A 115,343-nucleotide genomic window follows, 5' to 3' on the forward strand; every position below is an offset into this window, starting at 1 on the left:
GGCAGCCCGTGCTGAACGACCTGGCCTCCTGGTTCTGCCTGGACGAGGAGGACCTCCACGCCGAACTGCGTCCCGAGATCGTCTCGACCGGGCTGCGCTATTTGATCGTTCCCGTGCGGACGGGAGCGCTGGAGCGGGCCAGGATCACGTCCGACATCGCAGGACCGCTGGCCAAGGTCGGAGCGCAGTTCGCCTACCTTCTGGACGCCGACGCCCTGGAAGGACGGCACTGGAACAACGACGGCGTCGTCGAGGATGTGGCCACCGGCAGCGCCGCAGGGTGTGTGGCCGCCTACCTCCGCCGGCACGGACGGCTCGGGGACGGCGACCGGCAGGTGCTGCGCCAGGGCCAGTTCTGTGGCCGCCCCAGCGAAATGACGATCAGCGCCCATGGCGGCCCGCAGGACATCGCCTCCGTGCGAGTCGGCGGAGAGGTCGCCGTCGTCGCCCAGGGGTGCCTCGAAGGGCTGCCGCAGTGATCGGCGGGCCCGCCTACTTCGGGCCGCAGGAGATCCGCAGCACGGTCGGCTACGGGGACGTGCTGGAGCCCGTCGCTGCCGCCCTGCGTGACTACAGCCGAGGGCTCGGGGACGCGCCGGTGGCCGTATTCGCTCCTGCCGGTCCCGAAGGCGACGTCCACGTGAAGTCGGCGTGGCTGCCGGGCCGGCAGGTCTTCACCGTCAAGGTCGCCTCATGGTTCCAGGAGCGTGCACGTCGCGGAGGAACGCCCACGAGCGGCGTCATCGCCGTCTTCGACGCGACGACCGGTGACCTGCGGGCGCTCCTGGACGACGAGCACCACCTCTCGGACGTGCGGACGGCCGCCGCGGGAGCTCTTGCCGTGCGGATGATGGCGCGGCCCGACTCCCGCGTCCTCGGAGTCATCGGCACCGGCACTCAGGCTTACCTTCAGACGCTCGCTGCGGCCGACGAACTCCCGCTGCGCGAGGTACGCGTGTGGGGACGGCATACGTCCCATGTCCAGCCGCTCGCCGCCGCGTTGCATGCCAGGCGGCCGGATCTGTGCGTCATCGGCGTGGACAGCGCCCAGGCCGCGCTCGACGGCGCCGACGTGGTGGTGACGGCGACCTCCAGCACCGAACCGCTGGTGCGCGCGTCATGGCTGACACCCGGAGTGCACATCAACGCCGTGGGCGCCGACGATCCGACGAAGGCGGAGCTGACATCCGACAGCCTGAGGCGGGCGGACCGGATCGTGGTCGACAGCCGTGAACTCACCGCCATCCACGGCGATCTGTCACGGCTCGCGGAAGAGGACCGCCGGGTCAACGCGGAACTCGGTGAGGTCCTCGCCGGATCGGCACCCGGCCGGGAGAGCGACGAGGAAATCACCATCTGCAAACTCATCGGCCTCGGCGTCCAGGATCTGGCCGCCGCGGAAGTCGCCCTCACCATGCTCGGGGCGCCGCGCGATCTCGCAGCCATTCCGGCCCACGCACGGGAGGTTCACCGGTAGGCGGTGAAGACTGGGGCATCGAGGACCGAGCAACGATGGCTCATCTCGGGCGGATTCCAGACGCTGACGACGAAGGCATGACGTCGGAATCGACCTCACGAGGGAGCTGTCATGACATTCCTTGCCCTCGATGAGATCCGCGCCACCGGTCGACGCCTGGACAACGTCGCCCTGCGCACTCCCCTCCTGGCGTGCAGTCACTGCCCATTCCGAACCAAGCCTGAAGGACAGCACGTGCCGGCGCCGGAGATGTACCGCGTCGGGCGACCTTGGACACTGCGGACATAGGGGCGTGTTCTTCCCTGGGCGTGGCATGGAACTGAAGAACTGCTGGATCACGGATATTGAGCATGCACTACTCACATCTTTTCGCCACCAGTCTGATATCGATGAACACATGCGCCGAGTAATGCAGAGCAGGTTGGGTGGCCCGGACGTTCTCGAGGTTGTCGAGGTTGAGGTGCCGCAACCAGGACCAACAGAGGTCCTGGTCGAGGTGAAGGCCGCCGGCGTGAATCCCGTCGACTGGAAGATGCGCACCGGCGGAGGCTTGGGTGACCTGCCCTTCTCGGTCGGCTGGGACGTCTCTGGAACGGTGGCTGCCGTAGGAGCCGGTGTGACGCGCTTCAGGCCGGGAGACGAGGTCTTCGGAATGCCACGGTTTCCCGCCGAGGCAGGAGCGTACGCGGAGTTCGTGACCGCTCCATCGAGACACCTTGCTCTCAAGCCGCCGGGCATGAGCCATCTCCAGGCGGCGGGCCTGCCCCTGGCGGGTCTTACCGCTTGGCAGGCACTGGTGACGGTGGCCAGGGTAGCTGCCGGAGAGCGGGTACTCATTCCGGCCGCGGCCGGAGGCGTGGGCCACCTCGCCGTTCAGATCGCCAAGGCTCACGGCGCCTATGTCATCGCAACCGCCAGCGGGGCAAAGCACGATTTCGTCAGAGGTCTTGGCGCCGACGAGGTCATCGACTACAGGAACTCCGAAGTGAGCTCCCAGGTGAGAGACGTCGATGTTCTTCTGGCTACCGTCGCTGGGCAGATTCGAGGGCTGGTGGAGGTATTGGTGCCCGGCGGCCGGGTCGTCGCACTCAACGGCGCCGATGCGGAGACAGTCCAGTGGGCCGCAGACAACGGTCTCCGGGCTGATTTCATGCTCGTGGAGCCTGACCGCGCCGACCTGGAGGTCCTGGCTTCTCTCGCCGCCGAAGGTCGGCTCACGGTCCGCATCGACAGAGTATTTCCTCTTGGCCAGGTGATCGACGCCCACCAACTGGGCGAGGAAGGCCGAACCACGGGGAAGATCATTCTGACTCCATAGATGAATGCCCGCGCCAAGAACGTGCCGCGCCGCAAGCCGACACAAGCGTCGGCAGAGAGACGCCGATCATGGCTCCGAGGCATCCACCTGGAAGTAGCGACAGCCGCGGTCGGCGGCGGATACGGGATCGGTGGGTGACGAGCGCGCGGTGGATGCCGTGGCCGCGCCACTCCTTCACGGTTCCGCCGCCCCACGGACTCGTGAACTGCGTGCCCGGGCGGAATTCCGGCCGGGTCCTGCGACCGCCTGGTCCCCCGCCATCGCCACGGCCATGTGGACGTCTGTCGCATGGCTGGTGTGATCACGGGGTCGGAGTCGTCCTGGAAAGTCCCGCTCACGGGCTGAGTTCGCGTCAGTTCGGCAAACTGATCACCGCGTTGCGGCGCGAAGGCGCGGACCCCGTCCGCCAGGGCCGGCCCTGGAGCCTGCCGCGCCTATACTGACAGTGAGAATGTGACTGGTGGTTCTGCTGGTGAGCCTGACTCACTTACTGACAGTGTGTCGACGTGTCAAGCAGCTCAACGTCACGCTGGAGTGGGCTCTCGGCCCGCCTCTGCGGCCTGGCTCCGCCGCCGAGCAACAGGCCGCGGACGCCCCTGGCCCACGCAGTCCGGCCCGTGAGCAGACGGCGAAGACAGTCTGAACCAGCGCAGCGGGAATCGGCAGAACGATCTTCAACAGCAAGTCCAGAAGATGGGTCACCGAAAGAACGGGCAGACTCACCAGACAGGGCAGCGACCATGCGTCTCCGGCGGCCTCGTTCCTCCTGGCTCCCCTGCAGCAGAGCTGAGAACCGCGAGCGGCCCGCCGTACCGGTGTTCCTGGTGCGGCGGGCCGTTCTCTGTTCGGGTGGCCGGCCCTGGGTCGGCCTCACGCGAGGAGAGCCCGGAGGGGGTTCAGACCCCGGGAGTGGGGGTCATCCGGTGGCGAGGGTGGTCCACTTCTGGTTGGAGCCGCCGTTGCAGTCCCACAGCACGAGCTGTGTGCCGTTGGTCGCGGAGGCGCCCGGAACGTCGAGGCAGCGGCCGGAGGCGGGGTTGCGGTAGCCGCCGTTGTGGGGCTGCCAGACCTGGTTGGCGCCGCCGTGGCAGGCCCAGATCTGCACCTTGGTGCCGTTGGCGGTGCTCCCGCCGACGGCGTCGAGGCATTTGCCCATGGAGCGCAGGGTGCCGTCGGTGTAGGCGGACCAGTACTGGTTGCCGCTGTCGCCGCAGTTCCACGTCTGGACGGCGGTCCCGTCGGCGGTGCCGGCACCGTTGACGTCCATGCACTTGCCGGCGATGCCGGACTGCACGCGTGCGGGTGCGGGGGCGGGGTTCCTCAGCCACCCTGCGCTGTCCGCGGCCTGAACGCCGCGGTGGAAGGCATCGGCCATCTTCTGGTAGCCCGCGTCGTTGGGATGCAGGGTGTCGGCCAGGTCGGCCGTGGTCAGGCCGCTCATGTCGACGTAGGCGACGCGCTTGCCTGCGGACTGTGCGTCCCTCACGATCTGCGGGATCGCCTGGTTGTACGCGCCCCGGTACTGCTCCTCCGAGCCGCTCGTGGACACGACCAGGGAGGCCACCAGGACGGTCGCGTCGGGGGCGGCGACGGTGACCTGGTCGACCAGCGACCTCAGCCGGGCGGTGGCGGTGGAGACCTGGTAGCTCTCGTTGAGATCGTTGGTGCCGATGTGCAGCGTCACGACGTTGGGCCGGTAACGGGTCAGTGAGGCGTCGGTGAGTGCGGCGACCTGGTGGATCTTGTATCCGGAGTGGCCTTCGTTGTCGGGGTCGGACATCGGGCCGCTCCGTCCCGTGCCCACGAAGTCCAGCGGATGTCCGTCCGCCGCAAGCCTGTTCCACAACGGCGCGCGGTAGCCGTTGCCGGTGCTGCTCCCCACGCCCCAGGTGATCGAGTCACCCAACGGCATGACCCGCAAAGGGGTGTCGGAGGCGGCGGAGGCAGGGGCCGCACCCGCCGCCGTCACCCCGAGCGCGGCGGCGACAAGCGTGACCAGGGGGAAGATCCAGGGCTTTCTCATACAGGCGTCCTCTTCTGCGAGTGATGGTGAATCAGCGGGTGGGGGATGGCCGTTGGTGCCGGTCACTCGGCACCTGTTTTGCTACCGATCTGGGCCGGACAGCTCAGCTCCGTCCTCACTGGGAGTCCCGGCGGCTCACAGCGCGAGGATCTGCCCGTCCTGCTTGGAGCCGCCGGTGGAGGGCCACCGGGTGACCTTGGCACCGTCCGCGGGGAAGCGTCCTTGACGTCGGCGCACCAGCCGTTGCGGACGTTGACGAACTGGTAGTAGCCATTGATCGAAGGCACCAGCCTCCACGGCTGGTTGTCGCCGCCGTCGCCGGTTCACTGGTTGAGTCCGTCGCCCTGGCCGGAACCGCCCGGGCTCTGCCGGTTCGCTCCGGGGCCACTGGATGACCGCGCCGCCGTCTGCGGTCCAGGCGCCATTGACGTCCGTCACCTTGCCGCTCTCGCGGGTTCACCAGCCGGACGGTCCCGGCGTCCGCGCTGAAGGGACGGTCGTGGACCCCGAGGTTGCGGATCGAGGCCCGGACGCCGGAGGGCAGCCCGCTGACCGTCACCCGTGAGCAGCGTGCCTGAGCGCGGGGGCGAAACGGCGGCGGCAACCGTCATGGCGGCCACGCCGGGCGGCACGCCGCGCCGACTGATCGGTCCGACAACGTTCCTCTCCTGACTCTTCCCAGAACAACACGGACGGTGTGAGCTTCTGGTTCGGAGCAACGTGTGGAGGGCCGTCGCGGTAGTGGACCGCATACCAGCGCATACACGGGTGCATCGGATGTATTGGGGGGCTTTAGCGATACCTACCGGTCACCGCGTCGCCCGCAAGGGCAGCGAGTCCTCGGCGAGGCACAGCACGAAAACGCCCGTTGGTACAACCCTCGTCCCAGCGTTCGTCCGGGTAGGGCTTGTACCCGTCGAGGACGGAGGTCCGGTTGTGCTGCCACCGGGGACCAGGACGCGAAGGCACTGGCGGTGGCGGGCGACAGCCCGCTCGGCAGCCGCCCCGAGGTTGTGCCACAAATGTCAACGGTCGGCGACTTGCGTCGCCTGCGGTGCCCCGGCTGTGGCGGCGTCACCGCCCCGCTTCATGGCGCGGGCATCCGCGCGTGGCGCGCGGACGACCGTACGAGGGTACGGACGTCCGTGCGCCGCGCGCGTGTGGTCTGCTGCTCGGCAGGTACGAAGGCGGGCGCCTGCAGTACGCCGGCCGCACCACCACCCTCACCCGGACGGCAAGCGCTGCGGTCGCCGGCCAGATCGTTTCGGCGCGGCGCGGTCATCCGTGGGCGGGCTGGTCGTTCTCGGCAGGTTGGGGCAGCCGCGAGACGCTGAACGTCACGTTGGTGGAACCCGAACTGGTGGTGGAAGTCGGCGTCGACGTCGCCCGCGACGCTGCGGGCCGGTGGCGCCACCTCGCCCGCCTGCACCGCGCCCGCCCCGACCACTCCCCCGCCGACGTCCCCCTCCGGACGCCACCGCCGCGCCGACGGCCATGACAGCACAAGCGGTCGATCCGCTCCGGGGGAGCCGCTGATTCGCAGCCGCACGGGTGACGCACCAGAGGGATCCAACTTCCCGCTCCGGACGACGCGTGGCGGCGCACCACCCGCTGGTCAGCCGTGGTCGAGCTCATGGTTGGGGCGATGGTCAGGGCGTGTCGCCGGAGTAGTAGAAGCGGCAGCTGACACCGGGGCCGGGTGTGCGGGATTCGCCCGGGTGCGGGTCGTACAGCGACCGGCCTCCGGGGAACTGTCCGAGCTCGGTGGACAGGGCCACCCCGTCGTCGACTTCCACGGTCCGCCATCCGTGGATGTCCAGCAGCAGACCATCCAGCGGTCCGCCGACCAGTTCGGCGTAGGTCCGGTGCGGGAGCGGGCCGGAGTCGGGGGCGTCGTGGTCGTGTCCGTAGACGCGGCCGTTCAGCAGCTGCTCGTCACCGTTCATCCGGCCAGCCTTCCAGCCGCCACCGACAACGCGGGTCCCGCGCCGACCCCAAGCGGTGGAAGGGGCCTCTTCCCCACGGCCATCGCGCGGGAAAGAGGTGTCGTCGTCGCAAGAAGGCTTGCCCACCCGGGCTGACCGAGGACAACGACCGGTGTCCGATTGCCGGCTCTCGCCTCCAGCCCTCCGTCGGGCGCAACCGTGCAGACAACGGTTCAGCCGCCCTCCGGTGCGACCCTCTCCGCGGCCACCGTGGACCGGGGCAGGCGCGGCGTAGGCCAGGCCGGCTCCCCCGCCCAGGCCGCCCTCCGCTCCGCGTGCGCGAAGACACCGGCACGGTCGGTGAGCATCGCCAGCACCTGGGCGCGGGCGTCGTCGACGACGGCCTGGTGCTCGGTGTCGGAGACCATGCCGAGGCGACGCACGTGCGTGTACTCGTCTTCGTCCTTTCACTCCCAGTCGGTGAGGTCGGGGTGGATGAGCAGGTCCACGGTGAGATCGAAGGTGTCGAACCCGGCCTCAGTACGGCGGGTGGGGTGCTCGAAGTAGACGTACCAGTTCGGCAGCCGCCGCCCGGCGCCGTCGGGGACGAAGAAGGCGTTGATGCTGAACCAGGCCGCCGGGGCTTCCACAGCAGCAGGTCGGTCTCCTGCCACACCCCGTCCGCGAGCTCCCACCGGCCGACCGCCATCGCCTCGAACGCCTCCGTACGCACCGAGCGGTCCCCGTCGTCGCGGGCCTTCGCGTACAGGGCGGGCCAGCGGGCTTCCGCCCCGGGCGCACAGGCGGTCACCAGCGCCTCGTCGATGTCCGCGAGAGCCCGCAGCGCCTGCTCGCTCCACACCCGGCCCGAGCGGTGCACGTCGCGCCGTACGACCGTCTCGCCCGTCTCGAAACTTCGCAGCACGTCCTCCTCCACCGGCCACGGTCGGGATGTCCGGCCAGGCTTGCCCACCTCAGCGCGCACCGGCCGGAGGGGGCAAGCCGACCAGGGACAGGTGATGACCTTCTTCTCCGTGGAAAGCGAGGTCAAAAAAGGCGGTTCGTTGCTGTAGTCGCCCGGATCGGCGCCGGGCGTCACAGTCGTCATTCGGACCCTTGTGGGCTTGCGCTCGAAGAGGGAAACGAGGACTGCTCCCCGCTTCGTGCTACGGTCGCGGCTGACACCTAAACGGGGGATGGTCCCCACTTCTTTCCGGGAGCCGCCGATGCGCACGCAGCGCCATACCGTCCGACTCGCCGACCTCACCGACGACTTCACCGCCGACCCCTACTCCGCTTTCAACTCGCTGCGCTCCCGCGGCTCCGTCCACCACGTGCGTTTCCCCACCGGGGACGAGTCATGGCTGGTGGTCGGGCACGAGGAAGTGCGTGTCGCGTTCGCCGACCCCAGGCTGCGCAATGACGTACGGCACTCTGCCGACTTCGAGGACGACGGGCTGTACTCCGTGGGCCGCAACATGCTCCAGGTCGACCCGCCCGATCACACCCGGCTGCGGACGCTCGTGGCCCGCGAGTTCACCGCCCGCCGCGTCCAGGCGCTGCGGCCCCGCGTTGAAGAGGCGGCCGGTGCGCTTCTGGACGCCGTGGCCGCCGACGGCCGTGCCGACCTTGTGACCGCATACGCCTATCCGTTGCCGCTCACCATCATCTGCGAGCTGCTCGGCGTGCCGGACGTGGACCGGGATGCCTTCCGGGCGTGGTCCACGAAGGTCGTCGCCCTCGACGATGCGGAGCAGTCCGCCCGCGCCAGCCAGGAGATGGCCGCGTACCTCGCGGGGCTGGCGGAGGAGAAACGGCGGCTTCGGGACGCCGCGGACAGCGATCTGCTGCACGCCCTGGTCCGCACCCACGACGGGGACGGCGGCGACCGGCTCACCCCGGAGGAACTGCTCGGAATGGCCTTCCTGCTGCTCGTCGCAGGGCACGAGACCACCGTCAACCTCATCGCCAACGCCGTCCACCTGCTGCTCGGCCATCCCGGGCAGCTCGCCGCCCTCCGTACCGACCCCGAGTTGCTGAAGGGCGCCGTGGAGGAGACGCTCCGCTTCGAGTCGCCCGCACCAGCGGGCACCTACCGCTACACCGCTGAACCGATCACTCTCGACGGCGCCCGGATACCGGCGGGCGCACGTGTCGTGCTCTCCATCGCCGCCGCGAACCGCGACCCCGCACGCTTCCCCGCCCCCGACCGGTTCGACATCCACCGTGATCCGACCGAGACCCGTGCTCACCTCGCCTTCGGGTATGGCCTGCACCACTGCCTGGGCGCCCCGCTGGCACGGCTGGAGGCGACCCTGGCCCTGCGTATCCTGCTGGACCGTTTCCCCCGCCTGGCCTTCGACGGAGACGGCACACCACGGTGGCGCCCCAGTCTCATGCGGAGCCTGCGAGAGCTGCCGGTGCGCTGGTAGACACGGCCCCCGCCGCCGAGGACGAACGCCGATCTGTACACCGAGCCTCCCTTTCGGCGCCGGTGGACCTCATGCCCACAGCGACAACTCAGGGGGAGGACTCCTGCTTGCTCGATCGTCGGTAGCATCCGTACCGGGGAGCGCTCTCCGGTACGGGGGCGAGACGATCGGGAAGGAGGCACGATGGGCGGCCATGCGCCGACAGGGCGCCGCGACGCGCTGCGCAACCGGAAGCTGCTGGCACAGACGGCCCGTGAGGTCTTCGCCGAACAGGGATTGGACGCCCCGCTCGACGTCATCGCTCGGCGCGCAGGTATCGGCAACGCGACCCTCTATCGCCACTTTCCGACCCGCGCCGCGCTCGTGGACGAGGTCTTCCGGGATGCTCTCACGGAGACCGTGGCCGCCGGCGCCCAAGCACGCACTGCCGAGGACGCGTGGGCAGGGCTGACGCGATACCTGCACACCGTGTTCGCGACGCTTGCCGCAGACCGCGGCACCAACGACCTCATGACCACAAGTCTGGAAGGCGTGACCTCTCTGGACGCCATCCACACCCATAACCGCGAGACCATCGCGGACCTGCTCTGCCGCGGTCAGGCGCAGGGCACCGTCCGTCCGAACCTCACCACCGAGGACGTCCTCTTCGCCCTGGCGGCGCTGGGCCGGGTCGTGCCCGCACTGAGCACCGTCGCCCCCGACGCATGGACCCGCCCGCTTGCCTTGCTGCTTGACGGTTTCCGCGCCAATCCGGCCGCGTCCACCCTGCCCGTGCCGCCCCTGACCTCCGCCCAGCTCGGCAATGTGCTCCTCGAGCTCGGCCCGCACCGGCGGCGTTGAAGGAGCCGCGCGGGAGATCGTCCCCCTCACCTCCCCGGAAGCGGCTCGCCCCCAGCAGCCGTCGCAAGGCGGCCACGATCGTGCGCCGTGCGAGTTCGATCTTGAAGGCGTTCTGCGGTCCGCCCTCCGCGGCGGCGAGTTCGGCTTCCGCCGCTTGCCTGAACGCTTCCTCGGTCGCCGGCCGGCCGAGCAGTATCCGTTCGGCTTCGGTGGCGCGCCACGGTTTCGTGCCGACCCCGCCCAGCGCGAGCCGCACCTCGCTGACCACGCCGTCCTCGACAGCGAGCGCGGCGGCGACGGAGACGAGGGCGAAGGCGTAGGATGCGCGGTCGCGGACCTTGCTGTAGCGCGAGTGCGCCGCGACCGGCACCGGTGGCAGCTCGACGGCTGTGATCAGTTCGTCTGCGGCGAGCACCGTCTCGGTGTGGGGCTTTCGCCGGGCAGCCGGTGGAAGTCGGCGACCGGGATGCGCCGCACTCCGCGTACGCTCTCCACCTCGACGACGGCGTCGAGCATCACCAGCGCCACCGCCATGTCCGAGGGATGCGTGGCGATGCAGTGCTCGCTCGCCCCCAGCACCACGCTGCCGCGGGAGAACCCGCCGATCGCGTCACAACCGCTGCCGGGTGCGCGCTTGTTGCACCTTGCGGTCTCGTCGTAGAAGTACCTGCAGCGGGTGCGCTGCAGGAGATTGCCTCCCACGGTCGCCATGTTCCGCAGCCCTCCACGATCTTCCCGTTCCGCACCCGGAAGAGATCCAGGAAGGCCTGACCGCGCTCACCGGGGACGTTCACGGCGTGGCTGTGGACCGCGACGAGGTCGCCCTCGGCGATCACCCGCTTTGGTGAGAATGTCAGCTCCGGGAACGCCGCGAAGTACGCACCGAGCCCTGCCTTCGCGCCGTCCGCCCCGTCAGGGGAGTTCGGGTTGTGCTGGATGAGATCGGGCGCGTAGTAGCGGTCGATCGCCGACAGGTCCTTCCGCCCGATGTTTTCGCCGTAGGCCGTGGTGACCAGCTTCTTGCTGGACGCGGTGAACCAGGCAGGACCCGGCTGCCGCGTGCGCGGCGATCTTCCCGGCCTGGAAGCGCAAGATGGCGACCACCGCCGCGCCCCGCGTGCCCGGCGTCGTCACTTCGTTCGAGTGGACCAGCACCAGGTCGCCCTCGGAGACCACCCGTTTGACGTCGTACTCGGCGTCCGGGAACTGCTGGTGAAAGCCGACGCCCAGATTCTTCAGCGCCTCGGCGCCGTCCGGTGCGAGCGGGTCGTGCTGGAGGTAGTCGGGGCGTACGTAGCGGTCGACGACGTCGGTGTCCCCCGCTCGAACACGCCCTTGAGGACGCGGACAGCGACGGCCTTCTGGTAGCCGAGGCGAGCGAAGGAGTCGTAGCCGGCGTGGTCGGCGGAGGCGGCCGGCGCTGCCGCGACGGCGGGCGTGCCGGCGGCACCCAGCAGGGCGGCTGAGGCGAGGACTGCGACAAGCGCGCTGCGGGCACGCGTGGTGGGTCTCATGAGGTGGCGCTCCTCAGGGAGGACGGAACGGAAGGCCGGGGACACGGGGACCCTTGAGAGGGCTGTCCGGTTGGTGCTGCGGCCGGTTCAGGCTGTCTTGACCGCGGCGGCGACGACGTCGGTGAGCGGCGTGCTCGGGCGTCCGATGAGTCGTTCCAGGTCGGTGCTGGTGCTGAAGAAGTCGCCGCGGCTGATGCCGAGGTCGGAGTCGACCAGGAGGGCGGCGAACGGCGCGGGCCGTCCGGCGCTGAGCAGCATTTCGGTGTACGCGTAGGCGGGCAGGTTCTGATAGGTCACCGGCTTGCCGCTCTGGGCGGCGACCTCAGCGGCGAGTTCGGTCATGGTGAAGGGAGTGCCGCCCAGTTCGTACACGGCGCCGTCATGACCGTCGCCGGTGAGGACGACGGCCGCGGCGGCGGCGAGGTCGGCACGTGCGGCACCGGAGATCCGGCCGTCGCCCGCGGAGCCGGCGATCGTGCCGAACTGGAACGCGGTGGCGAGGTTCTCGGTGCTGTTCTCGATGTACCAGCCGTTGCGCAGGAAGACGTACGGCAGACCGGACTCACGAATCAGCGCCTCCGTGGTCCTGTGCTCCTCGGCGAGCTTCGTGCTGCTGCTGTCGGCGTTGACGGCGCTGATGTACGCGATCAGCTCGACACCGGCGTCCACCGCGGCCTGCACGACGTTGTTGTGCTGCGCCTGCCGCCGGCCGACCTCGCTGGAGGAAATCAGCAGAAGTTTGTCGGTGCCGGCGAACGCCGCGGCGAGTGTCTCGGGCCGGATGTAGTCGGCCTCGAACACCCGAACGCCGCGGTCGGCGAAACCGGTTGCCTTGTCCGGGCTGCGCACGGCGGCCACGATCTGGCCGGCGGGCACGCCGCGCTGCAGCAGGTCCTCGACGACGAGGCGGCCCAGGTGCCCGGTGGCGGCGGTACCTGTGATCGTTTTCGGTTCTCTCGATGTCGGTTGGCGAAGCCGTGCCCGCTCCTGGAACGCGTGGTCCCCAGCGACAGCCTTTGTGTCGCCCGCCACCCGCTGGACAGTCGGCTCCGACCGTTGGCTGTCAATCGCGGCTGAACTCCGCAGCGGCGAAACCCGGTTGCAGCAAGTTCCTCGGCGCCGGCGGTAACCGCCGACAGGCCGATGTCAGCGAGTGCCACACGAGATCCCGCCTCGTAGAAGCCAGGTCTTCCCCCGCCCGATACCCCCTGCCATCTGCGCTGGCCGGTGTGCCGCCTTTGCCCGAGGGGCCCGGTGTCGCATGCGGGGGGCCGGCGCGGTCAGTCTGTGGTGAAGCTGGACAGCATCGCAGCGGGGTAGCGGCTGCCTGCCGATCCGTGGGGAAGGATCTCGGTGATGCCGGCCAGATCGGCGGCGGAGAGCTGGACGTCGACGGCGCCGGCGTTCTCCTCGAGGCGCTTGGTGCTGCGGGTGCCGGGAATGGGCGCGACGTCCTCACCCCGGGCGAGCAGCCAAGCCAGCGCGAGCTGGGCGGTGGTGATGCCCTTGGTGTCGGCCAGATTCTTGAGCTGTTCGATGGCGTGCACGTTGTACGTGTGGTTCTCGCCCTGCCAACGCTCGTCCCAGCTGCGCATGTCGTCCGCGGGGTACTCGCTCGCGGGCTTGATCTGGCCAGCGAGGAAACCGCGGCCGAGCGGGGAGTAGGGCACCAGGCCGATGCCGAGTTCCCGCAGAACGGGAAGGATCTTCTCCTCGACCTCCCGCTCGAAGAGCGAGTACTCGTACTGGAGCACGGAGACCGGGGTGACGGCGTGGGCCCGGCGGATGTACTGGGGACCGACGTTGCTCAGGCCGAAGTACTTCACCTTGCCCTCGGCGATCAGTTCGCCGACCACGCCGGCGACCTCCTCAACCGGAACATCGGGGTCGGAGATGTGCTGGTAGAAGAGGTCGATGTGGTCGCTCTGCAGGTAGCGCAGGCTGTTCTCGGCGACCTTGCGGATGTTTTCCGGGCGGCTGTTGCAGCCGGGGCTGTGCAGCGGGGCGGTCATGTCGAAGCCGAACTTCGTGGCGAGGATCACCTCGTCGCGGAAGTCCTCGACCGCCTTGCCCAGGAGGATCTCGTTGCTGCCGGTGCCGGCGCCGTACAGCTCGGCGGTGTCGAAGAAGTCGATCCCGAGTTCGTGGGCGCGGCGGATGGTCGCGATGCCCTCGTCGTCGTTCGAGGCACCGTAGGCCATGGACATGCCCATGATCCCCAGTCCGAGCGCCGAGACGCGCAGACCCTGAGAGCCCAGATTGCGGTGCTGCATGAGTTCACTCCTCAGTGTTTCGCCGGCTTCACCCCCAGAGGCCAAACCGAACTGTTCCGTTTGACTCTACGCGCCGATCGCCCACATGCCAAACCAAATAGTTCGGTGCTCTATCCTGGGGCCATGTCCCAGTCCCGCGACTCCAGCCAGACAGCAGCACCCGCCCCGGCCAGCGACACCACGCGCGAGCGCATCCTCACCGCCGCCATGGAAGAATTCGCCCGCCACGGCATCGCCGGCGCCCGCGTGGACCGCATCGCCAAACTCGCCAGGACCAGCAAAGAACGCGTCTACACCTATTTCCGCAGCAAAGACGCGCTCTATGCCGCCGTCTCCGCACAGGAGCACGCCGTCATCGCCGACGCCACCCAGCTGGATCCCTCCGACCTCCCTGGCTACGCGGGCCGCCTGTTCGACTACTTCGTCGCCCGTCCGGACCACCACCGCCTGATCACCTGGGGCCGCCTCGAACTGCCGGGCACCACAACCGCTGCCGACGAGCACGCCCAGGTATTGATCGCCCGCAAGATCGACCTGCTCCGCCAGGCGCAACAGGCCGGACACGTCGACCCCGTCTGGGACCCGGCCGACGTCCTCGCCCTGGTCAACCAGATCGCCACGACCTGGGCGGCACAGCCCGAACTCAGCGAGGCCGCCGCCGCACACGCCGTGGACCCCACCACCGCCGCCCGCCGCGCCGCGGTGGTGACCGCTGTCGAGCAGCTCTTCCCTCGAGCGCGCTGAGAACCCGGACCGGCGGCCGCCCTACTCGAACTTCCCGTAACGGCGCCGGCCGTCCTTGCCCCTCACCTTTGTCTACGAGCCCGCAGAGCGGCCCACTGGCGTAGACGCTCGGCGATCTGGGCTTCGTAGCCGTTGCGGGTGGGTTCGTAGTACGTCTCGCGGCTCATGTTCTCGGGAAAGTAGTCGGCGCCGGAGAAGCCGTCAGCGGTGTCGGGGTCGTACTGATAGTCCTTGCCGTAGCCGAGGTCCTTCATCAGCCGGGTCGGGGCGTTGAGGATGTGGGCGGGCGGCATGAGCGAGCCGGTGCGTCGCGCGGAACGGTGGGCGGCGTTGAAGCCGCGGTGGACGGCGATGGACTTGGGGGCGGTGGAGAGGTAGACGACTGCTTGGGCGATCGCCAACTCGCCCTCGGGGGAGCCGAGTCGCTCGTACACGTCCCAGGCGGCGAGCGTCTGCTGGACGGCGTGCGGGTCGGCCATACCGATGTCCTCGTTCGCGAAGCGGGTCAACCGGCGGGCGATGAACAGCGGATCCTCACCGCCGTCGAGCATGCGGGCGAGCCAGTACAGGGCCGCGTCCGGGTCGGAGCCGCGCATCGACTTGTGGAGGGCGGAGATCAGGTTGTAGTGGCCTTCCTGCGCCTTGTCGTACAGAGGTGCGCGCTGCTGGATGTGGTGGGCGAGCGCGGTGGTGTCCAGGGGGGTCTCGGGAGTCGGGAGGGTCTGGAGCTGTTCGGCCATGTTGAGCAGGTAGCGGCCGTCACCGTCGGCCATGGCGATCAGGGCGTTGCGGGCGTCGTCGTCCAGGGGCAGTGGGTGGCCGATGAGGGTTTCGGCGCGGTCGAGCAGGGTGGACAGGGCTCTCTCGTCGAGGCGTTTGAGGATGAGGACCTGGGTGCGGGAGAGCAGGGCGCCGTTGAGTTCGAAGCTCGGGTTCTCGGTGGTGGCGCCGATCAGGGTGATCGTGCCGTCCTCGACGTAGGGCAGGAAGCTGTCCTGTTGGGCCCGGTTGAAGCGGTGGATCTCGTCGACGAACAGCAGCGTGCCCTGCCCGACGGTGCGTCGGCTGCGGGCGGCGGCGAATACCTTGCGCAGTTCGGCCACGCCGGAGAAGGTGGCCGACACCGGTTCGAAGGCGAGCCCGGCGGCGTCGGCGAGGAGCCGGGCGATGGTCGTCTTGCCGACGCCGGGCGGGCCCCACAGGATTGCGGAGCTGAGGCGGCGCTGTGCGAGCAAGCGGCCCAACGGGGCGTCCGAGGCCAGGAGATGGTCCTGTCCGACGACGTCCGCAAGGCGGTTGGGGCGTAGGCGGTCGGCCAGTGGGCGGGGTGGCTCGTCGTCGAACAGTGGCAGGGTCGGTTCGGTCGGTTCCATCGGTCTTCCGGGTCGTGGGGCGAGGTCACAGGGCTGCGGTGCCGGGCGTCGGCTGCAGACGCCCGGGAGCGTCGTCCGCTCGGTCTACGGCGGGCCGCACGGCGTCGAAGCCGGTCACGGCCGCGCCAGCCGCGTCCAGGACGATGGCTCCGTTGCCGATCGTGTCGTACACCACCTGGGCTGTAGCGGCCTCGACGCCGGAGTAGCGGGAGATGCCTGCGGTCAGTTGCTGGTCCGGCAGTCCGCGCACACCGCTCGGGGTGAAGGCACGCTCCTGGGCGCTCGCCAGGCCGAGCCGAGACCCTGACGATCTCGTCGGCGGCCTGGAGGCGCCGCGTAAGTGCGCGGACCTCGGGCGAGCAGACCTTCCCGGGCTCGTCGAAGTCGGGTTCGCCCTCAGGTGTCATACGGGGGTCGAAGCCTCCGTACGCAGGTCGCGGGCATCGACCGTGCCGCCGTCGGCCTCCAGGCGTTCACCCGCCCGGGCCGCGACCTGCGCGGTGAAGGACGAGCTGCATGGATGGGCGATGACGAGCTGGTGTGCACGGTGATTCCTGTCGGCTGAAGGCGCGGCTGGTTCGCACCGGCGGGGAGGCGCTCGGGGATTCAGGCGCCGGCCCGCTGCGATCCTGTGGGCCTGGGCGGGCGCTTGTCGTGGGACAGACGGTCGACGACCAGGTCGTAGGAGTGCCCGACCGCTTCGTCGACCAGGCGCTCGGTGATGCCTCGTCCGGGACCGACCGAGATCCAGTGCTTCTTGTCCAGGTAGCGGCCCGGGGTGATCGAGGCGTAGCCGCGCTCCAGTGCCCGCGCGTGCTCGGGCTCGCACTTGACCGTGATGATCTGTTCGTCCGGGTCGTCGGTGACGATCAGGAACACCTTGCCCGCGACCTTGTACACGTCGAGTCCCGGGGTGAAGGGGTAGCCGTGGCTGACGTCGGCCAGGGCCAGGGCCGCCTGGCGGGCGGTGTCCTGGAGCCGGTCACCGGCCGCGCTCACCGGGCCGCTCGCGGGCTGGTGCCGTAGGTGTGCGGGTCGACAGGCCGCTCGGCCTTGGGCAGGTGGGCGACGACGAGCCGGTAGGAGTCGGTGACGAGCTCCCTGATGAGCTCCTCGTCGACGCCTTCTCCGCTCTCCAGTGTGATCCAGTGCTTCTTGTTCATGTGGTAGCCGGGGGTGATGTGGCTGTACTGCTCCCGCAGGGCGTGGGCCTCGCCGGGGTCCACCTTGAGGATCACGACGGGACGCCCCGGGACTTCGGTCATCAGCATGAACACCTTGCCGCGCACCTTGTAGACCTCCCAGTCGGGGCCGAAAGGATGCTCCAGCTGAGCTCCGGGGAGTTCCTCGGCGCAGTCGGCGGCGGACTTGTGCAGGGCCGATCCGTTCATGGGGCGTTGCCTTCCTCAGGTGGTGACGGGCTGTGGCATCGAGGAATCTGGAGGGCGCACCGCGCGGGCGCGGTGGCTCGTCCCATCCTTCCGCCACAGCCGCCCAGAAGGACGGTAGGCTGCGGACACGTGATGGTCGGTAAGGGACACCCTGACTCGAGTGGAAGCGCGGCCGGTCCGGCTGTGGTTCCACTGTTCGGTTTCCAGCCCCCGGTCGGTACTCCCTACGGCCTTGAGGTGAGTACCGTCGAGAACTTCTTCGCCCAGCACGACGACTGGCCGTGGAACCCGCCCCGTCCGGGCCGTGCCACCTTCCACTACCTCATCGCGGTCACCGAGGGTGAGCTGCGGCACGACGTCGACCACGTCACGCGGAGTGTCGCCCCCGGCCAGTGGCTGTGGGTGCGCCCCGGGCACGCGCAGTGCTGGCATCCGCCCGGCACTGCCCGCGGCCCGTTCATCCTGTTCGAACCGGACGTGCTGCGGCCCGACCTCGCCCGTCTCCTGACTCCGCTCACCGCGCACGAGGCCCCTGCCGTACTCAGCCCGCACCCCGACGACACCGCCTGGCTCCAGCAGACGGCACTCCAGCTCCTGGATGAACACCGCGCACTGGGACGTCGCCCCCTCGACACCCACCACGCCCTGCGGCGCAGCCTGCTCGAATCGCTGCTGCTGCGCCTGGCCAACTCCCCGGGCGTCGCCCCCCTCGGCACAGCCACACCCGGCACCGGCCGTGCCGACCGGTACGGGCGTTTCCTGGACGCCCTGGAGCTGCACTTTCGCGAGTTGCACCAAGCCGCGGACTACGCCCAGTTGCTCGGCTGCTCGGTCCGCACCCTCAGCCGTGCCGCCCGGGACGCCACCGGCAAGGGAGTACGTGAACTCATCGACGAGCGGCGCCTCCTGGAAGCCCGGCGCCTGCTGGGAGCTGCCCGGTGGGACGCCCGGAGCGTGGCCGTCCACCTCGGCTTCACCGACCCCGCGAACTTCGGCCGCTTCTTCCGCGACCGCACCGGCCTCACCCCGGCCGCCTTCGCCGACCGCGCAGCGAGGATGTGACAGAAACCCGGCGAGGCCCCTTGCCCGTCGGGAGGCGTTGACTCCCTCAGCGGTATGCGTGCGCTCCCATGCAATCCCCCAACCCCCGCCGGAGGCCGGCCCGCGTGTTACGACCCCATCGGGGCCAGTCCTCTGCCCTCACCGGTCCGCGTCGTGTCGGGCAAGACCGTCGAGGATGACGTTCATCAGAGACCGTGCCCTCCGATCCCACTCATCCCGGTCCAGTCGGCCGAGGTATGCCATGAGTAGCAGGACCCCGTGGGCGTCCACGTCTGCGCGGATGGAACCTGCCCCTTTCCCGGCATCCAGCAGGTGAGCGAGGGCACCCTCGATGGGGTTGTGGCTGTGGGCCACAACGTCCTGCCAGGCCGCCGCCTCAAGCGCTGCCAGGACGCCGCGCTTGATCTCCGCGTAGTCGATCACTCGGTCGAGCCAGTGACGCAAGGCTTCTAGAGGCTGGTGTTCCGCCAGAAGATCGGAGGCGGCAGCCACGAGTTCGTCGACATCGCGCCGGTAGACCTCGGCGAGGAGCGCTTCGCGGTTGGGAAAGTGCCGGTAGAGCGTTCCTTGTCCTACACCGGCGCGCTTGGCGATCTCGCTGAGGCGGACGTGGTCAGACTCGGCAAGGGCTGCGCGGGCGGCCTGCAGTATGCGGGTCCGGTTCTGCGTCGCATCCCGACGGCGTGCTGGCGCGCTCATAGGCCTCTCCTCATGTTCCGCCCACCACATGGACACGCATCCGGGCGGGCCGGCCGTGCACAGGAAGGCGGAAACGAGGAGGAGGTGAACTCCTGACTTCACTGCGGCCGCTGCCGCGGCTTTGTCGCCCTGCCCGTCGACAGCGTCCGTCTTACCGCGGGCGGCTCCGCTCGCGCCCGCGGTGAGGACCACTGCGCCGGCACCTTCCATTCGGGCTGCCCGGCACGGCCGGCCCCGGGCCGTGCCGACAGGTATGTCGCTTCCTGGACACCCCGGAGCTGCTCCTCCGCGAGCTGCACCAAGCCGCGGACTACGCCGAGTTGCTCGGCTGCTGGGTCCGCACCCTCAGCCGTGCCGCCCGGAACGCCACCGGCAAGGGAGTGACACGAACTCATCGACGGGTGACGCCAACTGGAAGCCCGGCGCCTGCTGGGAGGTGCCCGGTGGGATGCCCGGACCCTTCCGGTCAGGAAGCGATCTTCTCCGTCGCGGTCTGGGAGAACGCCCAGTTGGAGTGCGCGATGCGCCACTGGCCGTCGATGAGGCGGTAACCGTGGGTGGCGTTCCAGGCGCGCAGCTGCTTCTCCTTGCCGTTCTCGTCGAGCACGAAGGTCTTCAGGTTGTACGCCAGGACAGCGAAGTCACCGCTGTCGCTGACGTGGACCTGCCAATTAAGGTACTCGCTGCGCACGATGTTCGGGTTGGAGTAGATGGAGTCGATCCATGCGATGACCTTGTCCCGGCCGACCACGATGTTCTCGAGGATCGGGTCGAAATAGCTGACCTCCTCGGCGAACCCGTCGAGGTAGCCGCGGTTGTCACCGGCGCTCCACCGCTCGTTGAAGGACTTCTCCAGCCCGATGATGGTCTTGCTGACTTCTTCCTTGTTCACGCTCACGGCGCTTCCTTCACGTGTCTTGTCGTCGGCCTGCCGACCGGGAGATGTGTTGCTCAGTGGTCAAGGCTGTCGACGCCGTCGAGTACGACGACGTGCTTGCCGGGCGTGGACCCGGCTTCGACGTCGGCCTGGGCCTCTCGTACCTGCTCGAGCCCTTGGTAGACCTTCGCGACAGGCGCCATGAGCCGCCCGTGAGCGATGGCCTCAAGCTGCCGCTGGAAGACCGGCGCCGGCAGATCGCCGGCCGCGCCACCGTAGCTGGTCAGCCGCACCCCGAACGGAATCATGAACGGGGTGAAGTCGGGGATGCTCCACGCCCCTGCCAGCGCGCCGGTGAAGCAGACGGTGCCGTGTTTCCGTACGCACGTCAGGGTGTCGGGCAGAACAGAGCAGCCGACCAGTTCGAGGGCGGCGTCCACGCCGCCCGGCGCGAGGGCCCGTACCTGCGCGGCGATACTGCCGTCGTCCATGACCGGATGGTCGACCCCGACGGCACGCAGGTCGCCGGTCCTGACTGCGTGGCGCGTGGTGGCGATGACGGTGGCGCCGAGCTTCTTGGCCAGCGTGGCCGCGCTCAGCCCGACCGTGGAGGTGCCGCCGCGGATCAGCAGCGTCTGCCCGGCCTTGAGGTCCAGGCCGGTGGTCAGCGATCCGTAAGCGGTCTGGAACATCTCCGGCAGCGCACCGACGACCTCCCACGGCAGGCCGGACTCGAACGGGATGACCTGCGCCGCGGGGACGGTCACGTACTGGGCGTACGCGCCGTCGTACGAGCGGCCCATGCCGCCCATCATCGTGGCCACCTGCTGTCCCGGCCGCAGCTCGCTGACCTCGTCGGCCTCGTCGACCACACCGACGCCCTCGATGCCGGGCACACGCGGGTAGGTGACCTCCGCGTCCGACTCGCCCTTGCGGGTGGTGACCTCGGACTCGTTGACACCGAACGCCTTCACCCTGATGCGCACCCAGCCCGGTTTACGTACGGGCACCGGCACATCCTGGATCGCCAGTGCTTCGAGGCCACCGGGCCGGGCGACGACGACGGCCCGCATCGTCGCCGGTGCGCCTCCGCCTGCTGTTGTCGGTTGGCTCATGTCGGGGTTCCTTACTCTGTTCGCCCCCGGGTGCACTGCTCGGGGTCTCCCGGTGACCGTCAGGGGCGGGCGATGTTCTCGAACTGGTCGAGGACCGCCTGGTAGTGGGCGCTGGGCTCGTAGGGAGGGTTGCCGACGCTTTCCGAGGTGGGCCGGTCCGTGACGGCAGGCCACAGGCGCCTCTGCTCGCCGGTGACGAAGTCGAGGACGATGTCGCGGATACGCGTGTCACGGGCGGCCTGTCCGGGGGTGCGGCCCGGCTGTTCCCGGCCGACCAGGGCGTACATCTCGGTGCCGTGCACGGCGGGCGCGCCCTCGGCGGGCCCGATCGCCAGGAGATGGGCGTTGCCGCCCGCGGCGGCGTGGGCCAGAGCACCGCGGGCTGCGGGGAGCGTGAAGATGTAGTCCGTCAGGAGGGCGGCGCGGACTTCGGCAGGGGTGCGGCCGCCCTGGTCGTAGATGTGGACGATCTTCTTGGCGCGGGAGCGGGGAATGCGCCACCTTGCGACTTCGTCGGTGACGCGGTCGACTGTGTGCGGGTCGAACCGGTCGAGGTCGTTCGCCACCCACCAGCCCATCTCGTCACTGGCCGTGCTCAGGAGTACGTCGATGTCCCGGTGCGAGCCCGAGGCCAGGACGTCCAGGGGGTGGGCGTGCAGCACCCCGCCGGGCTGTTCGGCGTCCAGGACCACGCCGAGGCTCTGGTTGTCCCTCCCGCCACGGACTCCGAGATCCGTCGGACAGACCTTGCGCAGGGCGGCCACCAGGGACGCCGCGTCGAGATCGATCAGCTTGTCGGGGTTGCCCGCGACACCGAGTTCGGTGACGAACCGCTGCGCGAGCTCCTCGGCCCACCAGGCCGGGACGAGACGCGAGGGCGCGCCGGAGAACCCGGCCAGGCGCCGGTACAGGCCGTCCGCGGAAGAGGCACCGAGCAGCCCGAGAGACAGGTAAGCGCCAGCGCTGTGGCCGAAGACGGTGACCTGGTCCGGGTCGCCGCCGAAGGAGGCGATGTTCTGCCTGACCCAGGTGAGCGCGGCGATGACGTCCTGCAGGCAGAGGTTGCCGGCCTCGGCGAGCCGCCCGCCGTACTGGGAGAGCGAGAGCGCGCCCAGTGCGCCGAGCCGGTAGTTGACCGACACGCTCACCACACGTCCCGTCGCGGCGAGACCGGCGGCGTTCGAGGTGGTCTGCGTGTTCGCGCCGAACTCGAATCCACCGCCATGGATGTACACGGCCACCGGAAGCGCCTTCCCGGCCGGCTGCTCGGGAGCCCACACGTTCAGGTTCAGGCAGTCCTCGCCCGTCCCGCTGTCCGCTTCGAGCCAGTCGCCGCTGTCGGGCTGGACAGAGACGACGCCCTTACGGTCATAGGGGCGGTCCGGATCGAAGTCCGCGACCACCGGGCGGCGGTACCGCTCGGCGGTGGCGTACCGGATCCCCCACCAGGAGCGCACTCCCGGTGCAGTCGGAGCCTTGGGCGCGGACGCGGACAGGGACGCGGTCGCGGTCATGGCGTCAGATTCCTTCCGGTGTGGTTCGGATTTTGCGCACGGCGTGTCGGCGGCGATCGCCCGCTGTGACACTCACCAAGCATTCCCTGGACTCCGGTGCGTCGCCGGGCGGACAGCAGTCACCCGATGGTCATCAGGTGACACTTCGGCTGCGAGACCTCGGTGCAGGCCATGCACAACCGCTCCGTGGCCGACGGCCGGATCGTCGGCGAACGGCGCCAGCGCGAGCTCCTCAGGGTGATGCAGCAGATCGGTGCCGTACCGGATCGTGTACCTCGTAGCGCCGGGTGAACCTTCTGTCGTGCGGGATTGCCGCTGCCGGGAGATACGGCGCGGTGGCAGAGGACGAATGCCCGCACCGGAGTGCAGGCGCCGGCGCGGCTCACCGCAAGAGGTCGATCTCTTCTCCTTGATCCGGCGCGCGCGGTCAGCACCCGCTGCGGTGAGAGCTGTACGCCTTGTCACCGCGACCGGGCCGTGTGTGGAAGTCCTCGCCCTGCGGGCGAATACTGCAACCGTCGAATACCGAGACTCCCAGTGGATCCGCGAAACGAGCGAGGCCATCGTGGGCGCGACCACCGGCTCTCCGATCGCTCCCCGCACGCTGTTGCTCGGCAGGTAAGACGACCAACGGCCACAGACCTCTCCCCCGCCGACGTCCCCCGCCCGGTGTCATCGCCGCGCTGACGGCGGCCGGGCGCGGCGGCCCCGCCGACGCGCAACCGGCTGAGCGCGCCCCGATCCCCGGCTGCGTCCGCGCCGCCCATCCCGCCCTCCCTCATCCTCAACTCCAGCCAGGGCATGGTCGGAGGGGGGCGCAACGGGGATGTCAGCGGCCCGACATGTGGGAGAGCCGGGGCTTGCCGTGGTGGAGATCGCGGCGTGCGACGACCAGACGCCTTCGCCGTCCAGGAACTGCTCGCCGGACGGTGAGCGACTTCATCGGCCGACCGCACGACACGAAACCCGGGGCAGCCCGGCGTCCGTTTGCGCTGCTACCTGGACCCGTACCGCCAGTGCCTGCGGCCACTCTGCCCTGGAACTCGACGAACCGACAGTCGCCCAGCGGCCCGGCGGTGAGGTGACCGCCAGGAGAAACTGGGTCCAGTGCCCGAAAGTACGGTGAAGAAACCGGGGAAATCGACCGTGTGTTCTTGCGTTCGCCGGGCACGAGGAGCGACGGAGGTTGATAACTATGGTTCCCCTGCTTCTCGTTCTTCTGTTGGCTCTGATCCTCTTCGGCGCAGGTTTCGCGCTGAAGGCCCTGTGGTGGATCGCCGTCATCGTGCTGGTCGTCTGGCTGCTGGGCTTCGTCATGCGCTCCGCGGACACAGGCGGCCGCAGGGGTCGCTGGTATCGCTGGTAATCCGCCAAACAGCAGCATGCCTGTGGGCTCCGGATACGTCCGGGGCCCACAGGCATGTCCCGGATCAGGACCTCTCTCTGCAGCCCCTCCCGCTGCCATACGCAATCCTCGCCCAGCACGGCCCACGTGTTCGGGTCGCTCTCGTACGGCGCCCCCGGCGCCACCCCCGATCCGACCGTCTCCGGATCGACGATCACCTTCCGGACGAACGCCCACGCATCGGCCGCGGTGTGCGGCTGCTCCGCCGGGTCCGCCTGCTCCGTCGGCGAGGCCGCGGGTAAGGCGCCGGTGACCGCGTCCGTGTCGGTGGCCCCCCTCTCCGCGTCACCCTCGCTCCGGGCGGCATCCGGGCTCGACTCACGCGACGTCTCCCCGCCCGGACCATTGCCGCCGTCCGTACAGCCGGCCAGCAGCGTCGCGCACGTCATCACGACCCCGCAGACCAGCCGGGCTTCGCATACGTCACGATCTCTCCCCTCGTCGCATGCTCACCTTCCGGTTCCAAGCTCCGAGTGACCGCCGCCGCACACGCCCGTGTCAACGGCCGCTGTTCCATGCCTGTACCGATGCAGCGCCGGTACCGGCCGATTCCCTCAACACCCTTCCTTCTCAAGGTAGTTCAGAGTGCTCATGATGTGCGCGATATGGCTCCGTGAACTGCCGGCAACCAGCAACGCCGACGCCTGGCGCGCGGTCCGGACCACATCGGGGCGGGCCCCGGGTCACCCTCATGCCGTAGCGATGCAAGCGCTTTCGGCGGCGATGACGGTGGTCGTGGACAGGGAACCATGAGCCGCGTTGGGGCGTTCTCACAGCATGGGTGATGCATCCCGCCACGACCCCGGGTCGCCCGCCTTCCCGGCCGCCCGCGCGCGCCTTGTGGCCGCCCGCGCGCGCCTTGTGGCCGCCCGCGCCGAGACCCTCGCCCGGGCGGCCGCGCTGAGCCGCGACTTCGACGGGATCGTCGCGGCGAATGCCCTGATCGCAGTCGACGACGAGCACGACCCCGAAGGAGGCACCACCGCTTTCGAGCGGGCCCACGTAGCCGCCCTCATCGCGCAAGCACGCGAGCACCTGGAGGAACTGGACCGGGCGTTGGAACGACTCGACCGCGGACAGTACGGACGGTGCGAAGGCTGCGGCATGACGATCACGCCCGAGCGCCTGGAGATCCGTCCGGCGGCGACCATGTGTGTCCGCTGCGCCGGATCCGACACGCGGCCGCCGCCACGCACCGGCCGCACGCTACGGCGTCCGCCGCACAACACGTGAGCAACGGACCGAGTGCCGGATCCGGACTCGGTCTTGAACCTTTCCGTGCAGGAGATGCCGGCCGGGCAGGTGAGCCGGCCACCGGGGAGCCCACCGGCCGCATTCTGCTCGGCGTCCCAACAGACGTTGATCGGCTGTGATCGGGCGGCGATCTCCCGCTGTCGTGGCCACGGCCACGTAGGGCAGGAAAGGCGAGTCACGGCCGCCGTCGGGTACCTGCCGCAGAGCAACAGCCGCCGGCATTCCTTCGGGGTGCTCCGCACGCCCCACCAGGGCGGCGCGCACCGCCTCCCACACCCGTATCCCCGCGATTTGATCAGCCCCGTCACCTACCCTGTACACATCGTCGCCGAAGTCGACGTTCTCGCCGGTGCCGCCATTGACGTCATAACCGCGCGACCACCACTCCAGTCGAAGTTCGCTGTCGCCGTGGGTCCGGACCAGGTTTGCTGCGTGTACTCGGCTGATATGCCGTCGGGTTACGAGAGTTCGGGACCTCGGGTGCGGCGACGGTAGTGGCAGCGTCTGGTGATGGCCGCCTGGTCGCGCCTGCGCCAGTGGGATCAGTTCATCGCGTGGCCGGTGCGCGCGCTGTACCCGCCGGACCGGGTGGTCGCCAGCAGACGCCGCAGCCAGCCCGGATCGTGGGTGTACGCGTTGCCGGGAGCGTCGTGTTCGCGAAGGCGGCGCAGGACCGCCTCCCGCTCCCGCTCGGCGCAGAAGGCGATGTAGGCCAGGCCAGACGCGCCGAGCAGCATGTGCGAACGGAAGCCGATGGGTGCGACGGGGACGAGTTCGTCGAAGTACAGCTTGGGGTGTGTTGGTGGCGATCGTTTCCCCGTAGTCCAGCCGTGGCACGGTCAGCACCGACGGACACATCACACGCTCGCACAGCTCTTCCAGGACCGGGGACGCCAGCTCGCCGAGCCACTCGGCGTCGTTGTACGGGGCTTGCAGCCGCAGGCGTGGGTCTCCGCGGCGGCGTTGGTGCCGGGCGTTGTGGCGTACGAGCCCCTGGAGGGCGCCCCGCCCTTCACGGGACCGTACGAGCACGACTACCAGGATCAGCACCTGCCGGAGCCGTGCCGCCCCTCACCACAGCTCCGCCCCTGATCGTCGCGGCTACTCAACTGCGGGCTGCGACGCGTCGTGCCTGGTCCGCCGGCTCGCATGTCAGCCGCCTCCCGGCGGTTGGACCTACACCAGAGGGTCAAGAGACGTGTCCGCTCCGCACGTGACGCAGGCCGTGGCACCCTGGCACCCTGGCACCCGCCGGTACCTGCCCGAGTGCCTCTGACCGGGATGTACGGCGCGGTGATCTCCCACTCGGTATCCGAGGTGTCCGACGGGTGGCGGCGCGGACCATTCACCGCGACCCACCCACAAGACATTGATGATCAACATCACCCTCTACAACGGACGCCGGTTACTTCACCGGCTCTAACGGTCGTCTCAGGTTCGCTCGTTAGGAAGTAGGCATCAGATCAGCGATGTAACCCGTATGTAGGAGGCTATTGATGGCAGTCAACGCAGCGCCGTCCGGGGAAGCGCCGGCCGGTCGGTTGGCAGGCCGATGGGTGCCGTGGTTAGTGATCGGCTTGTGGTTGGTGCTGGCGGCGTTCATGGTGCCGCTGAGCGGAAAGTTGAGTTCGGTCACCACCGACAGCGCCGCGGACACCCTGCCGGCCAGCGCCGAGTCCACCAAGGTCGCGGTACTGGAGGACAGTCTCCCCGGCGGTGACGACAACACGTTCGCCTTCGTGTACCACCGCGCCGGCGGCATGACCGCCGCCGACCGCGCGACGGTCGAGCGCCACTACGACACCCTTGCCAAGCGGTACCCGCCGAAGGCGACGGCGGCGGCCGGCGAGGACGACGAGGGCTCACCGACGAGCCCCTCCACCGACCGCGAGGCGATGATGTTCACCCTCGAGGTGAGCACGACCTACGGCGCACCGGAGGACATCGTCGGCCCGTTGCGTGACGCCGCGAAGGACCGCCCCTCCGGCCTGGAACTCGACGTGACCGGCCCGGGCGCGATCGACGGCGACATGGATGCCGTCTTCGACGGCATCGACGTGCAGGTTCTCCTCACCACCATCGTCGTCGTCACGCTCCTGCTCATCCTCACCTACCGCAGCCCGGTGTTGTGGATCATCCCGCTGGTGGCCGTCGGCGCGGCCGCGCTGACCTCGATGGGCACCGTCTACCTGCTGGTCAAGGGCTTCGGCATCGTGGTCAACGACCAGAACTCGGCGCTGCTGACGATCCTGGTGTTCGGCGTCGGCACGGACTACGCGCTGTTGCTCATCGCTCGATATCGGGAGGCACTGCACCACCATGAGAACGTCCGGGTCGCGATGGTCCACGCGCTGCGCGGCGCGGCGCCGGCCATCGTCGCGTCCTCGGCCACCGTGGTCGCCGGCCTGCTCTGCCTGCTCGTCGCCGACCTGAACAGCACCAGCGGGTTGGGCCCGATCGGTGCGGCCGGCATCCTGTGCGCGCTGGTGGCCATGCTGACGCTGTTCCCGGCGGTGCTCGTGGTGCTCGGCAGGCGGATCTTCTGGCCGGCCATCCCGCGGTTCAGCACGGCCGTGGAGCAGAAGCCGGGGCTGTGGGGACGGCTCGGCACCGCCATCAGCCGCCGCCGGTGGGTGGCGACGCTCGGCTCGCTCGGAGTCCTCGGCGTGCTCGCCCTCGGGCTGGCGGGCAACACCGGCGCCCTGCGGGAGCAGGACCAGTTCGTGTCCGCGCCGGAGTCGGTCACCGGCTTCACCGTTCTCCGCCAGCACTTCCCTGAGCTCGGCGGCCAGCCGATGACGATCTTCACGCGGCCGGCGCACCAGGAGCGGGTGCTCGACATCGTCAAGGACACTCGCGGTGTGGCCCTGGCCATCCCGGAGCAGACCAGCGGTGGCTGGGCCAACATCTCCGTGTTCCCGAAGGACGCGCCGGACACCGTCGCCGAGTACGACACGATCAAGCGGGTGCGCACCGCCGTGCACGCGGTGAGCGGGGCGGAGGCGATGGTCGGCGGGCCGAGTGCGGAGAACCTCGACACCGAGGTGACCACCAAGCGCGACGAGAAGCTGGTGATCCCGCTGGTGCTCGCCGTCGTCCTGATCGTCCTCGGGCTGCTGCTGCGCGCGATCCTGGCCCCGCTGGTCCTGATGGCCACCGTGATCGTCTCATTCGCCGCAGCCTTCGGCGGCAGCGTGTTCGTCTTCGACACGATCCTCGGGTTCAAGGGCGTCGACTCTTCGGTGCCGCTGCTGGCATTCCTGTTCCTGGTGGCGCTCGGCGTCGACTACAACATCTTCCTGGCCAGCCGGGCCCGGGAGGAGACCGTGCGCCTCGGCACCAGAGAGGGCATGCTCAAAGCCCTCTCCGCCACCGGTGGCGTCATCACCTCGGCAGGTCTGGTCCTGGCGGCCACGTTCGCGGTCCTCGCCACGCTTCCGCTGGTGATGCTGATCGAGGTCGGATTCCTGGTCGCCTTCGGCGTGCTGCTCGACGCCCTGCTGGTGCGGTCGGTCCTGGTGCCCGCCCTCACCCTGCTGATCGGTCGGCGGATCTGGTGGCCGAGCCGGCTGTCCCGTCCAGCGGCGGAGCTGCCGGACGGTCAACAGCCGCTCGCCGACTACGAGGAGCCCGCGCTGCAACGGTGAGCGCGGCGACACCGACGAGATCCGGGACGGGGACCCAGACCCGTCCCGGATCTTTTCATGGGCCCGACGGTCGCCGCCCTTTGATCCTGCGCCACGCGCCGGGGCCGGGGTCGGCGCATCGCGGTGTCCTGCCCCGGCGGTGAGCCGCGCGGGGCCACGCCCGAGGACCGCCGTCCCTTGCCCTGCGCCGCGCCGCCGGGGCGGGTCAGCGCACCGCGGAGTCCTCCCCGGCGGTCAGCCGCGCGATCGGGGCGGGCGCGGCCGCGGCCGGAAGGTCGACCCGAAGCAGCGCGCCATCGCGGGCGGAGCGGGCGACGGTGACACGGCCGCCGTGGGCGTCGACGACCCGCTGCACGATCGACAGCCCCAGACCCGATCCCGGCAACGCGCGGGCGCTGTCGGCACGGTAGAACCGGTCGAACACCCGCGGTACGTCGGCGGCGTCGATGCCCGGCCCTGCGTCGTCGACCTCAAGCACCGCCGACGGGCCCTCGGCACGCAGCCGGACCTGGACCGGCTGGTCCTCGGGAGACCACTTGCCGGCGTTGTCGATGAGGTTGAGCACCGCCCGCTGGAGCGCAGCGGGACGCCCGCTCACCCACACGGAGGTCACGTCGAGCGCGACCTCGATGTCGGGCACGCGGGAACGCGCCCGGGTTGCCGCGGCCACCACCACGTCGGCGAGGTCGAGCAGCTCGGTGTTCTCGTCGCTGACGTCACCGCGCGCCAGGTCGGTCAGCTCGGCGGCAAGGGTGCTCAACTCGGCCACCTGGGCACCGAGATCGTGGAGCAGCCGAGTCCGGCTCTCCGCCGGCAGCGCGCTGTCCAGGGTGCCACGCCGATCGAGCCGGATCAGCAGCTCGACGTTGAGGCGCAGGCTGGTGAGCGGGGTCTTGAGCTCGTGGGCGGCGTCCTCGGCAAGCAGCCGCTGGGCCCGCCGGGAGTCCCGGAGCGCGGCGAGCATGTCGTTGATCGACCGGATCAGCCGCCGGATCTCCCCACCGCCCTCATCCGGGATGTCGGCATCGAGATCCCGGGTGTGCGCGACACGTACCGCGGCGGCGGTCAGCCGGTCGATCGGTGCCAGCCCGGTCCGCGCCACGGTACGCCCGACAAGGGCGCCGCCGACCACGCAGAACAGCCCGATCAGCAGCATGCCCAACCCGAATTGGTTGATCGGGCTGTCGTCGGCGACGCGAGCCACCTGGACCGCGCCGCCGCCCGCCCGCAGCGTGTAGATGAGGTAGCCCTCGTCGTCGCTGTCGTTCGACTCCATCAGGTCGGCCGACGCGCCCTGCGCCACCCGCCCGGCGTGCTCGCTGACGGGGGGCAGCGCCGGTTGCCCGGCCGGCGTACGGGTCGAGCCGTCGGGCAGGATGACCCGCACCAGCCGACCGGATCCGGGATACGGCGGTAGCTGGACCTGCCCCAGACCGGCGCGCTGCGCGCTCGTCGCCAGGACGCGGGAGTCGGCCCGTAGCTGATTCTCGGCGGTGTCCCGCAGCTCCCAGTCCAGTAGCTCGCTGGCCACCTGGAACGCCACGAACACGCTGACCGCGATGGCCGTCGCCGCGATCACCGTCAGCCTGGTCCGCAGGGACCGCCGGCGCCACCATCGGGTCAGCCGGCGCGGTTCCCGGCCGGCGGGCCTGCTCACGGAGGAGTCTCCCGCAGTGTGTATCCCAGGCCGCGCAGCGTGTAGATCAATCGCGGCTCACCCTCGGCCTCCATCTTGCGGCGCAGGTAGCTCACGTATACCTGGAGGTTGTTGGCGGTGGCGCTCATGTCGAAACCCCAGATCGCCTCGAACAGCGCGTCGCGGGTCAAGACCCGGGTCGCGTTGCGCATGAGGACCTGCAGGAGGGAGAACTCGGTCCGGGTCAGACGCAGCGGCCGCCCGCCACGCCACGCCTCGAACCTGTCGGCATCGAGCCGGACATCGGCGAACGACAGGATCTGCGACTCCTCGTCGGTCGGCGTGCGCCGACGCAGCAGGGCCCGCACCCGGGCCAGCAACTCCTCGGTGGCGAACGGCTTGGGCAGATAGTCGTCGGCGCCCGCGTCCAGCCCCGTGACCCGGTCGGAGACCTGGTCACGGGCGGTCAGCATCAACACCGGCAGATCCCGACCCTCCGCCCGCAACCGCCGGCAGGTCTCCAACCCGCCGAGGCGGGGCATCATCACGTCGAGGATCAGCAGATCCAGCGTGTCACCGCCGGCCCCAACGACCCCGTCGAGCACGGCGAGACCGTTGGCGACGGTGCTGGTGTCGTAACCCTCGACCTGGAGCACCCGCTCCAGCGACTCACGGATGGCCGCTTCATCATCCGCGATCATGATCCGCACGCCGGCCCGCCCCCCTCCAGTCGATGCCTTTGCCGCTCATTGTCCCCGATCAACCTGAAGCCAAAATTAGCGCGTCGCTGGGGATCGCGCTCTCAGCCTGACTTCATGGATCTTGGGGTCGTCCGGGTCAGCTGCCAAGGGTGTCGTGGTCGCCACGAGGAGGGCGCGGCGGGTGTGGACGGGTACGTCCTGGACGGTGCGGTGCAGTGGCTCGGTGGGGATCAGCGAGGTGGTGAAGACCGCGACGAGCGTCCAGGCCGCCGAGGCCGTCCGGGGTGAGGAAGGTCCGGGTGCCGTCGGCGTCGAGATTCTCGAGCGGGTGGGTCGTCACGGACAGGGCTCCTGTCGGAGGAGTCGGTGCGCCGGGGTAGGTGGTGTGGGCGCTTTTCAGCGCGCGGACACCGCTGCGGCAGGTGGTCGTGGCGGGAGCCGTGCGCATGGTCGGGCCGGCGGCCCGGCTCGGTGCGGTCGCGGTCCAGGCGCCGGGGAACCAGACGGCGGTGTACTGCGCGATGGCGTCGCGCAACCCGGTGGTGACGGCTCCCTCCCACGGGGGCTGCCCGGGGTGGCAGTTCGTGTCGAAGGTGCCGTAGCGCTCGGTGTCGGGGCGCGTGTTGGTCGCTTCGTCGCGGTGGTGGAAGGTGCCGTGCCACGCGAAGCCGAGGGTGACCCTCGATCCGCAGTCGCAGGGGCGTACCAGGGATCGGGGTGGCGTAGCAGGTGTTGCCCACGACGGCGTGGACGCGGAACGGGAGGCACAGTTCGGCGAAGAACTCGGAGGCTTGGGGGGACAAGGAGGAGGTCTCCGATAGGGCGTCGGGCCGGTCTGTCGGCGTGGGCCCGGGCCCGCTGGCCGCCGGTTCTCATCAGCTCGTTCCCGTTCACTGGCATCAACCGCGGGTACGGCGACTTGAGTTGCATGCGGCTGTCCGATGTGGACGATCACCGTCCAATCGGATCATGGCCCTCTGAACGGGTGCGGTACCGTCCCTGCCTCATCGAGGGCCCTCATCGCCAGGACCGGGCTCGATCTCCCACCGCCTTGACCTCAGCCGTTGAAGATCTCTACATGCGGTGGAGTTGGAATCGCTGGTTGGTGCTACCCGTGGCTGTCCACTGGGAGATGCGGGCTCCGTCGGCGGTGGAGGCCTCCCATACGTCCAGGGCAAGGCCGCTCTGTCGGTTGACCAGACTGATCACGCCACCGCCGTGGTCGACTATCCGCCACTGCTGACTGCCGGCGTCGGTCTCCGGCTGCTGGGTGATGTCGGCGCCGCTGCTGCCACTGGCGGCGTGCAGGACCAGACCCCTGCGCCCCACCCGGATCTTGTAGTGTCCGTCGTCGGAGGGCAGGAACTCGAAGTGCTGGTCGCGGCCGGCGGTGATCTGCCACTGGATCAGCAGCGCACCGGCGCCCGAGGACGCACCATTGATGTCGGCAGCCTTGCCGCTGTGCTGGGCCACCAACCGATACGCCACGCCGGCCTCCACCGGCCCCGGCCTGAGTGCGGACGCGCGGTAGGTCTTGCCGGCCTGGCCGGCGAACTCGATGAGATCGGCCTCGAGCCGCTTCGGCTGGACCGGCTCGCCGCTCGCGTCGTCCCGCAGCGTGAAGTCGCCGACGAAGATCCGACTGCGCACCCGGACGGCACCGGTTCGGTCGGGTGTGACGACGACCTCGATCCGGCCGCTGCTCCACTCGGCGCCGACGGTGTGTCCGCCGCGGCCGCGCAGTCCGCTCACGCGCCCGGTGGGCCAGGCGGCAGGCAGCGCCGGCAGCACGTGCAGTTCGCCGTTGTGGCTGTGCAACAGCATCTCCGCGATGCCCGAGGTGGCGCCGAAGTTGCCGTCGATCTGGAACGGTGGGTGCAGGTCGAACATGTTGGGCGCGAGCCGGTCCGTGCGCACCAGGTCCCGGATCAGCTTGTGGGCCCGGGCACCGTCCTCCAGCCTCGCCCAGAAGTTGATCTTCCACGCGAGCGACCATCCCGTCCCGTCGTCACCGCGCAGCTCCAGCGTCCGCCGCGCGGCCTCGTGCAACTGGGGTGTCCCGCGCTTGGTGATCTGGTTGCTCGGATGCAGGCCGTACAGGTGGGAGACGTGCCGGTGATTCCGCTCGGTCTCCACCCAGTCGGCCAGCCACTCCTGGACATTGCCTCTGGAGCCGACCCGTGTCGGGGCCAGCCGGTCCCGGGCCGCCAGTGCCTGAGCGCGGAAGGTGGCGTCCACGGCGAGGGTCTCGGCGGCGCGGGCGACGCTGTTGAAAAGGTCGCGCAGGATCTGGTTGTCCATGGTGGGCCCCGCGCAGACGGTGGCGTTCGTATGGTGAGCGAGCTCCGGAGAGTTCGACGGGTTGGTGACCAGGTGTCCTAGCGTCGGGTGGGCGACCAGGGTGTCGAGGAAGAACTGGGCGGCGCCCTTCAGGGCCGGATAGTTCGCGCGGAGGAAGTCGATGTCACCGGTGAACAGGTAGTGGTCCCAGATCAGGGTGGCCAGCCATGCGCCACCGGTCTGCCACATTCCCCACCGCGCTTCGTCGACGACCGAGGCGCCCCGCCACGCGTCGGTGTTGTGATGCGTCACCCAGCCGTCGGCACCGTACTGCGCCTTGGCCACCCGAGCCCCGGTCACGGTCAGGTCGTTGATCATGTCGAAGACCGGGAGGAAGCACTCGGGCAGGTTCGTCGTGTCGGCGGGCCAGTAGTTCATCGGCAGGTTGGCGTTGAGGGTGTACTTCGAGTCCCAGGACGGAGCCATCTGGTCGTTCCAGATGCCCTGCAGGTTCGCCGGCTGGGTGCCCTGCCGCGAGGACGAGATGAGCAGATACCGGCCGAACTGGAACAGCAAAGCGGAGAACTGCGGGTCGTTCACCTGCGCGTGCTGTGCGATCCGTACGTCGGTCGGCTGGTCGGCCGCCGTCGTACGTCCCAGATCGACCGACACCCGGTCGAACAGCGCCTGGTAGTCGGCGCGATGCCGGCTGCGCAGTTCGTCGATGCCAACGTTGCGGGCGGCGTTGAGGTGGCTGCGCGCGATCCCCTGGTAGTCGCCGTCGACCTTCCGGAAGTCGACGTAGCTGGAGCCGATCGACACCAGCACCGTCACGCTGGTGGCGCCGGAGACGCGCAGCGTGCCGCCCGAGCTGCTGACCGTGCCGCCCGTCACGGCGGCGTGAGCCAGGGCGAGGAACCGGACCCGCCCGGCGATGCCCTCCATGGTGCCGGAGGTACCGTCGAGGGCGATGGTGGCACCGTCCGGGCTGGACAGCGTTGTCCGTTGGGGACTGTCGAACGTGGCGTTGAAGGTGATGGAGTTGGCCCGGTCGGCCGTCAGCCGGACCACGATCACCTGGTCACGTGCGCTGGCGAACACCTCACGCTGGTACCGCACGCCGTTCAGCACGTAGGCCGTGAGCGCCGTGGCGGTGGTGAGGTCGAGCGTCCGGTTGTACTGCGACGCACCGGTGGCGCTGCCGAGGGAGAGCCGAAGGTTTCCGACCGGCTGGTAGGCCAGCTGTCCGGCCGGACTGCCCAGCATCGTCTGATTGATCAGGTCCTGCGCCGGCCCCCACTGATCCGCGAAGACTCGCCGCCGGATCTCCGCGATGTTGGCCGCGCCGCGAGTGTTGGCGGAGTCGTACGGGCCGCCGGCCCAGACAGTGTCCTCGTTGAGCTGCAGCCGTTCGGTGTCGACGTTGCCGAACACCATCGCGCCGAGGCGTCCATTGCCGATCGGCAGTGCCCGCAGCCAGTCCGCGCCGGCCGGTTTGTCGTACCACAGGGCGAGATCGTTGGCGGCCAGGACCTCCGGCGGCGCGGCAGAGCCGCTCCTGGCGACGGCCGTCCACCCACCCGGCACGATCCCTGCTCCAGCCGCCGCCCCGGCGGCGAGAAACCGTCTGCGTGTCACTTCGGACATGTCGTTCTCCCTTCACGACTGGAGCAGGTCACTGACTTCTGTGATGACAGACCGCCGGTGAGAAAGGCGACGGCGGTACGCCTGTCTTCTCCGGAGCGGAGGGCCACCGCGGCCGACGGTTACCTTCCACCGTGTCCGCCGAGCCGGGCGTCGCGTCGCATGTCGGTGTTCTTCTGGATCTGCCATGTCTGGTTGTCGCCTCCCCAGCACGCCCACAGCTGCGCCTTGAGGGTGGCCGTGTTCACGTCGAGGCAGAGGCCTGATCGAGCGCTGCGGACGGTGCCGTCACCGCCCACCGTCCACCGCTGGTTGTCGCCGCCGTTGCACGCCCATGTGCCGACCACGGTGCCGTTCGTCGTCCCGCTGTTGTACGCGTCCAGGCACTTGAGGCCGCCAAGTGCGGTGATCTGTCCGCCGGCCGTCAAGGTCCACTGCCGGCCTGCCGTGTTGTCACACATGTTCACCTGGACCTGGATGTTCGCCGTGGTCCCGCCGGGGATGTCAAGACAGCGCCCGGTGCCGAGGTTGCGCAGCAGGCCTCCGGGGGCCGGGACGTCGCCGTCCAAGCCCCAGCCGTATCTGAGGCGCTCGCGGCCGCCGGCGCTGGGGGTGCTGAGCGTGAGGTTGGTTCCCGTGCCGTGCAGTTTCTGCATGGCATACCAGTCGTCGCCCTGGCCCGCGCGTATCTTCCCGCCCAGCCCCGGCCAGTAGACGGAGCCGATCCGCAGGTCCCGGAGCACCGTGGTGGTGGCCCGGAAGTAGCGCACGAAGTTGTCGCTGCTGCCGGCATCCTGATAGTTGAGCCCGGTGTCCATCGGCGCGCCGAACTCGTCGACGACAGTGCGGTCGGCGCAGGAGCCGAATGCGTCCCGCAGGTAGCCCACCCACTGGTCGTAGGTCTTCGCACCGCTGAAGAACGTGTAGTGGTGCAGCGACAGAAACGTCCCGTCAAGGCGGCGGTCGGCGCACATGGATTTGATGTCGGTGTTCAGGCCGGCGCCGCTGACGAAGATGCGGTTCCGCTGAATCGACGGGTGGCTGCTGATCCAGTTGCTCACCACGTTCGCCCACTCGGCGGCGCTGTGTCCCGCCGGTTCGTTCATCGGCTCGAAGTGGACGAGGCTGTTGGAGCCGTACCGGGCCAGCACCGTGTTCCACATGGCCTCGAAGGCGCTCGGGTTGACGATGCGACCGTCGCGGGCGGCCACCCCGTCGTCCCAGTAGGAGAGGACGACCTTGAATCCCTTCGCGGTGGCTGCGTCTATCGCGCCCGTGTACGCGCTCCACCAGTTCGTCCCGACCGTGTAGGTGTTGATCGGGAGCCGAACGGTGTTGGCGCCGAGGTTGCTCTCGAAGCCGGTGTAGATGGCGTCGGCCTTCGCCACGACCGTCTGGTAGCTGTCAGAGCCGCTCAACCCGTGCAGGACCAACGGTCCACCGTGGAAGTTGTCACCGAGCCGGGCCCAGTTGACGCCACGGAACTGGGACGTGTCGGTGGCTGTCGGCGAGGCGCTGTCGTGCTCGGCGACCGCCAGAGCGCTGGGAACGGTCAGGATGTAGGTGAGCGCCCGGGCGAGATAGCGGCGGGTGCGGGTGCGGGGCATGGTAGCGCCTTCCCGGTTGACGGTGTGGTCACGTCTGTGCTGTAAAGGATCTCGACGTTGGCCGACAGCCGGCCGAGCCGGCGCGGAGCTTGCCCTCTCCGCGCCGGCCCCCTCCCAGATCGCTCGCGCAGCGGGCATGTCAGCGTCATACCGCTGTCGTGGCGTCTGGAAGACGTGCTCCCCGGCTTCCCGCCCGGGCGGTCGTTACCCGGCCCGGATCGGTTCCTCGTGGCTGAAGTCCCGGGTCTTCCGAGCCGCCTCACTGTGTGGGCACCAGAATTCCGCAGAACGCTTTTGACTTCCGCTTTCACAGGTCATGAATGGGGAACGTTCCGCGTCGACTTCCAGAAGATTGACAGATTGCCATGGTCTATTCAAGAGGTAAACGCCAGCAATTGAAGACCACCCCTCATAACCTTTTCAAGCAGCGAAATCGGAAACACGGCCGCATGTAAATCGCGGCAGTTTTCGTTATGGGTGGCCGGTTTGAACAGTCGCAGTCGCCGTAGTGGCGAAAAGCATGGCGCCCTTGCCGAACGCGGCGCACTTGGGCGCCGACTCGCGCGGCCGTCAGACGAGTTGGCCGAGCAGCCCGGCCCTGACGCCGGCAACCGGCCCGGAGTCGACCTCGGCCGGCTCGGCTCCCGTAGCGACGGCGTTCTCGGCCGCCCGGGCGAGCGCAGGTCTGTCGAGCACCGTGGCGGACCGCGCCAGCGGGACGGGGAGCAGCGCCAGGGCGACGATCAGCCGCTCAAGGGGCACCAGTTCGTCCGCGGCCCGGCCGCAGTCCGCACAGGATCGGGTGTGCCGGGTGATGCGCTTACGCCACAGCGCGCTCGGTACGCCGTCCCAGCCCGCCAGCGCGGCGTTCAGTTGCGGGCACCGGGGGCCGGCTTCCAGCGCCGCGACGAGCGACCGGCTCAGCTCCAGCTGGTTGCGCATCCGCTGGACGCGCACACCCGCGTGGGCCACGCTCGTTCCCAGCGCCGCCCTCGTGAGCCGGCCCCCGGTCTCCAGCCACCACAGCGACAGCAGCGCCCGGGCGTCCGGGTCGAGCCATCGACTGGCGCGTACGGTCTTTCGGCGATGCCCGGACAACTCGACGTGGATCAGGGCAAGGTTCTCGGCACCGGCGTCCGGCGGGTCGGTCATCTCGTCCAGGGGTACCGTCCGTTCGGCGTCCGCATGCCGCCGGTGCAGATGGGTGCTGATCTGTCGTGTCGCGATCGTGGCCAGCCAGGGCCGGAAGCACTCCGGGGTGCGCAGCGTGCGCAGCTCAGGAAGTGCCCGCAGCATCGTCTCCTGCACCACGTCGTCGACGTCCGCAAGCTCACCCAGCGCCCTGCGCACGATCGCGTACACCAGTGGCAGGTACGTCGCGGCCAGGTCGTCGAGCGCTCGTGGATCGCCGGCCCGTGCGGCGACGACCAGTCTCGTCTCGTCGGCTCGGCCGGCTCGCGTCATGAGCCCGTACACGTCGCCTCGGGCAAGGCCGCCGCAGGTGCCGCGCACATCGCCACCCTCGCGTTCGTACGCACGATCGACTCGGGCGCGGCCGGCTGGTAATGCTGGGCGGGCCGTCATCGCCCCGGCCATCCGCCGTCGACGGGAAGAACGATGCCGTTGACACGGTCCGGCGCCGATGAGGCGGGGAACTCCGCGGCCCCGGCGAGGTCGTCGGCGCGGCTCCGGCGACGGGCCGGGATCCGGCCGGGGATCGCCCGGTCGCACCGGGGGTCCGCGCGTAACGCCGGGGCGTTGCCGGGGGCGATGGGGCCCGGTGCGGTGGCGCTGACGCCGTGCCCGCCCCGCTCCTTCGCCAGGGCCGGCGCCTCGGTGACCCGGATCTCGATCTCGCGGGTGCGGGCCCCGCGGTAGACAACCACGTTCATCGATCCTCCATTCCCATGGTGTCGAACGTCCCTTCCGCGGTGGATCGGCATGGTCCAGGGGTGACCGCGAGCAGCCGTCGGCCGGCGTGCTCCGGCCGTATGTGCGGTCCGTCGGGTGCGTGTGCCGTTCGCTGACGGGCCGCGGTCATCACGGTCTCGTCGATCCGGATGCCGAGGCCCGGCGTGTCGCCGAGCACAAAGGCTCCGTCCTCGACGTGCAGGTCCATCGCGACGCCGATAGGCGGCTGCAGGTCCTGTAGTTCGCTGACGAGGTGGTTGGGCACCGACGTGGCAGCGTGCAGCAGCGCGAGGGGCGTGTTGCCGATCGGGCTGACCGGCAGGTCGTAGGCGTGCGCCAGCGCGGCGACGCGCAGGAAGTGGGTGACTCCCCAGACCGCGGCCGTCTGGACGATGTCGAGGCCTCCCGCCGCGATCAGCGGGCGGAACTGCTCAAGGCCGGTGAGGTTCTCCCCACTGGCGACCGCCGTCCGTACGCCACGGCTGACAGCGGCCAGGCCGTCGGCGTCCCAGCGCCGGACCGGCTCCTCGATCCAGGTCAGGTCGAGTGTGCGTTCCAGTTCGCCGACGTGGCGTACCGCCTGCTTGCGGCTCCAGGACTCGTTCGCATCCAACATGAGCCCTGGCCGGGTCCCGTGCGCAGCCTCGGTCAGTACCTCGCGTACGAGCGACAGCCGGTGCCGGTCACGCTCGATGTCCAGGCCGCCCTTGAGCTTCGCCGCCCGTAGCCCGCGTTCGGCGTAGACCTGGTAGGTGGCGACGAGCTCGTCGTCGGTGAGACCGATGTCCAGGCCGGAGGCGTAGGCGTGGACCGTGCGGTCGTTGCCGCCGAGCAACCGCCACAGCGGTTCACCCGCGGCCTGTGCCTTGATGTCCCACAACGCCGTGTCGAACGCGCCGATCGTGCCGAACACCACGCCGGAGTGCCCGGCTTTGAAGGTGTGCCGTAGCATGCGGTCGTAGAGGGCGGTCACCGCGCGCGGGTCCTGGCCGTCGATGGCGGCGAAGATCACCTCGGCTTCCACGTGCGGTCCCAGGCCGACTCCGGTGATCCCCTCATCGGTCTCGACGACGACGACCGGCACGGGCACGACGCCGTCGACGTAGACGCCGTTGGCGTCACCTACGGATCGGCCCCATCGCTGCGTCGTCGTCAGGGTTCTGTACCCGGTGATGCGCATGCGTCAGCCCTTCGTAGCGCCGGCCGTCACGCTGTCCGCGATCTGGCGCTGCAGGAACAGGTAGGTCACCAGCACGGGTAGCCCGGCGATCAGGACACCGGCCGCGAAGGTGGGGATGTCGGCGGAGTACTGGCCGCGCAGTGAGGTGATGCCCACCATCAGGGTGCGATGGTCGGCCGACGGCATCATCAGCAGCGCGATGAGCACGTCGTTCCAGCAGAACAGCGCGTCGAGGATGCCCACCGACAGCAGTGCCGGAGCACCCATCGGCAGCATGATGCGCCGGTAGACGCCGTACAGGGTGTTTCCGTCGATCCGTGCGGCGTCGACGAGCTCGGTGGGCACCGCTCGGTAGTAGCTCGTCATCAAGAAGACGGTGAACGGCAGGAACTGCGCGACGTAGGCGAGGACCAGCCCCGGATAGGTGTCGATGAGACCGCCGTCGGCCATGATCCTGGCCAGCGGCACCATGATCACCTGGAACGGGACGAACAGTGCCGCGAGGCAGACCAGGGCCAGCGTGGACGACCCACGGAACCGCACCTGGGCCAGCGCGAACCCGGCCATGGACCCGATGAGCAGGAGCAGCGCCACGGCGCAGGCCACCACGATCACGGAGTTGAGGAGGTACCGTCCCATGCCGACGCTGTTCCACGCGGTGCTGAGGTTGTCCCACTGGAGAGTGCCTGCCAGGGAGAACCGGTCGAGGATGTACTCCCGGCGGGTCTTCATCGCGACGTTGGCGGTGAACAGCAGCGGGTAGATCGTCGCCAGCGCGAGGAGCGCCATCGGCACGGCCACCAGCCATCTGCTCGGGCCCAGGCGGGACATCAGTCCTCCCTCCCCGCCCGGCGCAGCAGGCCGACCTGCAGCAGACCCACGCACAGCATGACGAGGAAGAGGACTGTGGACGCGGCCGACGCGAGCGCCGGACGGCTCATCTGCCCCTGCTGGACCCAGATGTAGTACTCCGGCAGGTAGGTCGACCCTTCCGGCCCACCACTGGTCATGACGTAGAGCAGCCCGAACATCGAGGTCAGCATCCCGATCATCGTGGTGACGACGACGAACCGGATGGTGCGGGCCAGACCCGGGATGATGACGTGCCAGATCATCCGCGCGAGCGAGGCGCCGTCGACCCGGGCGGCGTCCAGAAGTGCGGGGTCCAGGGTCGCGAACCCGGCCAGGAAGACCATCAGCGCCATCCCCGACGTCGCCCAGATGTGCACGCCGACGACGGAGAAGATGGCCACGTCGGGATCGCCGAGCCAGTCCACCGGGCCGACCCCCGAGCTGCCGAGCACGGCGTTCAGCGGACCGTCGAAGGCCAGGAGCAGGTTGAAGATCGCGCCGACGATCACCGGTGAGAGCACAGCCGGGAAGAAGTAGACGCTCCGGAAGAACGGGTGTCCTGGCACCCGCAGGTGGATGAAGGTGGCGAGCAGTCCCGGGATCGCGACCGCGACCGGCAGCAGCAGCACCAGCAGTCCGACGTTGCTCAGCGCGGTGCGGAACAGCGGATCGCCGATGAGTTCCGCGTAGTTGTCGAACCCCACCGTGGCGCCGTTGCGTTCGCCGTCACCGGTGAAGGAGAAGCTGACACCCAACCCCAGCGGCCAGAGCCGGAGCACCACGATGATCAGGACAGCGGGGGCGACCAGGACGTAGGGGGCGAGGCGTTCGGCACGCCGGCCGTTGCGGACTCGCGGAGATTTCGACGCAGGGCCGCGATCACCTACCGCCTCACCTGCTCGCGCCCCGTCGGTCCGCCCTGCTTGAGCAGCGCGGACCGACGACCCATCGGATGACATGGCCTCAGCCCGCCTGGTCGGACGCCGCCAGCTGCTCGACCGCCTCATCGACCGTGACCGATCCGCTCAGCAGTTGCTGAGACAGCCGCCCCATCAGGTCTACGGTTCTGGACGGCAGGGCCACGTGCAGGGCGGGCTTGCCACCGTCGATCTCAGACACGATGGTGGCGACGGCCGGTCCACCGTTCGAGACGTCCACGGTGCGGTCGGCCGCGATGGCGCCCGCGTCGGCGTAGAACGACTTCAGTGCGTCGGTCGAGGTCAGGGAGCGCACGAGGTCGGCGGCGGCCTCGGGGTCCTTGGTCCACTTGGCGACGGCGTAGCCGATGCCGCCGTCGTAGGGAAGGCTCGGCGTGGCGCCGGCCGTGACGACCGGCGACTTCATGACGCCGACATCGGCGGCGTCGAGGAATTCGGCGAAGTCCTTCCAGTGCCCGACGTCCGACATCAACCCGATGACGTGGGCGGCCTTGTCGGACTGGAACACCGCGAACGCGTCGTTGAACATCGCCGTCGAGTTCGCCCCGTCGTTGTTCAGGCCTTTGTCGTTGGCCTCTTTCCAGAGCGAGAAGACCCGCTTGACCGCCGGCGAGGACCAGTCTCGCTCGCCGGCGATCCAGTCGTCGTACTCCGTGGGCGACAGGACGCCCGAGCCGAGCCCGGACAGGAAGAACTGGATACCGATGCCTTCCTTGTTGCCCTGCGCGAAGCACCTGGCACCGGTCGCCTTGGTGATGGTCCGGCAGTCGGCGACGAACTCGTCCCAGCTGGTGGCCGGCTGCTCCGGGTCCAGCCCTGCCTTCCGGTAGAGCGACTTGTTGTAGTAGATCGGGTGACCCTGCAAGGTCACCGGAGCGGCGTAGGTCTTGCTGTCCTTGGTGAAGGCCTCCCACCCGGCCAGCCGCTTCCTGTCAGCACGGACGTACTCGTCCAGCGGCAGAAGGGAGTCCGCGCGGTCACGGATCTGCCCGCCGCCGTTGAAGAGCATGACGTCCGGCCCCTTGCCGGCTTGGATGGCGGCCCCGAGCAGGGTGTAGTACTGCTCGAACGGCTGCGCGACGAACTCGACCGTCACGCCGGGATGCCGCTGGGCGAAGTCGGCCTTGGCCTTCTTGACGTATGAGGACGCCGTGGCGTCGCCGGACTTCCAGTCCCAGACGACGAGCTTGCCCTTCGAACCACCGGACGCCGAATCCGGGTCGGAGGCGCTGCCGCAGCCGGTGGCTAAGACAACGAGCCCGGCGACCAGGATCGCCGACCGAGGTAATCGCTGCTTCATTGCTGCCCCGCTCTCCTGAGGTGGCCGGCTGTCCGGCAGTTGAGGTTGAGGAGGAACGCAACTCGTAAGACGTATGTAACCCGTATGACGTATGACGTCAACCGGATGCCGTATAGTGGGCGGGATTCCGTCGTCCGGCGCGGGTCCCGGGGGGTGTCATGACGGCAGTACCGCAGTCATCCGCAGGGGCCTCCGAGGTCCCCGCCTGGAGTCGGCGCCCGGCGAACCTTGCCGCCGCGGTCACGGCTGAGCTGGTGGAGCGGATCGTCCGTGGAGTCCATCCGTCCGGTTCGCCGCTCCCCCCCGAACCCGTGCTCTGCGCGACCTTCTCGGTCAGCCGCACCGTGGTCCGCGAGGCGGTGAAGATTCTTCAGGAGAAGGGGCTGGTGCAGGTCCGCCAGGGCGCCGGCACGATGGTCACCCCGCCGGCGATGTGGAACATGCTTGACGAACTGGTCCTCGGTGCGACCATCGCCGAGGACGAGAGCCTGGCCATCCTCGATCACCTCGTCGCGACCCGGCGCGTGCTGGAGTCCGATATGGCCAACGTCGCCGCCCGCCTGGCGAACTCCGAGGTGATCGACCAGCTGCGCGGTCTGGTGGAGCGGATGGACGGGCTCGTCGACGACCCCGCTTCGTACCACGAAGAGGACCGGGCGTTCCACGACACCGTCATGCAGGCGTCGGGGAACCGCATCGGCCGTGCCGTGGTCCGTTCGCTGGAGCGCCAGGTCATCGACTCCGCCCGTTACTTGGGCCGAACCGGCCGCGCCTTGTGCGTCGCGTCCAACCAGGGCCATCGGCGCATCTACGAGCGGATCGCCGGGCACGACCCCAAGGGTGCGGCCGAGGCGATGTTCACCCACATCACCGAGGCGTGGGTGGTGCGCCGCAGCGGGCCGGGAAAGCCGACCCGGCTGCGGCGTTAGAGGCGACCGACTGGTCCTGCCTCGGGCGAGGCCGATGCCGTCGCGGCGCAGGTGGTCATCTCCTGGTGGCAGCTGACGGCCACCTCGTTCGTCGACCACGAGTCGATGTGATCGACATGGCAGAACATCGGCTTGCGGGCCGGTTCGGCCGTGCTGGTGCCGCTGACGACTTCACCTGTCCGGGCCTTGGCACACCCCGCTGAACGACCGGAAGGAACCAAAGTCACCGGCACAGCGTTCAGGGGCCCCGCACGACGAGCGGCAGGGGCCGGCGGCGTGCCGCGTTCCGCAGGTGTCCACGGATCCACAGATCCACCGAGGCGCGATGGCGACCCGCACCCACTCGGGCCCCACCGCCGGCATCCGCTCCTGTCCCGAAGGAGCGGATGGGCGTTGATTCGCTATCGCAGTGCCCACTGCTGGTTGGTGCCGCCGTGACAGGACCAGAGGATGGTGCGGGTGCCGTTGGCGGTGCCGGCGGCGTTGGCGTCGAGGCAGAGTCCGGACTGGACGCCGGTGATGGTGCCGTTGGGGTTGACGTTCCACTGTTGGTTGGTCTGGCCGTTGCAGTCCCAGATGATGACCTGGGTGCCGTTGGTGGTGCCGCTTCCGCCGGCGTCGAGGCACTTGTTGCCGTGGACGGTCAGTTGCTTGCCGGCGGTGTAGGTCCAGGTCTGGCCGGCCGTGCCGGTGCAGTCCTGGAGTTGGGTCTGGGTGCCGTTGGTGGTGCCGGTGCCGGGGACGGTCAGACAGCGGCCGGACTGCGCACCCACGATCTGCCGAGCCGTTGTCGGCGGCGGGGTGGTGTCCTTCGGTCCGGCGGACGCCATCACGTCCTGGGCACCGGAAGGCCAGTTGCCGTTGGTGACCGTGACATTGCCGGCGACCACGTTGCCGCGGTCCCCGTTGGTCACGTTCGTGCTGCCGTTGGTCGACCAGTTGTTGGTGACGGTCCAGCTCCCCATGTTCTCGCCACCCCAGTAGTTGGCTGTCGCCCACGTACCGGTGTTCGAGAAGACGTTGTTGTCGGCCTTGTAGTACTTCGAGCCCTCGTCGAAGTACAGCCCGAAGTGTCCGTTGGTGCGCAGGCAGTGGTTCCGGCTGATCAGCGCGCTCGGGTTCCATCCGAGCGTGTAGATGCAGCCACCGTCGTTCATCTGCTGCATGACATCGTGGATGTAGTTGCCGACGAGCCGATTGTTGGACGCGGTGGTCGGGGTCGTGTAGCGCGGCTGGTAGTTGTACAGGCCGCGGTTGGCATAGTGGTTGCTGCCGCCCGCGTCGTTGGCACCCCAGCCGAACCCGATCGACATGCCGGAGTACGGCATGTTGTACACCTCGTTCTGGGCGACCGTACTGTTGGTGACGTACGTGGTCAGGACGGAGACGATGCCCCGGTGGTCCGCCCCGAGGTCGTGGATGCGGTTGTTGCTGATCGTGATGTCCCGGTTGACCATGCGCTGGTCGCTGGGGTGGTGGGCGTCGGCGCGCACGCCGCCCACGAGGATGCCACCGGCTGAGCTCCGGGCTATCTCCGACCGGGTCACCGTGATGTCGGCGGCGCCCAGGCCGACGCCGCTGGTGTGCGCGCCCGCGTCGTTGCCGATACCGATGGCCGTCTGTCCCAGGTTGACGAACCGGGAGTCGGTGAAGGTGATGGTGTGGGCGGCGGAGACCTGCACGGCGGCCGGCATCTGCCGCCAGTGCGGCCGGGCGGCCTCGAACTGCGTGCAGCCGTTGTGGCAGGAGTCGAAGCTCGGCCAGTTCCAGTCGCCGGCCAGGTACGCGCCGGTCTGCTGGTCCGCGTACCCCTGGTTGCTGCTGGGGCCCAGCCAGCTCGTCCCGGTGAAGGTGATCCCGCTGAACGTGAGGTGGTGCGCCGGCTCGCCGTACGTGCCGCCGACGTTCACCAGCGACTGCAGCCTCGGCAGTTCCACGCTGACGGAGCTCATGTTCTGCCCGGCCAGGGGTTTGTAGTACAGGGTTCCGGCCGTGGGGTTGAGGTACCACTCGCCGGGCGAGTCCAGGAACTCGTACGCGTTGGACAGGTAGAACGGCCCGGCCCGGTGGGGCCGCATGAGGGTGTCGTAGCCGAAGTTGTTGTTGTTCCACGCCGGCTGCTGCATCGTGATGAAGTTCCCGCCGATGCTCTGCACCGGCGAGTACCGGTCGGTGAAGGAGTTGACGCTCTCCACCTCGATCCGGCTCTGGTCGGCCAGGTTGTTCAGATAGCTCAGCGCACCGCCCGAGAACCTCATACCGGCGCTGGAGGCGGTGAAATCGGCCCTGTTCACCTGCGTGCGTGCCCGGGTGGCGACGGCGCCGTCGACATAGAGCTGCCGCGCGTCGAGACCGGCGGGCACGTCGGCCTTCCAGATGTTCTTGCCCGTGTCGGACACCGACCAGCCGGTGACCGCCCGGGCACCGGTGATCACCGGACGCGCCGACGGGGCGGCCCTCCACACGACCGTGTGGCCGCCTGAGCCGGAGTCCTCCGCTGTCAGCCGCAAGGGTTGGGCCGGCCGGTACACACCGTCGGCCAACTGCACCACGATGTCGTCCGACATGGCGTCGTTGAGCGATCGCACCTCCGCCTGCGCGGCTGCCAGTGAGCACGGCTGCGCACTGGAACAGTCAGTACCGGTGCCGGACGGCGAGACGTACACGGTGTGTGCGGCTGCGGATGCGGGCGCGGGGAACGCCACCACCGCGGTCGCGGCCAAACCGACTGTGGCGGCTACGGCGAGAAGCCGCCTTCGTATCGTGTGGGCTGTGAACACGCTTTCTCCTTATGGCTGTTCCCGACACATATGACGTATGACGTCTTTCGGATACCGAAGCCACCCCCCTCACCCGGTCGAGGGAGCGTTTTCCAGTCCGTGGAGGACGGTTCGGAGGTAGGACAGCCCGTCCCGGGCGAGCGTGTCCTGCGTCGGGGCGAGTGGCCGCCAGATCGAGGCCGCGGTGGCGATGGCCTCGTTCTGCGCGGTGAACGACTCGATGCAGACCGCGCCGCCGTAGCCGGTCCTGGCCAGGGCGGCGAGGAAGCGTGGCCAGTCGAAGTGGTCGGCGCCCGGGGCGCCGCGGTCGGTGCCGCTGACCTGGACGTGCTTGATGTGCGGACCGGCCGTGACGAGCGCCTCGTAGGGGTCGGCCTCCTCGATGTTCATGTGATAGGTGTCGATCATGAGACCGACGTTCGCGGGCAGGCCGTCGACGAGCTCAACCGCCTGCTCGACCGTGTTGACGACGCTCGTCTCATAGCGGTTGAGGGCCTCCACGCCGATGCTCACGCCCCGCTCCCCCGCGTGGTCGGCCACCGGCCCCAGGGCGCGGCGGACGTCCGCGTAGCAGGCAGCACGCTCCACCGGTGACATCCGCCAGGTCCGCCCCACCGCGGCGTACACCGGGCCGCCGACGCAGGGCGCGCCGACGGCCACCGCACGGTCCACACACGTCCTCAGGTACGCCACGGTGGAGGCTACGACGTCCGGTGGGGCGTTCACGAGGTCGCGTCCGGGCGAGGTGACGGCACAGACACCGGCCGCGCGCAGGCCGTGCGCCGCCAGCAGGTCCCGCGTGCGTGCCGGGTCCCAGTCGCCGGGTTGCTCGATCGGCAGCTCGACCGCGTCGAACCCGAAAGCGGCGATCCGCGGCACCAGTTCGGCCAGGGCCTCGTCATCGACCGGCGAGGCCCAGATCCAGGGGTTGACACCGATGGCGTACACCGGACTACTGCCAGCGCTTCGGGTAGCCGGGCAGGTCGGTGCAGCCGCACATCGCGTAGTGCAGTGGCGGCATGGTGGGGTCGACGTACTCCTCCAGGTTGTCCTGGGTGATGGTCGGCTGTGGCAGTTTCCACGGGTTCGGCACCTGCTCGCCGTCGAGGATCTTCAGCGCGGCGATGATCGGGGTGCGCCACTGGTAGGTCGGGTAGGTCGGGGCGATCGCCGTGAGCTTCTTGTCCTTCCACATCTTCAGGAAGTCGAGCTGGTCCTCGCCGTTGATCGGCGGCACGGGCTTTCCCGCGTCCTCGAACGCCTCCACCGCCGCGCCCGCGACCGCCCCGGCATCCATCCAGACACCGTCGATCGTGCCGTACCGCTGGATGTAGTCGTTGACGATCTTCTTCGTCTTCGCCGGGTCGCCGTCGGTGAACTCGACGCCGACGACATCGACGCCCGCCGTGTCGAAGGCGACCTTCGCCGCGGACCAACGGGTCTCCAGCACGTCGACGCCCGGCAGGATGCGCAGCGCGAGCACCTTGCCGCCCCGCTTCATCTTCCGGGCGACGAACTCCGCCGCGACATGGCCGAATCCGTAGCCGCCGATCGGGTTGATGACGGTCACCGGGCAGGTCGTGTCGACGCCGCGGTCGAAGACGACGACCGGGAGGCCCTTCCGGCAGGCGGCTTCCACGGCCGGGGTGAGTGTCGCGGTGGTGTTCGGCGAGACGATGAGCGCGTCGCAGCCCTTGCCGAGCAGGTCGTTGATGTCGGCGATCTGCTTCTGGTCCTTGCCTTCGGCGTCGACGTGGACGAACTCGGAGATCCGATCGCGGTGGGTGTCGACCTCGGCCTGCATGGTCTTGAAACCGACCTGGCGCCAGGGGTTGTTCAGCCCCGCGTTGGAGAAGCAGATCTTGTGCGGTCCGGGCTCGCTGAACTTCGCGGTCTTCACCATCGCCGGGTCGAGCGCCTGCTCCCACGGCTTGCCGGCGGGCCCGGTGGGCGCGGTGTCCAGGAGCGCGAGCTGCTTGTCGTAGTCGGCCCGCACGAAGAACTTCGACTGCTTCCCGGTGCCAGATCCGCTGCCCGATGCCGTGCCCGCGGAGGGGGAACTCGGTGCGCCGGTGGTGGGCTCGTCGGTGGCGCAGCCGGCCAGCACCACCAGGGTGCTCACGACCAGCACCGTCATGGAATGCCTCACTGGATCCCCTTTATCTGGACGGGACACGGAAAGACGCCGCCGCCACCGCGAACAGGATGATCGCGCCCTGGACGGCGGGTTCGAGGGCGCCGGAGACGCCGTAGAAGTTCATGAGCGTGAAGAGCGTCTCGAGGGTCAGCGCGCCCAGCATCGCGCCGAGGACCGAACCCCGGCCCCCGCCCAGGGCGACACCGCCGAGGACCGCCGCGGTGACCGCGCCGAACTCCAGGCCGGCACCGGCCTGGAACGACACTCCGCTGTACCCGCCGACGAGAACCGCCGCGAGCGTGGCGGCGAGTCCGCTGAGGACGAACGCCATGGTCTTGGCCCGCCCCACGCGCACGCCGCTCAGCTCGGCGGTCCGCGGGTTGCCGCCGACGGCGACCAGGGTGCGGCCGAAGTCCGAACGCGTCAGCACCAGCGCCAGCGCTGCCGCCGCCAACAGGACGAGAAGGGCGTACGGTATCCGGCCCAGCACGGGCACGTCCTCGAACGCGGATCGACCGAGCCGGCGGAACTCCTCGGAGAGGCCGCCCTTCGGGGCACCGTCGGACCACAGGTACACGGCACCGACGAGGATCAGGAGCATCCCGAGGGTCGTGATGAACGACGGAACCCGCAGCCACGTGGTGACGAGGCCGTTGACGAGGCCGACCGCGACGCCGAACGCGAGCAGGAGCACGACGACAGGCCAGCCGGCAGACGGATCGCCGTCGATCAGCCGGGCCGCGATGACCACCTGCGCGGTGACCAGGGAGCCGACGGACAGGTCCAACTCGCCGGAGACGATCACGAAGTACTGGCCGGCGGCGAGCAGGACGATCGGCGCGGAGCGGCCGAGAAACGACATCAGCGACGGCGGCGAGAAGAAGTCCGGTTGGCGGGCGCTCAGCAGCACCAGCAGCACCGCCAGGATCACCACGATCGGTGCGAGACCGCCGGAGCGGAACCCGGGGAGCCGCAGTGGGCGCGCGATCCGCATGCTAGGACGCCTTTCGCATCGCCCGGCGGGCGTAGACGGCGACCGCCGCGATGATGATCACGCCACGGATCACCTGCTTGAAGAACACGTCGACCTCGAGCTGGTTGAAGACGGCGTCGATGCTCGCGAGCAGCAGCACACCGCCGACCGTGCCGACGACGCCGCCGCGCCCGCCGGCCAGGGCGGTGCCGCCGAGCACCACCGCGGCGATCGATTCCAGGTCGTACAGTCCCTCGGTGCCCGCCCTGGGTGCGCCGGCGCCGAGCCGACCGGCGAGGTAGACCCCGGCGAGGCCGGCGCAGAGGGCGCACAGCACATGGGCGGTGACGAGGACCCGGCCGGTGCGCACGCCGGAGAGCCGGGCGACCTCCGGGTCACCGCCCACGGCGATCAGATGGTGGCCGAAGCGGGTGCACGCGAGCACGAACCAGGCCGCGGCGGCGACGGCGAGCAGCAGCAGGAACGCCAGCGGCACCGGACCGACGCGCTGGTACCCGAGGCCCTGCACCAGGACGGGTGCGGTCTTGCCGGCCGGCCCGTCGTATCCGTTGTCGAGGTATCCCTTCAGCAGCAGTCCGACGCCGACGGTCGCGATGAAGGGGTTGATCCGCGCCAGGGTGACGAGCAGGCCGTTGACGAGGCCGATCGCGGCGCTGACGGCGAGCGTCAACGCCATCGCCGGCAGCAGCGCGGCGTCGTCACCGGCCATGGTCTCGGCGGCGACGAGGGTGCTCAGGCTGACCGTGTACGCCACGGACAGGTCCAGCGAGCCCCCGACGACGACCAGGGTCTGGCCGACCGCGACGAGGCCCAGACCGGCGGCGACGTGCAGCAGGCTCACGATCGTCGGCTGGCTGAACAGCCGGCCGCCGTCGATCGTGACGACGAGCCAGCCGACCGCCAGGGTGAGAGCCAGGGCGACGAACACACCGGGCGGGGTCCACCGGACCGGCGGGGACAGCGTGCCGCTCATCCGGCCGCCTCCCGCGCGGTGCCGACCGCCAGGGCGACGACTTCCTCCTCCGTCGCGCCGGCGGGCAGCTCACCGGCGATCCGGCCGTCGCGCATGACGATGATCCGGTCGCTCATGCCGAGCAGTTCGGGCAGCTCCGAGGAGACCATCAGCACGGCGGCGCCGTCGCGGGCCAGCCGGCGGACTAGATCGTGGACCGCCGACCTGGCGCCCACGTCGATGCCCCGGGTCGGCTCGTCGAAGAGCAGAACCCTCGGGGCGAGCGCGAGCCACCTGGCCAACACGACCTTCTGCTGGTTGCCACCGGACAGGAAACGGATCTCCTGGTCCTCCCGGGCGGCGCGCAGCTCGACGGCCGCGAGCAGTTCCCGGACCCTTGCGGTCCCGGCACCGCGGCCGAGCCGGCCAGGGGGGACGGCGCTGACGGCGCGGACGGCCAGCAGCGCGTTGTCGAGCACCGACTGCTCGGCGACGATCCCCTCGCCCTTGCGGTCCTCGGAGACGTAGGCGATACCGGCCCGCATCGCGGCGCGGGGCGAGCGCAGCCGGACCGGGGCTCCGTCGACGGCCACCTCGCCGGCGTCGAACGGGACGGCGCCGAACAGTGCGCGGGCCAACGCCGACCGGCCGGAGCCCTGTAGACCGCCGACGCCGAGCACCTCGCCGGCGCGCAGCCGCAGGTCGATGTCGCGCAGCTTCCGGTTGCCCGCACCCCGGACCGTCAGTCGCACCGGGCCCAGCTCCTGCGGCTTCGCCCGGTCGGGGTAGTAGCTCGACAGTTCGCGACCGACCATGTGGCGCACCAGCCGATCGGCGCTGGTGTCCGCGGTGTCCAGGGTGGCCACCGCCCGGCCGTCCTTGAGCACGGTGATTCGGCTGGACAGGTCGAAGACCTCCTTGAGGCGGTGCGAGACGTACAGCACGCCCATCCCGTGCTCCTGGAGCCGCCGTACGAGCGTGTAGAGCTGGTCGACTTCGTGGTCGGCGAGCGCGGCGGTGGGCTCGTCCATGATGAGCAGCCGCGCGTCGAGTGCGAGCGCCTTGACGATCTCGACCACCTGTTGTTGCGCCACGCCGAGTCGTCCCACGCGCGTGCCGGGCGGTAACGAGCCCTCCCCGATCGAGGCCAGGAGCCCCGCGGTGAGGCTGAGCATCGCTCCACGGTCGACGAGCCCGCGGCGCAGGGGCTCGCGGCCCAGCCAGACGTTCTCCGCGACGGTGCGCTCGGGCAGCAGGGTCAGCTCCTGGTGGACGATGCCGATACCGGCCTGCTGGGCCTCACGCGGGCTGCGGAACGTCCGCGGTGCGCCGGCGAACTCGACGGTTCCCTCGTCGGGCTGGTGGACGCCGGACACCACCTTCATGAGCGTGGACTTGCCGGCGCCGTTCTCGCCGACGACCGCGTGCACCTCGCCCGGCCGGACCTGGAGGTCGACGCCGTCGAGCACCCGCACGCCGAGGAACGACTTGCCGATGCCTCGCAGAGCGAGCAGCGGCGACGGCAGCAGGCCAGACATCGTGGGACCCTCTACATTCGCGTCGTCAGCAGGAATGAGTCACCGATAGCTGAATCGTTCGGGTACAGCCGGGCATGAAATGACAACTCCCGCCCGCGAGCTATCGTCGAATAGCCTCGAATTTTCGGCGGACGCAATGGCGACATCGCGGCCCCGAGGGTAAATGCCTCCATGAGCGCCTGGCAATACCAGCGGAGCCAACTGCCCCATGTGGACCGGCGATCGGCCGACAGCGATTGACACGCCAAAATCTGTTATCGAATCGCCCCGCCCACAGTCGCGCACCGAACCATGAAGACTGCCGAACCACGGAGAATGATGCGCGAAATGTGTTATGGAATCAGCCGCACCCCATCCATATTGACTGTTGCGAAACCCCGCTGCATGCTGACCGGCAGACCACGGGAGACCGTCGCATCCGGTGTGACGCCCCGCTTCTCTTCCGTAGGGACTTGACTGCCCGTCACGGCGGACGGGACGACGAGCTGACGGCACACGCACGCCTCCGACGCGCTCAGGCACTGTGGCGCATCTGAGGTGCGGCCGGTGCGTGCCCGTGGTCATGCCATCGTTGCTCCGCCGAAATAGGAGACGGCATGCGTCGCATCACATTAATCTTCGCGGCGATCGCGAGCGTGCTCCTGTCGCTCGTCATCGCCCAACCGGCGTCAGCGGCGCCGGCCTTCCGAGCCCTGGTCTTCACGAAGACGGCCGGCTACCGGCACGATTCGATCCCGGCCGGCCTGGCGATGTTCCGGGAGCAGGCGGCGGCCAACAACTTCGAGTTGGTCCACAGCGAGGACTCGAGCGTTTTCACCCCGGCGATTCTCGCCACCTTCGACGTGCTCATCATGTTCCAGACCTCGGGAATGGTGTGGACCACGGCATCCCAACGTCAGGCGGTGGAGGGCTACCTCGCCAGCGGCAAGGGCATCGTCTCGATCCACAACGCCACGGACATGGGCATCGAGAACGAGTACCCGTGGTGGGACCAGACCGTCAACGGCGGCGCACACATGCCGGAGCACTCCCCCGGTGTGCTGGCCGGCACCGCGGTCGTCGCGGACAAGAAGCACCCGTCGACGGCCGGCCTGCCGGACCGCTGGAACCGCAGCGAGGAGTGGTACAACTTCGACCGCAACCCCCGCGGCGACGTCCACGTCCTGGTCACCGCGGACGAGCGGACGTACAACCCGGGCCCCCGCGCCATGGGGCCGGACCACCCCATCTCCTGGTGCCGCAACACCGGCGGCGGCCGCGTGTGGGCCACCGCCATGGGGCACGCGAGCGCCGCCTACAGCGAGACCCCTTTCCGCAACCACGTCCTCGGGGGCGTCGAGTGGGCGGCCGGCAAGGAGTCCGGCGACTGCGGCGGCACCGTGTGGAGCAACTTCGAGAAGCGCACTCTCGACGACAACACCGCGGACCCGATGGCCCTCGCGGTCGCCCCGGACGGGCGGGTGCTCTACGTCCAGCGGGGCGGGCAGCTGAAGATCTTCAAACCGTCCACCAACAGGACCGTGACAGCCGCCACGCTCAGCGTCTACACCGGCGGCGAGGACGGCCTCACCGGCCTGGCGCTCGACCCCGGCTTCGCCGACAACGGCTACGTGTACCTGTATCACTCCCCGGCCGGAGTCCCGAACGACATCAACCGGGTCTCCCGGTTCACGCTCACCGGCGACACCCTGAACATGTCGAGCCAGGTGACGGTCATCGACATCCCCGCGACCCGTGACCGCACGTTCGCCGAGCCCGGACACACAGGCGGGTACATCGAGTTCGGCCCCGACAAGAACCTCTACATCGGCACCGGGGACGACGTCCCGCCGAACCTCGACCCCAGCTGGCAGGGCTACGCCCCGCTGGACTGGCGGCAGGGCAAGGCCAACCTCGACGCCGCCCGCACCGCCGGCAACACCAACGACCTGCGGGGCAAGCTCCTGCGCATCCGGCCGTCGGCCGACGGCGGTTACACCGTCCCGGCCGGCAACCTCTACCCGCAGGGCACGGCGCAGACCCGGCCGGAGATCTACGCGATGGGCTTCCGCAACCCGTTCCGCTTCTCGATCGACCCGGAGAACGGCTGGGTCTACCTCGCCGACTACGGCCCGGACCGGAACCCGCCCACGACCAACCGCGGCCCCGAAGGGCTCGTCGAGCTCAACGTCATCAAGACACCGGGCAACTACGGCTGGCCGTTCTGCCACGGCGACAACCAGGCCTACGCCCCCTACAACCCGAGCACCGGTGTCGTCGGCGCCAAGTTCAACTGCAACGCGCCGGTCAACAACTCGCCGAACAACACCGGCCTGACCAGCCTCAAGCCGATCGTCGCGCCGAACATGTGGTACGGCTACGGCGTCTCACCGAACTTCCCCGAACTCGGCTCCGGCGGCTCGGGACCGATGGGCGGACCGGTCTACCGCTACGACGCCGCGAACCCGTCCGAGACGAAGTTCCCGCCCTACTACGACGGGGTCCACTTCTTCTACGAGTGGTCGCGCCATACCGTCAAGGAGGTCCACTTCGACTCCGCGACCGCGGTCACCCGGACCAACCCCTTCATGCCCGGCGCCAAGTTCCTCAAGCCGATGGACATGGAGTTCGGGCCCGACGGCTCGCTGTACCTGCTCGAATGGGGCAACAACTTCTCCGGTGGCAACAACGACTCGGGTCTCTACCGCATCGACTACAACCACGGCGGACGGTCACCGATCGCCAAGGCCACCGGCACGCCCACCAACGGGGACGCGCCACTGAACGTGCAGTTCAGCAGCGCGGGGTCCACAGATCCGGATCCCGGCAGCACGCTCACCCACCACTGGACGTTCGGCGACGGCACCACGTCCACGGCGGCCAACCCGTCACACACCTACACCGCCAACGGCAACTACACCGCCCAGCTCAAGGTCACCGACAACACGGGCAGGACGGCCTTCGCCAACGTGCCGATCACCGTGGGCAACACCGCACCGACCGTCACCCTCACCCTTCCGTCCAACGGCGGCGTGCTCGACTTCGGCGACCGCGTCCCGTACAAGGTGTCCGTCTCGGACCCCGGCGGCGCACCCGTCGACTGCGCCAAGGTGTTCGTCAACCCCGCGCTCGGCCACGACGACCACCAGCACGAGACCACGGACCATCCGGGGTGCTCGGGCACCATCGACACGTCGCTGCTGGGCGGGCACCCCGACGGCGCCAACCTGTACTACGTCCTCAACGCCCGCTACACCGACGACGGCGGCCCCGGCGGCGCGAACCCGCTCACCGGCTACGCCCAGGCGATCCTCCAGCCCAAGCACAAGCAGGCCGAGTTCTACTCCGACCAGTCGGGTGTGCAGATCGTCGAGCAGGCCGGTGCGGAGAGCGGCAAGCGGGTCGGCGACATCTCCGACGGCGACTGGATCTCGTTCAAGCCGATGAGCCTGTCGGGCGTCACGAGCGTGCGCTACCGCCTGTCGTCGCCGAGCGGCGGCGGATCGATCGAACTGCGCGCCGACTCCCCGACCGGCACACTCCTGGCCACGACACCGGTGCCCAGCACCGGCGGCTGGAACACCTACCAGTCCACGGCGGCGGTGAACACGGCCGATCTCTCCGGCTCGCACCCGCTCTACCTGGTGTTCAAGGGCACCTCGAACAACTGGTTCGACCTCGACTCGCTCACCTTCGGCGGCAACGGGGTCGGCGAACCGGGCAGCGGCGGCGGTGGTGGCGTCGCCGGTCGGACCTGGACGGTCGCGGCGCAGCACAGCGGCAGGTTCATGGACGTCAACGGCGCCTCGACCGCTGACGGCGCCCAGGTCGTCCAGTGGCCGGCCACCGGCGCCGACAACCAGAAGTGGCAGGCCGTCGACGCCGGTGGCGGCGCCGTCTACCTGAAGGCGGCGCACAGCGACAAGTGCCTCGCCGTCACGGGCGGGTCCACCGCCCAGGGCGCGTTCCTGCAGCAGGCCACCTGCGACAACGGCAATCCGCAGAAGTTCCTCGTCACGCCGTCGACCACGGCGGGCGTGTACACGATGAAGAGCGTCCCCAGTGGACTGTGCGTCGACGTCAACGGCGCCTCGACGGCCGACGGCGCACGGCTCCTGCAGTGGAGCTGCCACAGCGGCACCAACCAGCAGTGGCGGTTCACCGCCGTATAGCCCGTCCGGTGGATACCCGGCGCGGTTGCGCGCCGGGTATCCCTTCCCCCGACCAGGTGAGGAACCGCCATGGTGTTTCGTAGACCTCGGCCCCGCTGGTACGGCCGCCTGTCCGCGCTGGGCACCGCCCTGGTGCTGGTCGCCGTCGGCGCCACGGCGGTGGCGGCACCGATCGAGCCCGGGCAGAGCGCCCCCCTCGTGGGTGCGCAGTCGGGCCGCTGTCTGACCGTCCCCGGCACCGGCACCACCAACGGCACCCAGACCCAACTCCAGGACTGCACCGGCACGGCCGGCCAGACCTGGACCTACACCGCCGGCAAGCAACTGACCGTCCACGGCAACAAGTGCCTCGACGCCGGCGGAAGCGGCACCACCAACGGCACCCAGGTCATCATCTGGGACTGCAACGGCCAGAACAACCAACAGTGGAACGTCAACCCCAACGGCACCATCACCGGCGTCCAGTCCGGACTCTGCCTCGACGCCAACGCCGCCGGCACCGCCAACGGCACCCGCACCATCCTCTGGTCCTGTCACGGCGGCACCAACCAACAGTGGAGCTCGCCGACCCCGCCGCCTGACCCGCCGGTGCCGGGCGACGGGGGCACGTGCGACATCTACGCCTCGGGCGGTACCCCCTGCATCGCCGCCCACAGCACCGTACGAGCCCTCTACGGCACCTACAACGGCAACCTCTACCAGGTCCGGCGCTCGTCCGACAGCACGACCCGGAACATCGGCGTCCGGAGCGCGGGGGGCGCCGCGGACGCGGCGGCGCAGGACTCGTTCTGCGCCGGGACCGCCTGTGTCATCACCGTCGTCTACGACCAGTCCGGCCGCGGGAACGACCTGTGGTACCAGGGATCGAGTGTGGTTCCCGGCTCTCCCCAGAGCCGCCCGGCGACCGCGACGTCGGAGTCGCTGACGGTCGGTGGCAGCAAGGCCTACTCGCTCTACATCAACCCCGGCAACAGCTACTGGCGGGACGGCCACCTGACCGGCGTGCCGACCGGCAGCGCTCCCGAAGGCATGTACATGGTGACCAGCGGCACCCATGTCAACGGCGGCTGCTGCTTCGACTACGGCAACAGCGAGACGACCCGGGCGGCCGACGCGGCCGGGGCGATGGACGCGATCAACTTCAGCACCCAGTGCTGGTTCGGCGGGTGCGCCGGCAGAGGTCCCTGGGTCCAGGCCGACCTCGAATGGGGGCTCTACTCCGGCGGGAGTCAGAGCTGGAACACGAACCAGCGGGCCTTCACCGGCAAGTTCGTGACGGCGATGCTGAAGAACAACGGGACGAGCCGTTTCGCGCTCAGGGGTGCCGACGCCCAGACCGGGAGCCTGACCACGCTGTGGGACGGCGCGCTGCCGCCCGGCTACAGCCCCATGAAGAAGCAGGGCGCCATCATCCTCGGCAGTGGTGGTGACTGCTGCAAGCCCGGCGGCGGCGCGAACCTCAGCGCCGGCACCTTCTACGAGGGCGCGATGGTGTCCGGCTACCCGTCCGACGCGACCGACAACGCGGTACAGGCGAACATCGTCGCCGCCGGATACCGCTGAGTTGCTCATCCATGAAGGGAGAAACGTGATGCGACAAGGCAACAATCATCACCGATGGCGCGCACCGATCGCCGTGGCCATCGCCCTGTTACTCGCCGCGGCCGGCATCAGCGGCATCGGACTGACGTCCGCCGCCGCGGCCGAGGCCCCCTCCGCCGCCCCGAGCGCCGGATGCGGCAAGCCGCCCACGCTGTCGAGTGGTCCGCGCTCGATCCAGAGCAGCGGCAGGACGCGGAACTACATCCTGCGGGTGCCCGCCACCTACGACAACAACCGCCCGTACCGAGTGGTCTTCGGCTTCCACTGGAACGGCGGCACCGCCAATGACGTCGACTCGGGCGGAACCAGCGGATACCCCTGGTCGTACTACGGCCTGCGGGCGATCTCGAACGACAGCGCGATCTTCGTCGCGCCCCAGGGCCTCGGGAACGGCTGGGCCAACTCCAACGGCGAGGACCTGACCTTCGTCGACGACATGATCAGGCAGATCGACGCGGGCCTGTGTGTCGACACGAACCAGCGCTTCGCCGGGGGTTTCAGCTACGGCGGCGGCATGAGCTTCGCCCTCGCGTGCGCCCGGCCGACCGTGTTCCGCGCGGTCGCCGTGTACGCGGGCGGCCAGTTGAGCGGATGCAACGGCGGTACCCAGCCGGTCGCGTACATCGGACTGCACGGTTTGCGGGACCCGGTGCTCCCGATCGCCACGGGACGTTCGCTGCGTGACAGGTTCGTCCGGAACAACGGCTGCACTGCCCAGAACCCGCCGGAGCCGGCCCGGGGCAGCCTCACGCATGTCGTCACGACCTACTCGGGGTGCCGCGCCGGCTACCCCGTGGCATGGGCCGCGTTCGACGCGGGCCATACTCCGGGTCCCGTCGACGGATCGCCCGGCGACTACGAACCGGGTGAGCGGTCGTGGACCCGGGCGGTGGTGTGGAACTTCTTCACGCAGCTCGACGGCGCGGATCCCACCCCGCCGAACCCGGCCACGTTCCGGCTGCGCAACGAGGGTTCGGGCCGGTGCCTGGACGTCAACGGCGCGAGCGGGACCAACGGCACACCGATGATCATCTGGGACTGCCACGGCAACGCCAACCAGCAGTTCACGCAGAACGGTCAGGCGCTGCAGGTGCTGGGCAAGTGCCTGAACGTTCCCACCGACGCCGCCGCCGGCACGCGGGTCCAGATCCAGGACTGCAACGGTGGCGCCAACCAGCAGTGGGCCCTCAACAGCAACGGCACGATCCGCAACGCGCAGAGCGGGTTGTGCCTGGACGTCAACGGAGCGAGCACCGCCAACGGCTCCGCGGTCGTCGTGTGGAGCTGCCACGACGGCGCCAACCAGCGCTGGGCGCGCGCCTAGCAGCACGAGAGGGCCACCTCCCCCCGGGGAGGTGGCCCTTTCGGCGTGCCGCGTCAGCTCAGGGCAGGGTCCATTTCTGGTTGGCGCCGCCGTGGCAGGACCACAGGTTCACGAGGGTGCCGTCCGAGGAGTTGGCGCCCGACACGTCCAGGCACTTGCCCGACCGCGGGTTCCGCAGCGATCCGTCCGTGGACGCCTGCCAGTTCTGGTTGGCGCCGCCGTTGCAGGACCACAGGACGACTCTCGCCCCGTCCGCCGTACTGCCACCGCTGACGTCCAGACACTTGCCCAACGCCTTGACCGTCGAGCCCGGCGCCACCGTCCACTGCTGCCTCGCCGCACCCGTACACGACGAGATCTGCACCGCCGCCCCGTCCGCCGAACTACCGTCACGGATATCCAGGCACTTGCCCGCGCCCCCCACGATCGGACCCGCGCCCGGGGTGGGTGGCGGGCTGCCGCCCAGGTCCTTGATCCGGACGTTGCGGAACGACACGTCGTCCCCCGTGCCGTGGTTCTGGATGCCGACGTGGCCGGCGAGCGAGCGGGCGGGGTTCGTGTCGGTGAAGTCGTTGATCTTCACGCCGTTGAGCCAGACCTGGAGCCGCTCGCCCTCCACCAGCACCTCGAAGGTGTTCCACTCGCCCGGTGGGTCGAGCGCCGCATCCCGGGCAGCCGTGTCCGGGGCCTTGACGGCGTAGATGGAGCCGGTCGTGCGGTCGGGTGCGTCGGTGGCGTCGATCTGGACCTCGTAGCCGTTGTCCAGTGCCGACTGCGGGTCGTTCGTCGGTGGGAAGCCCACGACCACGCCGGAGTTGTCGTCGCCGGACATCTTCCAGTCGAGCTTGAGGGAGTAGTTGGTGAACTGCTTGGCGCTGTACCAGAGCATGCCCATGCCGCCGTGCGAGGCGAGGGTGGCGTCCGTGTTGGTGAAGCCGCCCGGGCCGGCCTGCGACCAGCCGGTGGTGGAGCCGTTGTAGAGGGTCGTATAGCCGGTTTCGGGGCGGCAGTCGGCCTTGGTCCTGCCTGCCGCGTACCGGAAGCCGCCGAGCAGGTGCGCCCGGAACGCCGGCTCCGCGTACGCCGCCTGACTGTGCCCGCCGCCGGTGTAGAAGGCCCGGCCGCCCGAGTGGGTCTTGCACCAGCTGTGCGGGTGGTCGGCACCCATCGAGCCGCCCGAGTACGACGACTCGTCCAGCGTGGTGAGCACGCGCGCGGTGGTGCGGGGGTTGGTCCGGAAGTTGTACCACTCGTCGGTGCGGGTCCAGGTCTGCGGCAGGTGGGCGGTCGCGGCGTGCGCCCGTCCCTCCACCTTGACGTCGGCCCGCTGGACAGCGGGGTGCGAGGCGAAGTAGGCGCCGACCAGGTCGCCGTAGAACGGCCAGTTGTACTCGGTGTCCGCGGCCGAGTGGACGCCGACGAAGCCGCCGCCCGAGCCGATGTACGACTGGAACGCCGACTGCTGGGTGTCGTTCAGGACATCGCCGGTGGTGTTGAGGAAGACCACCGCCTCGTAGCGGCTCAGGTTGCCGGTGGTGAACTGGCCGCCGTCCTCCGTGGCCGTCACCGTGAAGTTGTTCGCCGTGCCGAGCTCGCGGATGGCCTGGATCCCCGCCGGGATCGAGTCGTGCCGGAAACCGGCCGTCCTGGAGAACACGAGGACGTCGTAGGCCGTGTCCGCGGCATGGACGGGGTGGGGCTGGCCGAGAAGGACCAGGGTGGCGAGTGCCGTGGCGGCCCCGCCGAGCAGGGTCCGGGGTCGTCTGCGCATGTGCGTCACTCCCTTCTTGGTGACCGACATCAGGGCAGGGTCCATTTCTGGTTGGTGCCGCCGTGGCAGGTCCACAGGTTCACGAGGGTGCCGTCCGAGGAGTTGGCGCCCGACACGTCCAGGCACTTGCCCGACCGCGGGTTCCGCAGCGATCCGTCCGTGGAAGCCTGCCAGTTCTGGTTGGCGCCGCCGTTGCAGGACCACAGGACGACTCTCGCCCCGTCCGCCGTACTGCCACCGCTGACGTCCAGACACTTGCCCAACGCCTTGACCGTCGAGCCCGGCGCCACCGTCCACTGCTGCCTCGCCGCACCCGTACACGACGAGATCTGCACCGCCGCCCCGTCCGCCGAACTACCGTCACGGACATCCAGGCACTTGCCCGCGCCCCCCACGATCGGCCCCGCGGACGGACCTCCCCCGGTGTCGAAGGTGAACGCGTCGACGTCGAAGAGGTATCCGGAGCCGCCGGCGAAGGTCAGGTAGAGCGTGGTGGTGCCGGCCGGTGCCCCGGAGATCGAGCCGTTGACCGTGGTGAAGTTCGTCCACGAGCCGGTGACCGGGACGGTGGCGGAGCCGAGGACGGTGCCGGTCGGCGAGCCGGCCCGGACCTGCAGCGTGCCACCCGCGCCGGCTGACGACACCCGGGCACTGAACGACGTGGCGTTGCTCAGCCTGTACGGCTCGAACGCGATCCAGTCGCCGTTCTCGATGTCACCGACGGACTTGCCGCCCTCGGCTGTCGACTTGTCCAGGATGCTGATGCCGGACGACGTCTTGTGGTGCTCGGCCTGCCGGTGCTTCGGCTGCAGGATGTGCTGGGTGTGCGTGGTGAGCCCGGCGTTGTCGGTGTATTCGGCGTCGAAGACCCCGAAGATGTTCGCCGCGTCGTCGTGCTCACCGTCGACCGGGATGGTGATCGTGCCCGAGCAACCGGTCTTCGAGGTGACCGGGTGGCCGTGGCTGTCGTGACCGACGATGTACGTCATCTTCACCTTGGCGCAGTCGACGGTGCCGTCCTCCGGATCCGTCACGGTGATGGCGAACGGCACGGTGTCGCCGAAGGCGAAGATCTCCCCCGCGGCGGGTCTGTCGACGGTCACGGTCGGCGCGGTGTTGCCGACGGTGATCCGCACGTCGGCGGTGCCGGTGGCGCCCTGCGGATCACGCACGGTCAGCGTGGCGGTGTAGTTCCCGTTCGTGTCGTACGTCTTCGTCGGGTTGGCGGCGGTGGAACCGGTGCCGTCACCGAAGCTCCACGCATAGGTCAGTGCCCCACCGTCGGGATCGGACGAGCCGGCCGAGGAGAAGGTCACGGTCAGCGGCGCCGCGCCGGACGTCCGGTTCGCGCCGGCCACCGCCGTGGGCGCCCTGTTGCCTCCGCCGACGTGGTCGAAGCGGTACAGGGCGGAGTACTGGTCGCCCTGGTACAGCCCGGCACCGTAGTCCAGCACGTAGTAGGAGCCGTCCGGGCCGAACGCCGAGTCGATCACCTGCTTGCCGGTCCAGGGGAAGCTGTCGATGGTGCCCGGGGAGCCGTCCGCGTTGAGGTGGATCGGCTTGATCCAGCCGCGGCCGAACTCCGTGGCGAAGAACTGCCCGTCGAACGACTGGGGGAACTTCGTGGGCGAGTTGAGGTCGGGGTCGTACCGGTACACCGGGCCCGCCATCGGCGACTCCGAGCCGCCGCCGAACGCCGGAGGGCTGCCGGCGTCGCCGCCGTAGCGGATCCAGGCGGCCTTGGCGGGCGGCAGCGTGCTCAGGCCGGTGTTGCGGAACGAGTTGTTCGTCGCCCCGCCCGAGCAGTTGTACTTCGCGCCCGCCGTGTTGGTGGCGAAGTCCCACTCGGCAAACGTCTCGGCGTTCGTGTTCGTGCCGTTGCAGTACGGCCAGCCGTAGAAGCCCGGGCCCGTGACGCGGTTGAACTCGACCTGGCCCTGGGGCCCGCGCGCCGAGGTGGCCCCGGCGTCGGGACCGTAGTCGCCGACGTAGACGATGCCGGTGGCCTTGTCCACGCTCATCCGGAACGGGTTGCGCAGGCCCATCGCGTAGATCTCCGGCCGGGTCCTGGCCGTGCCGGGCGCGAACATGTTGCCTTCCGGGATCGAGTACGACCCGTCGTCCTTCACCTTGATCCGTAGGATCTTGCCGCGCAGGTCGTTGGTGTTGGCGGCGGTGCGCTGCGCGTCGAACGCCGGGTTGCGGTTGGTCCGTTCGTCGAGGGGGGCATACCCGGCGGACTCGAACGGGTTGGTGTCGTCGCCGGTGGACAGGTACAGGTTGCCTGCCGCGTCGAAGTCGATGTCTCCGCCGGCGTGGCAGCAGATGCCGCGGTCGGCCGGCACGTCGAGGACGTCCACTTTGCTGGACTGGTTGATCGTGAAGTCGCCGTTGAGCGTGAACCGGGAGAGCCTGTTGACACCCTGCCACGTCGACCAGTTGCCGCCGGTGGTCGGTGCGTCGCCTCCCGGAGTGGACAGCGGCGGGGCGTAGTAGAGGTAGATGTGCCGGTTGGTGGCGAAACGCGGGTCGATACCGATGCCCTGCAGGCCGTCCTCGTCGTGCGCGTAGACGGGGATGGTGCCGATGACCGTGGTGGTGCCGTTGGCATCGGTGCGGCGCACGGTCCCGTTGCGAGCGGTATGCAGCACCGACCGGTCGGCGAGCACCGCCAGCGACATCGGCTCACCGACTTCCGGCACCCCTCGGGCCAGTTGGACCTGCTGGAAGTCGGCGGCGTTGATCGGGTGCGCCGAGGCCGGCGTCGCGCCGGACAGGTTCGCGACGAGAGCGGCCGCGACCAGGAGCAGAGTCGAACCGATGGCCGGCCAACGTGCGACTGCAGCCCTGTTTATTTTCATGAACATGACAGTGCCGTCCCCTTCCTGAACAGATGACTGCCAGGCTTGGGGCGCGCGCTGCCGCGCCGATGCCGTAGCGGAAATCGCCTCTTCGGCCCGCAGGTGTGCTTCAGCGGGCCACTACGCCGAGCGAGGGCAACCGCTCGGAAACAGCAGGAGTCGATGGCTACCGCGCTGTCGGGTCACATCGACGACTGTGATGGTCCGTCAGCAAGGCTAGGAGACTTCAGCCCGACGTGTCCACACTTCCCTCCGGACCGGCCAGACTTAGGGCTAGTTGTGGAGAATGTCACGAAGGGCCCGAGCCCTGTCGGGACTCGGTGCCATCTCCGAGCCGGACTGGCGGGACGCAGACGGTGGCGCGATCTCCGTCGCCCGCCCCGACGACCGGGCCGAGCCCCGGCCACACCTTCGCCGACCACGAACACACCCGGCGCACCGCCGTCGAGCGGGGCGACCACGTCGCACCCTGCGCCCTCGGCGCACTCGGCGCGAGCCACCACCTGTGCCCGGCCGGCTGCTGCCCGGCCCGCGCCCCCCGACCCGCCGCCGCGGTTCCGGGGCTCGCGAGCGCGGTACCACCAGCAGACCAAGAACCTTCTGGTGTCGTATTCGCCGAAGAAGCTGGGCTTCTTCTAGAGGCACGAAAAAAGGCGCCTGACCTGGGCTTTTGCCCGCCAGGCGCCTTCCTCTCGGCCCGCCAAGAGCAGGGACCGACTTACGTCATAACTCCCAGTTCCTCCCACCGCTGTCCCGCTCCTGACCAGTACTTCCGGACCAGTCACGGACCAAACCCCGACTCACCCCTCAGACTCCGGGCCCTGGCTGACGCGGTCCCACTCCTGCATGGACTGCTCGATGAGGCGGTTGGCCTGCTCTCGGACGCCGTCCAGGAACTTGGCGTAGTGACGGAAGAGGACCTCGATGCTCTGGCCCGCGCGACGAGCGCACTCGGCGGGGTCCACACCGGAGTACAGCCAGAACGAGATCCCGGCGTGCCGGAGATCGTAGGGCCGCTTGGCCAGCTTGGAGGCGAGTTCTGTACGGGTCAGAACGTACTTCCGTGCCCGCGCCCACGTTGTGCCGTATGCAGCTGCGTCCACGTAGTTGCCAGCCTGGTTCCGGAACAGTCGGCCGTCCGGCGCCACGCCGAAGCGTTCGATGTGTGAACGGAGCATGCGTACGAACTGCGGCGGGACAGGCACAGGCCTGGTTGCGGTAGCCGCGCGGCGCTTGAGGGAGTGCACCTCGTGCACCGAGCCACTGTCCGTCCACTCCTTGCCTGAGGTGACGACGCCACCCGAAAGGTTGAGCATCCCCCATCCGGAGTCGGGCAGATGGCACTGTTCGAGCCGGAGATGAATGACCTCTGCAGGCCGCATTGCCGCGTAGTACATGCAGCCGAAGAACGCCTCCAGGTGAGGGCCGCGACCACGCTGCCGGGCAACCGCCGTGAGTAGCCGGGCGACCTGGGCGGGATTGGGAACGGCAGCCGGGTCCACCTCCTCGTTGACCACAGGAGCCTTCCACCTGAGCCCGTTGAGGGGGTTCTCCGTGAAGTAACCTTTCTCCACAGCAACATTGAGGACTTCGTTGAACGCAGCCCGCTTGCGCCGTGCCGTCTTGGCAGCAGCCTCCTTACCGTCCAGCTTGAGGCACAAGGCGTCCAGTGCCCGCCGCAGCACATCGGCTTCCGCGAGAGCGCTGACGGGCAGGGAGTTCCGCTTCATCCAGTCCAGCGCCTGCCGCCATTCCTCGGCTGGCTCTTTCTCCCATGCCTTCTTGTTGAATGCCCAGGAGTACAAGGCTCGCCGCAGGACCCGCGGCTCTGGATAGGTCACGCCAGGGCGCACAAGGGCAGGCGTGATGGTGGCGAATGCGTCGGCCAGTGTGCGGCGGGTGTTTCCCGGCGTGCGGTCCCAACGCTGGTCGAGGTATTCGTGCGCAAGGTCGTACCATGTCGTCCGCTGCTTGATAGCTCGCAGTTCGGACGCTGGCAGCCCTGTGTGCTGATCGAAGGGCTCACCTTCACGCGCTGCCGTCATCAGCTTTGCGCGTCTGCTCTCGGCGAGCCCGACGGTCATGAATGACTCTGACTTTTCGCGCCCATTGACCGTCCACCTGACCATAAACGGCTTGCGCCGATCGAGGCGCTCCCGTATGTCCCAGAAGCGGACATTGTAACTCATCGCCAAGTGTCAGAATCTCTTTCGCACTTGTCCCACCAGGCATCCAGGTCAGGACGACGACACCTGAGTTCACCATTGGGCAACTTGATCATTCGGGGTGCTTCCCCGCGAGCGCGCATTCGATAGAACGCCGACGGACTCATACGGATCTCCGCGAGAACCTCGGCGAGCTTCAGCACCGGAGGGCGAGCCATGCAATATCACCTTCGTGTCGAGAAAGGCTTCATGCCGGAAATCCAGGCGCGCATCAATACGCAGAAGAGCTCCCCATTTCTGCACGGCTGCCGCCCCGGAGTGAACGACGAGACGCAGCCAGGCATCACGCATCGATGCAGCGGATGATTTCCTCACTGCGCACAAGCGAGCGGTCCGGAAGGAGACCTTGCGTAGCGAGCAGCAGTGGCCGTGGGCATGAAAGTGTGTGGTCATTGATGTACCAGCAGCTGGCAACAGCCACCCAACATCTCCTCTCGAATGCGTACGGCTCTGCCAACTGGGTCCGCCACGGCTCCACCGCCAAGCACAGCCGAATGCGAACACCATCAATGCTCTGGAAGATCCCCGGTTTCGGTAACCGGGGATCTGCTGCTATACATCGCCCTGCACTACGACGGCCTGCTCGTCGCGCCTGTTTCCGCCTAGGTCACGAGGCCAGGCGGTACGAGCGGAGGGCCGGGGGGCACAATCCGTGACGAGCACGGGCAGCCTGTAGCCGGTGAGCCGGTCGAGGTTTCGCGCCCCTACACCCTCAAGTGCCAACAACCCAGGCACCGTGGCGCGTTGCTGCGCTGCGGTGCGCATCGAGGTACGTAAAGACCTCTCGGCCACGGCGATAGCCGCGTTACAGCAGATCCTCGCCAATCAATTCTGGCGCGCAGATCTCCTGGGGAGTCCAGGCGTTCGCGGCGCGAGCGGGACAGGGCGCGTGATGGGGGCGAGTCGGAAGGCGGGACTCGACAGGTGGACCTCCTCGGAGCGGGACGCGGTAGTGGGGCCCGGCAGCGCGGGACGCGTACTGACATAGCGGCCAACCCTCTGTAGGCGGGCCTTCAATGCCGCGCCCCGCGGCTGACCTGGTGTTTTCCGGGTCGCTGTACGTTGACATGATCCCGGACGGGGTTCCAGTCCCGTGGGCCACTTTCTCGTCTGCCGTGGGCGAATCCGGCAGCGCGACTGAGGCAACCTCGCAGGGCATTGGCAGTAGTTTGTGAGAAGGACGCCGGCTCCCCCCGCTGCGCGGCAGTCATGGTCGGATCGGCATCTTCCGGAAAAGAGCTGCGGGATGGGTGCCTTTACGGCACATCACTGGGCCTGAGCGGGCTCAAGGAGCTCAAAATCTCGACCGTTAGCGATCAGGCTGCAGGAAGACGGAGCGTGCCCCGAATCCCTGCCCAATTCTTCTACTGCGTGGTGTAGGAGGTGGCGCTCTAGTCGTCCCCGGAGAAGCCGTCGAGGTTAGTGTGGAAGAGCTGGACGGCGAAGCACGACAGTGGCTCGGGCCACCTGCCCATCAGCAGCCCAAAACCGCTTCCCGGGCGGCACGCGACCAGATGGCCTGTTGCCGGGCGGTGAAACCCATGCGGTTCCAGTGAAAGAGGACGTGCCGGGACACGACGCTTCGGAGGCCGAGCCCAAGCCGCCCGTCTCGCGCAATGTCCGCCAGGGCACGCCCTCCGTGCTCCATGCCGGTCACCCAACTCTGTAACGACGCGAGCGGGCCGTCATTGATTGCAGGGCCGGCGTCGAGCAGGAGTAGCTGCCGCATCGTGTCCGCCATGGCGCTGACCCTGTCGGCGGGAACGTCTTCGGGCAACGGCCGTTTGGCCTCGATCTGCCCCCACACGTCGCCCTGCTCACCCCATTCCAGCCCGGCGGCTCGCAGGAACAGGGTGGTGACGAGCAGAGAGGTGGCCTTCGCGTCGAGGACTCCGTCGGTTTCGCCGGCGGCGTGCTGGTGGTAGTCGAGTACGCCCATGCTGTCGGTGTGGAACACACGGTGAGTGATCATCATGCCGTCTGGGCCGCCGAAGGCGACGCTTTCCGGCTCGTACAGGTACGGACACCAGTTCTTCACCACGCTCCAGGACACCGCGCTGTCGAGGGCTTCGGTTACGTGCGCGATGACCTCCTCGGCCGGTGTGCCCGGGCTGGGGTGAACGCGCAGGCGCCAGCAGGGGTACTTACGCAGGAACCACCACGCTCCGACGGGTGCACCGCGCAGGGAGGGCAGGAGGTAGGCGCGGAAGGTTTGTTCGGCGGTGGGGTAGTCGGCGAACTCGATGTTCACCTGGTGCCAGCCCTCGGGGCTGGCGTCGAGCGCAGTCCGGCCAGCAGCGCGGTACCGCTCGACCGCGTCAGCGAGCCGAGCGGGGCTCGTCCCCGCTCGGCTCGCTGCGTCCGCGATCGGCATTCCGCCGAGAACGGACCAGATGGCGTCCTCTGCCGGGCTGATGTCGTGCTCGTGCACTGTGCCGTCCCTTCAGCTCAAGAGCAGGCAGGCATCCCAGTCGGTGACTGGGCCGGCTTCTTGTTCAGCGCTCTGGAACGCCAGGACTGCCCCGGCCTCCCCTTCGAGGAATCCGGCCCCCTCAGGCAGGTCGGCGGCGAGAAAGCGCTGCCTGAGCAGGGGAAGGCGGACGGTGAACGCGTGCGGGGTCTCTGCGTCCTCCGCGAACCGCTGCACCGTGCGCAGGACGCCGCCAACGCCGTGGCACAGGCCGCGATTGGAGAGCTTGTCGAGCTGGTGCGCGTCGTCCAGGCAGTACAGCAGGGCGCGCTCGGCCATCCGTTTGCGGTCCTCGTCGCCGAGGGCTACGGCGGCAAGCTGCTGTGCGCGGGCAAGGCCCGGCGTGCCGTAGCACCAGGACGGGGTGGCGGGGAGGACGGGCGAAGGGCCGACTTCGCTGATCCACCGAGGCCAGCGGGTTCCGCGATGGTCGCTCTGTCGGATCCCGTCGAGCCAGCGGCAGATCCCGGCCATGGCGGTGTCGTGGCCGTCCACGGTGATGCCGCGCCGTTTCGCCAGGGCGAGCAGAGCGAGGGGACCGCTGATGCCGTGCGCGAGCCCCGCGTTGGCGTGGCCGCCCTGTGTGATGGTCTTGCTGGCAGGCGAGTGGGCGACCCACCAGCCGGGCAGCTGTTCCCCGTTGGCCCCGGCGATCGGTTGGGTGAGCCGGACCAGGTACTCCAACACGCCGCGCAGTTCGGGGCCCTCCGGCTGTCGGCGCAGGAGGAGGGAACCGAGGCCGGCCAGCCCACGGAACAGGTCGTACTCAGCGAAGGCGGTGTAGCCACCCTGGTCGATGCGCGCGTGGGCGGCGTCCAGGCGACGCCGGGTGTGCGCGGCCACGATGCGGTCAAGGGTGTGCAGGGCTCCGGCATACCGGTCGCTGTCTGCGGCCGCGAGGTGAAGGACGTACGTCATGGCGGGGGCTCCGAGGAACAGGCCGGCCGTGTCTCCGTCGATCAGCGGGCGGATGCCGGCGAGTTGCTGGTGGACGTCGCGCCATGGGGTGAGGCCGCGGTGAGCGCGTTCGATGTGGAGCAGGGCGGAGCCGAGGGGACCGCGAGCAAGAGACTGCCGTGTGGCGATGGTGGTGTCGGTGATGGGCGGGGCGGTGGTCACCGCTTGGCTCCTTCGGTGCGGATGGTCCAGGACAGGGCGGCAGCGCGGGCGAGGCGTCGGCAGGTTGCTTCGGCGTCGGGGGCGATCCCGGTAGCGCGGTTGTGGTGCATATGCAGCAGGGACCCAAGGACTGACGCCGGATCGATGCCGGTTGCTTCGAGCACCGTTCGGTAGGCGAGCAGGGCGGCTTGGCGTGTGGCCCACGCCTGCGCAACGGCGTCTCCGGCTTGGATTTCTTGGATCGGGCAGTGGTGCTCAGCGCTGGTGAGGCGTACGACGAGGGCTTGTACGTCTCGGGGCAGGGCGGTGGCGCCGTCGCTCTGGGGGAAGTTCGCCGTTAGCCATGCCCGGCCGGCCTCCGGTGTTCCGAGGAAGGCGGTGGCGATGTCGACGAAGCTGGCGGCGGTGACTGCCTGCCGGTGGCTGTCAGGGAGAGGCAAGGCGATCTGTGTCAGGGCGGCATCGGAGTCGGCTGCGAAGAACCTTTCAGCGGCCTCCAGGGCGGCCCCGGTGCCGTAGCGCCCGGTTTCCGGCTCGTCGGTGTCCCACCGCACCCGCTGAAGCAGCCCCTCGGCCCGCAGCTCAGCCGCCCAGGTGGCAACGCGCTGGGCAGTGTTCCCGAACGCGTCCGGGGACGGAAGCCGCAACCGCAGGCGCACGTGGCTGTCGGGGTCCGCGTAGCGGATGAACCACCACTCCAGCGGTTCGACTTCCCCCAGCAGGAGTGGCACGTGCGCGGTGAGCAGTTCGGGTACCCGTGCCGCGTTGCCGTACAGCTTCAGGTACGTCCACGGGGAGGCGCCCGGCAGTCGGCCGGAGTCCCGGCCCACGACGGCCGCTGTCCGGCGGACCGCGGCCGGGGCGGGCCGCTGATCGGAGATGAAGGGCACGGTGACCTCATGGGCGCGGCCCAGCCAGCCGAACGCGTCCTCCGGCGGTGCCTCGCGCAGCATCACGGTTGGGTGGCGGTCCAGTTCGGCTCGCAGGAGTTGGTGGTGGGCCGGGAGGTCGAGGTCCAGGCGCAGCCGCTGGTCGTCGTTGCCGACGTACACCGTGCGGGGCACTCTGCGGCGGGCGCGCCAGTCAGACAAGGCGGATGCCCAGTTGCCGCCGTCGACGAGGTCGGCCGTGCGGAGCCGCCAGGAGGCAGGGGACAGGATGGTACGGCCGACGCGTACCTCGGGCAGGAACGGAAGCCGGGCCGCCGCGCCCCACGCGAACGGGATCAGGGTGGCCGTGTGCGAGCGGTGCAGCTCGGAGACGAAGCGAACCAGAGGATGGGTGGCGTTGGTCAACTCCACGGCGTTCATGACCATCGGCTCGATCACCTGGCCTGTGGACAGCGACACCAGGTAGAGGCGCCGTGCGTCAGCGACAACACCGAGGTGGTCCACGTCGAGCGTGGCGTCCGGGTTGTACTCGCCCACGGAGAGCACGTTCGGCATGAGGGCGGGGGCGCGGCCGACGTTGCGGGTACGCACGCGCAGCGGAGGACTGGACACCTGTCCCAGGTCGGCACCGGCGGTGAGCGTCGGCAGTGTGGAGTACGCGGCGGCCATGCGGTCGAAGTCGGCTGCCTCCAGCATCGTCAGGAAGCGTCCCGTGGTGATACCGACGCTCAGGGACAGTCCTTTGATGACCAGTGCGAACCCGCCGTCTTCCACATCGTTCAGGGAGCGCGCGAGCACCGTGAAGGACAGTGCGACGTGCGCGGGCACCTGGGTGGGCCGGCCGAGGGCCAGGGCCTCGATGTCTGCTTCCGTGAGGTCGACCGTGCGCTGATCGTTCAGGGCGGCGTCCTGGGCGAGGGTGAGGAGGTGCTCGTCTCGAAGGGTCGTGGCCAGCACCGGCCGTTTGAGGACCGTGCCGCGGTAGCCGGCGGGAAAACCGAGGCCGGTGTCCGGGTCGGTGAGGTCGCGCAGGGGCACGATGGTGCCCATGCTGTAGCGCTCCAGAAAGCGCGTGCGGTAGTCCTGCCAGGCCGCTGAGCCGTTCGGGAACGGCGTCAGCCGGGTGATGACCTGTAGGGCATGCTCCGCCTCGCGGGTCACGGTGTCGGGTAGAACGATGTCGCAGTCCGGGCGGAGATTGACCACCAGGCTGCGGTCGGTGATGCCGGTGAGGGCGTTCATCTTCGCCGTGGCCTTGGCGCGGAGCGTGCGCTGGGCTCGCTGTGGGGCCTCGTCGTGGCGGGTGAGGAGCGTGCGGGCCTGACGCAGTTCATCGGCTTTGGCGGGCGCGACGCTGGTGGTGTCGAGTTGCTCGACTAAGTGCCCGAGTGCGTCACCGCACGTCATGGGTGCGTGGAGGCTGGTCAGGAGCACGCGGTGCTCGACGAGGCTGTGCAGCATGGCGTGGATCTGCTCGTCCGGGGTGTCGGGGTAGTCGCTGCGGAGCTTGGCGGCGAGAGTGCTGACGGTGATCGGTGTGCGGGCCAGGGCTAGGACGGTCTCCACGGCGGGGGTGCGACGCAGCGTGGTTTCGGTGGGGCCTTCGGCGCCCGGCTGGAAGAGGAGGGCAATTCGCGAACCGCGGACGATGCATCTGGAATTGGCGACGACGGGTACGTTCCGCAGCACGTCCGGGTCACGTTCCAGTGTGGTGATGACGTCGTTCAGCCACTCAGCGTCGGCGTGGACGAAGGCACGGTGCTCGGTGCCCCAGTCCACGTGACTGGCAGCGCCGATGCGGATGGGGGCCGGCCCGGCGAACAGCCCGAACGGGGTGGCCCGGTACTGCATGCGCAGCACGTAGCGGGCCAGGGAGATGGCGGTGCGCCGTACGGCCCGCGAGCGCTGGCACTGGCCGGCCGCCACTTCCCGGATGGAGTCGGCGAGGCGGGGGGCAGCGAATTCGATCGCGGCGGCCCTGATGTCGTCGGCCCACACCTGGGTGATCCATTCCCGCCACAGATCAGTGTCTGCTGACTCCTCGCCGACCAGTGTTGGCCATGGAGGCAGCGGCGCTGCCATGGGAAACACCGACGCCCTGATCATGCCCGCGTCAACAGTGTGATACATGGCTGTACCCCCTTGGGTCTCGCGGTGGGGGCCAGGCCGGTAAGGAACGGCCCGGCCCCCGACTTCTGTTGTTACTCGCAGGTGCTGTTGGAGCAGGCGGACTGACAGGTCTGGCCGCAGCCGTCGCCGGTGTCGTTCAGCAGCGCGCCGATGACCGGCGCGGACGCGACGGTCTCGATGCTGAGGTCGAAGTCCGACCCTCCGTGCATTGCGAAGTCCGTGCCGGACTTCAGGGTCGTGCCGGTGCTCCTCGGTGCCATCTCGTTCTCCTCTACAGAGGTGGGTGGATGTGCTCTTACCGGCCTGGTCGCGACGCCGGCGGCGTTACGACCAGGAGATCGTGACCCGGGTGTGCCGGCGGTCGATGACCCGGCCGACGGGGAGTTGCTCGTCCGGCGTCCCGGCGGGGTGAACCTCGATGTGCGCACGCTGTCGGCGGTGTTCGCCGTTCCAGACCTGGAACTCCTCGACCAGACGCTCGGCGACCTCCTTGCCCTGCGGCCCATGGCCGGCGGCGCCCAGCTCGAAACGGTCGGGGTCCTCGGTGGCGCGCACCGTCCGGTAGGCGAAGCTGTCGCCGTCCACCAGGGTCGGCACACCGAGCGGCGTCCTGGCGGCGACGAGGCCGCGTTGCCGGGCGGCGGGTGTCGCTGCCATGAGGGGCAGGTTGTGCAACGCGCTCGCCAGCCACAGGTCCAGCTGCTCCTTGGACTCGTCACCAGCGAGCGTCACCCCCGACCACTCCTCGGCACGAGGCGAGCGCAGCGCGGCCCGCAGAGCCTCGGCATCAGGCTCGGGGTGATCGTCCAGGCGAAGGGCGATCTCCTCTCCCTCGACGTCGTGGAGGACAGCCAGACGCATGCGGTTCTCACCGACACCCTGCATCGGCACGAACCCGCACAGCTCCACCCCGTCGCTGACCAGGTGCTGGCCGTCGCGGACGAACGCGACGGTGCGGGTCATGCCGCGCATCCGCAGCGGGACGACCAGCCGGCCGCCCTCGGCAAGCTGGTGAATCCAGGCGGGTGGGATGTCGGCGGCCTGCACGGTGATGATGATGCGGTCGTACGGCTGGTGATCCGGCGCGCCATATTCACCGTCGGCGGTGATCACTGTGACGTTGCTGTAGCCGGTCGCCTTCAAAAAGTCCTTGGCGCGCCGGGTGATATCGGGGTCGATGTCGAGGGTGACGACGTGGCCCCCGTCACCGACCAACTCTGCGAGGTAGGCGGCGTTGACGCCGCCGGAGCCGATCTCCAGGACCTTCATCCCCGGCCGAATGTCAGCCTGCTCGATCTGCATGGCTTGGATGCGCGGCGCGGACACGGAGCTGACCTGCGTGCCAGTGGCGTCGGTCTTGGTGATCGTGGCGGTCTCGGGCTCGTAAACCTTGGCCATGTCCTCGTCAGGCGTGGCGAGGTGGCGGGGAACCGAACGGAAGGCTGCCACGACGCGGGGACTGCGCGCGGCACCGAGTTCGATCAGCTGCTTCACCATCCTGTCGCGCAACTCCTGCTCAGAGGCAGGGCTCTTGTCGCTGTTCTCAGTCATGCCGGGGACGTTTGTCACGAGCAGTCTCCTTCTCGGCGCCCGCGCGCCGAGGTGGTCGGGAGCGGATAATTGGGGTCGGGCTAGGAGGGTCTGGACACGTCGGTTGCCTCCGGGAGGCGGTGATCTGTCGCGCGGCGCTTCCCTTCGTAAGATGCCGGCGAGCTGCCGCCCATGAAGTAGGTGAGTGCCTGCGCCTTGAGTCGGTTAAGGCAGTCCTCGCACGTCATGAACGGTGCATGCTGGCCGTCCCACTGCACCGGGCCGAGCCAGGTAACCGGCAGGTCGGTACGCGTGCACCCGAGCCAGCAGTCGCCTGTGACCCATCGGGAGCTCAGGCATGTGGTCATGTCACATCTCCCCTCCCTGGAGACCGCAACCGAGCGGCACCGGAGGCGGCCGCGAATACGAGGACACCCGTGATCGAGTCGAGCAGTCGGCACGCGGGAGTGCTCTGAGACGCGTCCAGGAACGAGGGCAAAGGGCTGTGGCTCGTCATGTTCCTTCTCGTCAACATCTAGGTAGGCCCCAGCCACCCCGGAACGAGCGGCCGAGGGGCCAAGCTCACTCTTCAGCCGGAGAGCGCCGGAAGGAGGTGCAATGCCGCGCCCGCTCCGGGCTCGCCGGTCATCCGAAGGCAGGGCGGCAGCTCAGATCGCGCGTAGCTGGGCCCGACGTTCCTCGGCGACAACAACGCAACTGTCCGTGTGGCGATAGCCATGTATGCCGCCGCTCGCCTCCGATGCGAACAGCACGCGTTCGTAGGACTCCCCAGAGGCGATCAGCTGGGAGCATGCGCCGCAGATTCGCCCCCGTATGGCCTCCTCGATATCGCTCGTGCCCGTCGACGGCCCGAGCGGGCCGGGGTTCTCGAACAGCGTCAGCAGTGCACGAGAGATGACCGCGAGGTCCTGCGCATGGCATGCCTTCGCCACCTGCGACTTGCCGGCACCCTCCTCCAGGAGGCGATGAGCGCGCACTATGACGTAGACCGCTGCGTGGCGCATCTCCCCTCGCATACGGGCGGCGATGGCAGTGACCTCCGGGACGAGGAGCTGTACATGCCCGCGCAGCCGACCGAGAAGGGTCTTCAGTTTCACGAGTTCCGGTGGGCAGGTGCCCCATACGTCGAGGCCGACGGTGTACGTCTCGCGGATCGTGTGCGCGTCGACCGGCGCGCGCTCGTTCAAAGCGGTCACGACGCCCCCCGCGCTCGTCCACTGTCGCTCGCCTCGTCGCCACGAACCAGGAAGTTGGCCCACACGTCTTTGCCGCCCGTGAACTCGGAGCAACCGCAGTCGTCGGCGAAGCTCGCCACGAGGAGCAAGCCCCGGCCGCACTCAGCGTCCGCGGCGTCGTAGGAGAGCTTGGGCAATGCGGGATCGAAGTCGCGCACGCAGACGTTGAGTATGCCCGTCAGACGCGTGACCGTGAGTCGCGCGCCCCTCGTCCCGGTGCCGGGAAGAGGATCTGTGTGCCGCAGGACGTTGGTCAGCAGCTCCGTAACCGTCAGGGCTGCACTGTCGATCAGGCCGGATAGACCCCAAAGCTCCAAGTGGGCCCGAACTACGGTCCTGATGATGGGCACGGCCTCTGAGGTCACGTCGAGGTCTATCTCCAGGTGCCCCGACTTGCTGCGCGTCGTCGCGCGTACGCCGGTTGCTGGCACGGCGGGCAGTTCCAAGAGGTCGGCCATCAAAGATCCAATTCGGTCTGGCGAATCCTCACCAATGAGGTTTGACTGCGGTGTGTACTGGTGTGGAACCGGTCAGCAACCATTCAGTCAGGTCGCGAGACCCACGTGCATATCCGGATGCGGAGACCTGAGATATCCGCATCACGACCCAGGGGACGCTGATGCCGCAGCCCGAGAAGGAGCTCAACCCCGACGCCTCGCCACAGGCATGGTTCGGCGCTGAACTGCGCCACTGGCGTAAGCGTCAACCAGGTCTGCGGGCTGCCCAGTTGGGGCCGATGGTGCAGGTCAGCCCGGATGTGATCTCCAAGATCGAAAAGGGCTCGTACCGGTGCCGACGTGACCTGGCAGAGCGTCTGGACGATGTCCTTGAGACGGGCGGAGTCCTCACCCGCGCGTGGGGGATGGTGTTCGGCGATGCGGATAAAAGGCGGCGTGATGCGGATAGTGCCCGCCGAGGACCGGTGGAGGGGACGATTCAGGTCCATCAAGGGCGCATGCTGGGCACAGACCCGTCAGCCCCGCTATCCGAGAGCCTTACCTCAGTGGACCGACGCGCTTTCCTGGCTGCCACCAGCCTTGCCGCCTTCGCCCCGATAGAACTCGCCCGACTCGTCGCGCCAACCGCACCGCCGGAGCTTCCGAAGCGGATTCGCCCCACGGAGCTGGATCAGCTGCGCCTCATCGCCGACAGCATCCACCGCTGGGACAACGCGCAGGGTGGTGGGGGTCTGGTCGGTGACTTCGCGAGTCGCTCGATGGAGTGGGCCGTACGGCTACTCTTCGTCGCCTGCCCGGAGCAGCTCCGCCCGGATCTTCTCAGCAGCATCGCGCGGCTGGGCATCGTGGTCGGCGCCACTCACTTCGACGCCTATGCTCACGGCGAGGCGAGGGTCGCTTTCAAGGTCGCTTCCGAATGCGCGGAGGAGGCCGGCGACTGGTGGCTTCGCGCCAAGACGTTTTCCTTCCTCTCCCGACAAGCGACTTGGCTCGGCGATCCTGACGAAGGTCTCACGTACGCGGAGAAGGGGCTTGTCCGCGCCGACCGGCTCACCCCGACCATTCAGGCCATGATGCACAGCGCACGCGCACGAGCCTTCGGCAAGATGAACGACGTCCAGGGCACGATGGCCGCAGTAGGTGCGGCCGACGATGCCTTTGCACGCTCGAATCCGGCCAAGGACCCGGCGTGGATGCACTACTACGACGAGGCCCAGCACCACGGCGACACAGCCCATGCGCTGTTCGACCTGTCCATTCATGCCGAGCAGGACCCGGGGCGGGCGGCGCAGCGGTTCACAACAGCGGTCGTCGGCCACGGCGACGACTACGCCCGCTCGCGCGGTATCTCCCGAACGAAACTGGCGTCGCTCCTCATGGCCAAGGGCGACCCTATGCAAGCGATTACCATCGGGCACCAGGCGCTCAACGACGTCGGCAGGCTCACCTCTCGGAGAGCTGCGGACGACCTCAGGGAACTCCGCCGATTCGCCGGGCAACACCGCACGCTGGAAGAGGCGGCGCAGCTGCGCCAACGGATCACAGCTACCTTGCAGGCATGACGAACTCGGTTGCCCCCGCCCGCGCCGTACTGGAAGAAGCCTGCGCCCGCGCAAGCTTCGACCCGGCAGGCGCCGAGCCCGTTCGCCTCGCCGAGAACGAGATATGGCGCCTCCCGGATCAGGTGATCGTCCGCATCGCCCGCGCCGGCCAGTGGGATGCGGCCGTGCGAGAGGTCCGCGTGGCCCGCTGGCTTGCCGACAACGAGCTACCGGCTGTCCGCGCGCTACCGGTCGAACAACCGGTGGAGGCCGCGGGCCGCCCGGCGACGTTCTGGGCTGAGCTCCCACGGCATGAGATCGGCACGGTTCGGGATGTGGTCGTGCTGCTGAAACAGCTCCACCCGTTGCCTCTGCCTGGCTTCCCCCTCGACCGGCTCGACCCGTTCGTACGGGTTGCCGAGCGGATCGAGGCAGCGACATCCCTGTCGGAAGATGATCGAGCGTGGCTGCGACATCGACACGCAGAACTCCGCGAGTGGTGGGAGCACAGACCCATGGGCCTGCCCGAGTGTCTTGTGCATGGGGACGCCTGGGTCGGCAATGTCGCGCGCACCGCTGCCGGCCCGATCCTGATGGACTTCGAGCGGGCCTCTATCGGGCCGCCGGAGTGGGATCTCGTCTCGACAGCAGTCAAGCTCACGACGACCGGCACGGTCACCGAGTCCGAGTACGCCGAGTTCTGCCAGGCGTACGGAAGGGACGTCACGGAGTGGGAGGGGTACGAACTCCTTGCCGGGGCACGTGAGTTGCGTATGACCACTTACGCAGCCCAGCATGCAGCCACGCGACCCGAGTGGCAGGCCGAAGCGCAGTACCGCGTGGACTGTCTGCGGGGTCGTGCAGAAGCACGTCCGTGGCGCTGGAAAGGGATCATGTAACGCCCATCGGAACCCTTCAAGTAGTGGACGTGCTCCTCAGCTCCGCCGACAGCCAGCCAACATGCTTCGCGACCTCTTCTGTGCCGGAGAACCTTTGAAGGTCCCGGTCATAGCAGATCAAAGGACTCTAGATGCATGGCCAGGGCGAGAAGGGTACGGTCGGCGTACGGTGCGCCGATCAACTGGACTGCAATGGGCAGGCCCTGGTCGTTTGTGCCGACGGGGACGATGACGGCGGGCAGGCCGATGTGGCTGATGAGGTTGGCCCAGCCGGTCTGATCGAAGAAGCTGCGTTCGTGCCCGTTGATCTGAAGGGTTCGGCTGCCGTTCGGGATGGCGGGGGTCGGGGCAGCAGGGGTGAGGAGCACTTCGTGGTGCTCGAAGAACGCCGTCCACGCAGCGCGTTGACGGGCGCGCTCTTCACGGGCGATAAGCCAGCTGCGGTGGGGCTGGGTGCGATGGCGCAGGGCAGTGGCTCGAAGAGAGGTGTCGTCCTCGCATAGTTGGCGTGCGCTGGTCAGGTCTGCTGTGAACGCGTCGTCGCTGCCAGCTAGGGAGGCGTTGGCGTGGAGGAGCTGTTCGAAGAGTTGCGATGCGTCAGTGAAGCCAACCGGGCCGCGGGTTGCGGTGATGTGCGCTCCGGTGGCGCCCAGCTGGCGGGTGAGCAGTTCGAGCGTCGCGGCCGTGGCGTCATCGACGGGGCAGCCAGGGTCGCTTGGCCAGATGGCGATGCGGAAGTCATCGAGCTGTCGGGGCGGTTCGGGCAGGCTCAGTCGCCATGGTGTGTGTTCATCCGGGGTGGGCGTGGTGAGTGCCGTGAGCATGAGGGCCAGGTCGCGGGGGTGTCGGGCGAGAGGGCCGGGGGTGAGCATGTCGCTGGTGGTCAGCCAGCCGGGTGGTCGGGGAATGTGTCCTCGGGCAGAGACGAGTCCTTGGGTGGGGCGCAGGGCGTAGACGCCGCAGTAGTGGGCCGGCAGGCGGAGGGAGCCGGCGAGGTCGCTGCCGAGTTCGAGGGGGGTCAGTGCGGCGGCGATGGCTGCTGCGGCGCCGCCGGAGGAGCCGCCGGGGGTTCGGGTGGGGTCGTGGGGGTTGTGGGTGGTTCCGAAGAGGGTGTTGTCGGTGTGGAGGTCCTGGCAGTAGGCGGGGACGTTGGTTTTGCCCATGATCACGGCGCCGGCGTGGCGGAGTCTCGCAACGGCATCGGCGTCCTGCTCGGGGATGTGGTGGCGGAGGTCTTCGCTTCCGCAGGTGGTGCGCAAGTGGGCGGTTTCGAAGGAGTCCTTGATCGTGAGCGGCAGCCCGTCGAGCAGGCCGACGGGTTCGCCTCGGGTCCGGCGTGTGTCTGAGGCGTCGGCTGCTCGTTGGGCGGCTTCGATGTCGAGGGTGATGACGGCGTTGAGGGTGCTGGCCTGGATCCGTTCGAGGTGGAGGTCGAGCAGGTCTCGGTTGGAGATCGCGCCTTGTTGGAGTGCGTTGAGCTGGGCGTGGGCCGGGAGGTCCGGGTAGCTGGTGTTCATGTGCTGACGGCCTCGGGGGCTGTGGGTTGGTCGTGCCGGGCGAAGTGTCGAGCGATGGCACGCAGGGCCGGGAGGTCCTCGATGGGGTGCCAGGACTCGATGTTCTGGTCGGCGAAGTCGGTGGGCTGGGCAGGCAGCGTGCCCTCTGTGTGAGCGGTGAGTGCGGCGCGGATCTGGTCGGCGGTGACCGCCGCGTGGAGTTCGTCTCCCGTGAGGCCGGCGGCCCGGTGCCGTTCTTCGCTGGCCTGCCGTATGTGGTGGTCGAGGTAGGGACGCACTGCGGTCTGTCCGTCGCGGATCTCCACGACCCGGCGGTACACCTGGAAGGGGATGCCGCGGGTGTGCGATCGGTCGTCGGCCGTGGAGTCGTTGGGGGTGAGGGCGATCTCGGGGACGGCGCGGTAGAAGACGAGCCACAGTGGATGCAGCTGGCGGTGAGCACGTCGGAGGTCCCACTGGTAGGTGGCGTGCCGTGTTTGGGCGGTGAGCGTGGGGATGAGCCAGCCGACCAGGGTGAGGATCGTTCCGAGGTCACCGCAGATCCAGGCGAAGTCCTCCCAGCCGGTCAGGGAGGTGCCCAGGGCTGCGGCGGTCACGTTCCCGATGCGCACGGCACTGTAGCCGAGGGTCACGGCCGCGCCGACGGCGACGGTGCGCAGACCAACGCGTACGGCCGTGCGCGGGCTGCGGCTGGCCAGACGCCAGCTCGCCACGCTCAAGTAGACCTCGGCGAGTGTGTAGGCGCTGATGTAGACCGTCAGGTAGGCCGCGTAGATGTGGTCGTGCGCGTAGTACAGGGTGAAGTCCGTGGGCCGCTGGACGGCGGGGGTCAGCAGGAAGAACAGCACGAACAGTGCGGTGATGACGGCGGCGCCGGAGCCGAGCCAGTACCGGGACATCTGGCGGGCCCGGTCGGCGGCTGAACTCCAGTGGCTCAGGACGTGGGGCAGAGATCGATCAGCAGGCAACGGTGGACGGGGCATACTGCCGCGATCCCAAGACGCCACCACAGCGGCCATACCGGTCTCTCTGCAAGGCAGCACGGGCAGGCCCGACTTGACGTGGTCAACATCCATTCACGAAGAGCGACAAGCCGCATCGACGTCCGGTCGCTCGGCTCCAGGCCCGCGAAGTCGAGTGCGGTCCCGTCATACCGGGCGAGCTGCATGGCCTGAAGCGTTCGGACCGGCAACCCTGTCGCATCGCGCAGGCCGCTGAGGCTCTCAGGGGTGAGAATGACTCCGAAAAACACGGGCCGAGTGATTGCCGCGCCTTCGGAACACTCCAACCCCAGTGCGTGGGCAGCCCGGCCGGGAGGAGCGCTCAGCGTGCCCGCAACACGATCTACCCAGGAGGAGAAAGCCTCGCCGCTAACCGGCTTCGGGACGACAGGAAGCCGGCGGGCACGGGGTACGGCAACAGGACTACGCGCAGGCACTTGTGGGATCGTGTGTCTCGCAAGCACGTGCACTGCCGCCAATGCCGCCCCCTCCCACTTGCGCGTCCGTCTCAGGCTCTTTCGGCGGCCTCTCCTGACGAACGCGTGAACACCGGCCCCAGTAGGCCACTTGACGTTATTCATTCCCCGATGTCCACGACGAGAACCCGTCTGAGGTAGTGGCCTCGCACGCGGTGGCCGTCGCCTTTGAGGTAGACCATTCGGTATGGCGGACGAGGCGGTCAACCAATGCAGTCCGAGACCCCGCCTGTCAGTGAGCGTTTTCAGCTCGGCCACTGATCGGGTGACGCTGGTGGTGTGCGCAACGCACGAGGCTCCCGTGCCGTTGGGGGAGGTGTTCGAAGTCTCAACCCAAAGGCACAGGAGCCGCGTTGGTTCCGTATTCTGCCGCGCTCGACCTGCCTCACGCCCTGGCCGAGTGGGTCACCGTCACCATGCTCATCGTCACCCGCGAGGGTGACCGCCGCTGCAAACTCCCGCCGCACCAACGTGCCCTGGTCGGTCTGGTGTACCTGCGTCGGCACGACACTCTGGCGCAGATCGCGGCCGGGTTCGGCATATCCGTCGGCACCGCCCACGCCTACACGGCCTCTGTCATCGATCTGCTCGCCGACCGGGCCCGGCCTGCTCCGTGCCCTGCGTGAAGCCGACCCGGAGTACGTCCTGCTGGACGGCACCCTCGCGGAGTGCGACCGGGTCGGCGACAGCCGAGCCGACTATTCCCACAAACACCGCCGACACGGGGTGAACGTGCAGATGGTCACTGATCCAGACTGCCAGCTGCTGTGGATCTCACCCGCACTCCCCGGCCGCGCCCACGACCTGACGGCGGCGCGCAACCACCGGATCATCCGGATCTGCGAACGCCAAGGCGTCCCAGTCCTCGCTGACCGGGCTTACATGGGAGCTGGCTCATGGGTGACGACACCCCTCAGGCGCCCGCCGGGCCGCGAGCTCACACCGACCCAGCAAACCGTCAACCGCGCGCTGTCCGCAGCCCGGGCCCCGGTCGAGCGCGGCGTCGCACGGCTGAAGTCCTGGCGCATCTTCCGCCGGTCCCGCTGCAGCCCGAATCGAATGACGTCAATTGCCGCTGCCGTCCTCACGCCGGAGCGGCAACGCTGAAAGAGCTCAATCACCCCGATCACGACCGACCGGCCAATTGCCCGTTACTGACCCACGCTCCTAGCCCTCGGCCTCGGCGGGGTTCTCCTCGCCCAGCTCGGCCCAGACCGTCTTGCCTTGCCTGGCATGGCGCGTTCCCCAGCGCTCGGCAAGCTGGGCGACGAGAAACAGGCCGCGTCCTCCCTCGTCGAAGACCCGGGCCCGGCGCAGGTGGGGCGTGGTGCTGCTGGCGTCGGACACTTCACACAGCAGGGAGCGGTCACGGATGAGCCGCAGGCGGATGGGAGGCCGACCGTAGCGGATGGCGTTGGTGACCAGTTCGCTGACCACCAGTTCGGTGGTGAAGTCGAGTTCCTCCAGTCCCCAGGCGGTCAGCTGCCGGGCAGCATTCGAACGGGCTCGGGTGACGGCTGCCGGGTCGGCGTCCACGTCCCAGGCTGCGACCTGGGTGTCCCCGAGGGCGCGGGTGCGGGCCAGCAGCAGGGCGACGTCGTCGTCGGCTCGGCCTGCGGGCAGCAGGGCTTCGAGCACGGTGTCGCACGCGGCCTCCAGCGAGGCGCAGGGCTGGGCCAGAGCGTGGCGCAGGAGGGTGAGGCCTGCCTCGATATCGCGGTCGCGGGCTTCGACCAGGCCGTCGGTGTACAGGGCGAGGAGGCTGCCTTCGGGCAGGTCGACCTCCGCCGCCTCGAACGGCAGGCCCCCCAGGCCCAGCGGCGGGCCGGGCGGGAGATCGAGGAGCTCGACGGTTGCGTCGCCGGTCACCACGGCGGGCAGCACGTGGCCCGCGCGTGCCAGGTAACAGCGGCCGTCCACGGGATCGTAGACGGCGTACAGACATGTGGCACCGATGTCCCCGGGCGCTTCCACGTCCGGGTCGGCCGAGACTTCGGAGGACAGCCGAATGACGACGTCGTCCAGATGTGTCAGCAGTTCCTCGGGAGGCAGGTCGATGTCGGCGAGGGTACGGACCGCGCTCCGCAGGCGCCCCATCGTGGCGGCGGCGTGGATACCGTGACCTACCACATCGCCCACCACCAGGGCGACCCGGGCGCCGGACAGCGGGATGACGTCGTACCAGTCGCCGCCCACACCGGCCTGGGCACCGGCGGGCAGGTAGCGGCAGGCAACGTCGACGGCGGACTGCTCCGCCGTACGACGTGGGAGGAGACTGCGCTGCAGGGTGACGGCCGTGGCATGGGCGTGCGTGTAGCGGCGGGCGTTGTCGATGGCCACGGCCGCCCTGGCCGCGATCTCCTGGGCGAGGATCAGGTCTTCGTCGTCGAACAGGTCGGGGTTGCTGTGACGGGAAAACCGCGCGACACCAAGGGTGGCACCGCGGGCGCTCAGCGGCACCACCAGCATCGAGCGGGTGGGGTGGCTGACGAAGGCATCGGCCGGATCGGTCGGCGCCGCCGTGTGCCGGGACGGCTGACCGGTGGCCAGGGCGCGAGCCGAGGGCGATCCGCCCGGGCAGGTGTGGCGCTCCCCCAGCCGAATCGTCGGCTCCTGACCGCCCCACGCCGACGACGCCTGGGCAACCCGGTGCAGTACGAGCTGACCCGCCGCCGGACTGCCGCCCCCGTGGACCACGGGGTCGAGCAGGTCGACAGTGACGAGGTCGGCGAAGTGACCGATGGCGAGATCCGCCAGCTCCTGGGTGGTGCGAGCGATGTCCAGGGTGGTCCCGACGCGTTTGCCGGCCTCGTTCACCAGGGACAGCCGCCACTGCAGTCGCCGGTCCCGCTCCTCCTGGTACGCCGTGACGCCCTGCTCAGATGTGTGGTCGACGTATCCGCTTGTCGCCAGCAGCCAGCGCGACGCCGCACTGATCAGCTCCGCATTCTTCGTCAGTCGCGGCATTTCCGCGAGCAGTCTGTCGAGGACGATGCGCTGACCGAGCCGGTAGGCCCGCAGCATCACACTGACGGGCGTACCGCGCCGCGCCAGCCGGCGTGCGCGTTCCATCTCCGCGGCCGGCGGTTCGATCTCGCTCGGCTCGATGCCGTATTGCAGGCCCCGCAGCACGCCGACGACGTTTTCGGTGACGCCCTCGGAGGTCCTACGGGCGAGATCCGGGTCGTTCCACAGTTCGGGAACCTCATGCCGCAGGCACCGCACCACGTCGGCGATCAGCTCGTCCGCCTTCGGTCCGAGCTCGCCGGCGACCCGGGACACAAAGCTGGCGGCCGTGTACTCCACACTTTCGACTCTACGCCGAGCGGGCGACCCGTGAGCGGTCCGGCGTGACGAGCTCCCGCGCGAGACGGCGCACGCCCCGGCCGTCCGCCGGACCGCGGCGTACCACACCGCCGTCAGGGCCGGCACGGCGGCGGGCTGGGCCCGCCCGGGCGGGCCGCTGTTACTCAGGTGGGCCACAGCGGCCGCGAAGCCGGACGCTTGCCAAGTCACCACAGAGCCGGGCGGACCATGCGGCGTTCACCACGGGCTTCCCGCATCTGCCGAAGCCGGGGGAACAAGCGGACCACGCCGGCGAGCCGACCGTCACCGAACCGCGGACGCACACACTCCCCGGCCACCACGATCCTCGGAGCCGTCTCGGCGGCCAGGTCGTAGGCCGCCAGGCAGTCATCCAGACCGGCGGGGAAGGGGTTCTCGGGCGCGAGACGGTATGCGCGGGAAGCAGCACGCGCGCGCCTGCGGCCAGCGCCACTTGAGCGCCCAGGAAGCGCGCCCCGGCAGCGGATCCGACCCGGAAGCCGCCCCCGTGCAGGTCGAGGATGACAAGGTCTTCGGGGGCGCCCTGCGGTGTCAGGAGCCACGATCCGGGCCGGAGTTCCGCGACCTCCTCATGGGTGGGCGACTCCCACCATTGGCTGGTACATGCCGGCGAACGCGTCCACCCCTCGCGTTCCGACGCGAGGCTCACGGGGCCGTTGGTCCGGGCCGACTCCTGATGCCACCCATCCATCAGGGCGAACGTGGCGCTGGGCATGGTCGTGCTCCTCACTGTCCCCCGAGGGGGCTTTCAATGGAATCGGCCACGGCGGCCGGACGTACCGGCGAGCCGATGGGAAAGACGTCAGACTCCGCACAGACGGGATAGCCGGTCACTCGAGCTCAGGAGACTTCGGTACCGGCGGCCAGCGTGGTGAACCGCCCTTCCAGGTCGGCCAGGAAATTCTCGCCGTCGGGCAGCATTCCGGCGATCGCCTGTACGGTGGTCCGGCCGGAGCTCCGGAGCCGCTCTCGACGAACTCTGCGGCCTCCGGGAAGTACGAGACGAGCAAGTCCTTGAAGACACGGACCGCATCTTCGCGGTCCATGAGTTCCCCCATCGTCATGTCCAGGGACAACGGTGCCCGCTCAACCGTGTGTGCCCCCAGCGCCACTGTCCACGTGTGCCTCCCGGAGCCCACCTCGATGACGCCCCTGCCGTCCGGCAGGACAACGTCGGCCGTGGTGTTCGGAGGGACGACGTGGCCTCCACGGTGAATCACGCCCGGAGAGCGCCCAGGACACCTCGACGGTGCCGTACGGCGTGTGCAGACGTGCTCCAGCCTGGGTGATACCGCCACCCGGAAGGGGAGCGATCCGCAGGCGGTGGTGTCCCGGCGCGGCGGGAGCCAGGCCGGCCACCGTACGGTGGCACGGCCCCGGGCGGACTTCAGCGGGCGAGCAGTCCGCGCAGAACCACCCTTTCCACAGCTGCGACGAGTTCCGTCACATGGGAGGCGTCAGCGCGGAGTCGGTCCGCGCGCCAGGAGAGGCCGAGAACGCCGTTCATGGCAGCCCACAACGCGGTGGCGGTGGTGACGGGATCGAGGTCGGCGGCGAGCGAGCCGTCGGCCACCCCGTCGGCCAGGGCGGCGGCGAGTTTGGCGTTCTGCTCGTCTACGAGCGCGGCGACCCGTTCCAGGGCCGCGGGTTCGTCCGGCGGCTCGGCCAGCAGGCGGAACTGGTGTGGGCGCTCGGCGGCGAAACGGACGTACGCGGCCGAGGCGGCCCTGATGCGTTCCACGGGGGTGCCCGGGGCAGCGTAGGCGTCGTCCATGTAGGTCCGGTTGTCCTCGAGTGCCCGCTCGGCAACCGCGATGAGAACGGCCGCGCGGCCGCCCACGCGGTTGTACACCGTCTGCACGGCGACATCCGCGCGTTCGGCGATGCCTTCCAAGGTGACCGCGTCGGGGCCTCCGGAGGCCAGCAGCTCCTCGGCGGCGTCGACGATGGCCGCACGGGTTGCCGCGGCCCGACGTGTCGTGCGTGTGACCTTGATTGTCATGGTCTCCGCTACTTTACGTGGTGCTTGAAACGGCCGGACCCCCTGGGCCGCTTCCTTCAGCCCGGAATTCAGCGGGAACCGGCCTGGTGGCGCTCATGCACCGCCGGGTCGTGCCAGCCCGACGCCGAGGCGAGGCCGTGGGCGCGCTGGACCGTCTGAGGGCGGAAACCGACACGTTCGAGTATCGGCCGGAACAGACCGGGAGCGTTCGCGGTCAGGGTGAGGGACCTGGGGACGACGACGCGGTCCGCACGGCGCTCGATGCCGCGGACGATACCGGCGATGACCTTCTCCAGCGGCACCATCTTCCACAACCCCTTGGAGTTGCCGCCCCAGAGGGCGTGCCCGGCCGGGTCCGCGGTCACGTCGTCCATCATCGGAGTGCGGAAGAACGTGGGGTGGGCGCTGCCGACACCGACACCCAGGTGGCGAACCTCCAGGCGAAGGCTGTCGCACATCGCCCACACGCCGGCCTTGCTCGCGGTGTAGGAGATCTGGAGCGGCGAGTGCACGAAGGCGGCCATGGAGGAGATCGCGAGGAGATAGCCGCGTTGGGCCTCGACGTGGGGCAGAGCCGCACGGAAGGTGCGCCAGACCCCGTTGAGGTTGACGTCGATGACACGTTCGTAGGCCGACGGGTCGATGGTCGCCATCGGGGCCATGGTGTCGATCCCGGCGCCTGCGATGACGATGTCGAGGCGCCCGAAGTGCGAGGCGGCCTCGTCCATGGCTTGCTGCAGGCCGGCGAGGTCGCGTACGTCGGCGTGCCAGCCACGGGCGACTGTTTCGTCTCCCAGGTCCTGCGCTTGGGCAGTGCTGGCCGCGAGGCTGAGGTCGAGCAGCGCGAGGTTGGCGCCGCGCCCGCGCAGGGCCTGGGCGAGGGCGGCGCCCAGGCCGCCGGTGGAGCCAGTGAGGACGACGGTGCGCCCGGCCAGGTCGTAACGGGTCATGACAACCTACCTCGGTGAGTCGGTCTGCGGGGACTTGCCTGTGGGGCGGGCGGATTCCTCGAGTCGGCGCAGGAGTCGGCGCAGTTCGGGGTGGCGTTCGGCGATGAGATCGGTGACGGGGTTAAGGACGCCGCGCAGGGCCGAAATCGGTACCCACCTGCGGGGGACCATGACACGGGCCGAGCGGTTCTCGATGCCGCGGACGACGGCGTCCGCGACGCGCGTGGGGGCGATGGCCTTGCCGAGCAGGGACGGGAAGGCGATCTCGCGCATGCGGGTGGTGATGTCGTTGCTTCCGAAGGCTGCCCCAGCGATGGGCGTGTGGACCCAGCCGGGGTAGAGGACCCCGGCGCTGGCGCCGTGGATGCCGAGTTCGGCGCGCAGGGCGCGGCCGAATTGCTCGACGCCGGCCTTCGACATGGCGTAGGGGGCGTTGGTCATACCGTTGAAGTAGGCGTACACCGAAGCGGTGACCAGGACGTGCCCGCGCGCCGCGATGACGTGCGGCAGTGCGGCGCGAACGGTGCGCCAGACGCCCAGCAGGTCCACTTCGACGACGCGCTCGAACATGGCCGGGTCGATGGTGGCGATCGCCGCCGGCGGATCGGCCGCGATCCCCGCGTTGGCGAAGACGACATCCAGGCCGCCGAACCGGTCGACCGTACGGTCCACCGCGTCGGCCAGTGCGGCGCTGTCGGTGACATCCACCGACAGCGTCAGTGTCCTGTCGCCGCCGAGGTCGCGGGCGAGGGCCGATGTGGCGTCGATGCCCCGGTCGGCGAGGACCACGTTGGCTCCGCGCGAGTGCAGCGTGCGGGCGGTGGCCGCACCGATGCCTCCGGCTGCGCCGGTGATGAAGACGGTCTTCCCCGCAATCGGGTAGGTGAGCATCTCGTACCTCTTTCAGGGTGTCGTGGGTCTCGGGGCTTCACCGGGTGCGGAGCCGATGGGGACGTGCCGCGTCAGGAAGGCGAGCTGGTCCGTGACAACGCGTTCGAAGGGCTCGCCGAGGTAGATGTCGAAGTGGCCGTCGGGGTAGAGGCGGATCTCGCCGCGCGGGGCCCTGCGGGCATGGCGCAGGGTCGGCCGCGCGGGGGCCACGCTGTCGTGCTCGCATACGCAGAACAGCACCGGGCATGCGATCTTCGCGGTCCGGCGGCCCGGCCGGTAGCGGAGGATGTCCAGGGCGAACCGCGCCGCAACCTGGTTAGAGAAGGGCACGTCGTTGGGCACGAGGGCCAGGTAGCCGGGCTCGGCGTCCGCAGCGGTCATCAACGCGGCGGATCCGGGCGGCCCCGCCGTCGCGACCATGACGGGAGGGCGCCCGAGGCGGGCGCCGACCATGTCACGGACCGCGCGGGCCATCACCTTCACCGAGGTGTCCGGGCGCATCGCCAGGGCAGAGGCGACACCGTCGGTGAACAGGCCCTGGGCGATGACGGCGGCGACGGCCGGGTCCTGGGCGGCTGTCGCCAGGACATGGCCGCCGCCGAAAGAGGTGCCCCACAGCACCACGCGCCGGGGATCGGTCTCCGGCCGGGAGCGCGCGTACGCCACGGCGGCCCGCCAGTCCTGGAGCTGTCGTCTGATGCTCAGGAGCTGTCGCGGCTGACCGCCGCTGGCCCCGAAGTGCCGGTAGTCGAACACCAGGCACGCGTAGCCGGCGGCGGCGAAACGCTCGGCGTACGCGTCCAGCCGCATCTCGCGGACCCCACCGAGACCGTGTGCCATGACCACCACGGGGCGCCGACCCCCGCCCTCGGGCAGGTACAGCCAGGCGTGACACTCGTCCGGCCCCGAAGGAAACGTCACATTCAATCGGTCGGTCATCGGACCTCCGTAACACGGCTCGCATCGTTGGGCTCGCGGATACTTGGAACTGCTTCCAATGTTGGAAGTTAATCCAACATTGCGGGGCTGTAAAGCAAACCGACGGCAACGAACCCGTCACGTCTCCGCTGGGTTCTGAGCCACGCCCTACTTCAGCGCCGCACCGGGCGAAGAACGGCCGACGGTCCGTGCGCGGGGTGTGTCCGACAGGTGATCGCTCGGGGCCAGGCCGAGCTTGTGCCCTTTGTCGTGCCGAGGGGGCGGCGCAAGCTTGCCCGCTATTTTTTGGGGGGCGGACGAGGTTTGTGGGACGCAGCCCGCGAGGCGCGCCTGATCCCGCCGACGCTGCTGATCGACGTCCCCGACGACGCGGAGATCACCCGCGAGGAGATCTTCGGACCGGTGTGACCATCCACCCCTACGACGATCTGGCCGAGGCGATCGCGTTCATCAACGACCGTCCGGCCGCTCTGGCGGCGTATTGGTACGGCGAGGACGGCGACGACTTCCGCCGCTTCCTGCAGGACACCACCTCCGGCGGTGTCACCCGCAACGACGGGCTCCTGCACGCCTCCCTCAGCAACGCCCCGTCCGGCGGAGTGGGAGGCTCCGGCACAGGCGCCTACGGCGGCAAGGCTGGCTTCGACGAGTTCACCTACCGGCGCACCGTGGCCGCCCAGACCGGCCCCCAGGGGTTCACCGACGGGATGGTCGGCTCCGCGCTGCTGCCTCCGGAACTTACAGCCGGGATCGACCAGGCCATCACCGGGGTCGCCGTTGAAATTCGGACCCGACCGGCTAACCGATCTAGTCGGCGCATGAAGGCAGGGCCTCGCGGTAGCTCGGGGGTGTCGAAGCCAACCCCGGACCGGTCGCCGACCTGATCGAAGAGGCGGCCGAGGCAAGCGCCTGACAGCGGGTGGCCACCATGGTCATCACTGTCATCCGACCGTGCAAGCGCCGGCCGGCGATCGTTCCCACCTGGCTCAGCCCGCGAGTCTTCTGCGGTACTCGCGCGGGCTGAACCCGTGGCGGTCCTTGAAGGCGCGGGTGAAGTGCGAGGCGTCCTTGAAGCCGACGGCGTAGGCGATGTCCGTGACACTGCGGCCCGCCCGACCCGGGTTGGCGAGCAGCCCGGCGGCCCTGTCGATCCGCCGTTGCAGGATCCAGCGAGACGGTGAGGCGTCCTCGGCTCTGAAGATCGCGTGCAGGTAGCGGACGGAGATTCCCAGCGCTCGGGCGACCATGGCGGGCGACAGGTCGGGGTCGGCGATGTGGTCGTTGATGTACCGGCGGGCGCGGTCCATATGGGCTGCTCTGGGTACGCCGAGCCGGGCGCCTGAATCGGTTCGCTCGGACAGAGCTGTGGCCAGCAGCTCCAGCAGCGTGGCGCCGATGCGTGCCCTCGCGTCGGGAGACAGACCGGCGGAGTGGGCGGTCAGAGAGTGGAAGAAGGGCGCGAAGAGCGCGCCCACCCCGTGGTCGCCCGGCACCATGGTCGCCATCGCGTCCCGCGCCAGCGGGCAGTGCGCGTCGAACAGCGGCCTGGGCACCTTCAGCACCAGCAGTTCGAACGGGTCGGCGCAGACGATACGGCAGGGCCGGGCACTGTCGTAGACGGTGAAGTCGCCTGGGCGCAAGACCGCGTCCCGCTCCTGCTGCGAGACCGTCACACAGCCCTGGACGGCCAGGTTGACCAGGAGGTCGTCCTCGCCCGATCTCCGGATCAGCGTCGGGGACCGGAACACCGTGTGGGGGTCGGAGACCACCCTCGCGACGCCCAGGTCTCCGAGCGTCTGGGCCGTGACCCTGCCCCGGAACCCGGCGGACGTGGGCTGCGGCACGTCCATCTCGTACTGGACGAACGTCGTGCAGACCACCTCACGCCAGTAGTCGAGCCGAGCTCGGCCTTCGAGTGGCGCCGTGGAGAAGTCGAGCGTCATACCGGTGCCACCTCACTGCGCACCTTCCGGGGACCCGGTCGTGGGTGCGCTCAGGTTCAAGTAACCGTGCGGCCTCAGTCAAGCCCCCGCCGCAGGTCGGACCGTACGTTCGCACCCACAGACCCACCCAGGCAATGAGGCAAGGTGACATGACTACGTCCGAAGAGATCATGGCGCAGTACGTCGCGACCGAGGCGCGCGTGGACCGCATGCGGGACAAGTACGCCTTGGAGGAGGGGTACATCAGCGAGGACAGCAGCCCGTGGGTGCCGTTCGTGCCCAACGTGTTCATCAAGCACCTCACCTTTGATGTCCGCGGCAGCAGCGCCGCCAACGTGCTGTGGGTGCAGGAGGGCGGCACGCTGGGCCGCCACCGGCATCGTGGCCCGGTCTCCGGCTACGTCCTCGAAGGCAGCTGGCGCTACCTGGAGTACGACTGGGTCGGGAAGCCCGGGGACTTCGTCCGGGAGAGCCCGGGGCGCAGCCATACCCTCTACTCCGAGCACGGGATGAAGACGATGTTCTGGCTCAACGGTCCGCTGGAGTTCCTCGACGAGGAGGACCGCGTGATGGAGACGGTGGACGTGTTCTGGTTCATCGATCACTACGAGAACTACTGCCGGGAGAACGGTCTGAAGATCAACGAACGTCTCTATCTCTAAGAGGTCCTAACAAAGGCGTTGGACGTGGCGGTGGGTGATCAGGCAGGTGGCGAGTCCGAGGAAGGCTTCGTGGATGTCGTCGCGTCGTTCCCAGCGGATGCGCAGTCGGCGGAAGCCGTGCAGCCAGGCGATCGTGCGCTCGACGACGTAGCGGAAGATGCCCAGGCCGCTGCCGTGCTCTTCTCCGCGTCTGGCGATGACCGGGCGGATGCCGCGGGTCCAGAGCAGGCGCCGGTACTTGTCGTGGTCGTAGCCGCGGTCTGCTAGGAGCGCATCGGGTCTGCGTCTGGGCCGGCCGACGAGGCCGGACACGGCGGGGACCTTGTCGAGCAGGGGCAGTAGCTGGGTGACGTCGTTGCGGTTTCCGCCGGTCAGAGACACTGCGAGCGGGATGCCCTGGGCGTCGGTGAGGACGTGGTGCTTGCTGCCCGGACGTGCGCGGTCGACCGGGCTGGGCCCGCTTTTGGGCCGCGCCGAGCGGCCCGCACGTGCGAGGAGTCGATCACCGCCCGAGACCAGTCCAGCTTCTTCGCCGCCCGCAGCTTCCTCAGCAGCACCAGGTGCAGTTCATCCCACACCCCGGCCTCGTTCCACGCGGCCAGGCGCCGCCAGCACGTCATGCCGGAACCGAAGCCCAGTTCCTGGGGCAGGTACTCCCACTGGATGCCGGTATGCAGCACGAACAGGATCCCGCACAACGCCTGCCGGTCCGGCACCCGAGGTCTGCCCTCCACCACCTTCGGCGGCGGCCCGGGCAGCAACGGCTCGACGAGCGACCACAGTTCATCCGACACGATCCATGGCCGCGACTGACGTTTCCCCACGACCAGACCAACGACCACCCACACCAAGAGTCACATGATCAACGACTTCTGTTAGGGCCTCTAAGCACGCCGATGCTTTCCCGACCCTCGCCGACGACGCACCCGGTCAACCGCGCCAGCGGATCACTTCGGGGGCGGCGGCCACGGCGGTGACGTTGTCGGCAAGGGGGCGGGGCAGCAGGTCGTCGGCGGGGGTCAGACGGCGCAGCACGGTGTTGCGGTGAGTGAAGAGCCGCTCGGCGGTGCGCGTGGTGCTGCATTGCTCGCGGAGGTAGGTGTCCAGGGTCGGGCGGGTCTCGGCATCGGCGTGCAGGAGTGAGCATGCGCTGGGTGAGGCCCAGGTGGCTGCGGCGGAAGCCGTCGATGTCGTTTCCCGGTCGGCCCACCGATCAGCAAGTCACATGCCCGCAGGGGCAGGTCAGGGCGCGAGTTCGCCTCGCTGTCCGGTTGGCCCAGGAAGCTGGTTCGGCGAATCCCAGGCTGGCAGGCGCGCTCCTGGGCACCTCATCGCGCCGGTGGAGTTCAACTCGGCTGCACCGACGTGTGATTGTGTCGCTCACCGGTTCGGGAATGCGGCCGATCATCAGGAACGTGTTCGGCGGTATCCCTCGGACATGACGGACGCGGAGTGGGCCGTGGTCCGGCCGCTGCTGCCGGTGCCAGGCTGGCTGCGGGGGCGGGGCGGCCAGCCGGAGGCGTACTGCCACCGGGCGATGCTCGATGCGATCCGGTATCTCGTGGACAACGGGATCAAGTCGCGGGCGATGCCCGGGACTTCCCGCTGTGGGAGCGGGTCTATGCGTTCTTCCGTCGCTGGCGTGACCATGGTCTGGTCAGGGAGTTCCACGACCGGCTGCGCGCCCGGGTCCGAGAGCGGCTGGGCCGGGATGCGGAGCCGACGGCCGCGGTGATCGACTCGCAGTCGGTCAAGGCGGATGCCGTCGTCGGATCGGACAGCCGTGGCTTCGACGGCGGCAAGCTGGTCAACGGGCGCAAGCGGCACGTCGTGCTCGACACCCTCGGCCTGCTCCTGGCAGTGGTGGTCACCGCCGCGGATGTCGGCGACCGCACCGCCGCGAAGGTCCTGCTTGAGCACGTGGCCGACGCGCACCACCGGTTGGCCCTCGTCTGGGCAGACGGCGGCTACACCGGCAGCCTCGTCGAGCACTGCCTGGCCGCGTTCGCCCTGGTCCTGGCGATCGTCAAGCGCAGCGACGACATGCGAGGCTTCGTGGTGCTGCCCAGGCGGTGGATCGTCGAGCGCCTCTTCGCCCAAAGGACTCCGGGATGGGCGCTCGGTCGCAGGGAGGCGGTCGTGGTGGTCATGTCGGTACGGGTCCGTTCTCGATGGGGTGGGAGTTCAGGGCGGGCAACAGGGTGGTCAGCCCGCCCACACCCTCGACGGTGAGATGCGGGCGCTGCTCCGTGGGCAGCGTGGCGAAGTGGTTCGCCGCGTGGATGCCGGTGGTCACCGCGATGCCGAGAGCCCCGGCACGCCGGGCCATCGCCATCTCCAGTTCCGGGTCGTCTCCGACGACGGCGAGGTGTTGCGGGGCGACGCCCAGTCGGCGCGCGGCGCAACGCAGGCCGGTGAGTGAGGGCTTGCCCACGACCTGTTCGGTGACGCCCGTGACACTGCTGATCATGGCGCAGATGGCCCGGGACGTGCCCAGTGCTCGACCGTCGGCGCTGGCGAAGAACACCGACTGTGAGCTGCTGTACAGGGTGGCGCCTGCGAAGACGGCGTGGCAGGCGGCTTCCAGGTCGTCCATCGTGAACTCGCGGTACCAGCCGACGAGCACGGCGTCGGCTTCCGGCTTGCCCTGGGGCCCGACGATCTCGATGCCGGCTTGGCGAAGCGGCTCCTTCAGGCCGTCGCCGCCGAGCACCAGCGCGCTGCGGTGTCCCATGGCCAGGAAGTGGTCGACGGCGCTGGTCGCCGGAGTGAGCATGGCGTCGTCCGGCAGGTCGAACCCGATGCGGCGCAGCGTCTCGGCGTAGGCCGACGGAGTGCGCGTGGTGCCGTTGGTGAAGGTGACCCAGGGCAGGCCGCGGGCGGTGAGGTCGGCCGTGACTTCCAGGGCTCCGGGGAGGGGAGTGAGCCGGTGGTTGCGTCGGTCGCCCAGGACCAGCGTGCCATCCATGTCGAAGACGACGCCCCGGACGGCCCCCAGAGGGCCAGTCAGGTCGTCGATCTCATCAGCCGTTTCGGCGGTTGCGCAGGCGGCAGCCTCGTCAGACGGGTCGGCGGTCACGGTGCAGCTCCAGTCGGAAGTCGGGCCGGTCGAGAATCAGTTCGGGTGTCGCCGGGCGTGTCCGTAGGCCTTGGAGCAGGTCGAGCACCGGTTTGACGTCGGGGTTGTAGTGCCGTCGGGCCGGTTCGGCGGCCACCATGGCGTCCACCTGCTCGGCGGGCATGGTGGCCCGTAGGAGCAGTTCCTCGTCGCTGATGCCGCGCGGGAGGCGCCGGCGCAGTTCTGCGACGGTGGGCGGGGGCGGTTCGGCGGCGAGTTCCTTCGCTCGTGGCCGGCCCAGGATGCGCTCGGCGACCTGCGGGTCCACGGGGGCGGTGGGGCGGCCGAAGCGGCCCAGCACGTACCGGATCACCGGGTCGGAGACGTTCTCGTAGCGTTCGGTGCCGATGACGTTGTAGAGGGCCTGGGTGCACACCATCTGCGGGAACGGGGTGACCATGATGGGGTGGCCGAGTTCGGCGCGGACGCGGGTCACCTCCTCGATGACCGCGTCGAAGCGGTCGCTGAAACCGAGTTCGTCGAGCTGCCGGTGCAGGGTGGTCATGACGCCGCCTGCGACCTGGTGGCGCATGAACGCGGCGTCGTAGTCCCGGGGGCCACCGACGGGCAGCCCCTCGGCCGCCGCCAAACGGTCGAAGTAGTCGGCGACCACGCCCAGCAGCCGGTCGTCGACGTCCACGGTGTGGCCGATTTCGCGCAGATTGGCCACGACCTGCTGGGCGTTGGGCAGGGACGTGCCGCCCGCGAGGGCCCCGCAGGCCACCTGCAGGGCCTGTACGCCCAGGTCGGCGGCCTTGAGGTAGGTCAGGCCCGGCAGACCGATCGTGCAGTGGGAGTGCAGCTCCAGCGGTGTGCCGGCGAGGTTGCCCAGGACTGCCGGGATCAGTGTGGCGGCGCGTTCCGACGTCAGCAGCCCCCCAGGATCCTTGATGTAGACCCGGTCGATGTCCGGGCAGGCGGCCATCTGCGCCGCGAGCGAGGCGTAGTGGGCGTCGTCGTGGACGTCGCTGACCGTGAAGGTCAGTGCTCCGACGACCTCGGTGGCCCCAGCTGCTCGGATCATGCGGGCGGACTCGCGTACGGCGTCCATGTCGTGCATGGGGTCCAGGACGACGTACCGGGTGACGCCGTTCACCACCAGCCGGTCGTAGACCAGTTGCATGAACTCGGGATGGGCGACCTCCCAGGAGATGAAGCGCAGCCCGGTGCCGATGAACTGCAGAGGGGTGTTGGGCATGGCGCGGTGCGTCAGCCGTATCCGCTCCCACGGGTCCTCGCGGTGGGTGCGCACCGCCATGCCCATGTGGGTGCTGGAGGTGTAGTCGAGGGCGCGGAAGCCGACCCGGTCCAGGACCGGCGCGATCTGGAGGATCTTGCCGGTGTCGAGTCCGGTGGCGCTCCACAGGCTCTGGTTGCCGTCGCGCAGCGACACGTCGACGAGCTGGATGTCAGCCACGGCTGCTCCCTACTGGAAGGTCCCGCAGAAAGCGGGTGAACCAGGCGGTGTCCACGCCACCCTCGGCGAACTCGGCCTGTGCCAGCACCTCATGGTGCAGCGGGATGTTGGTGCTGACCCCGGCGACCGCACACCGGGCCAGTGCGGCGCGCAGCCGTGCCAGCGCGTCGGCGCGGTCCCGGCCGTGGACGATCAGTTTCGCGAGCAGCGAGTCGTAGTACGGCGGTACGCTCGCGCCCGCCTGGAGGTGTGTGTCGATCCGGATGCCGTCACCGAGTGGCCAGACCGCCTCGGTCACAGTGCCGGGGCTTGGCCGGAAGTCGCGGGCCCAGTCCTCGGCGTTGATCCGGCACTCGATGGCGTGTCCCGTGAAGCACACGTCCGCCTGTCCGAAGGAGAGCGATCGCCCCTCGGCGACGGCGAGTTGCTCCGCGACGAGATCGAGTCCGGTGATGGCCTCGGTGACCGGGTGCTCGACCTGGATGCGGGCGTTCATCTCCAGGAAGTAGAAGGTGCCCCGGTCGACGTCGACCAGGAACTCGACCGTGCCCAGGCCCCGGTACTCCAGATGCTTGCCGAGGGCCACCGCGGCACGGTGCATCTCCTCGCGCAGGACCGGGTCGAGAGCGGGCGCGGGCGCCTCTTCGATCAGCTTCTGGTAGCGGCGCTGCACGGAGCAGTCGCGGGTGCCGAGGTGGACGACGTTCTCGCCGTCCGCGATGAGCTGGACCTCCACATGCCGCCCGGTGGCGACGAAGCGTTCGAGGTAGACGCGGGGGTCACCGAAGGCGGCGCCCGCCTCGGCGACGGCCAGGTCGACGGTGGCGGCCAGGTCCGCCGGATCGTGCACCTGCTTCATGCCCCGGCCGCCGCCCCCGCCGACCGCCTTGATCAGCAGGGGGTAGCCGATCTCCGCGGCAAGCCGGGCCGCGTCGGCGGTGTCCGCAAGCGGCCCGCCGGGTACCACGGGCAGCCCGGCCGCCACGGCATGCCGACGGGCCTCCAACTTGTCGCCCACTGCGGCGAGTTGTTCCACCGTGGGGCCGATGAAGACGATGCCGGCCTCGGTGCAGGCCCGGGCCAGCCGCTGGTTCTCGGAGAGGAAGCCGTACCCGGGATGGATGGCGTCGGCGCCGGCGGTTTTCGCCGCCGTGAGGACGGCGTCCACGTCCAGGTAGCTGGCCGAGGGCGGGGCGGGGCCGAGGCGCACCACCCGGTCGGCCAGCCGTGCCGGTACGGAGTCGAGGTCGGCGTCGGAGGCGGCGAGCACCGCCTCGATGCCGAGCCGCCTGCACGTACGGATGATGCGCAGGGCGATTTCACCCCGGTTGGCGATCAGAACGCGTCGCAGGATCACGGCGCCGCTCCTGCCGCCTGTGTGTCGATGAACATGAGCACGGCACCCTGCTCGGCGAACTCTCCGTCGCCCAAGACGATTTCGGCCACCGTGCCGGAGGCCTCCGCGTACACGGAGTTCATCAGTTTCATCGTCTCGACGATCCCGACGACCGTGGTCTCGGTGACCTCGTCCCCGATCTCGACGAAGGGGGCCGCGCCGGGTTTCGGCGCCCGGTAGAAGGCACCGGGCAAAGGTGTACGGACCCCGGTCAGACCCTCGCGGGCGGGCTCAGTCTGCTCGTCCGCAGCTGCCACGCCCTGGACCGCGGGTACTTCACGGCCATCGACCAGCACCGGTTCGGCTGTCGTGCGCGCGGACTGTGTCCACGCGCCGTCGTCGCCACGGCAAAGCGACAGTTCGAACCGACCCGTGCGCAGATGGAGGCGGTCGACCTCCATGCCGTCGATGATCCGCAGGATGTCCTGGACGTCCTCGCCGGTCAGGTTCACTTCGTACTCCCACCGGGGCCGGAGCCCGCGCCGCCGAGCAGCGACAGCACGTGGTCGAACGCCCTGGCCTTCGGCGAGGCCACCGGGGCCTTCTCCCTGCTCGCCCAGACGGTCTCGGGACGGCTTTGGAGCAGGTAGATGTTGTGGCCGGGTACGAGGTTGCGGGAGATCGCCCACTCGATGTCCTGCGGTGCCCCGTAGTGGGACTCGACCTGCCGGCCGAGCCGTACGAGTTCGTGGATCTCCTCGTCGGACAGGCAGGGTTCGTCCCGGAGGTATTCCGGTACGTCCTCCTCCAGCACACCGGAGCCGCTGGGGTCCATCCGGTGCTGTCGCAGCTTCGCCGAGACGGTACGGGAGCAGATGTCCCCGGTCACCTTGCTGACCACGTACTTGTCGGGTGTCACGTCACCGCTGACGAGAGCGGACCCCAGGCCCCAGGACGCTTCCAGGGCGACGACCGAGCGGTCCCCGGTGAGCGGGCTGCGGGTGAACATGACGCCAGCGCAGCGCGGGTCGATCATGCGCTGGACGACGACGGCCATGGCGAGGTCGTGTTCCGGCAGGCCGAGGCGACGCCTGTAGCTGACCGATTCGACGCTGTAGAGGCTGGCCCAGCAGCGGCGGACGTTCTCGACGAGGGAGTCCTCGCCGCGCACCCACAGGTAGGTGTCCTGGAGGCCGGCGAAGCTGGCGTCCTCCGCGTCTTCGCTGGTGGCGCTGGAGCGTACGGCGACGGGGGCGGGCTCACCCGGGGTGTCGGACTCGCTGTCCAGGTCGCGGTAGCGGCCGCGGATCGCCGCCGCCACCTCTTCGGGCAGTTCGGCCGCCTCGATGCGCTCCCTGACGGGTGTGACCACGCGGGTGATCGCCTCGGTGTCCTCGGAGTCCAGCGCCTCGATGGCGGTGCGGATCTCGCCGTCCGGGTCGAGGGTGGCGAGGAAGGCTTCGAAGGCCGTGGTGGTGACGACGTAGCCGGGCGGTACGGGCGCGCCGGCGAAGGTGAGTTCGCCGAGGCTGGCGCCCTTGCCGCCGACCGTGGGCCGGTCCGTCAGCCGCAGTTCTGCGAACCGGTGGACATGGGGTGAGGTGTTCATTGTCGTGCTCCCCAGGCTCAGTCGAGGATGGTGACGATGCCGCGGTCGCCGTCCACGCGCAGCCGCTGGCCGGTGGTGATCCGCTTGGTGGCGTGGCCGGTGCCGACGACGGCGGGCAGTCCGTACTCGCGGGCCACGATCGCCGCGTGCGACATGGTGCCGCCGATGTCCGAGACGGCGGCCGCGATCTTGCCGAAGACCGGGCCCCAGCTGGGCGCGGTCACCGGACAGACCAGCACCTCGCCCTCCCGTACCTGGCCGATGTCGTTGGCGCTGAGCAGCACCCGGGCGGTGCCCTCGACGACGCCCGGCGAGGCGGCGAAGCCGCGCACCTCGTGATCGCCGTCCGCGGTCGGTGTGGACCAGGCCTGGATGGTCTCGGCGGTGATGCCCCACAGCATGCGGACCGCCGGGTCGTTGAGTACCTCGGGGACGGGGCCCAGCGCGGGCGGCGGGGACCAGCCCGCGAGGGCTTCCAGCATCCGCTTGCGCTCGGCGACCGTCTCGCGCACGTGTGCCGAGCCCACCGGCTTGCTCCCGGCCGCCCAGGCGAGCATCACGTCGGTCAGGGCCTGGCCGACCTCGGTGTGGTTCAGCTGGAAGACGTCCTCGGCGTCGGCCAGGACCCCGTGGTCATGGAGCAGCTCACCGAACTCGCGGACCTTGGCGAAGAACTTGGTGGTGAAGTAGTGCTCGCAGTAGAAGTTGTGGTCCTCGACGAAGGGGAAGACCACCCGGGCCAGGCCCAGCATCTGGTCGAAGGCGGCCTGCTCCTCCTCTCCGGCCAGCAGGGAGCGATACTCCTGGGCGATGCGCTCGCGCTCGGCCGTGAGCTGTTCGGTGGGGCGGTCGAGCAGCTCGCCCCTCCTGGCCTGGTCGACATAGCCGGGCAGCGCCGCGAACGGCACCGTGAGGTCGTCGTTCCAGCTGCGGTGGTGATGGTAGAAACCGGCGCCGGTCGACATGTTGAACCACGGCTCGCGCACGGCGTCCATCGCCTCCAGCCAGCTCCGGCCGCCGTCCCCGCGGGCGGCGAGCGCGGCCAGCACCTTGTCCGGCTCGCAGCCCTCGACGAAGAGATCGTCGACGCCGTACTCGACCGCCAGCTTCGCCAGCTTCTTCAGCTCGTCGTCCGGGCGGTAGAGGATGACGTCGATCCCCGCGACCATGCGGGCCACGTCCTGGTCGGGGATCTCCGGGAACGACGTCTTGCAGAACTCGAAGAACACGACGTAGGCGCCGTAGCCGAGCATCAGGAACTCGGAGTGGTGGTGCCACATCTTGGAGTACAGGTCGATCAGCCGGTGGTAGTTCTCCCGGACGTAGTGGTTCTGGGCAACACCCTTGGCCTGGAACACGACCTCCGGGTCCTCGAACTCGGGCAGCCGGGGCACCTCGATCCGTTGCACCTCGTCGATCAGCGCGGTGATGCGGGCGACCCAGCCCTGGTAGAGGTCGTCCCAGTTCTCGTAGTAGTACCCCGCCCGCTCACTGAACTCTGCGAGCCTGTGCTGGATCTCCTCGGGGTCGGTGACCGGATTGGCGGTGATGTAGACCCGGCCGTTGACGATGCGGTGCTCGATGCCGAGCGTGGTGGGGAAGACGAACATGCGCGCGGTGTTCGCGCCGATAGCGGTGTAGGGCGCCTCGGCAGTGATGGCGTCGAACGCGGGCATGGGCTCGGGGAAGTGCATCGCGTTGTAGAACCAGAACCGCTGGTCGTCCCCGGGCTGGAACCGGGTGTAGTACGGGTACATCGACGCCCAGCCTTCGGCTCCCGCGACGTCGGTCAGTTCCGAGGGCAGTGGGAAGAGGGGGGCGGGTCTGGCATCGTTCACGGGGCTCTCCAGGGTGTGCGGCTCAGGCGTAGGGAGCGGGGATCCGAGGGTGGTGCGGCTCAGACGGTGGCGGTGGCCAGGGGGTAGTCGCGCTGGGTACGGGCGTAGCGGGCGAGGGCATCGAGCGCACGCGGGTCGGCGACCGTGCTGGGGTCGGCCGCCTGTTCGACGGGGGTGCCGAGCAGGATGCGGCGCGCCGGTACCTCGAGCTTCTTGCCGGTCAGGGTGGTCGGGACGGCCGGGACCTGGATGATGCGGTCCGGTACGTGGCGGGGGCTGTACTCGCGGCGGAGTCGGTCCCGGATCGTCTGCTGGAGGCCGGCGTCGAGGGTGACGCCGTCGGTCAGGGCGACGAACAGCGGCATGAAGAACTTCTCGTCCGGCAGGTCGAGGCTGACCACCAGAGCTCCCGTGACCTGGTCGAGGGCTTCGACGACCCGGTAGATCTCCGCGGTGCCGATGCGAACGCCCTGCCGGTTGAGGGTGGCGTCGGCGCGGCCGAGTACGAAGCAGCCGCCGCGTGCGTTGACCTTGAAGAAGTCGCCGTGTCGCCAGGCGCCCGGGTAGTCCTCGAAGTATGCGCGGCGGTATCGCTCGTCCCCGTCCGGGCCCCAGAACGTGACCGGCATGGACGGCAGCGGCTCCGTGATCACGAGCTCGCCGACCTCGTCCACGACCTGGCGGCCGTGTTCGTCGTAGGCGTACGCGGCGACACCCAGCGAGCGGGCCTGCATCTCGCCGGCGTACACGGGCAGGGTGGGCACTCCGCCGACGAAGCCGGTGCAGCAGTCGGTGCCGCCGCTGCCGGTGGCGATCCACAGGTCCGCCTTGACGTTGCCGTAGAACCAGGCGGTGCACTGGGGCGACACTGGTGAGCCGGCGGGCATGACCGTGCGCAGGGCGGACAGGTCGTAGCGTTCGCCGGGGACGATGCCGGCCTTGGTCATGAGGTCGACGTAGGCGGGGCTGGCGCCGAAGAAGGTGGTCCGGGTGTCCTGCGCGATCCGCCACAGCACGTCCGGCTCCGGGTGGGCGGGGTTGCCGTCGTAGAGCACTGGGCAGGCGCCGACCAGCAGGGAGCTGATCAGGAAGTTCCACATCATCCAGCCGGTGGTGGTGAAGAAGAGCGGCCGGTCGCCCTCGCGCAGGTCCATGTGGAAGGTCTGCAGCTTCAGCTGCTCCAGCAGGATGCCGCCGTGCCCGTGGATGATCGCCTTGGGCAGTCCCGTCGTACCGGAGGAGAAGAGCACCCACAGCGGGTGGTCGAAGGGGACGTGCTCGAATTCGAAGTCTTCGGCGGGAACGGGCGGGTGGTCGAGGACCTCGTCCCAGCGCAGGCCGCCGACGGCCAGCGGCTCGTCGTCCCCGTCGTCGAGGACGGGAAGGTGGATCACCTGCTCCAGGCCGGGAAGCGCGTCGGCGATGCGGCGCACCTCGTTCCGGCGGTCGAAGGTCTTTCCGCCGTAGCGGTAGCCGTCGACGCAGAAGAGGACCTTCGGCCTGAGCTGGCCGAACCGGTCGATGACGCCTCGCGACCCGAAGTCGGGGGAAGCGCTCGCCCATACGGCCCCGACGGCCGTCGTCGCGAGCATCGCGATCGCGGCCTGGGGCACGTTCGGCAGATATCCGCAAACCCGGTCGCCGGGGCGTACGCCGAGCGCGCGCAGCCGGGTCGCCAGGATGCGTACCCGGCCCGCGAAGTCCTCCCACGGAAGGCCGACGGGAGCGGCGCTCTCGGAGCCGAACACCACGGCGTCGGCACCCGACCGTTCGTTGCGCAGGACGTGCTCGGCGTAGTTCAGCCGCGCCCCGGGAAACCACCGCGCCCCCGGCATGTCCCGGCCGTCGAGCACCGAGGAGTACGGGGCCGTCGACCGAATGCCGAAGTAGTCCCACAGGGCACCCCAGAATCCCCCCAGGTCGGTGACGGACCAGTTCCACAGCTCGTCGTAGCCGTCGAACCGCAGCCCCCGTTCCCGGGACAGCCAGTCCGCGAACCGCGTGACATTGGCCTCCGCGACCTGCCGCGGGCCGGGCGTCCACAGCAGCTCGCCTTCGGCCACCACGGCGGCCCTGCCGGCTGCGCCGTGTGCCCGACCAGTGGCAGGGAAGCCCCCTGCTGCCTCGACGGTCATGTCGCCTCCTCGCGTCAGTGGAGGAACGGTCCCCGACGAGCCGGGACGCGAGCAACAGTTCCCTGCTAGCTTTTCACCTGGTGAAATCCGCTCTCCATCTCCGCAGGTGAGGGTCGTCTCATGCGGCAGTACCAGGTAAAAACGATCAGCTCTCTCGAGCGTGGCCTACAGGTGCTGAAGGCCCTGGAGGAGATGCGTGCCGCCAGCCTGCACGACCTGCACCAGGTCACCGGCATCCCCAAAGCCACCCTGATCCGCATCCTCCATACCTGCAACCAGCAGGGCCTGGTCTGGCAGCGGCTCGCCGACGGGGCGTTCGTCGCAAGCCTCAGACCCCAGAGGGCCCCGTACAACGACGTCGAGTGGCTCGGCGAGCTGGCGTCGTCGGTCCTGGAGGAGCTATGCGAGCGCGTGATGTGGCCGTCGGTGCTGACCGTGCCCCGGCTGGACTACATGGAGACGATCGACACCAACAGCCCCAAGGCGTACTTCGACGAGGTGGTCCCCGTCGCGCCCATCGGTTTCCGTTCGCACATGCTGCTCGGCGCCTCGGGCCGGGCCTACATCGCCTTCTGCGCCGAGCGGGAGCGGGAGGCGGTCCTGCGCCGCCTGCGCGAGCACGACGCTCCGGGCAACGCATACGCCCACGACCCGGGCTGGCTGCGGCGTCTGCTGGCGACCACCCGGTCCCGCGGATACAGCGTGCGCGCACCGGAGTACGACTTCGACGGTCGCAACTCGATCGCCGTACCGATCCGCCTGCACGGGGAGGTCCTGGGATGCGTCAACGTGACCTGGCGCAAGACGGTCATGTCCGCGCAGGAAGTGGCGCGGCGCCACCTGGACGACCTGCGGGCCGCAGTGCACCGGATCGAAGAGCGGGCTTCGGCGGCCGTCCCGCAGCGACACGGGCCCGGCGGCGACGAGATCTGAAGATGAGGAAAAGAGACCATCCGCCGTCTTCCAGTCTCCACCAGCCACCGGAACGGCTATGCGCCAGGCCTCTGTGGAGCAGCCGAGTGGTCCCTGCGACACTCACGCGGGCTGACGCAGTGCGGCTCTTTGAGGCGCGGGCGAAGTGTGAGGTGTCCTTGACGCCGACCGCGTAGGCGATGTCCGTGACACTCCGGCCCGTCCGGACCGGGTCGGCGGGCAGCCTGGCGGCGATGTCGATCCGCTGCTGCGCCCCGAACAGCAGCAGCACCCTGTCACGGGCGCGGTCGTCCTCGATCTCACCGCAGGTCCGCGTCGACCGAGCATCATATCGGATCCTCGTGCCGCTCGCTGAGCTCGGCGCTCTAGGGTCACCCTAAAGCGTGTTGCACGAGGTCGTGATTTTGCAGGTCAGGGCCCGATCGTGGCTGTTCTGATGGGACCTGTCCACCCCTCGGGGACAGGACCCCGGCACGCTTGTCCCGGTGCGCTACCGCAAGGTCGGTGCCTCGCGCCGCAACTACCGGTTCTCCGCAAACGTGCAGGTCATCATCGACGCCGACACCCGCCTGGTCGTGGCCGTGGCTCGCCCCGCCCCGGCAACAAGGCCGACGCCCACGTGTGGCGCAACTCCGGCCTGCCGGAGCAGTGCCGGGGCGTCACCGTGCTGGGTGACGGCGCCTACATCAACACCGGCCTCGTCGTCCCCGGTCATGAGGGTGCCGCTGGTCGGTTCCGTGATGATGCAGGCGTCACCGGTGTGGCCTCGTTCGAGGGTGCCGAACGCTCCGAGTCCGTCCTCCTCGCTGACGACGAAGTGCGCGGCCACCTGGCCGCGCAGCTTCGCGCCCGCGCTGCGTATCGCGGCCAGGGCTGCGAGGATAGCCACCACGCTGGCCTTCATGTCGCACGCTCCCCGGCCATGCACCACGTCTGCGCCGACCTGAGGACGGAAGGGGTCTCCCTCCCATTGCGCCAAGTCCCCGGGAGGGAGACCGTCGACATGGCCCTGAACAACCAGGATCGGCCCGTCGCCCTGCTGCTGCGTGCCTCCCACCAGGCCCCATGCCTCCGTGCGTGGGGCTTCGCCGCCCGGGAAGCGGGGGTGCGCACGCAGCTCGGGCAGGTTCATGGACCACAGGTCGACATCGAGATCCAGCCGCTCCAGGTGCCGGGCCAGGATGTGCTGCAGCTCGGACTCCGCGGCACTCTGGCTTCACGATCGTACAGTCGCCTCTCCTGTCAGGACGGGTGTCCGGCCACTGCCAGCCGCAGCGCGAGGTGGGTCTCCAGGGTCCGTTCGGCGGCCGTCCGTCCCAGCAGTTCCTCGGCCCGGCGCAGCCGGTAGACCACCGTGTTGCGGTGGACGTGCAGCGCCTCGGCGGCCCGCACGAGGCTGCTGCCCCGGTCGAGGTAGGCGAGCAGGGTGGAGCGCAGGTCGGCCGTGGCGCGGTCAGGGGCGGCGAGGGCGCCCAGCTCCTCCGTGACGAACCAGGCGGCGCGTTCGGAGTCGGTGGATGAAAGGGAGATCAGGGCCACCTCGTCGTAACGGGTCACCGGCTCGGATGGGCGGGACCGAAGGGCCGCGCGCCGGGCGTCGAGCGCGGCGAGGTGTGTGCGCCGGAAACCGGCCGGGCCGCGGGCGCTGCGGCCGACCGCGAGCCGGACGCCGGTAGCGCCGTCGACGCACGCCATGGTCAGCGCGCCGGCGTCCAGCGGGCGGGGCGAGGTGGCCCACGCCCAGAGCGTGGTGGCGTCCGCCTCGACACTGAGCAGGTCGGCGGCATGCAGCGCCACGGCGGCGGAATGCAGGGCTTTTTCGAGCAGGTGCCGGGCGTCTTCGGGGCGCGCACCGGCCCGGGACGCCGGCTTTCCGAGCCAGGCCACCAGGCCCAGGTGGTGAGCCGTCAGGTCCTTCTCCAGGACCCGGCCGGCCGTGGCGGCGTCCACGCTCTCGCCGTCCAGCAGCGAGCGGATCACACCCCGCTGGTCGGCCAGCCTGCGGGCGAGGAGCCGCCGGCTCTGGCCGAGGTGCTCGATGGTGATCGCGTCGGTCGTCTTGTCGAAGAAGTCATTGACCACTTCGGTCAGTTCCCGTGTCACCGGCGCGCGACGCGAGGCCGGCAGCAGGGCCTCGGCCTCGTCCAGCAGGGCCCCCGTGCACACCCGCCGTACGATCCGCAGCCCTTCGACGATCCTCTCGTAGGAGATCCCCTCTCCCGCCAGGTAGGCGGTGATGGCCACCTCGCCCGCGTTGAGCGAGAAGCTCCTGGCCCGGCCGCCGAGGGTCAGCAGGAGTTCCAGCACCATGTTCTCGATCGCGGGCGCCAGCCGGGAGGCGAGCGGCATGCGCCGCTCCTCGGGAATGTTCGGGAGCACCTCGCCCATCGCCTGGCGGGCCAGTGCCACCGCCCACCGGACCGGTGCGGGTCCGAGCTCCGCCACCACCGGCTCGGTCACCGCCGCGTCGCAGGCGGGCTCGTCGCCCGGTGGTGCGGACAACCCGAGGACGAGCCCCGACAGGAATTGCGCTCTGGCCACCAACACAGTCGTGATTGTACGAAACATACACGGGCCTTCGCGTTTTTGGATTCCCGGCCCAGTGACCGGGCCGGTACCCGGCTCGACGATCGGGAGCGCACCGCAGACGTACGGAAGGCGTCCCCCTGATGACGAGCACCGAACCGCAGCGCCCCACCGCCGGGGCCGGCTCCCAGCAGCCAGGCAACCAGTTCCTGAAGGGGCCGTTCGCCCCGGTCGACCAGGAGATCACCGTTCATGACCTGAAGGTGACGGGCACGATCCCGGCCGAGCTGAACGGCCGCCTGCTGAGGGTCGGCCCCAATCCGATCGACCCCGAGGACCCGGTGACGTACAACTGGTTCTCCGGCAACGGCATGGTGCACGGGGTCCGTCTCCGGGACGGCCGTGCCGAGTGGTACCGCAATCGCTTTGTACGCGACGACCAGGTCACCGACAGCCGCGGCTGGCCGAAGACCCCCGGCCCGGAGGCCCCCGCCCCGGGTCCGGCCTATGTGGTGCGGCAGACGGCCAACACCAACGTCCTCTCCCAGGGCGGCCACACGTTCGCGTTCATGGAGGGCGGACAGCTCCCCTATGAGCTGACGTACGAGCTGGAGACGATCGCCCGCTCCAACTTCGAGAACACGTGGAACGGCGCCTGGACCGGTCACCCGCACCGCGACGCCACCACCGGCGAACTGCACGGTGTGGCCTACCGCTGGGACTGGAACTTCGCCCAGTACGTGGTGCTGGACATCGCCGGCCGGGTCCGCAGGACGGTGGACGTGCCGCTCGAAGGCCGTCCGATCATCCACGACATGGCGCTCAGCTCGCGTTACTGCGTCTTCTACAACGGCCCCGTCCAGGCCCATCCGGGCATGCTGGAGAAGGGCTACGACTTCCCCTACGCGTGGGACTTCGACCACCGTCCGGCCTGGGCCCTGCTGCCCCGAGAGGGCAGCGCCGACCAGGTCGTGTGGTGCGAGACGGAACCGGCCGCCGTCTTCCACATCCTCGGCGCCTTCGACCTGCCGGACGGACGGGTCGCGGTCGACGTGTGCAGCAACGAGCGTCTCTTCCACACCGACCCCACCGGTCCCACGGACACACCGTCCCGACTGGACCGCTACTTCCTCGACCCGGCCACCGGTCGCTGCACGGTCAGGCGGCTCGACGACACCCCGCAGGAGATGCCCCGCCTGGACGAGCGGCTCATCGGTGTGGGTGAACACCGCTACGGCTACTTCTCCTCGCGCGCCAAGAACGCCGACAGTGCCCTGCTCAAACAGGACCTGCTGCGCGGCACCTCCGAGTCGTACACCTACGGACCCGGCCGCTTCGGCATGGAGGCCGTCTTCGTGCCGCGGACCGCCGATTCGGCGGAGGACGACGGCTGGCTGATGACCTACGTCTCCGACCTCGCCAACGGCAACGCCGAGGTCCTGATCCTGCACTCCCAGGACCTGTCGGGCGGCCCGGTCGCCCGCATCCACATCCCGCAGCGCGTACCGCTGGGCTTCCACGGCAACTGGGTGCCCGACGAGGACCTGGAGGGCAAGTGACCACCCGTCATGAGGCGGTCATCCGGAGCACGCCCGCCGAGGTGACCCCGGAGCTGATCCAGGGCATGTGGGCATTGTTCGCGCGAGACCACCGGGAACGCGGCTACGACGCACCGGTGGTCGTCACCGACGAGTCGTACGGCACTCATCCGAGGCAGCGGCTCGACGTCCATCGGGCGTTCGAGCCGCCGGCCGGCGCGCCGGTGCTGCTGTTCGCGCCCGGCGGCGGCTTCGTCGCCGGGGACAAGGACACCGCCGGTTTCCCGTTCTACCGCCATATCGGCCGCTGGGCGGCGGACCGCGGGCTCGTCGCCGTGACCATGAACTACCGGCTCGCCCCGGAGCACCGATGGCCCGCCGGGGCGCAGGACGTCGCCGACGCGGTGGCCTGGGTGCGGGCGAACATCGCGGAGCACGGGGGCGATCCGGAGCGGATCGTGCTCGTCGGGCACTCTGCGGGAGCCGCCCACGTGGCCGGATACCTGGCCTGCCACGGCGGTACGCGACCCCGGGTGGCCGCGGCCGGCCTGCTGTCGGGCATCTACGACCTGCGTGAGCTCCGGCAGAACGAACTGCTGCGCTCCTACTACGGCTCCGATCCCGCCGAACTCCCCGCCCGCGAGGCGCTGCCCGGGCTGCGTGACTGCGCCATCCCGCTGCTGGCCTGTGTGGCCGAGCTCGACCCCCCGGACTTCCATGCCCAGGCCGAGGCGGTACGGGACTTCGTCTCCTCCTTCGTGCACGTCACGGGCCACAACCACATCTCCGAGATCGTCGCCCTCGGCGTCGACGACGCCCCGCTCGGCGAGCCGCTGCTGCGGTTCATCGAGGAATACGCCGTGAGGAGCACCGCATGAGCGCGATCCGCGCATCCGTCCTGGTCGGCGGCGAGGAGGTCACCACCGGGTTCGCGCCGGTGCTCAATCCGGCGCGGATCAGCGAGGTCGTCGGCGAGTTCGCCCTGGGCGGGGCCGGGGAGATCGACCTCGCGGCCCGCGCGGCGGCGTCCGCCTTCCCCGGCTGGGCCGCGCTGAGCCCGGCCGAGCGTGCCGCGTACCTGGTGAAGGCCGCCGACGCGCTGGAGGCCGAGGTTCCCGAGCTGGCCGCGCTGCTCACCCGCGAGGTGGGCAAGGTGCTGCACGAGTCGTACGGCGACGCGGGCGGCGCGCCCCGGCTGCTGCGGTACTTCGCGGGGCTGGCCGAGGACATCGCCGCCGCCGAGGAACCGGCCGAACTCCCTTGGCCGGGCCGCGCGGTGACCCGGCATGTGCCGATGGGCCCGGTCGGGGTCATCGCGCCGTGGAACACCCCGGTGTTCCTGGCGTTCATGTCGATCGGCCCGGCCCTGATGGCGGGCAACCCGGTGATCGTCAAGCCGCCGGAGGAGGCTCCGCTGGCCCTGAGCCGGGCCGTCGCGGTACTCGCCGACGCCCTCCCGTCCGGAGTCGTCGGCCGCGTACCCGGGCTCGGCCCGGACGCAGGTGCCGCGCTGTCCGAACATCCCGCCGTGCGGCGGCTGATGTTCACCGGCTCGGTCGCGACCGGGTCCCGAGTGCTGGCGTCCGCCGCGCCGACCATCAAGAACGTCACGCTCGAACTCGGCGGAAACGACCCGGCGTTGGTTCTGCACGACGCGGTCATCGACGAGGCGATGCTCCGCGAGCTGGTCGCCGGCGTGTTCGGCCTCAGCGGGCAGATCTGCTACAACGTTAAGCGGATCTACGTCCACCGCAGCCGCCTCGCCGAATTCACCGACGGGTTCACGGAGTTGGTCTCGCGGATCCGGGTGGGCGAGGGCAGCGACCCCCGGGCCACCATCGGGCCGGTCACCACCCGTGCCCAGTACCACCGCGTGCTCGCCCTGCGCGACGCCACCGCGGCCGCCGGCGCCAAGGTCACCGTCGTCGGCGAGCAGTTGGACCCCGTCGGCTGGAACGAGGGCTACTTCATCCTCCCGAGCGTCGTCACGGACATCGCTCCCGACGCGCCGCTGGTCACCGAGGAGCAGTTCGGGCCCATCGTGCCGATCCTGCCCTTCGACGACGAGGAGGAAGCCGTCCGGCTGGCCAACTCGACCGAATACGGCCTGGCCGCGTCCGTCTGGTCCGCCGACACCGACCGCGCCTGGGCACTGGCCCGCTGCCTGGAGGCCGGGACCGCCTTCGTCAACGTCCATCGCGTAGGCGCCTCGCCGATGTCCGTGCCGTTCGGCGGCATCAAGCACAGCGGCATCGGCCGCACCCACGGCCTGACCTCCGTCCTGGAGTGCATGGAACAGCAGGCCGTGGTCACCTACGACGACCCGTCGCTGCTGCCCGGCACCGACCACTGGAACACCCTGCTGCGCGCCGCGGAAGGAGCCGACGACCATGCCTGACTACGCACGCATCGCCACCGAGGAGGCGTTCGCTCCGCCGGAACTCATCGATCTGTGGCGGGACATGATCAAGCGGAACGATCACGGCGACCCGGGCTTCGACAGCCTGATGGGCTTCTACGTCAACCATCGCAGCGCACGCACCGACTTCATCCTCGAACGCCTCCCCGACCTCGGCGAGCGACGGCTGGCCGACATGGACGCCGCGGGCGTCGACCGCCAGGTCATCTCGCTCACCTCCCCCGGCACGCAGATCCTGCCGCGGTCCGAGGCGGTCGCCATCGCCGAACTCGCCAACAACCGGCTCGCCGAGGCGATCCGCAGCCACCCCGACCGCTTCAGCGGCCTCACCGCCGTCGCCCCACAGGACCCGGAGCACGCCGCCCGCGAGATCGAACGCGGCCATCGTGACCTGGGGCTGAAGGGCGTCATCATCAACTCGCACACCCACGGCGAGTACTTGGACGACCCCAAGTTCTGGCCCATCTTCGAGGCGGCCGAGGCCCACGACACCCCGATCTACCTTCACCCCAACACGCCTTCCCCCGCGATGATCGGGCCGCTGCTGGAGGCGGGTCTGGACGGCGCGATCTACGGCTTCACCGTCGAGACAGGCATGCACCTGCTGCGCATCATCACTTCCGGCGTCTTCGACCGCTTCCCACGCCTCAAGATCGTCGTCGGACACCTCGGCGAAGCCCTGCCGTTCTGGCTCTACCGCCTGGACTACATGCACGAGGCCACCGTCCGCGCCAAGCGCTACCCCGTCATCAAGCCTCTCCAGCGCAAGGTCAGCGACTACCTGCGGGAGAACGTCTGGGTCACCACCAGCGGCATGCCCTGGGCCCCCGCGATCATGTTCTGCCGCGAAGTCCTCGGAGCCGGCCGGGTGCTGTACGCCATGGACTACCCGTACCAGTACGCCCCGGACGAGGTCACCGCCCAGGACGACCTCCCGCTCGGCACCGCCGGGCTGAAGGCCTTCTTCCAGACCACCGCCGAGGATCTCTTCCAGCTCCGCTGAGCCCAGAACGCCCGGAGCCCGCACCAATTCCAAGGGACGACATGAAATACACCGTCAGCAGCATGCGCACTCCACCGGAGGGCTACGCCTGGAGCCGGTTCGGACAGCCCGAGTACACCGACTGGCTCGACGAGAGCATGTCCTGGAAGGACGCCTGCTACATCGGGGACTGGTCGTTCCTGTGGCAGCACCGGATCACCGGCCCCGACGCGCTCACCATGCTCGGCGACATCACCGTCAACACCCTCGCGAACTTCGCCCTCGGCCAGTCCAAGCACGCCATCCACACCAACCAGGACGGCAAGGTCATCCACGAGGGCATCCTCACCCGCTTCGGCGACGAGGAGTTCATGCTGCACGGCCGCGGTGGCTTCTGGGTCCGCAACTACCTGGGCACGACCGACTACGACGTCAAGGTGGAGCGGGACGACTGGTTCATCCTCCAGGTCTCCGGCCCCAATTCGGTGAAGCTCCTCGAAAAGGTCTCGGGCTCATCGAACCTGCGCGAGACCAAGTTCATGTGGGTCAACTCCCTGAAGATCGCCGACCACGAGTTGTACGCGCTGCGGCAAGGCATGGCCGGGGAAATCGGCTTCGAGCTCCAGGGCCCCATGGCCGCCAAACAGGACGTCTACGACGCCATCCTCGAGGCCGGCCAGGAGTTCGGGATCCGCAAGCTCGGTGCCCGCGCCACCATGATCAACCACCTGGAGGCGTGCTTCCCGACCATCGCCACCGACTACATCCCTGCCATCTTCGACGAGGACATGAAGAGCTACCGCGAGTTCTTCACCTCCTCCATGCCGTCCTTCGCGCAGCCGGCCTACATCGCCGGTTCCTACGACGGCGCCGAGATCAGCGACTACTACCGCAGCCCTGTGGAGCTGGGCTGGGCCCGCAACATCAACTTCGACCACGACTTCCTGGGCCGCGAGGCGCTGGAGGCGGAGAAGGCCGCGCCCCGGCGCGTCATGCGGACCCTGGTGTGGAACGGCAACGACGTGGCGGACGTCTTCGCGTCGATGTTCCGACCGGGCGAGCACTACCCGTTCATGGACATGCCCCGTGACCAGCGCGGCTTCATGTGGGCGGACAAGGTCACCGCCGGCGACGACCTCGTTGGGATCGCCACCTCCCGCGGCTACAGCTACTACTACCGGCAAATGCTCTCGCTATGCACTGTCGACGTCGCGCACAGCGAGCCAGGCACCGAGGTCACCGTCCACTGGGGAGAGCCCGGCGGACCGCAGAAGGCGATCCGGGCGACCGTCGCCGCCGCGCCCTACAAGCCCGACCGGCGCCGCGCCGACCTGCATCAAGCGTGACCCCGGAAAGGAACGGCGACCGTCATGGCCACCGCTTTCACTCTAAAGTTCGCCTGCGACGACCGGCCCGGCATCGTCAGCCGGGTCACCACGGGCCTCGCCGCGATCGGCGGCAACATCCAGGAGGCCAGCCACTTCAACGATCAGCTCACCGGCCGGTTCTTCTGCCGACTCGCCTTCACCGTCCCGGCCGGAGTGACCGAAACCACCGTCCGGGAGAACGTCTCCGACGGTCTCACCCAGCTGGCAGCCACTTGGTCGGTGACCGGGGACCGGTCCCGTATGCGGGTCCTCATCATGGCCTCGAAGCTCGATCACTGCCTCGCGGACCTGCTCTACCGGTGGCGTATCGGCGAGTTGCCGATGGATGTGGTCGGCGTGGTGTCCAACCATCCCCGCGAGGTCTACCAGCACATCGACCTGTCCGACGTCCCGTTCCATCACCTGCCGGTGACCAAGGAGAACAAGCCGGAGCAGGAAGCCAAACTGCTCGCGATCGTCGACGAGTATGAGGTCGACCTCGTGGTCCTCGCCCGCTACATGCAGATCCTGTCGGACGAGCTGTCCGCCAGCCTGGCAGGCCGCTGCATCAACATCCACCACTCGTTCCTGCCGGGCTTCAAGGGCGCCAAGCCCTACCACCAGGCGTACGAGCGCGGGGTGAAGCTGATCGGGGCGACAGCGCACTACGTCACCGGCGACCTAGATGAGGGCCCGATCATCGCCCAGGACGTCGAGCCCGTCACCCACCGGGACACGCCCGAGCAACTGGTCCGCAAGGGGCGGGACATCGAGCGGCGCGTGCTGGCCAGGGCTGTCCGCCATCATCTGGAGAGCCGAGTGCTCCTCAACGGACGTACGACCGTGGTCTTTCCGGACTGACGGTTCCGTTGCGGGCGCCGCCTGGAGCAGCGCCCGCAACAGTCCGTCCTGGCCTCCGAGCAACGGCAACGCGGTGCAGCCGTGCTCCTGGCAGAGGCGGTGGAAGGTCTCCTCCGTGCGACGTCGGCGACCATCCGCCTCGGGACGACATCGCCTTGCTGCTATCCCACACGGGCGCGGTGCCGCCGGAGAACGTCGCGACGTGGGAGTTCCCCGCGGACCCGGCCGTCGTGGCCGACGCCCGTGATGCGACCGCCTGCCAGCTCGCATCGTAGTGCGGGACACCGGGAGCATCCGAGCGAAACTGACGACTGCTGCGACGGTGACGACGACGTGCATCACCATCAGAGGCGGCACCCCAGGAGGCGCCGAGCCCGACGCGTCGAGAACTCCGGGGCTCCGCCATCGTGACGTTGCAGGTGAGGCGGGTGGCGTATTCACGCAGATCGCGGGCGGCTGCCGACGCTCTCGATCACCGGTCGTAAGTTGATCTCGAGGTGCGTCAGTACGAGGAGCGCGCGCAGGAGGTCGGTGGCGCGGGCGGGGTCGGTGCCGAGCTTGGTGAGCGTGTGACTCGCCTTGACTTCGGCGAAGCTGTGCTCGACGGGAGCGCGACCGGCGGCCAGGAGCCGGTTGGCGTCCTTCTGACCGTCGGTGAGCTTGCGCGCGCGGGTGGCCTTGTAGGCGGTGACGACGACCGGGGCGTCGGTGTTGTCATCCAGGTCGAGGAAGCCGAGGTCGGCCAGGGCGCCGAGGCCAGCGGCCCGCAGGTGTTTGAGGATGGGGTCGAGGCGAGCGGCGGTGATGTCGTGGGTGTGTCCGGGGCGGGCCGCGAAGATCCAGTTCAGGCGGCCCTGCTCGTCGGTCAGCGCGAGGAAGTGCAGGCCGTGACCTCGGTGCGTTCCCGAGTAGTTGGGCCGGTTGTCGCGTTCCGCTGCGGCGCACGGTGGCCACCAGGGTGCCGTCAATCAGGACAACCTCGCCGCCCCGCTTGGCGCTCGGGCAGTCGCCTATCAACCGGTTCGGACAGTCGGGACACCGAGGCCTTG

The 115,343-nt window shown here is 69.3% G+C and carries 94 protein-coding genes and 11 pseudogenes (1 of these 105 only partly in view); 35 read left to right on the forward strand and 70 right to left on the reverse strand.

All coding sequences use genetic code 11. The annotated features are described in order from the left end of the window. The 4 genes and pseudogenes from H4687_RS00515 to H4687_RS00530 form a co-directional block, all read left to right on the forward strand. Positions 1–479 carry the 3' portion of a PhzF family phenazine biosynthesis protein gene (locus H4687_RS00515; protein WP_046918363.1) on the forward strand. It extends 385 nt beyond the left edge of the window, so only the last 479 of its 864 coding nucleotides appear in the window; the start codon falls outside the window, past its left edge; its stop codon occupies positions 477–479. Next, positions 476–1,477 carry an ornithine cyclodeaminase family protein gene (locus H4687_RS00520; RefSeq protein ID WP_046918362.1) on the forward strand — a complete coding sequence of 334 codons (1,002 nt, stop codon included), beginning with the start codon at positions 476–478 and terminating at the stop codon, positions 1,475–1,477. The genes H4687_RS00515 and H4687_RS00520 overlap by 4 nt, the downstream gene beginning before the upstream one ends. Before the next feature lie 397 nt (positions 1,478–1,874). After that, positions 1,875–2,795, forward strand: a complete 921-nt coding sequence (locus H4687_RS00525) for an NADP-dependent oxidoreductase (RefSeq protein WP_046918361.1) — start codon at positions 1,875–1,877, stop codon at positions 2,793–2,795. Between the two features lie 288 nt (positions 2,796–3,083). Further along, positions 3,084–3,226: pseudogene (locus H4687_RS00530) on the forward strand (IS5/IS1182 family transposase); the annotation flags it as partial. A 485-nt stretch (positions 3,227–3,711) separates the two neighbouring features. Here H4687_RS00530 and H4687_RS00535 read toward each other — a convergent pair. Continuing rightward, entirely contained in the window at positions 3,712–4,818 is a 1,107-nt protein-coding gene (locus H4687_RS00535) for a ricin-type beta-trefoil lectin domain protein (RefSeq protein ID WP_046918360.1), read from the reverse strand. Positions 4,819–5,926: 1,108 nt separating this feature from the next. Between H4687_RS00535 and H4687_RS00545 the strand changes: the two genes are divergently transcribed. Next, a complete protein-coding gene (locus tag H4687_RS00545; RefSeq protein WP_233443815.1) occupies positions 5,927–6,316 on the forward strand; it encodes a hypothetical protein in 390 nt (129 codons plus the stop codon). 151 nt (positions 6,317–6,467) lie between these two features. Here the strand turns inward: H4687_RS00545 and H4687_RS00550 are convergent, their stop codons facing one another. The 3 genes from H4687_RS00550 to H4687_RS47880 all read right to left on the reverse strand — a co-directional run bounded on the left by H4687_RS00550 (position 6,468) and on the right by H4687_RS47880 (position 7,393). Continuing rightward, positions 6,468–6,764 carry a hypothetical protein gene (locus H4687_RS00550; RefSeq protein WP_050399732.1) on the reverse strand — a complete coding sequence of 99 codons (297 nt, stop codon included), beginning with the start codon at positions 6,762–6,764 and terminating at the stop codon, positions 6,468–6,470. 212 nt (positions 6,765–6,976) lie between these two features. Beyond that, positions 6,977–7,186 (reverse strand): hypothetical protein, encoded by a 210-nt coding sequence (locus H4687_RS45960; RefSeq protein ID WP_225966542.1) that lies wholly within the window; start codon positions 7,184–7,186, stop codon positions 6,977–6,979. Between the two features lie 24 nt (positions 7,187–7,210). Then, positions 7,211–7,393, reverse strand: a complete 183-nt coding sequence (locus H4687_RS47880) for a DUF402 domain-containing protein (protein WP_233443817.1) — start codon at positions 7,391–7,393, stop codon at positions 7,211–7,213. Between the two features lie 576 nt (positions 7,394–7,969). On the opposite strand from H4687_RS47880, the gene H4687_RS00560 reads away from it, so the two are divergent. After that, positions 7,970–9,175, forward strand: a complete 1,206-nt coding sequence (locus H4687_RS00560) for a cytochrome P450 family protein (protein WP_046919371.1) — start codon at positions 7,970–7,972, stop codon at positions 9,173–9,175. A 183-nt stretch (positions 9,176–9,358) separates the two neighbouring features. After that, positions 9,359–10,015: a TetR/AcrR family transcriptional regulator gene (locus H4687_RS00565; RefSeq protein WP_046919372.1), complete on the forward strand. Its 657-nt coding sequence runs from the start codon at positions 9,359–9,361 to the stop codon at positions 10,013–10,015. A 52-nt stretch (positions 10,016–10,067) separates the two neighbouring features. On the opposite strand, the pseudogene H4687_RS45970 reads toward H4687_RS00565, so the two are convergent. From H4687_RS45970 to H4687_RS00585, 6 genes and pseudogenes are all read right to left on the reverse strand, one after another. Continuing rightward, positions 10,068–10,741, reverse strand: a pseudogene (locus H4687_RS45970) (FAD binding domain-containing protein); the annotation flags it as partial. A gap of 56 nt (positions 10,742–10,797) precedes the next feature. Next, positions 10,798–11,031 (reverse strand): annotated as a pseudogene (locus H4687_RS47885) (nuclear transport factor 2 family protein); the annotation flags it as partial. Next, a pseudogene (locus H4687_RS47890) lies at positions 10,928–11,284 on the reverse strand (nuclear transport factor 2 family protein); the annotation flags it as partial. The pseudogenes H4687_RS47885 and H4687_RS47890, both read right to left, overlap by 104 nt. Continuing rightward, positions 11,251–11,529 carry a hypothetical protein gene (locus H4687_RS47895; RefSeq protein ID WP_306459072.1) on the reverse strand — a complete coding sequence of 93 codons (279 nt, stop codon included), beginning with the start codon at positions 11,527–11,529 and terminating at the stop codon, positions 11,251–11,253. The pseudogene H4687_RS47890 and the gene H4687_RS47895, both read right to left, overlap by 34 nt. Positions 11,530–11,616: 87 nt before the next feature. After that, positions 11,617–12,561 (reverse strand): SDR family oxidoreductase, encoded by a 945-nt coding sequence (locus H4687_RS00580; RefSeq protein WP_404819261.1) that lies wholly within the window; start codon positions 12,559–12,561, stop codon positions 11,617–11,619. A 248-nt stretch (positions 12,562–12,809) separates the two neighbouring features. Beyond that, the gene (locus H4687_RS00585) at positions 12,810–13,802 is read right to left on the reverse strand and encodes an aldo/keto reductase (RefSeq protein ID WP_046919374.1); all 993 of its coding nucleotides are present in this window, start codon (positions 13,800–13,802) and stop codon (positions 12,810–12,812) included. 123 nt (positions 13,803–13,925) lie between these two features. Between H4687_RS00585 and H4687_RS00590 the strand changes: the two genes are divergently transcribed. Continuing rightward, a complete protein-coding gene (locus H4687_RS00590; protein ID WP_046919375.1) occupies positions 13,926–14,546 on the forward strand; it encodes a TetR family transcriptional regulator in 621 nt (206 codons plus the stop codon). 62 nt (positions 14,547–14,608) lie between these two features. On the opposite strand, the gene H4687_RS00595 is transcribed toward H4687_RS00590, so the two are convergent. The 4 genes from H4687_RS00595 to H4687_RS00610 form a co-directional block, all read right to left on the reverse strand. Next, a complete protein-coding gene (locus H4687_RS00595; RefSeq protein WP_046919376.1) occupies positions 14,609–15,919 on the reverse strand; it encodes a replication-associated recombination protein A in 1,311 nt (436 codons plus the stop codon). A 25-nt stretch (positions 15,920–15,944) separates the two neighbouring features. After that, positions 15,945–16,169 (reverse strand): hypothetical protein, encoded by a 225-nt coding sequence (locus H4687_RS00600; RefSeq protein ID WP_046919377.1) that lies wholly within the window; start codon positions 16,167–16,169, stop codon positions 15,945–15,947. A gap of 356 nt (positions 16,170–16,525) precedes the next feature. Further along, positions 16,526–16,918 carry an MmcQ/YjbR family DNA-binding protein gene (locus H4687_RS00605; protein WP_046919378.1) on the reverse strand — a complete coding sequence of 131 codons (393 nt, stop codon included), beginning with the start codon at positions 16,916–16,918 and terminating at the stop codon, positions 16,526–16,528. Beyond that, the gene (locus H4687_RS00610) at positions 16,915–17,310 is read right to left on the reverse strand and encodes an MmcQ/YjbR family DNA-binding protein (RefSeq protein ID WP_046919379.1); all 396 of its coding nucleotides are present in this window, start codon (positions 17,308–17,310) and stop codon (positions 16,915–16,917) included. The genes H4687_RS00605 and H4687_RS00610 overlap by 4 nt, the downstream gene beginning before the upstream one ends. A gap of 237 nt (positions 17,311–17,547) precedes the next feature. On the opposite strand from H4687_RS00610, the gene H4687_RS00615 reads away from it, so the two are divergent. After that, positions 17,548–18,372, forward strand: coding sequence for a helix-turn-helix domain-containing protein (locus tag H4687_RS00615; protein WP_107082398.1), 825 nt, complete (start codon positions 17,548–17,550; stop codon positions 18,370–18,372). Positions 18,373–18,510: 138 nt separating this feature from the next. Here the strand turns inward: H4687_RS00615 and H4687_RS00620 are convergent, their stop codons facing one another. The 4 genes from H4687_RS00620 to H4687_RS00635 all read right to left on the reverse strand — a co-directional run bounded on the left by H4687_RS00620 (position 18,511) and on the right by H4687_RS00635 (position 22,559). Further along, positions 18,511–19,263 carry a TetR/AcrR family transcriptional regulator gene (locus tag H4687_RS00620; protein WP_233443819.1) on the reverse strand — a complete coding sequence of 251 codons (753 nt, stop codon included), beginning with the start codon at positions 19,261–19,263 and terminating at the stop codon, positions 18,511–18,513. A gap of 274 nt (positions 19,264–19,537) precedes the next feature. After that, complete coding sequence (locus H4687_RS00625) at positions 19,538–19,969, reverse strand: YybH family protein (protein ID WP_046919381.1); 432 nt, start codon at positions 19,967–19,969, stop codon at positions 19,538–19,540. A gap of 53 nt (positions 19,970–20,022) precedes the next feature. After that, a complete protein-coding gene (locus H4687_RS00630) occupies positions 20,023–21,063 on the reverse strand; it encodes an alcohol dehydrogenase catalytic domain-containing protein (RefSeq protein WP_046919382.1) in 1,041 nt (346 codons plus the stop codon). 59 nt (positions 21,064–21,122) lie between these two features. After that, on the reverse strand, positions 21,123–22,559 hold the full coding sequence (locus H4687_RS00635) for a carboxylesterase family protein (protein WP_046919385.1): 1,437 nt from the start codon (positions 22,557–22,559) through the stop codon (positions 21,123–21,125). An 844-nt stretch (positions 22,560–23,403) separates the two neighbouring features. On the opposite strand from H4687_RS00635, the pseudogene H4687_RS47285 reads away from it, so the two are divergent. From H4687_RS47285 to H4687_RS00645, 4 genes and pseudogenes are all read left to right on the forward strand, one after another. Then, positions 23,404–23,448: pseudogene (locus H4687_RS47285) on the forward strand (hypothetical protein); the annotation flags it as partial. Between the two features lie 95 nt (positions 23,449–23,543). Beyond that, positions 23,544–23,657, forward strand: a pseudogene (locus H4687_RS47290) (hypothetical protein); the annotation flags it as partial. A gap of 115 nt (positions 23,658–23,772) precedes the next feature. Then, positions 23,773–23,943, forward strand: a complete 171-nt coding sequence (locus H4687_RS00640; protein ID WP_045563097.1) for a DUF5670 family protein — start codon at positions 23,773–23,775, stop codon at positions 23,941–23,943. A gap of 816 nt (positions 23,944–24,759) precedes the next feature. Then, a complete protein-coding gene (locus H4687_RS00645; RefSeq protein ID WP_046914071.1) occupies positions 24,760–25,215 on the forward strand; it encodes a TraR/DksA family transcriptional regulator in 456 nt (151 codons plus the stop codon). 563 nt (positions 25,216–25,778) lie between these two features. On the opposite strand, the gene H4687_RS00650 is transcribed toward H4687_RS00645, so the two are convergent. Next, positions 25,779–25,973, reverse strand: coding sequence for a hypothetical protein (locus H4687_RS00650; RefSeq protein WP_046914070.1), 195 nt, complete (start codon positions 25,971–25,973; stop codon positions 25,779–25,781). A gap of 759 nt (positions 25,974–26,732) precedes the next feature. Here H4687_RS00650 and H4687_RS00655 point away from each other — a divergent pair. Beyond that, positions 26,733–28,883: an MMPL family transporter gene (locus tag H4687_RS00655; protein WP_046914068.1), complete on the forward strand. Its 2,151-nt coding sequence runs from the start codon at positions 26,733–26,735 to the stop codon at positions 28,881–28,883. A gap of 205 nt (positions 28,884–29,088) precedes the next feature. Here the strand turns inward: H4687_RS00655 and H4687_RS00660 are convergent, their stop codons facing one another. From H4687_RS00660 to H4687_RS00710, 11 genes and pseudogenes are all read right to left on the reverse strand, one after another. Further along, the gene (locus H4687_RS00660) at positions 29,089–30,540 is read right to left on the reverse strand and encodes a HAMP domain-containing sensor histidine kinase (protein WP_046914067.1); all 1,452 of its coding nucleotides are present in this window, start codon (positions 30,538–30,540) and stop codon (positions 29,089–29,091) included. Next, entirely contained in the window at positions 30,537–31,229 is a 693-nt protein-coding gene (locus H4687_RS00665) for a response regulator transcription factor (RefSeq protein WP_046914066.1), read from the reverse strand. Before H4687_RS00665 ends, H4687_RS00660 begins: the two co-directional genes overlap by 4 nt. Positions 31,230–31,623: 394 nt before the next feature. Continuing rightward, positions 31,624–32,023 (reverse strand): annotated as a pseudogene (locus H4687_RS45985) (hypothetical protein); the annotation flags it as partial. A gap of 271 nt (positions 32,024–32,294) precedes the next feature. Beyond that, positions 32,295–35,147, reverse strand: a complete 2,853-nt coding sequence (locus H4687_RS00675; RefSeq protein WP_046914064.1) for a glycosyl hydrolase family 95 catalytic domain-containing protein — start codon at positions 35,145–35,147, stop codon at positions 32,295–32,297. A gap of 119 nt (positions 35,148–35,266) precedes the next feature. Then, positions 35,267–36,751 (reverse strand): ricin-type beta-trefoil lectin domain protein, encoded by a 1,485-nt coding sequence (locus H4687_RS00680; protein ID WP_046914063.1) that lies wholly within the window; start codon positions 36,749–36,751, stop codon positions 35,267–35,269. A 570-nt stretch (positions 36,752–37,321) separates the two neighbouring features. Then, positions 37,322–38,215 (reverse strand): RNA polymerase sigma factor, encoded by an 894-nt coding sequence (locus H4687_RS00685; protein WP_225966544.1) that lies wholly within the window; start codon positions 38,213–38,215, stop codon positions 37,322–37,324. Between the two features lie 116 nt (positions 38,216–38,331). After that, positions 38,332–38,643 (reverse strand): Rossmann-fold NAD(P)-binding domain-containing protein, encoded by a 312-nt coding sequence (locus H4687_RS00690; protein WP_046914062.1) that lies wholly within the window; start codon positions 38,641–38,643, stop codon positions 38,332–38,334. Beyond that, positions 38,640–39,842: a mandelate racemase/muconate lactonizing enzyme family protein gene (locus tag H4687_RS00695; RefSeq protein WP_046914061.1), complete on the reverse strand. Its 1,203-nt coding sequence runs from the start codon at positions 39,840–39,842 to the stop codon at positions 38,640–38,642. The genes H4687_RS00690 and H4687_RS00695 overlap by 4 nt, the downstream gene beginning before the upstream one ends. A 3-nt stretch (positions 39,843–39,845) precedes the next feature. Further along, positions 39,846–40,673, reverse strand: coding sequence for a carbohydrate ABC transporter permease (locus tag H4687_RS00700; protein WP_046914060.1), 828 nt, complete (start codon positions 40,671–40,673; stop codon positions 39,846–39,848). Further along, the gene (locus H4687_RS00705) at positions 40,673–41,473 is read right to left on the reverse strand and encodes a carbohydrate ABC transporter permease (RefSeq protein ID WP_234317448.1); all 801 of its coding nucleotides are present in this window, start codon (positions 41,471–41,473) and stop codon (positions 40,673–40,675) included. Before H4687_RS00705 ends, H4687_RS00700 begins: the two co-directional genes overlap by 1 nt. 184 nt (positions 41,474–41,657) lie before the next feature. After that, on the reverse strand, positions 41,658–42,932 hold the full coding sequence (locus tag H4687_RS00710) for an ABC transporter substrate-binding protein (RefSeq protein WP_046914059.1): 1,275 nt from the start codon (positions 42,930–42,932) through the stop codon (positions 41,658–41,660). A 158-nt stretch (positions 42,933–43,090) separates the two neighbouring features. Between H4687_RS00710 and H4687_RS00715 the strand changes: the two genes are divergently transcribed. Beyond that, positions 43,091–43,861: a FadR/GntR family transcriptional regulator gene (locus H4687_RS00715; RefSeq protein ID WP_078907684.1), complete on the forward strand. Its 771-nt coding sequence runs from the start codon at positions 43,091–43,093 to the stop codon at positions 43,859–43,861. 401 nt (positions 43,862–44,262) lie between these two features. Here the strand turns inward: H4687_RS00715 and H4687_RS00720 are convergent, their stop codons facing one another. From H4687_RS00720 to H4687_RS00745, 6 genes are all read right to left on the reverse strand, one after another. After that, positions 44,263–46,566, reverse strand: a complete 2,304-nt coding sequence (locus H4687_RS00720) for a ricin-type beta-trefoil lectin domain protein (RefSeq protein ID WP_234317447.1) — start codon at positions 46,564–46,566, stop codon at positions 44,263–44,265. A gap of 144 nt (positions 46,567–46,710) precedes the next feature. Further along, positions 46,711–47,589 (reverse strand): sugar phosphate isomerase/epimerase family protein, encoded by an 879-nt coding sequence (locus H4687_RS00725; protein ID WP_046914057.1) that lies wholly within the window; start codon positions 47,587–47,589, stop codon positions 46,711–46,713. 4 nt (positions 47,590–47,593) lie between these two features. After that, positions 47,594–48,778 (reverse strand): ABC transporter substrate-binding protein, encoded by a 1,185-nt coding sequence (locus H4687_RS00730; protein ID WP_046914056.1) that lies wholly within the window; start codon positions 48,776–48,778, stop codon positions 47,594–47,596. 22 nt (positions 48,779–48,800) lie between these two features. Next, positions 48,801–49,772 (reverse strand): ABC transporter permease, encoded by a 972-nt coding sequence (locus H4687_RS00735; protein WP_046914055.1) that lies wholly within the window; start codon positions 49,770–49,772, stop codon positions 48,801–48,803. Between the two features lies 1 nt (position 49,773). Continuing rightward, positions 49,774–50,745, reverse strand: coding sequence for an ABC transporter permease (locus tag H4687_RS00740; RefSeq protein WP_046914054.1), 972 nt, complete (start codon positions 50,743–50,745; stop codon positions 49,774–49,776). Further along, positions 50,742–52,262 (reverse strand): sugar ABC transporter ATP-binding protein, encoded by a 1,521-nt coding sequence (locus H4687_RS00745; RefSeq protein WP_046914053.1) that lies wholly within the window; start codon positions 52,260–52,262, stop codon positions 50,742–50,744. Before H4687_RS00745 ends, H4687_RS00740 begins: the two co-directional genes overlap by 4 nt. A 596-nt stretch (positions 52,263–52,858) precedes the next feature. Between H4687_RS00745 and H4687_RS00750 the strand changes: the two genes are divergently transcribed. From H4687_RS00750 to H4687_RS00760, 3 genes are all read left to right on the forward strand, one after another. Further along, positions 52,859–56,413, forward strand: a complete 3,555-nt coding sequence (locus H4687_RS00750; RefSeq protein WP_046914052.1) for a ThuA domain-containing protein — start codon at positions 52,859–52,861, stop codon at positions 56,411–56,413. A gap of 69 nt (positions 56,414–56,482) precedes the next feature. Continuing rightward, positions 56,483–57,976, forward strand: coding sequence for an arabinofuranosidase catalytic domain-containing protein (locus H4687_RS00755; protein ID WP_046914051.1), 1,494 nt, complete (start codon positions 56,483–56,485; stop codon positions 57,974–57,976). 28 nt (positions 57,977–58,004) lie between these two features. Then, positions 58,005–59,339, forward strand: a complete 1,335-nt coding sequence (locus tag H4687_RS00760; protein WP_192781637.1) for a ricin-type beta-trefoil lectin domain protein — start codon at positions 58,005–58,007, stop codon at positions 59,337–59,339. Positions 59,340–59,397: 58 nt separating this feature from the next. Here H4687_RS00760 and H4687_RS00765 read toward each other — a convergent pair whose 3' ends face one another. Both H4687_RS00765 and H4687_RS00770 read right to left on the reverse strand, forming a co-directional pair. After that, a complete protein-coding gene (locus H4687_RS00765; protein WP_046914076.1) occupies positions 59,398–61,110 on the reverse strand; it encodes a lectin in 1,713 nt (570 codons plus the stop codon). 29 nt (positions 61,111–61,139) lie between these two features. Next, entirely contained in the window at positions 61,140–63,977 is a 2,838-nt protein-coding gene (locus tag H4687_RS00770) for a carbohydrate-binding protein (protein WP_046914050.1), read from the reverse strand. 422 nt (positions 63,978–64,399) lie between these two features. Here H4687_RS00770 and H4687_RS00775 point away from each other — a divergent pair. After that, positions 64,400–64,525, forward strand: a pseudogene (locus tag H4687_RS00775) (ferrochelatase); the annotation flags it as partial. A 246-nt stretch (positions 64,526–64,771) separates the two neighbouring features. On the opposite strand, the gene H4687_RS00780 reads toward H4687_RS00775, so the two are convergent. From H4687_RS00780 to H4687_RS00815, 9 genes are all read right to left on the reverse strand, one after another. Continuing rightward, positions 64,772–66,160: a tyrosine-type recombinase/integrase gene (locus H4687_RS00780; protein ID WP_046914049.1), complete on the reverse strand. Its 1,389-nt coding sequence runs from the start codon at positions 66,158–66,160 to the stop codon at positions 64,772–64,774. Then, a complete protein-coding gene (locus tag H4687_RS45990) occupies positions 66,157–66,354 on the reverse strand; it encodes a helix-turn-helix transcriptional regulator (protein ID WP_078907685.1) in 198 nt (65 codons plus the stop codon). The genes H4687_RS00780 and H4687_RS45990 overlap by 4 nt, the downstream gene beginning before the upstream one ends. A 1,316-nt stretch (positions 66,355–67,670) precedes the next feature. Further along, on the reverse strand, positions 67,671–68,627 hold the full coding sequence (locus tag H4687_RS00785) for a thiopeptide-type bacteriocin biosynthesis protein (protein WP_234317446.1): 957 nt from the start codon (positions 68,625–68,627) through the stop codon (positions 67,671–67,673). Positions 68,628–68,639: 12 nt separating this feature from the next. After that, positions 68,640–69,785 (reverse strand): lanthionine synthetase C family protein, encoded by a 1,146-nt coding sequence (locus tag H4687_RS00790; RefSeq protein WP_046914048.1) that lies wholly within the window; start codon positions 69,783–69,785, stop codon positions 68,640–68,642. Then, a complete protein-coding gene (locus tag H4687_RS00795) occupies positions 69,782–72,805 on the reverse strand; it encodes a lantibiotic dehydratase (protein WP_046914047.1) in 3,024 nt (1,007 codons plus the stop codon). Before H4687_RS00795 ends, H4687_RS00790 begins: the two co-directional genes overlap by 4 nt. A 71-nt stretch (positions 72,806–72,876) precedes the next feature. Next, the gene (locus H4687_RS00800) at positions 72,877–73,065 is read right to left on the reverse strand and encodes an FxLD family lanthipeptide (protein WP_046914046.1); all 189 of its coding nucleotides are present in this window, start codon (positions 73,063–73,065) and stop codon (positions 72,877–72,879) included. A gap of 64 nt (positions 73,066–73,129) precedes the next feature. After that, positions 73,130–74,356 carry a methyltransferase, FxLD system gene (gene fxlM, locus H4687_RS00805; protein ID WP_046914045.1) on the reverse strand — a complete coding sequence of 409 codons (1,227 nt, stop codon included), beginning with the start codon at positions 74,354–74,356 and terminating at the stop codon, positions 73,130–73,132. A 647-nt stretch (positions 74,357–75,003) separates the two neighbouring features. After that, entirely contained in the window at positions 75,004–75,552 is a 549-nt protein-coding gene (locus H4687_RS00810) for a DUF6415 family natural product biosynthesis protein (protein WP_046914044.1), read from the reverse strand. Next, complete coding sequence (locus H4687_RS00815) at positions 75,549–76,049, reverse strand: ATP-binding protein (RefSeq protein WP_050399737.1); 501 nt, start codon at positions 76,047–76,049, stop codon at positions 75,549–75,551. Before H4687_RS00815 ends, H4687_RS00810 begins: the two co-directional genes overlap by 4 nt. 161 nt (positions 76,050–76,210) lie before the next feature. Here H4687_RS00815 and H4687_RS00820 point away from each other — a divergent pair, with 161 nt between their 5' ends. Both H4687_RS00820 and H4687_RS00825 read left to right on the forward strand, forming a co-directional pair. Next, positions 76,211–77,611 (forward strand): helix-turn-helix domain-containing protein, encoded by a 1,401-nt coding sequence (locus tag H4687_RS00820; protein WP_078907689.1) that lies wholly within the window; start codon positions 76,211–76,213, stop codon positions 77,609–77,611. Further along, on the forward strand, positions 77,608–78,489 hold the full coding sequence (locus H4687_RS00825; RefSeq protein ID WP_078907690.1) for an aminoglycoside phosphotransferase family protein: 882 nt from the start codon (positions 77,608–77,610) through the stop codon (positions 78,487–78,489). The genes H4687_RS00820 and H4687_RS00825 overlap by 4 nt, the downstream gene beginning before the upstream one ends. Before the next feature lie 107 nt (positions 78,490–78,596). Here H4687_RS00825 and H4687_RS00830 read toward each other — a convergent pair whose 3' ends face one another. The 3 genes from H4687_RS00830 to H4687_RS48375 are packed head-to-tail and all read right to left on the reverse strand — an operon-like array spanning position 78,597 to position 81,588. Further along, the gene (locus H4687_RS00830) at positions 78,597–80,006 is read right to left on the reverse strand and encodes an amidase family protein (protein WP_050399738.1); all 1,410 of its coding nucleotides are present in this window, start codon (positions 80,004–80,006) and stop codon (positions 78,597–78,599) included. Continuing rightward, on the reverse strand, positions 80,003–80,974 hold the full coding sequence (locus H4687_RS00835) for an MAB_1171c family putative transporter (RefSeq protein ID WP_159026162.1): 972 nt from the start codon (positions 80,972–80,974) through the stop codon (positions 80,003–80,005). Before H4687_RS00835 ends, H4687_RS00830 begins: the two co-directional genes overlap by 4 nt. After that, a complete protein-coding gene (locus tag H4687_RS48375; protein WP_078907691.1) occupies positions 80,941–81,588 on the reverse strand; it encodes a TniQ family protein in 648 nt (215 codons plus the stop codon). Before H4687_RS48375 ends, H4687_RS00835 begins: the two co-directional genes overlap by 34 nt. A 248-nt stretch (positions 81,589–81,836) precedes the next feature. On the opposite strand from H4687_RS48375, the pseudogene H4687_RS00845 reads away from it, so the two are divergent. After that, positions 81,837–82,590 (forward strand): annotated as a pseudogene (locus H4687_RS00845) (transposase). 60 nt (positions 82,591–82,650) lie between these two features. Here the strand turns inward: H4687_RS00845 and H4687_RS00850 are convergent. The 7 genes from H4687_RS00850 to H4687_RS00880 all read right to left on the reverse strand — a co-directional run bounded on the left by H4687_RS00850 (position 82,651) and on the right by H4687_RS00880 (position 89,610). Then, a complete protein-coding gene (locus tag H4687_RS00850; RefSeq protein ID WP_046915886.1) occupies positions 82,651–84,789 on the reverse strand; it encodes an ATP-binding SpoIIE family protein phosphatase in 2,139 nt (712 codons plus the stop codon). A gap of 206 nt (positions 84,790–84,995) precedes the next feature. Then, positions 84,996–85,370, reverse strand: a complete 375-nt coding sequence (locus tag H4687_RS47900) for an alpha/beta hydrolase fold domain-containing protein (RefSeq protein ID WP_233443827.1) — start codon at positions 85,368–85,370, stop codon at positions 84,996–84,998. 544 nt (positions 85,371–85,914) lie between these two features. Further along, a complete protein-coding gene (locus H4687_RS46000; protein WP_199813412.1) occupies positions 85,915–86,187 on the reverse strand; it encodes an alpha-L-rhamnosidase C-terminal domain-containing protein in 273 nt (90 codons plus the stop codon). A gap of 28 nt (positions 86,188–86,215) precedes the next feature. Continuing rightward, positions 86,216–86,830 (reverse strand): TetR/AcrR family transcriptional regulator, encoded by a 615-nt coding sequence (locus H4687_RS00865; protein ID WP_046915887.1) that lies wholly within the window; start codon positions 86,828–86,830, stop codon positions 86,216–86,218. 68 nt (positions 86,831–86,898) lie between these two features. Next, positions 86,899–87,780, reverse strand: coding sequence for an SDR family NAD(P)-dependent oxidoreductase (locus H4687_RS00870; RefSeq protein WP_046915888.1), 882 nt, complete (start codon positions 87,778–87,780; stop codon positions 86,899–86,901). A 6-nt stretch (positions 87,781–87,786) separates the two neighbouring features. After that, the gene (locus H4687_RS00875) at positions 87,787–88,671 is read right to left on the reverse strand and encodes a short-chain dehydrogenase/reductase (RefSeq protein ID WP_046915889.1); all 885 of its coding nucleotides are present in this window, start codon (positions 88,669–88,671) and stop codon (positions 87,787–87,789) included. 12 nt (positions 88,672–88,683) lie between these two features. Continuing rightward, positions 88,684–89,610, reverse strand: coding sequence for an alpha/beta hydrolase (locus tag H4687_RS00880; protein ID WP_046915890.1), 927 nt, complete (start codon positions 89,608–89,610; stop codon positions 88,684–88,686). Positions 89,611–89,859: 249 nt separating this feature from the next. On the opposite strand from H4687_RS00880, the gene H4687_RS47295 reads away from it, so the two are divergent. Both H4687_RS47295 and H4687_RS00890 read left to right on the forward strand, forming a co-directional pair. Then, positions 89,860–90,018, forward strand: a complete 159-nt coding sequence (locus tag H4687_RS47295) for an aldehyde dehydrogenase family protein (protein ID WP_397961507.1) — start codon at positions 89,860–89,862, stop codon at positions 90,016–90,018. Then, positions 90,015–90,494 carry an aldehyde dehydrogenase family protein gene (locus tag H4687_RS00890; protein WP_046915891.1) on the forward strand — a complete coding sequence of 160 codons (480 nt, stop codon included), beginning with the start codon at positions 90,015–90,017 and terminating at the stop codon, positions 90,492–90,494. The genes H4687_RS47295 and H4687_RS00890 overlap by 4 nt, the downstream gene beginning before the upstream one ends. 102 nt (positions 90,495–90,596) lie before the next feature. Here H4687_RS00890 and H4687_RS00895 read toward each other — a convergent pair whose 3' ends face one another. Beyond that, the gene (locus H4687_RS00895; protein WP_050399740.1) at positions 90,597–91,553 is read right to left on the reverse strand and encodes an AraC-like ligand-binding domain-containing protein; all 957 of its coding nucleotides are present in this window, start codon (positions 91,551–91,553) and stop codon (positions 90,597–90,599) included. 149 nt (positions 91,554–91,702) lie between these two features. Between H4687_RS00895 and H4687_RS00900 the strand changes: the two genes are divergently transcribed. After that, the gene (locus H4687_RS00900; protein ID WP_046915892.1) at positions 91,703–92,215 is read left to right on the forward strand and encodes a 2,4'-dihydroxyacetophenone dioxygenase family protein; all 513 of its coding nucleotides are present in this window, start codon (positions 91,703–91,705) and stop codon (positions 92,213–92,215) included. A gap of 6 nt (positions 92,216–92,221) precedes the next feature. Here H4687_RS00900 and H4687_RS00905 read toward each other — a convergent pair. Both H4687_RS00905 and H4687_RS00910 read right to left on the reverse strand, forming a co-directional pair. Continuing rightward, positions 92,222–93,039, reverse strand: a protein-coding gene (locus H4687_RS00905; RefSeq protein WP_167358665.1) for an IS5 family transposase whose coding sequence is annotated in 2 segments (ribosomal slippage) — positions 92,222–92,679 and positions 92,679–93,039 — 819 coding nt in all. Because the reading frame shifts where the segments join, the coding sequence is not laid out codon by codon here. A gap of 106 nt (positions 93,040–93,145) precedes the next feature. Beyond that, entirely contained in the window at positions 93,146–93,352 is a 207-nt protein-coding gene (locus H4687_RS00910) for a helix-turn-helix domain-containing protein (RefSeq protein WP_199813406.1), read from the reverse strand. 301 nt (positions 93,353–93,653) lie between these two features. Between H4687_RS00910 and H4687_RS46005 the strand changes: the two genes are divergently transcribed. Beyond that, positions 93,654–93,950 carry a transposase gene (locus tag H4687_RS46005; protein ID WP_050399382.1) on the forward strand — a complete coding sequence of 99 codons (297 nt, stop codon included), beginning with the start codon at positions 93,654–93,656 and terminating at the stop codon, positions 93,948–93,950. Next, on the forward strand, positions 93,947–94,447 hold the full coding sequence (locus H4687_RS46010; RefSeq protein ID WP_050399384.1) for an IS5/IS1182 family transposase: 501 nt from the start codon (positions 93,947–93,949) through the stop codon (positions 94,445–94,447). The genes H4687_RS46005 and H4687_RS46010 overlap by 4 nt, the downstream gene beginning before the upstream one ends. Here the strand turns inward: H4687_RS46010 and H4687_RS00920 are convergent. The 7 genes from H4687_RS00920 to H4687_RS00950 are packed head-to-tail and all read right to left on the reverse strand — an operon-like array spanning position 94,362 to position 103,668. Further along, on the reverse strand, positions 94,362–95,294 hold the full coding sequence (locus H4687_RS00920; protein ID WP_046915487.1) for an HAD-IIA family hydrolase: 933 nt from the start codon (positions 95,292–95,294) through the stop codon (positions 94,362–94,364). The genes H4687_RS46010 and H4687_RS00920 overlap by 86 nt on opposite strands. After that, a complete protein-coding gene (locus H4687_RS47905; protein ID WP_046915486.1) occupies positions 95,275–96,750 on the reverse strand; it encodes an acetyl-CoA carboxylase in 1,476 nt (491 codons plus the stop codon). The genes H4687_RS00920 and H4687_RS47905 overlap by 20 nt, the downstream gene beginning before the upstream one ends. Next, positions 96,743–98,107 carry an acetyl-CoA carboxylase biotin carboxylase subunit gene (locus tag H4687_RS00930; protein ID WP_046915485.1) on the reverse strand — a complete coding sequence of 455 codons (1,365 nt, stop codon included), beginning with the start codon at positions 98,105–98,107 and terminating at the stop codon, positions 96,743–96,745. Before H4687_RS00930 ends, H4687_RS47905 begins: the two co-directional genes overlap by 8 nt. Then, positions 98,104–98,598, reverse strand: coding sequence for an acetyl-CoA carboxylase biotin carboxyl carrier protein (locus tag H4687_RS00935; protein WP_046915484.1), 495 nt, complete (start codon positions 98,596–98,598; stop codon positions 98,104–98,106). The genes H4687_RS00930 and H4687_RS00935 overlap by 4 nt, the downstream gene beginning before the upstream one ends. After that, positions 98,595–99,695 carry a PEP/pyruvate-binding domain-containing protein gene (locus H4687_RS00940; protein WP_046915483.1) on the reverse strand — a complete coding sequence of 367 codons (1,101 nt, stop codon included), beginning with the start codon at positions 99,693–99,695 and terminating at the stop codon, positions 98,595–98,597. Before H4687_RS00940 ends, H4687_RS00935 begins: the two co-directional genes overlap by 4 nt. 17 nt (positions 99,696–99,712) lie before the next feature. Beyond that, on the reverse strand, positions 99,713–101,533 hold the full coding sequence (locus H4687_RS00945) for a PEP-utilizing enzyme (protein ID WP_050399385.1): 1,821 nt from the start codon (positions 101,531–101,533) through the stop codon (positions 99,713–99,715). Between the two features lie 59 nt (positions 101,534–101,592). Then, positions 101,593–103,668 (reverse strand): acetoacetate--CoA ligase, encoded by a 2,076-nt coding sequence (locus tag H4687_RS00950; RefSeq protein ID WP_078907527.1) that lies wholly within the window; start codon positions 103,666–103,668, stop codon positions 101,593–101,595. A gap of 120 nt (positions 103,669–103,788) precedes the next feature. Between H4687_RS00950 and H4687_RS00955 the strand changes: the two genes are divergently transcribed. Continuing rightward, positions 103,789–104,601, forward strand: coding sequence for a helix-turn-helix domain-containing protein (locus H4687_RS00955; RefSeq protein WP_046915482.1), 813 nt, complete (start codon positions 103,789–103,791; stop codon positions 104,599–104,601). Between the two features lie 470 nt (positions 104,602–105,071). Next, positions 105,072–105,334: pseudogene (locus tag H4687_RS48380) on the forward strand (transposase family protein); the annotation flags it as partial. Here the strand turns inward: H4687_RS48380 and H4687_RS00960 are convergent. Continuing rightward, positions 105,305–105,811 (reverse strand): annotated as a pseudogene (locus tag H4687_RS00960) (M20/M25/M40 family metallo-hydrolase); the annotation flags it as partial. The pseudogenes H4687_RS48380 and H4687_RS00960 sit on opposite strands and share 30 nt — an antisense overlap. 32 nt (positions 105,812–105,843) lie before the next feature. Continuing rightward, on the reverse strand, positions 105,844–107,142 hold the full coding sequence (locus tag H4687_RS00965; protein ID WP_159392219.1) for a PucR family transcriptional regulator: 1,299 nt from the start codon (positions 107,140–107,142) through the stop codon (positions 105,844–105,846). A 128-nt stretch (positions 107,143–107,270) separates the two neighbouring features. Here H4687_RS00965 and H4687_RS00970 point away from each other — a divergent pair, with 128 nt between their 5' ends. The 6 genes from H4687_RS00970 (at position 107,271) to purU (ending at position 114,294) form a co-directional block, all read left to right on the forward strand. Further along, entirely contained in the window at positions 107,271–108,686 is a 1,416-nt protein-coding gene (locus H4687_RS00970) for a carotenoid oxygenase family protein (RefSeq protein WP_046915481.1), read from the forward strand. Next, positions 108,683–109,543, forward strand: a complete 861-nt coding sequence (locus tag H4687_RS00975) for an alpha/beta hydrolase (protein WP_050399387.1) — start codon at positions 108,683–108,685, stop codon at positions 109,541–109,543. Before H4687_RS00970 ends, H4687_RS00975 begins: the two co-directional genes overlap by 4 nt. Next, positions 109,540–111,063, forward strand: a complete 1,524-nt coding sequence (locus H4687_RS00980; protein ID WP_046915480.1) for an aldehyde dehydrogenase family protein — start codon at positions 109,540–109,542, stop codon at positions 111,061–111,063. Before H4687_RS00975 ends, H4687_RS00980 begins: the two co-directional genes overlap by 4 nt. Next, positions 111,056–112,087 (forward strand): amidohydrolase family protein, encoded by a 1,032-nt coding sequence (locus H4687_RS00985; protein ID WP_046915479.1) that lies wholly within the window; start codon positions 111,056–111,058, stop codon positions 112,085–112,087. The genes H4687_RS00980 and H4687_RS00985 overlap by 8 nt, the downstream gene beginning before the upstream one ends. A gap of 62 nt (positions 112,088–112,149) precedes the next feature. Beyond that, positions 112,150–113,412 carry an aminomethyltransferase family protein gene (locus tag H4687_RS00990; RefSeq protein WP_046915506.1) on the forward strand — a complete coding sequence of 421 codons (1,263 nt, stop codon included), beginning with the start codon at positions 112,150–112,152 and terminating at the stop codon, positions 113,410–113,412. Positions 113,413–113,436: 24 nt separating this feature from the next. Further along, positions 113,437–114,294 carry a formyltetrahydrofolate deformylase gene (purU, locus tag H4687_RS00995; protein ID WP_046915478.1) on the forward strand — a complete coding sequence of 286 codons (858 nt, stop codon included), beginning with the start codon at positions 113,437–113,439 and terminating at the stop codon, positions 114,292–114,294. A 437-nt stretch (positions 114,295–114,731) separates the two neighbouring features. Here purU and H4687_RS01000 read toward each other — a convergent pair whose 3' ends face one another. Next, positions 114,732–115,262: a transposase family protein gene (locus H4687_RS01000; RefSeq protein WP_050399388.1), complete on the reverse strand. Its 531-nt coding sequence runs from the start codon at positions 115,260–115,262 to the stop codon at positions 114,732–114,734. Positions 115,263–115,343 lie beyond the last annotated feature (81 nt).

Origin of the sequence: Streptomyces stelliscabiei (assembly GCF_014873495.1) — a bacterium.
GTDB classification, from domain to species: Bacteria; Actinomycetota; Actinomycetes; order Streptomycetales; family Streptomycetaceae; genus Streptomyces; species Streptomyces bottropensis.

Coding starts and splice junctions, on each gene's coding strand:
- H4687_RS00525 (WP_046918361.1), top strand. CDS start 1,875: ATGCGCCGAGTAATGCAGAGCAGGTTGGGTGGCCCGGACGTTCTCGAG.
- H4687_RS00535 (WP_046918360.1), bottom strand. CDS start 4,818: ATGAGAAAGCCCTGGATCTTCCCCCTGGTCACGCTTGTCGCCGCCGCG.
- H4687_RS00550 (WP_050399732.1), bottom strand. CDS start 6,764: ATGAACGGTGACGAGCAGCTGCTGAACGGCCGCGTCTACGGACACGAC.
- H4687_RS00560 (WP_046919371.1), top strand. CDS start 7,970: ATGCGCACGCAGCGCCATACCGTCCGACTCGCCGACCTCACCGACGAC.
- H4687_RS00565 (WP_046919372.1), top strand. CDS start 9,359: ATGGGCGGCCATGCGCCGACAGGGCGCCGCGACGCGCTGCGCAACCGG.
- H4687_RS47895 (WP_306459072.1), bottom strand. CDS start 11,529: ATGAGACCCACCACGCGTGCCCGCAGCGCGCTTGTCGCAGTCCTCGCC.
- H4687_RS00585 (WP_046919374.1), bottom strand. CDS start 13,802: ATGCAGCACCGCAATCTGGGCTCTCAGGGTCTGCGCGTCTCGGCGCTC.
- H4687_RS00590 (WP_046919375.1), top strand. CDS start 13,926: ATGTCCCAGTCCCGCGACTCCAGCCAGACAGCAGCACCCGCCCCGGCC.
- H4687_RS00595 (WP_046919376.1), bottom strand. CDS start 15,919: ATGGAACCGACCGAACCGACCCTGCCACTGTTCGACGACGAGCCACCC.
- H4687_RS00610 (WP_046919379.1), bottom strand. CDS start 17,310: ATGAACGGATCGGCCCTGCACAAGTCCGCCGCCGACTGCGCCGAGGAA.
- H4687_RS00630 (WP_046919382.1), bottom strand. CDS start 21,063: ATGAGCCAACCGACAACAGCAGGCGGAGGCGCACCGGCGACGATGCGG.
- H4687_RS00640 (WP_045563097.1), top strand. CDS start 23,773: ATGGTTCCCCTGCTTCTCGTTCTTCTGTTGGCTCTGATCCTCTTCGGC.
- H4687_RS00645 (WP_046914071.1), top strand. CDS start 24,760: ATGGGTGATGCATCCCGCCACGACCCCGGGTCGCCCGCCTTCCCGGCC.
- H4687_RS00650 (WP_046914070.1), bottom strand. CDS start 25,973: ATGCTGCTCGGCGCGTCTGGCCTGGCCTACATCGCCTTCTGCGCCGAG.
- H4687_RS00655 (WP_046914068.1), top strand. CDS start 26,733: ATGGCAGTCAACGCAGCGCCGTCCGGGGAAGCGCCGGCCGGTCGGTTG.
- H4687_RS00675 (WP_046914064.1), bottom strand. CDS start 35,147: ATGTCCGAAGTGACACGCAGACGGTTTCTCGCCGCCGGGGCGGCGGCT.
- H4687_RS00680 (WP_046914063.1), bottom strand. CDS start 36,751: ATGCCCCGCACCCGCACCCGCCGCTATCTCGCCCGGGCGCTCACCTAC.
- H4687_RS00685 (WP_225966544.1), bottom strand. CDS start 38,215: ATGACGCGAGCCGGCCGAGCCGACGAGACGAGACTGGTCGTCGCCGCA.
- H4687_RS00690 (WP_046914062.1), bottom strand. CDS start 38,643: ATGAACGTGGTTGTCTACCGCGGGGCCCGCACCCGCGAGATCGAGATC.
- H4687_RS00695 (WP_046914061.1), bottom strand. CDS start 39,842: ATGCGCATCACCGGGTACAGAACCCTGACGACGACGCAGCGATGGGGC.
- H4687_RS00700 (WP_046914060.1), bottom strand. CDS start 40,673: ATGTCCCGCCTGGGCCCGAGCAGATGGCTGGTGGCCGTGCCGATGGCG.
- H4687_RS00710 (WP_046914059.1), bottom strand. CDS start 42,932: ATGAAGCAGCGATTACCTCGGTCGGCGATCCTGGTCGCCGGGCTCGTT.
- H4687_RS00715 (WP_078907684.1), top strand. CDS start 43,091: ATGACGGCAGTACCGCAGTCATCCGCAGGGGCCTCCGAGGTCCCCGCC.
- H4687_RS00730 (WP_046914056.1), bottom strand. CDS start 48,778: ATGACGGTGCTGGTCGTGAGCACCCTGGTGGTGCTGGCCGGCTGCGCC.
- H4687_RS00735 (WP_046914055.1), bottom strand. CDS start 49,772: ATGCGGATCGCGCGCCCACTGCGGCTCCCCGGGTTCCGCTCCGGCGGT.
- H4687_RS00740 (WP_046914054.1), bottom strand. CDS start 50,745: ATGAGCGGCACGCTGTCCCCGCCGGTCCGGTGGACCCCGCCCGGTGTG.
- H4687_RS00745 (WP_046914053.1), bottom strand. CDS start 52,262: ATGTCTGGCCTGCTGCCGTCGCCGCTGCTCGCTCTGCGAGGCATCGGC.
- H4687_RS00750 (WP_046914052.1), top strand. CDS start 52,859: ATGCGTCGCATCACATTAATCTTCGCGGCGATCGCGAGCGTGCTCCTG.
- H4687_RS00755 (WP_046914051.1), top strand. CDS start 56,483: ATGGTGTTTCGTAGACCTCGGCCCCGCTGGTACGGCCGCCTGTCCGCG.
- H4687_RS00760 (WP_192781637.1), top strand. CDS start 58,005: ATGCGACAAGGCAACAATCATCACCGATGGCGCGCACCGATCGCCGTG.
- H4687_RS00765 (WP_046914076.1), bottom strand. CDS start 61,110: ATGCGCAGACGACCCCGGACCCTGCTCGGCGGGGCCGCCACGGCACTC.
- H4687_RS00770 (WP_046914050.1), bottom strand. CDS start 63,977: ATGTTCATGAAAATAAACAGGGCTGCAGTCGCACGTTGGCCGGCCATC.
- H4687_RS00780 (WP_046914049.1), bottom strand. CDS start 66,160: ATGAGTTACAATGTCCGCTTCTGGGACATACGGGAGCGCCTCGATCGG.
- H4687_RS45990 (WP_078907685.1), bottom strand. CDS start 66,354: ATGGCTCGCCCTCCGGTGCTGAAGCTCGCCGAGGTTCTCGCGGAGATC.
- H4687_RS00795 (WP_046914047.1), bottom strand. CDS start 72,805: ATGTATCACACTGTTGACGCGGGCATGATCAGGGCGTCGGTGTTTCCC.
- H4687_RS00800 (WP_046914046.1), bottom strand. CDS start 73,065: ATGGCACCGAGGAGCACCGGCACGACCCTGAAGTCCGGCACGGACTTC.
- fxlM (WP_046914045.1), bottom strand. CDS start 74,356: ATGACTGAGAACAGCGACAAGAGCCCTGCCTCTGAGCAGGAGTTGCGC.
- H4687_RS00815 (WP_050399737.1), bottom strand. CDS start 76,049: ATGGCCGACCTCTTGGAACTGCCCGCCGTGCCAGCAACCGGCGTACGC.
- H4687_RS00820 (WP_078907689.1), top strand. CDS start 76,211: ATGCCGCAGCCCGAGAAGGAGCTCAACCCCGACGCCTCGCCACAGGCA.
- H4687_RS00825 (WP_078907690.1), top strand. CDS start 77,608: ATGACGAACTCGGTTGCCCCCGCCCGCGCCGTACTGGAAGAAGCCTGC.
- H4687_RS00830 (WP_050399738.1), bottom strand. CDS start 80,006: ATGAACACCAGCTACCCGGACCTCCCGGCCCACGCCCAGCTCAACGCA.
- H4687_RS48375 (WP_078907691.1), bottom strand. CDS start 81,588: ATGAATAACGTCAAGTGGCCTACTGGGGCCGGTGTTCACGCGTTCGTC.
- H4687_RS00865 (WP_046915887.1), bottom strand. CDS start 86,830: ATGACAATCAAGGTCACACGCACGACACGTCGGGCCGCGGCAACCCGT.
- H4687_RS00870 (WP_046915888.1), bottom strand. CDS start 87,780: ATGACCCGTTACGACCTGGCCGGGCGCACCGTCGTCCTCACTGGCTCC.
- H4687_RS00875 (WP_046915889.1), bottom strand. CDS start 88,671: ATGCTCACCTACCCGATTGCGGGGAAGACCGTCTTCATCACCGGCGCA.
- H4687_RS00880 (WP_046915890.1), bottom strand. CDS start 89,610: ATGACCGACCGATTGAATGTGACGTTTCCTTCGGGGCCGGACGAGTGT.
- H4687_RS00895 (WP_050399740.1), bottom strand. CDS start 91,553: ATGACGCTCGACTTCTCCACGGCGCCACTCGAAGGCCGAGCTCGGCTC.
- H4687_RS00900 (WP_046915892.1), top strand. CDS start 91,703: ATGACTACGTCCGAAGAGATCATGGCGCAGTACGTCGCGACCGAGGCG.
- H4687_RS46005 (WP_050399382.1), top strand. CDS start 93,654: ATGACGGACGCGGAGTGGGCCGTGGTCCGGCCGCTGCTGCCGGTGCCA.
- H4687_RS00940 (WP_046915483.1), bottom strand. CDS start 99,695: ATGAACACCTCACCCCATGTCCACCGGTTCGCAGAACTGCGGCTGACG.
- H4687_RS00950 (WP_078907527.1), bottom strand. CDS start 103,668: ATGACCGTCGAGGCAGCAGGGGGCTTCCCTGCCACTGGTCGGGCACAC.
- H4687_RS00955 (WP_046915482.1), top strand. CDS start 103,789: ATGCGGCAGTACCAGGTAAAAACGATCAGCTCTCTCGAGCGTGGCCTA.
- H4687_RS00970 (WP_046915481.1), top strand. CDS start 107,271: ATGACGAGCACCGAACCGCAGCGCCCCACCGCCGGGGCCGGCTCCCAG.
- H4687_RS00980 (WP_046915480.1), top strand. CDS start 109,540: ATGAGCGCGATCCGCGCATCCGTCCTGGTCGGCGGCGAGGAGGTCACC.
- H4687_RS00985 (WP_046915479.1), top strand. CDS start 111,056: ATGCCTGACTACGCACGCATCGCCACCGAGGAGGCGTTCGCTCCGCCG.
- H4687_RS00990 (WP_046915506.1), top strand. CDS start 112,150: ATGCGCACTCCACCGGAGGGCTACGCCTGGAGCCGGTTCGGACAGCCC.
- purU (WP_046915478.1), top strand. CDS start 113,437: ATGGCCACCGCTTTCACTCTAAAGTTCGCCTGCGACGACCGGCCCGGC.